Below are 115,343 nucleotides of genomic sequence, written 5' to 3'. Positions count from 1 at the left end.
CCACTGACCACCACGGCACCGGTGCCGAGAGCGACGGCGGCTGCCTTCGCGATGCGAGCCATCACGTTCTCCTTTTGTAGCTCGGTAAGCGCAGCGGCAGACCAGCCGCCGCACTTCCCGTTCAACGGCGCCGGACGGGACGGGTCACGGTGATCACCCGGGGATCACCCTTTCAACGGCGGGGTGTGTCCGGGAGGAAGTCCCGGCGGGCGGGGCGGCGCCCGCCCGGGAGGGAGTCCTGGTGGCTCGGCGGGGTCGCTTCGGGAGAGAGCCCTGGCGAAGCGGTGTGGTCGCTGCGGCGCTGGGTCCGGGCATTGCGGTGGGGGCGCTGCGGCGCGGAGGCCGCGTGATGCGGCGGAGTCCGTCCGGCCGGGTCGGGGCTGGGGGGGGGTGATGTGACGGGGGGCGGCCCGGCCGGAAAGGCCCGCGCGGCCGGCCGGCGGCGGCGCACTGGACGCCTTCGTGCGGGACGGCCGGCTGGTGCGGCTGCCCGCCCGGTGGACCGCAAGCAGGAGGTACTGCGGCACATTGCGGAGCAGACCTTCGAGCCGGGCATCGCCTACGCGGAGCGGGTCGTGAACGAGCGCCTGCGGGCCTGGTGCGAGGAAACCGACCAGGTCGGCCATGTGTCGTTCCGGCGGTATCTCGTGGACCTGGGCGAGCTGCGCCGGAGCGAGGGCGTGTACGAACGTGTGGTGACCGCCTGACCGGACGGCCTCAGGGCAGCCGCCGCAGCGGGGAGCCCGCCAGATAGGCCCGGATGTTCTCCACGGCCTGGCCGTAGTACGTGGTGTAGTTGGCGTGCGAGACGTAGCCGAGGTGCGGCGTGGCGAGGAGCCGGGGCGCGGTGCGCATCGGATGACCGGCGGGCAGCGGCTCGATGTCGAAGACGTCGACACCGGCGCCGGCGATCCGGCCGTCGTGCAGCGCGGCCAGCAGCGCGTCCTGGTCGACGATGGCCGCGCGGGAGGTGTTGACGAGGTAGGCGGTCGGCTTCATCAGGGCGAGTTCGGCGGCGCCGACGAGGCCGCGGGTGCGGTCGCCGAGCGCCAGATGGACGGAGACGAAGTCGCTGCCGCCCAGCAACTCCTCCTGGGACGGGGACAGTTCGACACCGGCCTCGGCGGCGCGCTCCTTGGTGAGGTTCCGGCTCCACGCGCTCACCCGCATGCCGAAGGCGAGCCCGACCTGGGCCACCCGGCTGCCGATCTTCCCCAGCCCGAGCAGTCCCAGCCGGCGGCCGTGCAGATCGGCGCCGACCGTCGACTGCCAGGGCCCGTCGCCGCGCAGGGCGTTGCTTTCCTGGACGATCCCGCGGGCGAGACCGAGCAGCAGCGCCCAGGTCAGCTCGACCGGCGGGGTGCTCGAACTCGCCGTACCGCATACGGTGACGCCGTGCGCCTCGGCGGCGGCGTAGTCGATGACGCTGTTGCGCATCCCGGAGGCGACGAGCAGCTTCAGCCGGGGGAGGCGGGCGATCAGGGAGCCCGGGAAGGGGACGCGTTCGCGCAGGGTGACGACGATGTCGTAGTCGGCGAGGGCCGCGGCGAGGGCGTCCTCCCCGTCGAGGTGCTCGCGCAGCGCGACGACGTCCACCTGATCCTCGACCACCGACCAGTCGGCCGACTCGGCGGCCACCCCCTGGAAGTCGTCCAGCACCGCACACCGAAGCCGCATGTCGTCTCCCTTCCCGGGACGACTCTAGCGACCGGCCCCGGAACGCCGTCGCCGGAAGTGGGCCGAGCCTCCTGCGTGGGAGCGGAGCCGAATGCCATGCTGCGTAATGGAGTTCGCCGGGTGGGCGGGGTGCCAGGTGCCCGCGCCGCCGGGTCAGGCGTCCGCGCGGCGGAACGCCGCCGCCACGTCGAGCGCGACCCGTGCCGCCCGCTGCGCCGCGTCGGTCTGCTTGGACTTCTTGTCCACGGTCATCTCCTCGTCACCGAGGTCACTGACGCACTTGAGCATCGCCCCGCCGACGAAGTCCTTCGCCTTGAACGCCTCCCAGATCGCGTGCAGCACCCCGTGCGCCTCGGTCTCCACCCCGCCGATGTCGGCGGACAGGCCGAGCAACTGGGCACGCAGCCCGGATTCCCGCCAGGCGATCACCTTCTCACCGCTCGCGAAGTCCTTCACCCGCAGCTCTCCGTCGCCCAGCGACGCGTCCAGCCTGCCCCGGGTGTCGAGCCTCGTGACGAGCCGCAGCACCTGCTCGTCCGTCCGGTACACCTGCGGCCTGAGGCCACCGCCCTCCGGACTCACCTTCTCCGGGCCGTAGTCGAACACCTCCCGCGCCAGCAGCACGTCGCCCAGGGCCACCCCGTGCTCGGCGAAGCCGCCGCACACCCCGACCAGCAGCACCAGGTCCGGCCGGAACTTGGACAGCAGGTCACGCGTCACCGCCGCGGCCGACTGGCCACCTTGGTCGGTCGCCTGCGTGGTGACCACCCGGACGGGTGCCTGACCCGCGGTGGAGGCCAGTTCGAAGACGTCGTAGTACCGCCCGTCACGCTGCACCTCGGTCGTGCTGGTGTGGCGCTCGTCGAGCGTGCGGAACAGCGCCTTGGTCTCCACGGGTACGGCCGTGAGCAGGGCGACGTGGTACTCGTCGCCGGTCCTGGGCGCGGTGCGGTATGCGTCGCCGGTTCCGGGTGCGGTCACTTCGAACCTCGACTTCCGTTGTTCGCGGAACCCGGCGAGCACTGCCTCGGGGTTGCGGGTGAACGACTCGACATCGGCCTGCACGCGTCTGCGTTCGGCCAGGGACTCCCGTTCGGCGGTCAGTGCCGCCTCCAGGTGGGCGTTCTCCGGCGCGGTGTCGCCCAGCAGCTCCTCGATACGGGAGAAGACCCGGTTCGCCACGGGCAGGGGCAGCAGGCGCAGTTGGGTGAGCGGGGGGATGACCGTCGCCCGGTAGGTGTTCTTCTGGGTGAGCAGCTGGATGACGCTGGGGAGCAGGGATTCGGTGTAGGCCGGCTGGTCGGCCGCGGCGCGTACGACCGCCGCGGCGGCGACGCCCAGTACGCCCGCGTCGCTGTCCCGGGGCCGCTTGTCGGGGCGCGGGTGCTCGGGCGCGATGATGAACTTGATCAGGTCCGCGTCCGCCTGACCGGCCCGGGCCAGCCCCTCGAGAGCCGTCGTACGGTTCAGCGGGTCCTTGTCCCGGCGGATCACGCCGACCAGCCAGTCCTTCGTCTCCGGTGTGATCTCCCTGCGGGCCACCATGTCGACGATGGCCCCGCGCAGGGCGCGTCCGTGCCGGTCGCGGGCGGTGAACTTGAGCCGGTCGGCGACCTCCGTGATCCACGCCTCGTCGCCGGTGTCCAGATGGGTGAGGGAACCCACGGCGGCGCGCCGGGTCTGGTAGGTCTCCTCGGGGTTGCCGATGGTCGCCCGGAGGACCTCTGCCGCCGCGGTGTCGCCCAGGTGCCCGAAGGCGTTGGCGGCCGACCCGCGGACGTTGCCCTCGGTGTCGTCGGCGAGGGCGGTGACGAGCGCGGGGATCGCCTGGGGGTGGCCGATGTGGCCGAGGGCGTTGGCGGCCGATCCCCGGACGTTGGCGTCGGAGTCGTCGGCGAGGGCGGTGGTGAGCGCGTCGAGGGCGTCGGGGTGGCCGATGCGGCCGAGGGCGTTCGCGGCCGATCCCCGGACGATGGCGTCGTCGTCGGTGAGCGCTTCGGTGAGCGCGGGGACCGCCTCGGGGTGACCGATGCGGCCGAGAGCCTCGGCCGTCGAGCCCCTGGTGTGGCTGTCGGGGTCGTCGGCGAGGGCGGTGGTGAGCGCCGGGACCGCCTGCGGGTCGCTGATACGGCCGAGGGCGTTGGCGGCCGATCCCCGGACGTTGGCCTCGGTGTCGTCGGCGAGGGCGGTGGTGAGCGCCGCGATCGCCTGCGGATGGCCGATCTGGCCGAGGGCGTTGGCGGCCGACCCGCGGACGCTGGCGTCGGGGTCGGTCAGTGTCCGGGTGAGTGCGTCGAGGGCGTCGGGGTGGCCGATGCGGCCGAGGGCGTTGGTGGCCGATCCCCGGACGATGGCGTCGGGGTCGGTGAGCGCCCGGGTGAGTGCGTCGAGGGCGTCGGGGTGGCCGATGCGGCCGAGGGCGTTGGCGGCCGCCCCCCGGACGTTGGCCTCGGTCGCTTCGGCGAGGGCGGTGGTGAGTGCGCCGAGGGCGTCGGGGTGGCCGATGTGCCCGAGGGCGTTGGCGGCCGCGCCCCGGACCTTGGCCTCGCCGGCCTCGGCGAGGGCGGTGGTGAGGGCCCGGACCGCCTGGGGGTGGCCGATGCGGCCGAGGGCGTTGGCGGCCGATCCCCGGACGATGGCGTCGGTGTCGTCGGCGAGGGCGGTGGTGAGCGCCGGGACCGCCTGGGCGTGGCCGATGTGACCGAGGGCGTTGGCGGCCGATCCCCGGACGATGGCGTCGGTGTCGTCGGCCAGGGCGGTGGTGAGCGCCGGGACCGACTGGACGTGGCCGATGTGACCGAGGGCGTTGGTGGCCGATCCCCGGACGATGGGATCGGGGTCGGCCGCGGCGGCCACCATGAGGGCGGGGACGGCCCGGAGGGAACCGATGCGTCCGAGTGCGGTGGCGGAAGCGCCCCGGACCCTGGCGTCCGGGTCGTCCCGCATCGCTGTCCGCAGGTCGTCGACGTTCTGCTCCCCGCCGTTGACGCTCAGCCAGTTCGCGGTGCGGCGCCGCGCGAGCGGATCGGCCTGCTCGTGCAGACCCGCCCGCCGCTTCGCGACGAGCGTCGGGTCGGGGGCGGGCGCCTTCGGTGCCGACTCCTTCCCCTTCCGCTGGTGGGCCCGGCGCAGCCGCTGGAGCACCTGGGCGTCCAGCGACCCGTTCGCCAGCGCGGCGATCACGTCGTCCGCGAAGTCCGGGTCCTTGGCGTTGAGCGCCCTCAGCAGACCGCGCTGGAGCCCGTCGCGCAGCACGGTCGCGGGCAGGCTGGCCAGCGCCCCGGCCAGCCGGTCCCGTATCTGGCGCCCCTGGGTGAAGCACCGGCCGAGCTGCCGCCACAGCACTCCGCGCACCTCGTCGCCCAGTACGCCCCGGTTGGCCAGGAGGACGTCCACCACCAGCTCGGGCGGCAGCTGCTTGGTGCCGGGGGCGAGCAGGTCGAGCACGGCGCTGTCCGGGTCGGGCTGAAGACCGACCCAGTCGCCCAGGCACCGGTCCAGGTAGGCGGGGTCCAGCGCGACGGGGGGCGGGCTGGTGCTCTGCCACGCGAGGGCCAGGCCGAAGTCCACGAAGGCCGGGTGGATGAGGCTGTACTGGCCGTCCGCCGCGTCACCGACCGGCTCCACCATCTGCGTGTCCAGGAACGCCTGCACCGTGTGGGCGATCTCGTCCCGGTCCTCCCACACCCGGCCGAGCAGTGCCTCCACGTCCCGGGCGAGGAAGTCCGCGTTGCCCTTGCCCGTGGTGATCGCGGCCAGGGCCGCCGCGCACAGCGCCGCCTCCATGCCGAGCCCGCGCTTCGTCGCCGCGTCCTTCTCGGCTCTGCCGAGCCTGCCCTCGCTCTTGGGGCGGACCACGGTCGCCCGGAGCAGGTCCGCGCGGCTGCGCGGGATCTCCCGGTCCTTGACGGATCGCGTGCCGAGCAGCCAGTCGGTCAGCAGCGACAGCATGAACGGGTTGGACGCGACGCCCAGCATGTCGCCCGACCTGATCTCGGCCAGCGCCTCGGTCGCCGACCGGTCGCGCATCCCCAGGTAGGCCTCGATGTCCTGCTCGCCGAGCGGCTCGATGGATATGGTCTCGACATCGCGCAGGATGGTCCGGTCCAGGTCGTCGATTTCACTGCGGGACGTCGCCAGTACCGTGAAGTCGTGGGATCCCGCGGCCAGTTGCCAGATGAACTTCCACTCGGGGGTGTCCCGGAACTCGCGCTCGAGCTCGTTCAGCGCGTCGACGAGGAAGACCACGCGGTTCTTTTTGACGTGCGCTTTCCATAACGGCTCGTCGACGCCCGACGGGCGCGATTGCCTGGCGAACTCCTTGACCGTCAAGCCGTGCACGTCCAACTGCCTGATCGTGCGGTTGTCGACGATGACGCAGGGCGTCTCGCGGTCCAGGAGCGCGATCGCGTACTGCAGGACGGCGGTGCTCTTGCCGCTGCCCGCGCCGCCGGTCACCAGCCATGTTCTGGGCCTGGGTTCGGGCTTGGACCGGTGCGCGGGCAGTTGGTCGAGGAGCGAGTCGAACCGAAGGCGCTCCCCGGAATCGTCCGCCGAATTGTGGACGCGGAAAGTGGGGCGGAGGTAGTGCTCGACGGTTCTGCTCGCCAGCCTGGCGCGCAGCGCGCTGTACGGCGAACCGCTCATCCGTCCCCCGAGCCCGCTCTACACCACCCCGATAAATGTGATTCAAGTTACCACGCGCGAAAGCCCGTGAAAACGAGATCGCCGCGTTCGTCCGGGTTCCGGCACATCACCGGCGAACGGCTCCGGTTGGGGGCTCTGCTCCAGGGGGAGCCGCGGGTGATTGCCCGGGGGGGCGGGGGCGGGCGTGGAGGTGGGCGTGGAGGCGGGGGTGGGGGCGAACGTGGAGGCGGGGGGCGGAGGCGGAGGTGGGTGCGGAGGTGGAGCCGGGCGTGGGGGTGGGGGCCGGCGTGGGGGAGGAGGCGCACGTGGAGGTGGAGGCGCACGTGGAGGTGGAGGCGAACGCGGAGGCGCCGGGCACCGGGTGCCGGCTGGTCTGCGCCGGGCGGCAGGGCCGTATTCTGAGTCGGGCCAGGCAAGTCTGGCCGACAGGCAAGTTGGCGGGGCAGACGAGGCCGCGGGGCTGGCGCCGTCGATGCGTGACAGCCGTCCCTCGCAGCCGCCCGTCACGCCGTCTGTCGCGCCGTCCGTCGCGGCGGGGCGACTCCCACTCCGGGTGCCAGGTACCCGACGAACGACCAGGAGGTTGACCGGTGATCACTCTGACCGCAGTCGGAGGAGTGGCCCTGGTCGAACTGGGCATGGCCCTGACTCCAGGACCGAACATGATCCACCTCGCCTCCCGCGCGATCACCCAGGGCCGCAGGGCGGGCCTGGTCAGCCTCGGCGGGACCGCCGTGGGATTCGTGTGCTATCTGCTGGCCGCGGCTGCGGGCCTGTCCGCGTTGTTCGCCGCCGTGCCGGTGGCGTTCACGGTGGTCAAGCTCGCCGGGGCCGCCTACCTGGGCTACCTCGCCTGGGGCATGCTCAAGCCCGGGGGCCGCTCGCCCTTCGACCCGGCCCAGGACCTGCCTCCGGTCTCCGACGCCCGCCTGTTCTCGATGGGGCTGCTGACCAACCTGCTCAACCCCAAGATCGCTCTCATGTACGCCGCCCTGCTGCCCCAGTTCCTGGACCCGCAGGCAGGCCCGGCCTGGGGGCAACTGCTCCAACTCGGTGGTGTGCAGATCATCGTGGGGATCACCGTGAACGCTCTGGTCATGCTGGGCGCGGCACGGGTGTCGGGTTTTCTGGCCGCCAGGCCGCGCGCCATGACGGCCCAGCGGTTCACGGCAGGAGGCCTGCTCGGCGTCTTCGCGCTGCGCACCGCCCTGTCCCGCACTCCTGTCTCCACCTGAGCAAGGGCCTGCGCGGGAAGCCTTCCACCACGGACCGAACCCGAGCCACGTCGTTCGACCGAGCCCACCACCGGACCGGCACTTCCACTCGATCCGCGAGCGGGTTGGTCTGAACGTGGGATTCCACGGTCTGCGGCACACCTGCCTGACCCTGCTGCCCGGCATCGGCAACCCGCCGTACACCGTGATCCCGCCGCACATCGTGCGCGGCATCGCCGGGCACGGCGCGCTGGACGTGACCCTGAACGACTGCGCGCACGCGGCATGACCGGGAAACGAGCCGCTCCGGACCGGCCGGGGAACCCGCTCGCGAACAGCCAAGGCGCTTGGCCTGATGGCGATGTACACCGGGCCGCTGAAAGGAAACGACCAGCGTCTCCGCTGGTCAGATGGGATAGGCGCCCCCGGCAGGACTCGAACCTGCGGCCAAGCGCTTAGAAGGCGCCTGCTCTATCCACTGAGCTACGGGGGCCGGTGGGTGGCCTCGTGCCTGGTGCCCTGGTGCGGGCTGATCCGTGACGTTGCCGGGGACAAGGATAGGGCTCCCGGTTCCTTGACCCTGTCGCTTCGCCTCCGTGGCTCAATGTGGAGGTTCGGTGAAGCGGTCCTGATAATCGCAGGCAGGTACGAATCGTGCACCGCTTTTGGCGTCTGTCGCACCGGGTGTTGTGCACTCGTTATGCCTGGACGGTGCCCGCGTCCTGGTCGCCCCTTGTGCCCTTTCTGTCCTGTCGGCACGCAGACATGTCTATATGCTTCAGAATTCCCCTAAAATTGGGCATTCTTCGCATGTGGTGACCTTGGACGTACGGCCTCAGCTGCTCGACACACTTTCCGCTCTGCGCGACCGTGTCGCCGCTGCACGCTTTCCGCTGCCCCTGGCCGGGGCGCCACGCGCGCGTGCGAACCGGGACGAACTCCTCGCGCAACTCGACGACTACCTCGTGCCCCGACTGCGGCACCCCGAGGCGCCGCTGCTGGCCGTCGTCGGCGGTTCCACCGGCGCGGGCAAGTCGACGCTCGTCAACTCACTCGTCGGCCGGCGGGTGAGCGAGGCGGGCGTGCTCCGGCCGACCACCAGGACACCGGTCCTCGTCTGTCATCCGGAGGACCATCACTGGTTCAGCGGCATGCGTGTGCTCCCCGACCTGACCCGCGTGTGGGCGCCCGACCGGGATCCCGTCGACGATTTCCTCCTCCGCGACGAGGAGCCCACGCGCGTGCTGCGCGTCGAGACCGCCGACTCACTCCCGCGCGGGCTCGCCCTCCTCGACGCCCCCGACGTCGACTCCCTGATCGAGGACAACCGCGTCCTCGCCGCGGAGCTGATCTGCGCCGCCGATGTCTGGATCATGGTGACCACGGCCGCCCGCTACGCCGACGCCGTCCCCTGGCACCTGCTGCGCACCGCCAAGGAGTACGACGCGACCCTCGTGACCGTCCTGGACCGGGTACCCCACCAGGTCGTCTCCGAGGTCTCTCGGCAGTACGGTGCCCTGCTCACCAAGGCCGGTCTCGGCGACGTACCCCGCTTCACCGTGCCCGAGCTGCCCGAGTCCGCCTGGGGTGCGGGCATGCTGCCCGCGACCGCCGTCGCGCCCCTGAAGAGCTGGCTCCTCCACCATGCCCAGGACCCCGCCGCGCGCCAGCACGTCATGGCCCGGACGGCTTACGGCCTGCTCGACTCGCTCAGGTCCCGCATGCCCGAGCTGGCCAGCGCCGCCGCCGCCCAGTACGCGGCGGCCTGCCGGCTCACCTCCGCCGTGGAAGCCGCCTACGACAGCGAGCACGCGCGCGTGCGGGCGCGCCTCCAGGCCGGCGCCGTACTCGCCGGGGACGCCCTCAAACGATGGCGCGCCTTCCCTCTGGACTGCACACCCGGGGAACTCCTCGACGCCCTCGTGGAGAGTCTGGCCGCCCTGCTGCTGTGTGCCGTCACCGCCGCCGACGAGCGCGTCGACGACGTCTGGCGGCGCGAGCCCGCGTCAGGCGCCCCGGAACTCGCCGGCCGCGACACCTCCCTGGAGAACGCCGAGCACCGCATCGGACTCGCGGCCCGGCGCTGGCGGCGCGAACTGGAGGAGTACGCCGAGGACGAGGTGCGGGTACTGGAGCGCACCGGCGCACCCGACCCGGAACTCGTCTCCGCCCTCGTCGCCACGGCGGTGCTGGGCGGGCGCCGGGCGCGTACCGCGGGCGAGGGACTCGCCGAGCGGCTCGGGGCGCACGGCGTGCTGCGGCTGCGCGACCGGGCGGGACGGCTGCTCGTCGAGCACGTGGACCGTGTCATGAACGCCGAACGCGAGCGGCGTCTCGCGCCGCTCGACGCTCTCGACGTCCAACCCGACCCCCAGGCCGAACTCATCGCCGCGCTGTCCGTACTGCAGAAGGAGAGGTGACCGGTGACCGCCGTCACTGACCAGAACCACACGGAGCACACCGACCACATGAGGCGCACCGACCACGGCAGCGGCAGCGGCGACACCGGATCCTCGGGGCACAGCGTTCACACCGGCTCGGGCGCCCTGAACGGCGTCGAGTGCGCCGGCGGGTTTCCGCAGGTGCGCCCGAACGTCGTGGAGGAGCCGCGTGGCCACGAGCCGCGTGGCCACGAGCCGCGTGGCGTCGAGTCGGGTGGCGTCGAGTCGCTTGGCCACGAGCCGAGTGGCGTCGAGTCGCTTGGCCACGAGCCCCGTGGCATCGAGTCGCTTGGCGATGACCGCCCCCGCCCTGACCGCCCTGGCTCCGATCGCCCTGGCTCCGATCGCCCCGGAGCCGACCGTCCCGGGACCGACCGCACCATGGACCTCCGGCTCACCGTCATCCGCCCCTCCGACGGCCAGGGCGGCCAGGACGGCCAGGGCGGCCAGGGGAGTCGGGGCGGCCAGGGCCGCCAAGGCGGCCAATGGCAGAGCCCGGGCCTGCGTCAGGTAGAGGACCGGGGCCGGAGGGAGGAGCACGGCAAGAGCGGGGAGCGCGGCGAGGGCGAGAACGAGGGCAGAGGCGTAGGCCCGTCCGGCGAGCGGGGCGACCGGGGCGAGCGGGGCGAGGCGGGCGACGACGCCCGGGACGAGGGCCGGGACATGGCCGGGAACGCAGGCGGCGGACGGCACGCGCGCGTGGAGAGCGAACCGGGCGCCAGCGGAGAGAGGAGCGAGAGCGGCCAGGGCGGCGAGGAGGGCCAGGGCGGCCAGGGCAGCCAGAAGGGCCCGAGCGGCGAGTGCGGCGAGAAGAACCAGGGCGGCCAGGGCAGCGAGAACGGCCAAGGCGGTCAGGTCGGCGAGAAGAGCCAGGACGGCCGTAAGGGCCCGAGCGGCGAGAAGAAGGACGAGGGCGTCGAACAGGAGCGTCGCGCGCGCGTGCAGGGCGAGAACGCCGACCGCGACCCCCTTGCGCGTGACGACCGTCCCTCGCGTGACGACCGCCTCGCGCGTGACGACCGTCCCGCGCGCGGACGCGGCACCGAGGAGGGCGTCCCGGCCCCCCGCCCGAAGTCCCACTCGCCCCACTCCCCGAAGTCTCGCCTCGCGGCCGACCCCACGTCCCCCAGGACGACGGCCTCCGACGCCACGACCGCTCCCGCCACGACTGCCTCCGCCAACACACCCGCCTCCGCCAACACACCCGCCTCCACCGTCACGACCGCCTCCACTGCCTCCATCGCCACGACCGCCACGACCGCCACGACCGCCTCCACCGGCACCGGTACCGACAAGGACGGCGATCCCGAGTCCGGGGAGAGCTGGGACGACGGTCTCATCGCGCGGCGCGTCACCGAGGCCACCGCCGCCGCCCTCGCCGCCGAGCGCGCCTCCGCCGGGGAGCCCGGTCACCGCGGACCGGGCAGCCACACCCCGGCCCCACTGGCGTACGACGGCCCGCTGCGCTCCCGCCTGGACGCCCTGCGCGAACTGGTCGGGCTCTCCCGTACCCGCCTGGACGGCCACACGCTCGCCGAGGCGGGCCGTGTCCTGGACGAGGCCGCGGCCCGCCGCAAGCTCTCCGGCCGGCACACCGTGGTCGCCCTGGCCGGCGCCACCGGCAGCGGCAAGTCGCAACTGTTCAACGCCCTCGCCGGAGTGGCCATTTCGGAGACCGGGGTACGCCGCCCGACCACCGCCGCTCCCATCGCGTGCAGCTGGAGCGACGGTGCGGCGGCCCTCATCGACCGGCTGGGCATCCCGGGCCGGCTGCGCCGCCGTCCGATGCACAGCCCGGACAACGAGGGACAGCTGCGCGGACTGGTCCTGGTCGACCTGCCCGACCACGACTCCGCCGCCGTACAGCACCGCGAACAGGTCGACCGGATCCTGAAGCTGGTCGACGCCGTCATCTGGGTGGTCGACCCGGAGAAGTACGCCGACGCCGTCCTGCACGAGCGGTACCTGCGGCCGATGGCCGGCCACGCCGAGGTCATGTTCATCGTCCTCAACCAGGTGGACCGGCTGCCCGGGGATGCCGCCGACCAGGTCCTGGACGACCTGCGGCGGCTGCTGGACGAGGACGGCATCGCGCTCGGCGAGCACGGCGAACCGGGCGCCAACGTGCTCGCGCTGTCCGCGCTCACCGGCGACGGCGTCGGCGACCTCCGGGAGGCGCTCGGTCAGTTCGTGGCCGAACGCGGCGCGGCGGCCCGCCGGGTGGCGGCCGACGTGGACGCCGCCGCCGCCGAACTGCGGCCCGTGTACGCCACCGGGCGGCGGTCCGGCCTCAGCGAGGAGGCGCGCGAGGAGTTCGCCGCGCGGCTCGCGGACGCGGTGGGCGCCACCGCGGCGGGCGAGGCCGCCGAGCGCGCCTGGCTGCGCAACGCCAACCGCGCCTGCGGGACGCCCTGGCTGCGGCTGTGGCGCTGGTACCAGGGCCGCGGCGAATCCTCCACGGGCCGTATCGCGGTCCGCACCCAGGCGGACGAGGAGGCCACGGCCCGCCAGCGGGTGGAGCAGGCCGTCCGGACGGTCTCCGACCGGGCCTCGGCCGGGCTGCCCGCACCGTGGGCGCAGGCGGTGCGCGAGGCGGCCGTACGCGGCTCCCAGGGGCTGTCCGAGGCGCTGGACGACCTGGCGGCGCGTGCCGGGCTCCCGCCGGGCCGCCCGCCTCGGCCGGGCTGGTGGCCGGTGGCCGTACTGGTCCAGGCGGCGATGACCCTGCTCCAGATCGTGGGCGGCACGTGGCTGGCGGGGCAGATCGCCGGCGTGATGGCGCCCAACCTGGGGGTTCCGGTGCTGCTGATGGTGTGCGGGATCATCGGCGGGCCGCTGGTGGAGTGGGGCTGCCGGATGGCGGCCCGGGGGCCCGCGCGGCGCTACGGCCAGGAGGCGGAACGGCGGCTGCGGGAAGCGGCGGCGAGCTGTGGCCGGGCCCGGGTGCTCGATCCGGTGGCCGCGGAGCTGCTGCGCTACCGAGAGGTGCGGGAGCAGTTCGGGAGGGTCGTGCGGGCCGGGGTGGGGTGAGAGGGCGGCCGGTCAGGGGGGTGAGAAGGCGGCCGGTCAGGGGTTGGTGAGGGCCGCGAGGGGGGGCGGGGTCACTCGTGCGGGTGGCGGAGTTTTCCACAAGTGGGCGGTCGTCCACAGCGCTCAGCGGGCTCGGCCCGGCGGAGGCAGTCTGAGTCACGGCGATCGCACGGCTGGTCCGGTCGGGACACGGCGGACCGGTGCGGGCGGTCGGCGGGACGTGCGGGCGCGTACGGCAGTCGTACGCGCCGGCACGGCAGACGCAGCCGTACGGGACGGGCCCGTACGCGTGTCCGCCCGGCCGGAAGGGGGCGGGCGGGGAGGGGAGCGAGGACATGAACGAGACCATCGTCTGCGTGGTGGGGAACGTGGCGACCCAGCCGCTGTACCGCGAACTGGCGGCGGGGCCGTCGGCCCGGTTCCGGCTCGCGGTGACCGCGCGCTACTGGGACCGGGAGAAGAGCGCGTGGACGGACGGGCACACCAACTTCTTCACCGTGTGGGCCAACCGTCAGCTCGCGGTCAACGTGGCCGCGTGCGTGGAGGTCGGCCAGCCGGTCGTGGTCCAGGGCCGGCTGAAGGTGCGCACCGAGGCGCGGGAGGGGCAGCAGCAGTGGGCCTCCGCCGACATCGACGCCGTGGCGATCGGACACGACCTGTCACGCGGTACGGCGCTCTTCCAGCGCGCGGCCAAGCCGGAGGGCACGCCGGTGGCGGCCCGGCCGGAGCCGAACTGGGAGACACCGCCCCAGGCCGGTCCGCAGGACGGCCCTCCGGCACAACGATCCCTTGAGGCGGTGGCGGTGACATGACGTCAGCCCGTATCGGCCTTCCCCGAGCGGAAGTTGACCCGCTCCGGAGGTGCTGTGCGTAGGACGTGAACGTGCCGTACGAAACGGTGGATTTGTCGATACGGGCAGCTCACGGACGGTCCCGGCGATAACGATTGCGGATCGGATCGCCCATCGGATGATCTGACCGGCGGGTGAGGCTCCGGCTGATCCATAGGATGCCGGACGTGCCCCTAGGGGCTGCCGATTCTGCTGGTGGGACCGTCCCCCACGTTCAACGGGTCCTGCTCGAAGGGGAATTCTGTGCTTGTTGCGCTCTCTGGGTTCTGTAGGTCCACCGGAACGAGCCGTCTGGCCGCCGCCACCACGGTGACCGGCCTCGTGGCGGCCGGCGTGCTGTCCGGCGCCGGTACGGCCGTGGCCGACGAGACATCACAGACCCAGGGCGGGGCGACGGCCACGATCAACGGTCTGAAGACCTACGGCGACGCCGTGATCCACGAGGACGGCGGTGACCAGCGCGTGTCGGCGGGCCTGTTCGAGATGTCCGTGGACGGCGGCGGCACCCTGCAGACGTACAGCGTCGACCTCCACAATCCGACCCAGCGGGACGCCGGATACCAGGAGACGCCCTGGAGCGGCACCTCGCTGGGCACCAACAAGGACGCGGGCCGGATCCACTGGATCCTTCAGCATTCCTACCCCCAGTTCAACGACCTCGTCGCACTCGCACGGCAGGCGGGCACGAGCGGGCTGACCGAGCAGGCCGCGGCGGCCGGCACCCAGGTGGCCGTCTGGCGCTACTCCGACGGCGCCGAGGTCGACGCCGTCGACCCGCAGGCGGAGAAGCTCGCCGACTACCTGGAGAAGAGCGCCCGGAGCGTCGCCGAACCGCAGGCCTCACTCACCCTGGACCCGCCCGCGGTCTCCGGCCGGCCCGGCGACCTACTCGGGCCGGTGACCGTGCACACCAACGCGAGCGCGGTCACGGTGAGCCCGTCGGCGGACGCGGCCACCAGCGGGGTGCGGATCATCGACAAGACCGGCAAGGTGATCACCTCGGCGAAGGACGGCAGCCGGCTGTTCTTCGACATCCCCGAGGGTGCGGCGGACGGCACGGCTCAGCTGACGGTGCAGGCGTCGACGACCGTGCCGGTGGGCCGGGCCTTCGCCTCGGACAGCCGCAGCCAGACGCAGATCCTGGCCGGCTCCAGCGAGTCCACCGTGTCCGCGACCGTGACGGCCGGCTGGGCGGCCGAGGGCGCCATACCCGCGGTCTCGGCCCGCAAGGACTGCGCCAAGAGCGGCGTGGACATCACCGCGGCCAACAAGGGCGACGAGCCGTTCGCCTTCCGGCTGATGGGCGCCGAACACACGATTCCCGCGGGTGCCTCCCGGACGGTGGCCGTGCCGCTCCAGGAGGACCAGGCCTACGACTTCACGATCACCGGCCCGCACGGCTTCAGCCACCGCTTCACGGGCGTCCTGGACTGCAAGACCCAGGGCGCGATCACCGCGCAGACGGCCCAGCTCCGCAACGAGCCCAGCCCGGCCACGGTGGGCGGTGCCACCGTGGACACCACCGACCTGGCCGCGACCGGCGGATCCGCGATCACGCCGATGATCGCCGGGGTCGCCATCGGGCTCGTCGTGATCGGCGGCGCGGTTCTCGTCGTGCTGCGCCGGAAGGAGACCGGGCCGGGCGAATGACACCGGCCGGGCGGATGGCACCGGCCGGGGGCATGGCGCCTGCCGGCAGTGGGCGACGCCGATCCCGTCAGTCGTCGTCCTAGACGATCGTCGAGGGGCGCATCAGGTCGTCGTCCTCGTGCTGCAAGGACAGAAGCCCACGGCATCTGAGCTGGTCAGAGCCGTGGGCGTCTTGAGTCTCGCTGGTCAGGCAGACCGCCGATCAGCACACCGGCTGTCGAGAGCCCTCAGGGCAGCTTGAGACGGCCCATCGAGACTCCGCCGATCTTCAGAATTGCAGGTGCCCCCAGACCCAGCCGTTGCCACCGGGGACGTTGCGTCCGGCGACCTGGCACCAGGATTCCCGCTGACAGTTTCCCACGAGCTCGACTTGTTGGCCGACGCGCAGGATTCCGATCACCCGCCCGGTACCGTCCGGCTCATTCTTGACGTTGTATACGTCTACGTCCTCACCGGCCACCGTCGCCGTTCGCCCTGTGGGGGGCGGTGCTTGTCCGAACTGCAGGTGCCCCCAGACCCAGCCGTTGCCACCGGGGACGTTGCGTCCGGCGACCTGGCACCAGGATTCCCGTTCACAGTTTCCCACGAGCTCGACTTGTTGGCCGACGCGCAGGATTCCGATCACCCGCCCGGTACCGTCCGGCTCATTCTTGACGTTGTATACGTCTACGTCCTCACCGGCCACCGTCGCCGTTCGCCCTGTGGGGGGCGGTACTTGTCCGGGTGGATAGGGCGTCTGTCCCGCGATGTTGCCTGCGGAGCGGTACCGGCACACCACATACCATCCGTTGGGCTTGGGCGCACCCTGCTTCATCCCACAGCCGATCTCCCTGGTGGATGACCACACCATCTGCGTGTAATGGCCCCACCGGTAAAAGTTGGTCCTTTTCGCAGGATCGGGGTCGTTGACCGCATGGGCCAGATCGATCTTTTTGTTTGGATCGGCGTTGTAGTACTGCTTCTCGCTGGCCCACCAAGCCGCCGCATCACGGGCTATGGAGTCCCGGGGAGGCGTGGGGGTTCCCCAGGATTCGTACAAGCTTTCGCCCTGGTCGGCAGGTCTTTGCCCGGTATTGGGATCGCTGTGCTTCCCCGTTCCGAGAGCGGCCCAGGCCTGCGCATCGGCGGCGAGTTGACTACTCCACACCAAAGGTGGCACGCCCACCGCTTGGCGCTCTTGGTTGTGCCGGGCGAGAACGGAATTGCGCTCGGCATCGGTGAATTGGGATCCGGTTTGTGCTTGGGAAGGACCCGCGAGCCCAAGGAGCCCGCTGATCAGTGCGGCGCTTAGAATCGCCGCGCCACGAGCTATTCGCCCTGGTCGACTTTTCGTCATGATCGGCCAACCTCTCGGATGTTGGGCCCGGCTCGATGGGCCGCGTCGGCTTCCTGGAGCAGTCGGCGACTACCGGTCGAGGTGGGACACGAAGAGGGTGATGAGCCCCGGGGGAGCAAATTCACTTCTCTTCCAGGAGGAACCAGGGGCGCCGCATCCTGCGCGAGACAGAGTTTTCAGATGCTGTGCGGCGAATGTTGAAATCGTCGCCGCATTGATGAACCCGTGCGGTCACTGCGGCCGTCAGGCAGCCTTTCGGCGTGCACAGTCGTCTTCAGGGAAACAAGACATCAGACTGATGCACATACCGTCCGCGATTCCGGCGGAAGGAGATGGCTTTCCGCTGTGTGTCCGCGCCTCCGCCTCGCGCTGCGCCGTGAGGCGGCGTTGTGAGGCAACCCTTGATTCCAGACTGCACTCGTTCGCCCGACATCGCGAGTCGTACAACGATATGCGGTCCCCCCCCCGGGTGCCGCTCGCACTCGGTATCACGCCGGACCAGGCGCAGGCTCTCGCCGACGCCCTCGATCAGGGAAGGACGCCACCCCTGGCATCCATGACTGACATCAACGCCGGCGAACACCAGCGGGCCGGAACAGTCAGAGGTGGCCGTGCTGTAACGGGCAGGAGTACCTGCGTTGACCACCGCTTTATGAGTTCGATCAGGGGTCGCCCGAATGGCTGCTGGAGATAACGGCGTTGGACCAGAGGGAGCACATCGTGACGATGACGGCTGGGGCAAAGAGCGGTGTTCCGTGACACACGTATGCGGCACCCACAGCCAACCCAACGAGAACGATCAGCATATTGCCCCCTGCATCTGCGGCGGTGCCCCAACCCCGCGCAGGGGCGATGAGGGTCGTCCACTGCCAGAAGGTGACCGCGGCTGGTTGCAACGCGGAGTACGTCTCGCAATGCCTCGGTCAGTTCCTTGGCCGATCGTCCCAGCAGGGTTCGTTGTTCGGCACTTCGGCCGGGACCAGGTCGTGCGGGATGCAGATGCGGGGCAGTCCGTGCGGTGACTCTCCCTCGTGGCCGATGCACGAGAACTCTGCGAGGGGGCTTCCCGTCGGCACCTTCAGCAAAGTCGTCGGATGCCCGTCCGCCTGGACCGTGGGGTACGGACAGTGACGCGCAGGGCCGCTTCGGCAGCGGTCCACTGGTCCAGCGTCCCCCATCCGCCGACGTACGCGATCTTGCGGGGTGGGCGGCGGACGAAGTCGCCCCTGCCGTGGATCTTCTCGATCAGGCCTTCGCCCTGGAGGACCGCGGGGCACCTCGCAGGGTCACCGTGCCGACCTTGTATCGGCCGGTGGGGTCGGCCTCGGATGGAAGACGTTCGCCCGGCATGCGACCGGTCGTGATCTGCTGCCGGAGATCGGACTCCGGCGGCCGATCGCGGAGCACGTCCCGGCGCCGGAGCCGCGCCGCGACCCGATGTCCAGTGGGTCTGGTCGCGGGCGTGCGCGTGCCCGATCGATGATCCGCGCCGCCGTCTCTGGGCCGTGCGAGGCTGCCCGAGGACGATCGCCGATGACCGACGGTGACAGGTAAGGCGAAGGCGCCTGCCAAGAAACGCCAGGTCAGCGCACCCGGACCATACGCGTTTCCGCCCAAGGGTGGCCGTACGGCAAGATGGGGTGTATCTGCCCACTGCCAGATTTCAAGCTGCCGGACGGTTTCTCTTGGCTGAGTTCATTTACACCATGCGCAAGGCGCGCAAAGCGCACGGCGACAAGGTGATCCTCGACGACGTCACCCTGAGCTTCCTGCCGGGAGCGAAGATCGGTGTCGTCGGCCCGAACGGTGCCGGTAAGTCGACCGTGCTGAAGATCATGGCCGGTCTCGAGCAGCCGTCCAACGGCGACGCGTTCCTGTCGCCGGGCTACACCGTGGGCATCCTGCTCCAGGAGCCCCCGCTGAACGAGGCGAAGACCGTCCTGGAGAACGTCCAGGACGGTGTCGCCGAGATCAAGGGCAAGCTCGACCGGTTCAACGAGATCGCCGAGCTGATGGCGACCGACTACTCCGACGCGCTGCTCGACGAGATGGGCAAGCTCCAGGAGGAGCTGGACCACGCCAACGCGTGGGACCTCGACGCCCAGCTGGAGCAGGCCATGGACGCCCTGGGCTGCCCCCCCGGCGACTGGCCCGTCACCAACCTCTCCGGTGGTGAGAAGCGCCGCGTCGCGCTCTGCAAGCTGCTCCTCGAGCAGCCCGACCTGCTGCTGCTCGACGAGCCCACCAACCACCTCGACGCCGAGTCCGTGAACTGGCTGGAGCAGCACCTCGCCAAGTACCCGGGCACCGTCGTGGCCGTCACCCACGACCGGTACTTCCTCGACAACGTGGCCGGCTGGATCTGCGAGGTCGACCGCGGCCGCCTGCACGGCTACGAGGGCAACTACTCGAAGTACCTCGAGACCAAGGCGACCCGTCTGAAGGTCGAGGGCCAGAAGGACGCCAAGCGGCAGAAGCGGCTCAAGGAAGAGCTGGAGTGGGTGCGGTCGAACGCCAAGGGGCGTCAGGCCAAGTCCAAGGCCCGTCTCGCGCGCTACGAGGAGATGGCCGCCGAGGCCGACAAGATGCGGAAGCTGGACTTCGAGGAGATCCAGATCCCGCCGGGCCCGCGCCTGGGCAACGTCGTCGTCGAGGTCGACAAGCTGAACAAGGCCTTCGGTGAGAAGGTCCTCGTCGACGGGCTGAGCTTCACCCTCCCGCGCAACGGCATCGTCGGCGTCATCGGCCCGAACGGCGCCGGCAAGACCACGCTGTTCAAGATGATCCAGGGCCTGGAGACCCCGGACTCCGGCGACATCAAGGTCGGCGAGACCGTCAAGATCTCGTACGTCGACCAGAGCCGCGCCAACCTCGACCCCAAGAAGACGCTGTGGGAGGTCGTGTCCGACGGGCTCGACTACATCAACGTCGGCCAGGTCGAGATGCCGTCCCGCGCCTACGTGTCCGCGTTCGGCTTCAAGGGCCCGGACCAGCAGAAGCCGGCCGGTGTCCTCTCCGGTGGTGAGCGCAACCGCCTCAACCTGGCGCTGACCCTGAAGCAGGGCGGCAACCTGCTGCTCCTCGACGAGCCCACCAACGACCTCGACGTCGAGACCCTCTCCAGCCTGGAGAACGCGCTGCTGGAGTTCCCCGGCTGCGCCGTGGTCGTCTCCCACGACCGGTGGTTCCTCGACCGGGTCGCCACGCACATCCTCGCCTACGAGGGTGAGTCGAAGTGGTTCTGGTTCGAGGGCAACTTCGAGTCGTACGAGAAGAACAAGATCGAGCGGCTCGGACCGGACGCCGCGCGTCCGCACCGCGCCACCTACAAGAAGCTGACCCGGGGCTGATCGACCTTGCGCCACATCTACCGCTGCCCCCTGCGCTGGTCCGACATGGACGCGTACGGCCATGTCAACAATGCGGTCTTCATCCGCTACCTGGAGGAGGCCCGGATCAACTTCCTGTTCCGCCCGGACAAGGAGTTCCAGCAGGGGTCCGTGGTGGCGCGGCACGAGATCGACTACAAGCGGCAGCTCGTCCACCGGCACCACCCGGTGGACATCGAGCTGTGGGTCACCGAGATCAAGGCCGCGTCCTTCACCATCACCTACGAGGTGAAGGACGAGGACGTGGTCTACGTACGGGCCTCGACGGTGGTCGTGCCGTTCGACTTCGAGACCCAGCGGCCGCGCCGGATCACCGCGGAGGAGCGCGAGTTCCTCCGGGAGTACACGGACGCTGCCGACGAGGAGGCCGTCGCGGCATGACGGTGCTGCACCTCGCCGACGAGTCGGAGGCGGCGGACCTCGCCGCCTTCCTCTCCCGGCTGCTCCACTACGACCGTGGAGCCGCGGTGCGCCTTCAGGCGTCCGGTACCGCCCTCGCCGTGTTCGGCCGGCCGCCGTCCTTCGAGGTGCTGGCCGTCCGCGCGGTGCGGCTGGCCAAGCCGTACGAGGACGGCCTCGACGTCACCCTCGACGTGACCGTCTCCGCCGGTGAGTTCCTGGAGTCCGTGGACGAGCGGGCGGCCACCGCCGCAGTGCCCGGCGCGGTCACCGGGCCGCCGTGGGCCGGTGTGCTGCCGCCGCGCACCGGCTGGCAGCCCGAACCCGGGCTGCCCGCGCCGGACGCGCTGCGCGGCACGGTCGCCGCGGCGGTGGCCGAATTCCGGTCGCGCACCGAGGGGCTGGGGCCCGAGGACCGTACCCGCGCGGAGCTGGACCGGATCGGGCGGGACATCTGGTCCCGGCAGATCAAGGGCACCCGGCTGCCGGTGCGGGCCGTGCACGCGGCCCAGTCGCTGGGCTTCCTGCGGCCGGGCACCCCGTCCGAGGACACCGTGCTGTTCTCCTCGGGAGCGTGGCTGCGGCTGCGTACGCCGTACGGCTCGGTGGCCGTGCGCCGGGCGGGCCTCGGGTCCTTCGGACTCAGCGTGAGCTGAGCCGCGCGTTCCTCTTCGGCAACGCCCGTTCCTCTTCGGCAACGCCTGTTCCTCTTCGGCAACGCCTGTTCCTCTTCGGCAACGCCTGTTCCTCTTCGGCAACGCCCGTTCTCCCAGGCATCGCCGGCAGGGATCACCGCGTGCCGTCGGGCCAGACCCCGATGTGGTCGGACTCCAGTTCCAGGGCCACGCGGTCCCGCATGTCCAAGGCGCGGAGGTAGTCGGCGGGCAGCTGGAGGCGGCCCGCGCGGTCGAGCATGGCGTACTCACGTGCGACGACCGTCTCGTGGCCCGTCGCCGCGTCGATCTCGCTGCGGCGCAGCACCTCGGTGGAGGTGCGGCCGTCGCGGATCGCCACCGTACGGCGGACCTCGCCCGCCACCGCCTGGTCGTGGGTCACGATGACGATCGTGGTGCCGAGGGTCTCGTTGGCCGTGCGGAACGCCTCGAAGATCTGCGTGGCCGTCTGGGAGTCGAGTTCGCCGGTGGGTTCGTCGGCGAGCAGCACGGCGGGGGCGTTCGCGAGGGCCACGGCGATCGCGACGCGCTGCTGCTGGCCGCCGGACATCTGCTGCGGGCGGCGGTCGCGGCAGTCGGCCACCTGGAGCAGCTCCAGGAGTTCCAGGGCGCGTTCCCTGCGGGCGCGGCGGCCCTTGCGGGTGCCGGAGAGCTGGAGGGGGAGGGCGACGTTCTGGGCCGCGGTGAGGTAGGGGAGAAGGTTGCGGGCGGTCTGCTGCCAGACGAAGCCGACGGTCTCGCGGCGGTAGGCGAGGCGATCGGCGGCCGTCATGGTGAGCAGGTCGCGGCCGGCGACGCGGGCCGCGCCGGCGGTGGGGGTGTCCAGGCCGGCGAGGATGTTCATCAGCGTGGACTTGCCGCTGCCGGACGCGCCGACGAGGGCCATGAGTTCGCCCTCGCGGACGAGGAGGTCCAGGCCCTGGAGCGCCTGGACCTCCACGCCGTCCGTGGTGAAGATGCGGACGAGGCGGTCGCAGGTGATGAGGGCGTCGTGGCCGTAGGCCGGGCGGTCCCTGGCGTCGCTGACGCGGTTCGCCAGCTCGGTGAGGCTCGGGTCGGTCGTCATGCGGTCTCCTGCGGGGGTGCCGGGTGCGGGGTGCCGGGTGCCGGTGTCCGGTGCCGGTGCCGGTGGTCGGGCCGGTCGGGGAGGGGTCGCTTGCCGGCGCGGGCAGGGTGCCGCTGCGCCCACCCGTGCCGCCCCAGCGGCACGACTGCCCGCAGCTACGTGAGACCGTCGGCTGCTGTTCGGGGGCGTTGTCGGGGTGGGTCATCGGCTGTCTCCCGCGCGGAGTTCCGTCACCGAGCCGCGTCTGCCGGACCACCATGCCTGGAGGGCCGCGATGCCCGTCGAGACGGTCAGGACCAGGAGTGCCGGGACGGTGAGGGACCAGGTGTCGGGGTGCAGCTCCGCTGCGACCGTCGGTGCCGTGGCGGACGGCAGCGCGATCGTCGTCAGGTCGACGCCGGGGGCGAGCAGGCGGATCGCGGCCCAGCCGGTCACGGCGCCGCCGAGGGCCGCCAGCAGCGCCTGCGGGAGGGATTCCAGGATCAGCAGGCGGCGGCCCTCCGCGCGGGTGAGGCCCATCGTGCGCAGGCGCGCGAGGAGCGCCGCCCGTTCGGGTGCCGCCCGGAGCAGCGCGAGGAGCAGGGCGAGGACCGCGAAGCCGGCGCCCGCGGTGACCGCCGCCGTGTAGACGTGCTCGGCACCGGTCTGGAGGGGCGAGTCGGCGTACCGGGCGCGTTCGTCGGCCCGGGTCCGGACGGCGGCCGCGCCTCCGACGGCACGGCGCAGCGCACCCGCGTCCAGGTGGGCGCCGGTCACCAGCAGCGCCGTGGGACGGCCCGCCACGGCGCCGAGGCCCGCCCGGTCCACCACCAGGAAGTCGGGGCCCGTTACGGCCGGGGTGCGGTCGCGGACCAAGACGATCCGCACGGTGACCGTGCTGCCGTCCTCCAGCCGGACCGGGAAGGGGCGCCGGGTGCCGTACGCGGAGGCGACGGAGGGCGAGGCGACGGCGGCCAGCGTGCCGGAGCGGCCCGTCGGACGGCCGGCCGGGAAAGTGCCGGCACCGGTGCGGTCGGCCAGCTCTCCGTAGGCGCGCGGGTCCACACCCACCAGGGGTACCGAGTCCTGGCCGTCCGCCGGCTTGGCCTGGTAGGAGATGCTCACCGCGGTCGCCGCACGGACCCCCGGGACCGCTCGGACGCGGGCGGGGGCGTCCGCCGGCAGGGGCGCGCCGGAGTCCGCGCGGGCGTCGGCGCCGACGGTGAGCAGCGCCGCCCGGTCGCGGGCCTCGGCCACACCCGCCAGCACCGAGCCGCCGAAGGCCGCCGTGGTCAGGGCGGTCAGCAGGGCGAGGAGCGGGAGCACCGCGGATGCCTGGGTGCGGCCGGCGCGGGCCAGAGAGAGGTGGCCGATCGCGCCCCGCAGGCGCCCGGTCGGGCCGGACAGCCGGCGCAGCAGCAGCGGATGGAGGCGGAGCAGCAGCAGCGGATGGAGGCGGAGCAGCAGCAGCGCGGCGATGACGCCGACCAGGACCGGTGCCACCGCCACCAGCTGGTCGCCGGTCGTGCCGCGCCGGCGCAGGGTGGCCACCGCCCCGACGGCCAGTACCAGCAGGGTCAGTTCGGCGACCGTGCGGCGGCGGGACGGCCGCAGCGAGGTGACGTCCTCGCGCGGGGCCGTCAGCCGTACCGTGCGGTGGGCGAGGGCGGCGCGCAGGGGGAGGGCCGCGCAGGCGGTGAGGGTGGTGGCCAGGGCGGCGGCGACGGCGGGCCCCGTCCGTCCGGCGGGGACCGCGAGCAGGGCCACGGCCAGGCCGAGCGCGCCCGCCGGTAGGGCGGCCACGGCGGTCTCGGCCAGCAGCCGCCCGGCGAGCCCGGACAGGGAGGCGCCGCGGGCGCGCAGCAGGGCGAGTTCGGCGCGGCGCCGGTCCGCGGCCAGGCCGCCCGCCATCAGCAGGACGACGGCGACGACCGTCGCGGCGCCCGCGGCGGCGACGGAGACCAGCGGGGAGATGCCGGAGCGCAGCCGGGAGAAGGAGGCGAGGGTGTCGTCCAGGTCGGTGCCGATGTCGGCGCCGTAGTCGGTGACGGCGCGGGCGCGTTGCAGCGCGGGACCGGACTCCAGGGCGGCGACGGCCGGCTTCAGCAGGTCCAGGTCGTGGGCGTGCAGTGCGCGCAGATCGGGCGCGAGGTGCCAGTAGCGGGCCGGATTGGTGCCGGTGCCGAGGAGGGCGGGGGCCGCCTCGGGGGCGAGCAGCAGCGCACCGAGCCAGTACTTGTCCGGGTCCGGGCCGGGCGTCGGCAGGGTCACCAGGGTGGGGGTGCGCAGCAGCGGGACGGTGGACCAGTAGGCGCCGTCGGGGTCGTGGGGGACGATGATGCCGGTGATCCGGACGGCGAGCGGGGGACGGCCGGGCGCCGGCACATGGATGACCGAACCCACCCTGATGTGCAGGCCCTTGGCGGTGGCGGCGGTCACGGCGGCCTCCACCTCGGGCGTCGTCCCGTCGACCGGGTGCGCGGCGCGCGGCAGCCGCCCGGTGCGGACGTGCGCGTGACGGGCGAGACCGCTCTGCGCGGCCAGCGAGACACGGGCGGGCAGCCCGGTGGGCCGCGGCAGCCACGGGTCGGGCACCGCCGGGCTGACGGTGCCGGCGACGCCGTACGCGGACTGGGCGCGGTCGACGGCCAGCGGGCTGTCCACCGTGCCGAGCACCTTGCGGAACTGCCGCTCCAGCACTTCGGGGCGCAGCGCCCGCGCCCGCTGTCCGGCCGGAAGACCGGGATCGGGCTGGGGCACGGACACCCGTACGGTGGTGTGCTCCGGGCGGGCCTGCCGCAGCGCCCGGTGGAGGCCCGCGTCCTCGTACCGGTCCACCGCCCGCGGGAAGGCGCCGGCGAGGCACGCGGTCAGGGCGACCAGCAGCGCGAGCGCGGCGGCGGCACCGGGCGCGGCCCGCAGCCGGGTCCGCACCCACGGGGCGGCCAGGGGCGGCACCCGGACGGCGGGCGTGCGCGGCGCCGGACGGCCCATCTCACTCACCTCCCCGGGCGCGCAGCGCCCGCGCCGGATCCGCCCGGCGCACGGCCGGCATCGCCGCCACCGCCAGCGGCACCACGGCGACGGCGGCGAGCAGCACCCCCACCCGGCCGGGCGGCAGCAGGACCAGCAGATCGGGCACCGGCCGGGTCGCCTCGCCGGTCAGGACGATCAACGGCAGGACGGCACGGGCCAGTACGGTGCCCAGCCCCAGGCCCACCGCGAGCGCCAGGCCCACCAGGACCGCCTGCTCGGCGGCGACCGTCCGGGCCAGCTGGCGGCGCGGCACGCCGAGCGCGCGCAGCACGGCGAACTCGCCGCCGCGGGCCCGCTGCGCGCCGGCGGCACCGACGGTGAAGCCGACCGCGGCGAGCGCCGCCGCCACCACGGCCGCCGCGGTGAACGCGGCGGTGGGGCCGGCGCCGAACGGGTCGTCGCGCAGCTCGGCGGCGATCTCGTCGCGCACCACGACCTGGCCCGGGCCGACGTCCGGCAGCGCCCGCAGCGCGGCGGCCACCCGGGCGGCGTCGCCGGGGGTGGTGCCGAGCCACCACTCGTTGGGGACCGCGCTCTCGCCGTACCGGGCCTGGAGCACCTGGTTCAGGGTGTGCAGGTCGAGCAGGACGGCCCCGCCGTCGTGGGCGCCGGTGGCGGCGGGGTCGGCGGTGGCGGGCAGGGCCCGTACCGCCCGGACGATCCGGACCTGCACCGTCCGGTCGCCGACGGTGAGGCCGACCCGCTGCCCGGGGCGGGCGCCGGCCGCGGCCAGATAGCGGTCGGTCGCGACGGCCGGTACCTCGGGGGGCGCGGCCCGGGTCACCTGGAGCCGGAGCGTGACGGAGGCGACCGTCCAGATGCCGGCGTAGGGGAGGTAGCCCGTGCTGTAGGCGAAGGTCAGCGGGCGGGTGCCGGTGACCTTCGGCCGGGTGGGGCTGGTGGCGGCGCTCGGCACGGCGGCGCCGCCGGCCTCGGCGGAGGTGGTCCACCGGGCGGGCAGCGTGAGCCGGTGTTCCGTCCCGTCCGCCCCGGTCGCCGTCAACTCCTTGAGGGTCAAGCGGTGTTGTTCGGCGCGATCGGTGGGCTGGGTCAGGTCCAGGCGCAGCCCGGTCAGGGTCGCCGGGCCGGCGGAGGCGCCGAGGGCGAGGGTCAGGGTGTGCGGGCGCCCGTCGGCGGAGAGCTGCCCGGCGGGCAGCTGGTACGGCACCCCGTACCGGTCCGCCAGGGTCACCGTCACCGTGGTCGTGGTGCCCGGCCCGGTCGAGCTGTGCAGCCGCGCGGTCAGCCGCAGCCGGGCGGTGCCGGCCGGCACCCGGGCCCCGGCCGGGGCGCCCCGCGGCGCGAGCCGGGCCAGCAGCGGCCGTACGGGTTCGTCCGCGAGGTCGGGGCGCATGAGGACGGTGTCCGCGGCGTGCGCGGTGTCCAGGGCCAGTACGGTCGCCGTCCGGTCGCCGGACAGCGGCTGGGCCCCGCGCACGGCCGGGGCGGCGGTACGGACGTGCGGCAGACCGGCGTACAGGTCCGTGCGGCCGAACTCGTCCTCACCGGCTGCCAGTACCCGCACGTCCGCCCCGGCCCGGAAGTCGGCCTGGTCGTCCTGCGAGCGGTCCCAGGAGGCGGCCTGCCCGATCGCGAGCATGCCGAGCGCGACGGCGAGGACCAGCAGCAGCACCGGTCCGGCCGCGCGCGCGGTGCGCCGGCTGAACTGCCAGCCGGCCAGGGCCACCGGCAGCCCGCGCCCGCCGGCCGCCCACCGCTCGGCGAACCGTGCCACGGGCGGCAGCAGCCGCAGGGTGAGCACGGTCCCGGCGAGCAGGGCCAGCGCGGGCGCGGCCACCAGCAGCGGATCGATGCCGAGCGTGCCCGTCCGGTCGGCGGCCACGGCGCCGGAACCCTGCCGGCCCAGCTGCTGGTAGGCCACCCCGGCGATCGCGAGCAGCCCGAGGTCGGCGCCGGCCCGCAGCGGGGCCGGGACGGCCCGGGAACCGGCCGGCCGGGCCGTCTTCCCACGGCGGACGAAGGGCAGTGACCGGGCGCACGGGGGACCGGGCCGCCGTGGCCGGGACCGTGCCTCCGGCCCGGTGCCCGTCAGCGCCGGTACGGTCACCGCCAGCGCGCAGCCCAGGGCCACCGCGACCGCCGCCAGCCAGACGACGGGCCGGCCGGCCGCGGGGAGGTCCAGGCGCAGGCCGAGCCGGGCGAGCGGACCGTGCCCGGCCAGCAGGGCGGTGAGCGGGCCGGCGAGCAGCGGTGCGCACGCCGCGGCGGGCAGCGCGAGCAGCAGGGCCTCGGCCGCGGCGAGCGCGGCGATCCGGGTGCGGGCGGCACCGCGGGCTCTGAGCAGCCGGGTCTCGTCGGCGCGTTCGGTGCTGAGCAGCCGGGCCACCAGCAGCAGCGCGTACCCGGCGAGCAGGACGAGCAGGAGGGCGACGATCAGCAGGGTGGAGCGGGCCACGAGCAGGGAACGGTCCACCCGGTCCAGCACGTCCGGCAGCGCGGTCTGCGACACCGTCGTACCGCTCAGCGCGGTCGGCTTGCGCAGGGCCGTGCTGCCCTCCCGGGCCGCCGTGCGCAGTTCTCCGATGCGTCCCGTCGGCACCGAGGCGAAGTCCGCCGACGCCAGCCAGCCCGTCGCCCCGGCGCTGGTCCGGCCGCCGGTGAGGACGGCGGGGTCGGCGAGGAGCGGGCCGTACGTGGTGAAGCCGGACTTCTTCACCCCGCGGCCGAGCAGGTCGTCCAGCCGCCAGTACGGTTCCGTGACCGAGGCGGGGCGGTACACGCCGACGACCCGGACGCGGGCCGCGGGGCCGTGGAGCCGGTTCGCCAGGGTGAGCCGGTCGCCGGGCCGCAGCCGCAGCGCGCGGGCGGCGGTCTGCGGGAGGGCCACCTCGATGCCGTCGGCGGTACGGCGCGGGAAACGGCCGGCGGTCAGCCGCAGCCGGCCGCGGTCCAGTGCCGCGAAGTACGTCAGGTCCGGGTCGCCCGACCTGTTCACGGCCGGCTGGAGGGAGCGGGGCAGGGCGTACGGTCCCGAGCGGCGCAGGGTACGCACGGTCACCGGCAGGCCGCCGAAGGTCTTCCGGGCGCCCGCGCGGACGGCGGCGTCGGCGGCGGCCCGCTCGGCCGGGGGCACGTCCGCCTTGACGATCAGCGCGGTGTCGGCGGCGTTGCGCGGGTCGGCGAGCACATGGCGGAGCGCCGCGTCGCCGATGGCGCCGGAGTACGCCGTGAGCGTCGCCAGCACCGCGGTGGTCAGCACGACCGTCAGCAGCGCGGCGCCCAGGAGCAGGCGGTGCGCACGCGCGCGTGAGAAGACGAACCCCGTCACCCGGCCCCCGTGTGTCCGCCGCTTCCAGGCTTTCGGGCGATGCTGGCAGAGAGGCAGGGGGCGGGGTAAGCGGTTGTCAGCCGGTCTATACCGGATTGTGATCGGAATACGGCAACGCGTGACCGGAATCCGACCTTCAGTGACGGGTCGTCAGTCCGGGGTGTTCACCATCGAGGCGGCGGCGTACGTCAGGTAGTTCCACAGCGTCCGCTCGTGCTCCTCGGACAGCCCCAGCTCGTCCACGGCCGCCCGCATGTGCCGCAGCCAGGCGTCGTGCGCCGCCCGGTCCACGGTGAACGGGGCGTGCCGCATGCGCAGCCGGGGGTGGCCGCGGTTCTCGCTGTAGGTGGTGGGCCCGCCCCAGTACTGCATCAGGAACAGGGCCAGCCGCTCCTCGGCCGGCCCCAGGTCCTCCTCCGGGTACATCGCCCTGAGGGCCGGGTCCTCGGCGACTCCCTCGTAGAAACGGTGGACGAGCCGGCGGAAGGTCTCCTCCCCGCCGACCTGCTCGTAGAAGGTCTGCTCCTGAAGCGTGCCGCGCCGAATCTCATTCACCTGTCCATCGTCTCAGACGGCACGACCCAGGACTCAAGCCCTAGGACCGGCCCCGGCCGCCCCTACTGTGGACGTATGGGCGCCTACGACACCGAGATCGAGGGTCTCGCCGCCGCGGCGCGGGCCGCGCTGGTGCGGGAGATCGACGCCGAGGGGGCCTGGGACGGTGACCTGGTGTGGCGGGAGGCGTTCGCGGCGGTGCCCCGGCACCTGTTCGTGCCGTACTACTACGTCGCCGGACCGCGCGGCTACGAACGCCGCTGGGGCGAGAGCCCCGACCCGGCGGCCCGGGAACGCTGGCTGCGCGGCGCCTACGCGGACGCACCGCTGGCCACCCGGCTGCGCGACGGCGAACTGCTCTCCTCCAGCAGCCAGCCCTCCCTGATGGCGCGGATGCTGGTCGCCCTGCGGGTCGAGGACGGCAACCGGGTCCTGGAGGTGGGCGCCGGCACCGGCTACAACGCGGCCCTGCTCGCCCACCGGCTCGGCGCCGACGACCTCGTCACCACCGTCGACCTGGAACCGGAGATCACCGAGTCGGCCCGGCTGCACCTCGCGGCGGCCGGCCACCACCCGGTCGTGGTCACCGGCGACGGAGCGCGCGGGGTACCCGAACGCGCCCCCTTCGACCGGATCATCGCCACCTGCGAGCTGCACACCGTGCCGCGTGCCTGGCTCGCCCAGTGCCGGCCCGGCGCGCAGGTCCTCACCCCGCTCGCCACCGGCCTGCTCGCCCTGACCGTGCGGGACGCGGAGCACGCCGAGGGCCGCTTCCTGCCCCGGGCCGCCTTCTTCGTTCCGCTGCGCGGCGAGCGCAGGGCGGAGCCCGAGGGCGTCCGTCCGGCCGGGCTGCCGGACCGGGCCCGCGAGCAGGAGCGGTTCCGCTTCCTGCTCGCGCTGACCCGGGGCACCCTCGATCCGCAGGAGGCGTACTCCCTGTGGCAGCGCGAGGGGGAGCCGGACCGCGGACGGTACGGCATCACGGTCGCCGGGCAGCACGCCTGGGCGTGGCTCGACGACCCGCAGGGGCCGTACGCCTGGCCCCTGCCGTGATCCGATCAGCCCCGGCGGACGGTGATCGTCGTCCAAGCGCCCACGTGCACCCGGTCGCCGTCCTGGAGCGGGACCGGCACGAACGGCTGGATCGGCTCCTCCGACATGTTCACCGTGGTGCCGTTCGTCGAGTTCTGGTCGACGACCGCCCAGCTGCCGTCGGGCTGCTGCACCAGCACCGCGTGCTGGTGCGAGACGCCCGGGTCCTCCGGCGGCACCGACAGGTCGACGTCGGGGGTGTCGCCCGTCGAGTGCCGGCGGCGGCCGATGGTCAGCTGGTTGCCGGTGAGCGCGCGCTGCTGCTCGGGCGAGTACGCGGGCAGGTTCAGGCCCGCGGCCTCGGGGCCGGAGCGCTGCATCATCGCCATGAAGTACTCGCGGTCCGGGCCGATGGTCGCGACCCAGGTGGTCCGCTGCGGCGCCTGCGGGAAGCCGCCCGGTCCCTGCGGGGCCTGGGTGGCGCCCGGCTGCGGGTAGCCGTACCCGCCGCCCTGGCCGCCGGGCCCCTGGCCCTGGCCCGGTCCGGCGGGGCCGGAGGACGTCGGCGGGGAGATCACCCAGTCGTCGTCACCGCCGCCGAAGGAGGGGCCGCCCGGGGGCCGGCCGGTCTCCTGCGGGAACGCGGGCGGAGTCGACGCCCCGGACTGCTGGAACGCCTGCGGGGCACCGCCGGGACCGCCGGGCGGGGGCGGTACGGGACGTGAGGGGTCGCCGAAGCCGGAGGGGCCGGGCGGAGTGGGCCCACCGGGACCGGAGGGCGCACCCCCGAAGGCGGACGGGCCACCGGGGCCGCCAGGCCCCTGACCGGGACCGCCAGGGCCCTGGCCGGGACCGCCGCCGAAACCGGAGGGGCCACCGGGCCCCTGACCCTGCCCCTGGCCGCCGCCGAAGCCGGACGGGCCGGACGGACCACCGGCACCCGGACCACCGGCGCCCGGGCCCTGGCCGTCACCGAAGCCGGACGGGCCACCGGGGCCCTGTCCCGGGCCGCCAGGGAAGCCGGACGGGCCGCCGGGGCCCTGACCCGGACCGCCGCCGAAGCCGGACGGGCCGGAGGGAGCGCCGGCACCGTGACCCTGCCCCGGACCGCCGCCGAAGCCGGACGGACCGGACGGACCACCGGCACCCGGACCCTGACCCGGACCCTGCGCCGCACCCGGACCCTGACCCTGGCCAGAGCCCTGACCCGGACCCTGGCCGAAGCCCGGCGGGGGGCCCGGCGGGCGCTGGTTGCCGGCGCCGAACGGGGCCGGACCCGAGGGGCCGGGGGAGGTCGGCGGGCCGGACGGGGCACGCTCGCCGCCGAACGGCGTCGGCCCCGACGGCTCGCTGCCGAAGGACGGGATCGGCTCGGCGGGCCGGTTCACCTGCGAGGGCCGCGAGCCCTGGTACTCGTACGCGTCACCGCCGCCGTACGTCGCGCTCGGCGGCTGGAACCGCGGCTGCGGCGGGCGCGGGGCGGCCGGGGTGTACGAGGTGGCCGTGTTGGTGAGGAAGTTCCACCGGCACTCCTCGCAGAAGGGCGCGCCGCCCTCGCGGGGCGTACGGCACTGCGGGCACAGCTCCGGTTCGGGCTCGGCGCCCCCGCGCGGGCGGCCGCCGCCGGCCTGGCCGCCGGGGCCGCCCGGACCTGCGGGCGGCGGGAAGCCGTAGCCGCCGGCCGGGGGCGGCGGCGGGGGAGGAGGTACGGCACCGGCCATGCGGTGACCGCAGACCTCGCACCAGTCGTCGGAACCCGACTGGTGTCCGTTCGGGCAGGTCGGCATGTCGGTGCTTCCCCTTCTCCTAAGGGTCGGTCTGGATCGCTCGGGTCGCTTCCAGGATCACTTCTTTACACGAACAGTCTTTGTCGACCGGGTCTCCAGAGTCATCTCGTCCGCCTCCGCGACCCTCGTCTTCAACCGCACAGTACCTGTCGCGGCGTCGACCACGTCCACCACCTTCGCAAGCAGTTTCGCAGTATCGGCGTTCCCCGAGGCGCTCGCGAGCTGAACAGCGCGCCCCAGTTTGGCCGTTGCTCCATCGAAATTGCCCGCTTTGCGCAGATCGAGCCCTTGCTGGATGGCTTGGGCCAGTTCGGCCTGCCCGGTGTAGTGGGCGACTTGGGGGCTGATCGAGGTGGAGGCGACCATGTCGTCGGTCCACACGGCCCGGACGAGTCCCTGCGCGCCGAGGTTCTGTGCGTCGCCCCCGGGTCGCGGCACCACCAGGGAGACCCGGGCGGCCAGCATCTCCCGGCCGAGTCCGGCCGGCGGCACCTCCACGCACAGGTGGTAGTCGCGGGACTCGTCGCCCCAGGACCCGGTCGGGTAGTCCCCGGCCCGCGGCCCGGCCTCGGTGCGGCGGGCGGTCAAGTCCTCCACACTGGGGGCGACTTGCTTGACGAACCGGATGGTCGTGCCGACCGGCGTCCACACCCGCAGGGCGACGTCGGCGACCTCCTTGCCCATCGCCGTCTCCATCATCCGCGTGAAGTCGGCGGCGAGGCCGGCCGGGTCGGCGACGATGTCGGCGGTGCCGAGCAACGCGGAGGCGATCGCTGTGACTTCTTTCACTTCCCAGTCGGTGCCCACGCCCCGCGCGTCGCAGGTGAACCGGCCGGCGCAGGCGTCGAGCGTGGCCCGCAGGTCGTCCGGTGACTCGTGTTCGTTGCGGCCGTCGGTGAGCAGGATGCCGTGCCGGATGGTGACGTCGGCCGCGGACAGCAGCCGGTCGGCGAGCCGCAGCCAGGTGCCGATGGCCGTACCGCCGCCCGCGCTCAGCCGGCGCAGCGCCTGCTTGGCCTGCTCACGGGTGGTGGCGTCGGCGACCGCGAGCCGTCCGCCGCCCGGATAGACCTCCTTGGCGACGTGCGTGCCGCCGATCACCGCGAAGTGGGTGCCGTCCCGCAGCGTGTCGATCGCGGCGGCCGTGGCGTCCCGGGCGTTGCGCATCTTGGCCGACGGGTAGTCCATGGAGCCGGAGCAGTCGACCATGAGCGCCACCGCGGCGGAGGGCCGCTGCCCCGCCGTGTACACCGGCGCGGAGACCGCGCTGCCGACGGTGCCGCCGCCGGTCGCGGTCACCGTGACGATGGCGTTGACCTCGCTGCCGCCCTCGGGCAGGTACTCGTTCTGGTAGACGTCCACCGAGAACTGCGGCACGTTCGACTTCGCGAAATTGGCCATGACTGATCGCATCCCCCTCGGACACCCCGCTGACGCGAGGCGATGACTCTGAGCGGACCGGTCCCCTCCGGTCCGCCGCGGCTTCCCCGTGCCGTCTTCCCGTGCTGTACGGCCCTCAGGCCGATCCTGCCCCCTGCGGCGGCGCCGGGAACGGCAGGAGCGCCACTGTTACGTTGTCGTGGCCCCCACCGTCCAGGGCGTGCCCGACCAGCACCCGGGCGCTGTGCAGCGGGCGGTCAGCCGCGTCCGGCGGCACGACCTCGCACATCTCCTCGGCCGTCTCGGCGTAGTTCCACAGTCCGTCGGTGCACACCACCACCACGCCGGGCCGGTCCGGCTTGAAGGAAGCGGTGTGCGGCTCCAGTTCGTAGGCGTCCGCGCCGAGCCAGCCGGTGATGGCGTGGGCCCGCTCGTCGGCGTACGCCTCGGCCTCGCTCATCAGTCCGGCGGCGACCATCTGGGCCGCCCAGGAGTCGTCCTCGGTAAGCCGGGCGGACGGCGCGGAGCGGTCGGTGGGCACCCAGTAGGCGCGGCTGTCGCCGACCCAGCCGACGACCAGCAGCCCCGAGGTCACCACCGCGCCGACGATCGTGCAGGCCGGCGCGTTCTGGTGCGGGGCGTGCTCGCGGGCCGTGGCGGGCTCCTCGGCGAGCGCGTTGACGGCCTGCGCGGCGGCGACGATCGCCTCGTGCATCGCCTGCTGCGGGTGGGTGCCACGCGGCAGCGCGGCCAGCAGGACGTCGCCGGCCGCCTGGGAGGCGGCCAGGGAGGCCTCGTCCGGGCGGGTCGCGGAGGAGACGCCGTCGCAGACGATCGCCAGCGCCACCGGGCTCCCGTCGGGCAGCGCGGTGTGGCCGACGGCGAAGGCGTCCTCGTTGCGGTGGTGGCGCAGCCCCCGGTCGCTGACGGCGGCGACCGGGCCCGTCTCCCGCTCGACGTGGTCGCGTTCGCGCGGCTGGGCGTGCCCGCAGTTCTCGCAGTAGCCGTCCTTGTCCACCCGGCCCGCCCGGCAGGCGACGCACACCTGCGCCGGCTCCGCCGGGGCGGCGGCACCGGTGGCCAGCCGCGGGTCCGGCGCCTGTAGCGGGTACTCGTCGGGCTCCGGGGCCCGGTCGAACCGCACCCCGGAACCGGTGGACCGGTCGGCGCCGGGCTGATGCCCCGGCAGCGGCGTGTCACCCGAGTCGGTTCCGGGCAGGTCCGTCGGCAGGTGCACCGAGGACGGGGTGCCGGAGCCGGCCGGCTCGGGAGCGGGCCAGTCCACACCCTCCTCGGGCACGGCGGAACCGGTCATGGCGAGCGTCGGATGGTCCGGCGGCGGTGCGGGCACCACCGAGAGATCCTGTCCGCACGCTCCGCAGAACCGGTCACCCGACTCCACGGGCTCCGCGCAGCTCGGGCACTTCGGCAGTGCGGCCTGCTGGGGCATCTGCGACATCGACTTACACCCACGTCCGGGGGCGGTAACGGTTGGCCCGTTCCACCAGCTCGATCCTCTCCTCGCCGCCGGTCGCCAGCCGGGCCAGCGTGCGGTAGGCGCGCTCCAGACCGAAGCGCAGACCGCGCTCGTCCAGACCGCTGCCCAGCAGCGCCCGGCCTCCGGCGGGCCCGGCGCCCTGACCCCCGGAGAGTATCCAGTCCAGCGCGCAGCCGAGCACCTCCGCCGACAGCCGCTCGCGCCGGGCCGGGTCCAGACCGTAGGCCTGGAGTGCCTCGACCTGCCCGGCGGCGGCCGTCAGGTCGTCCAGGAACGGTACGTCACCGGGGCCTGCCGTGCGCTGTCCGATCCGTGCCCGGACGGCGGCGACCCGGGCGGCCGTGTAGTGGATCGAGGACTCCGGCACCGACTCCAGCGTCGTCACGGCGCCGCGCCGGTCCCCGGCCGCGAGCTGCACCCGGGCCAGCCCGAACGCGGCGCTCACGAAGCTCGGATCGGTCGTCCACACCAGGCGGTAGTACTCGGCCGCGTTGTCCAGCTGGCCCAGCACCTCCGCGCACAGGCCGAGCGCCAGCTTGGGCGCGGCCTCACCGGGGAACGCGTCGTAGATCGCGTCGAAGGCGAGCGCGGCGCCCTCGAAGTCGCCGGTGACCAGGGCGGCCACGCCCCGGTACCACACCACCCGCCAGTCGTCGGGCCGTTCCTCGTCCAGCTTGGCCAGGCTCATCAGCGCGCCCTGGTGGTCGCCGCTCTCCAGCCGGGCGCGGATCTGCCGCAGCCGGGTCTCCACGGTCTGCGTGGGCGCCGCGGCCAGCGCGCTCGACAGCTCGGCCGGCGCGGAGGCCATCAGACCCGCCAGGAAACCGGCGTTGGGGTCGGCCGGGTCGACCAGCGGGACCGGCAGGGCGAGCGCCGCGACGGGCGAGTCGACGGACTTGACCAGGGACGGCGGGACGAGGGCCGGGGCGGGTGCCGGCGCGCCCTTGCGCGTCGGCCGTGCCCCCAGCCGGGACACCTCGCCGCCCGCCAGCGGGAACAACTCGGTGTCCGTGACCTTCACTTCGGGCCCGAACAGCGTCGACAGCGCGGGCCGCGCCTGCCCGGTCTGGAGCGAGACGACCTCCCGCAGCACACCCGTCAGCTGCTCGGCCATCTCCTGCGCCGAGGCGAACCGGCGGGCCGGGTCGGGGTCGGTGGCGCGCACCAGGAGCCGGTAGTAGGACTCGTAGCGGCGGAAGACCTCGATGGTGTCGGGGTCGGGCAGGGAGTCGGCGTAGACGGTCGTGTAGCCCTGGAAGTCGAAGGTGAGCACCGCGAGGGTGCGGCCCACCGTGTAGAGGTCGCTGGCCACCGACGGCCCGATCTCGGCGACCTCCGGCGCCTGGTAGCCGACCGTGCCGTAGATCGCCGACTCCTCGTCGTCCATCCTGCGGACCGCGCCCATGTCGATCAGCTTCAGCTGGTCCTCGGTCTGGATGGCGTTGTCGACCTTGAAGTCGCAGTACAGCAGGTTCCGGCTGTGCAGATGGCCGAGCGCCTCCAGGGCCTCGATGCCGTACGCGCACGCCTGCTCCACCGGCAGCGGGTCGCGCCGGCCGTCGGATGACCGGCGGGCGTTGGCGATCTCCTTCAGGGACTTGCCGCCGACGTACTCCATGACGATGTAGCCGTCGAGGGAGCCGGTGCGCTGGTCCAGGTGCTCGACGAAGTTGTAGATCCGCACGATGTTGGCGTGCTCGATCTCCGCGAGGAAGCGCCGCTCGGAGATCGCCGCGGCCATCGCGTCCTGGTCGCCGGTGTCCAGCAGGCCCTTGAGCACCACCCACCGGTCGGACACGGCCCGGTCCACGGCGAGATAGATCCAGCCCAGGCCGCCGTGCGCGAGGCACCCCGCGACCTCGTACTGGCCGTGCACGATGTCCCCGGCCTTCAGCTTGGGCACGAAGGAGTACGGGTGCCCGCACTTGGTGCAGAAACCTTCCGTGCGGCCCGGCCGGTCACCCCGGGCCCGGCCGACCGGCGCCCCGCAGTCCGAACGCGAGCAGAACCGCTTGCGCTCGGGCACCTCCGGGTTCTCCAGCACCATCGCGCGCGGGTCGGGCCGCGGCACCTGCGGCACGGAGACCAGGCCGACGCCCAGCCGCCCGCGCGTGGAGGCACCGGCCGAGGAACCCGAGCTGCGCACCGAGACCGAGCGGCCCGTGGACCTCCCCGACACCGACCGGGAGAGCCGCCCGGACACCGAGCGGCGCGACCGCGACGACTGCGAGGACGTGCGCGAACTGCGGGAGCTGCGGGAACCGCCGTCGCCCGCCGAGCCCTTGGTGACCCCGGTGGGGGACGAGCCGACCAGACCTCCCCCGGAGGGGGGACCCCCGGCGGAGACGACCGGTGCCAGACCGCACGTGTCGCAGTACAGCTCGCCGCCGCCGACGTCCTCGTACGCGCCCCCGCAGCCCGGCCGCTGGCAGGTCTGCCCCGGCTGACTCATGACTGATCCCCCTTACCGTCCTCCGGCGCGCTCGCGCCGCCGAGCAGCTCTGCCGCCGCCTGCTGGTAGCGCAGCACGGCCTGTTCGGCCACCCGCAGGTCGCAGGGCGCGCTCCACAGCATGCGGCGTGCCGCGTCGTACCGCTCGACCAGCAGCGGGTCCTCGGCGAGTCCGTGCCGGGCGACCTTCGCCTTGTAGGCGTCGAGCCGGCCGCGCAGCTCGGCGCGGACGGCGAGCGGAGCGGTGACCGCGGTCAACGACTCCCGGGCCCGCAGCAGTTCGTCCTCCGCCTTCTGCTCCAGGGACTCCAGCAGCGGGGAGAGCCGGTGCCACCGCGCCTGCCTGCGGTACTCGGCGGCGGTCGCCAACTGCTCCTGGAGCACGGTCGGCGGCCCGCTCACCACCGGCACCTCGGTGGCGGCGATCTTCGCCAGCACCTCGCCGCGCGCCGTACGGGCCTCGGCGAGGGTACGGTCCGCGCGCGAGAGCACGTCCCGCAGCCGGATCAGCCGCGCCTCCGCGTCCTGGCGCACCGTCAGGACGGCGTCGATCTCCCGGCGCACGCCCTCCAGGGCGCGCGCCTCACGGTCGTACACCGTCGTGTCCGGGCGTCCGCCGCCGGGCGCCGAACTGCCCTCGGCCGGCACCCAGAAGGCGAGCGGGTCGGTGACGACGTCCGCGCGCAGCCGGGTCAGCGTGTGCGTGATCCGTTCCAGGTCGTCCCCGGCCGGGTGCTCGCCCGGACGCACCCCGACGGAGTGCGCGAGTCCCCGCGTGCGCTGCAGCTCCGCGGCCAGTAAATCGATCCGCGCGGGCAGCGCCGACCACACCGCGTCGGCGGCGACGATCATGTCCAGGCTCGTCGCGTACAGCTCGTTCATCCGGTCCACCAGCGCGGACAGCGAGAACGTCTCGCTCAGCCTGCCGCTGGCGCCGCCCGGGACGGTCACGGACTCGCCGCGCAGCAGCCCGGTCAGCTCCGCCAGGTCCTCACGGCTGGACCAGCGGCGCCGGGCCCGGATCTCCCGCGCGGAGCGCAGCGCGGCCGCGTAGGCGTCGAAGTACCCCCACAGCAGGGTGATCTGCGCCTCCGTGGCCTGCCAGCGCGCTTCGGTGACGCCGGTCAGTTCGGCACCCTCGAGGAGTCTGCGGCCCGCGTGGTCCTGAAGGGCCAGCAGCGAGGTCTCGATCGCCTCGTGCTCCTGGCCGAGCCGCGCCAGCGCACGGTCCACCTCGTCCCGGTCCATCACCGGCCCGGCGGGGTCCGTGACGCCCATCGATCACCTCTCGCTTGCTGTCTGTTCCGGTCGGATGTGGCTCAACTGCCGCGCAGATACTGCGGTGCGGGCGGCTTCGACGCGGCCGGGTCCTTCCCCAGTGTCGCCGAGAGCCAGTTGTCGTACGACGTCTGCCAGCCGTGCGCGCGATAGTCCACCAGAACGCGATTGACCCGGCGTACCAGATCACCGGCGTCCTTCTTCATCGCCACGCCGTAGTACTCCTCGGTGAACGCCTCGCCCTTCAGCTCGACGGCCGGATCCTGGGCGGCCTGGCTCGCCGCGAGCGCCCCGTCGGTCACCACCGCGTCCACCTCGCCGAGCTGCAGCCGGACCAGGCAGTCCAGCTGGTTCGGGACGGTGGTGGAGATGTCCGTGGACGCCGGCAGCCGGCCGGCCTTCCGGTCGGCGTCCAGCTTCGCGTACGCGGTCGAACCGGCCGCCGTGCACACCTTCTTGTGCGCCAGCGAGCCGTTGTAGCCGGTCACCGCCGACGACTTGGGCGCGAGGACCTGCTGGCCGGTCTTGAAGTACGGCGCGGAGAAGGCGACCTGCCGCAGCCGCTCGCAGGTGATCGTCATGGTCCTTACGACCATGTCGACGCGCCCGTCCTCGATCGCCGGGATGCGCTGGCTGGTCGGGATCGCCTTGAACTGCACCGCTTCCGGGTCGCCGAGGATGTCCTCCGCGATCCGGTGCACCAGGTCGATGTCGAAGCCCTCCAGCCGGGCGCCCTCGGTGTTCGGGTTGCGGTAGCCCCAGTGGTAGCTGTTCTGGTCGACGCCGACGACCAGCTTGCGCTTGGCGCCCGTCCGGGCCTTGATGGCCTCGATCGTCGGCCCGTCGGCACCGGACGGGGCGAGCGTCTGCTTGTGCGCCTCGGCGTCCTCGCACCCGTCGACGCGGGCCTGGGTGCCGGTGGCGACCTTCTGCCCGCCCCGGAGCGGGGTCTGAGCCGTTTGCTGGGTGCACGGCAGCAACAAGGCGAAGGCCAGCGCCAGCGCGCACAGCACCGCCATCGCGGCGACCCCGCCCCAGCCGCGCAGGGAGGCCCGCGCACGGCTCACGTCCATCGCCTTGCCCCCTGTCACCGGTACTCCGAAAGTCTGCGGCCGATGCCCGCGACGGCGCCGGCCGCGCCCAGCACCGCGAGGACGGCGGCGCCCACCGGCAGGCCGGTCATGGCGTTGCGGCCGTCCGTGGCCGACTGCCGGAACTCGCCCTGCTCATGGTCGATGGCCCGGGCGAGATTGCGGTCGACGCTGTCGAAGCACTCGCCGGTCGCGCCCTTCGCGCCGATCACCTTGTCCAGGGCCTGCTGGTAGTTGCCGTTCTCGTCCTCGGTGCGGGCCGAGGCGTGGCGCTGCTTCCACACCGCCATGTTCCCCTGGGCCGCCTCGACCGGTGCGGTACCCCCCTGGTCGTCGGCGAGGTCCGCGGCCTCGGACAGCCCCTTGCCGAGCACGGCCATGTCCTTGTCGAAGTCGTAGTAGTAGGCGTCGTACGGCTTGCCGTCGACCGTGATGGTCTCCGCGCCGCGCGCCACCAGGCTCAGGTTCTCGTTCCCGCGTGCCTTCAGGGAGGCGATGCGGGCGTCGTGCAGCACGTTGAGCGAACGGATCCCCTGGTCGTAGGAGCCGTCGAGCCCGGACCGGGCGATCGCGTGGCCCACGGCCAGCCACAGCAGGACGAGGGCGGTCGCGGCCGAAGCGGCGACCAGACCGTGGTTGAGGACCCGGTTGGTGCGCCGGTACATCCGGTGCTGGGCCCAGCCGAGGGCGGCCAGGGCGAGCAGGCCGAGCGCGATCGCCGCCCACGGGTACGGGCGCGCGTGCCCGTAGTCGGCGTCGAGCCGCCGGTTCTCCGTGGTGTAGAGGGTCTCCGCCGCCGGGAGCATCTCCTTCTGCATCTTCTCGTTGGCGTACCGCAGATAGGCGCCGCCCACCGGATAGCCCTGCCGGTTGTAGGTCCGGGCCCGCTCGATGAGGCCCTTGTACTCGGGCAGCAGCCGGTTCAGCCGGGCGATGGTCGCCTCGGACGCGGAGCCGGGATCGGCGTTGGCGGCGGCGGTGACCAGCCCGGAGGCGGCGGTCCGGATGTCCTTCTCGTACCGGTCGCGGGAGCTCGCGTTCTCCTGCCCGCCGGCCAGGAACCCGCTGGAGGCGGCGGTGTTGGCGTCCGCCAGCGACCGGTAGATGTCCGCCGCGCCGGAGCTGAGCGGCTGGCTGCGGTGCAGCACGTCGTCGGCGGCGGCCGAGCGCGCGCCGGCCTGCCAGGCGGTGACCGCCCCGAACGCGACGACCACCAGGGCCAGCACGGCACCGATGATGCGCAGCCGCCCCGGCTCGGTGGTCGCGGCGGCCCGCACCCGTTCGGCACCCTCCACGAAGGCGGTCCGGCGCGCCGGCGGCACGGGGGCGGCGACGGTCACGGGCGGCCCGGGCTGGGCGGGAACGGCGGGGACGCCTGCGGACCCGGCGGGTCCGGCCGACGGTGGCGCCGCACTGCTCTTCGGCGGGTGTGTCACTCGACCTCCCCCATGGTCATCCGTTCGCCGCCCAGTATCGCCGCCCGGACCGGCGGTCCGCACCGCCCTTCACTGGATCTTGATCGGATCGCAGCGTGTGCTGCTCATGAATACGCCGGGTGCGTTTGTTCGGTTCCCCGCCGGGCGCCGGCCGGGAGGGCGCGCCCGGTGCCCGCGGCCGCTCAGGGCTCCCGGTGTTCGTGGGCGGCCTGTTCCAGCTCCGCCGCCTCCGCCTCGGCCAGGCGCGTCTCGGCCGCCACGTCGATCGACCGGGTCAGCCACCAGTAGAGCAGGGCGGAGACGGGCAGCCCGATGAACAGGGAGATGTCGGCGCCGCCGAGCGCCTCGGCGGCGGGACCGACGTACAGCGTCCCAACGGCGAAGAACGGGATCATGACGGCGAAGCCGACCAGGTACGAGATGATGCCGTGCCAGCCCCAGCGCCCGTAGATGCCGTTCGGGTTGAAGATCTCGGCGATGGCGTAGTGCCCCCGGCGCACCACGTAGTAGTCCATGAGGTTCACCGCGGTCCACGGGATGAACAGGTAGAGCACGAGCAGCAGGAAGTTCTCGAAGTTCGCCAGGAAGTTCGACGTCGCGGCCAGCGCGCCGACGAGGGAGAGCGCCGCGGTGAACACGAGGGTGACCAGCCGCACGGCGAGCGTCGGCCGGACCCGCCGGAAGGAGTCGATGGCGCTGATGAGGGTCAGCGACCCGCCGTACATGTTCAGCGCGGTCACCGACACCAGGCCCAGCGCCGAGAACAGCAGCACGATCGCGCCGAACCCGCTGAACACCTTGTCGCCCGCGGCCTCGATCGACGGGATCGTGTCGAAGTCGCGGCCGGCCCAGGCGGCCAGCAGCGCCCCGAGCACCATCAGCCAGACCCCGCCGAGCGCGGAGCCGAAGTAGGTCCAGTAGAAGGTCTTGCGGACGGTCACGTCCGGCGGGAGATAGCGCGAGTAGTCCGAGACGTAGATGGCCCAGCTGATCTGGTAGCCCGCGACCACACCGAACTGGGCGAGGAACGGCGTCCACCGGAAGGCACCGAGGTCGAAGGAGCCCGCCGGGTAGTGCAGGGTGACCAGGACGCCCACGGTGAAGATCCCGAAGATCACCAGGAAGGTGTACGTCAGGAACCGCTCGGCCTTGTGGATGACGTCGTAGCCCACCAGCGCGACGACCAGCGCCACCACGGTGACCACCGCGATCCACAGTCCGAGGCTCCCGTGGATCGTGGTGTGCAGCGCGTCGGCGGCGAGGCTGCTGTTGAAGACGTTGAACCCCGCGTACTGCACGTACGCGAAGAGCCACACCAGCAGGGCGCCGACGTAGCCGAACTGCGGCCGCGACTGGATCATCTGCGGCAGCCCGAGCTGGGGCCCCTGGGCCGAGTGGAACGCCATGAAGAACGTGCCGATCACCGTGCCGGAGACGATGGCCAGCAGGGACCAGACGAGGTTGCCGCCCTGGGTGATGCTGACCAGCCCCACGGCCAGGGTGGCGATCTGGGCGTTGGACATGAACCACAGGGGACCCAGGTGCCAGAGTTTGCCGTGCCGCTCGTCGAGCGGGACGTAGTCGATGGACCGGACCTCAAGGCCGGACACCCTGGGCTCGGCTGATGTGCTCATGGTGCCTCCCGAGACGGGCCGCCCCCTCTGGTCACATTGTTGCCCGGCTCCCCTCCCGAGACGACCCGGACCGGCCCGCCTCCCAGTGCCCCCGCGCCCGCTCCTGGGCCCCCGCGCCCGCCCCCAGCCGGTCCAGGCCCAGCAGCGCCGCGCCCAGGACCGGGCTCGCCGTGACCAGACGCGGGACGGCCTTGGGGGCGCGGGTCGCCAGGAGGTCGCGGACGGTGTCGTTCAGCTGGGCGTGACCGGCCGCGAGGACGCCGCCGCCCAGCAGCACCGGGGTGTGTTCGGCGAGGAGGTCCAGGCGGGTCAGTGCGACCGTGGCCATCACCGTGACCTCCTCCGCTAGCCGGGTGACGAGCCCGCGCGCCACCCGGTCGCCGTCCGCCGCCGTGGCGAACAGGACCGGCGCCAGCTCGTGCCGGCGGTCGTGGCCGACGTCCCCCAGGTGCAGCGCCTCGATGAGGGCGTACATGGTCGGCAGGCCGAAGTGCGCGGGCAGGGTACGGACGAGCGAGGTCGGCTCGCCGCGGCCGTCCTCCGCGCGGGCCGCGTGCCACAGCGCCTCTTCGGCCAGGCCCCAGCCGCCGCCCCAGTCGCCGGAGATCCGGCCGATGGCCGGGAAGCGGGCGGTGCGGCCGTCGGGACGCATGCCCACGCAGTTGATGCCCGCCCCGCACACCACCGCCACACCGCGCGGTTCGGCGACGCCCGCGCGCAGGACCGCGAAGGTGTCGTTGCGGACCTCCACCGACGCGCCCCACGCGCGCGCGTGCAGCGCCGTCGCCAGCCGCTCCTCCTCCACCGGGAGATCGGCGTTGGCCAGGCAGGCCGACACATGGGAGACGGACGGCACACCCGCGTCCGCCAGGGCGCGCGCGACCGGTTCGGCCAGCGCGTCCAGAGCCGCCGGCACGCCCACCGCGGGCGGGCGGAAACCACCGCCGCGGGCCGTGGCCAAAACCTCGCCGGCGGCGGTGACCACGGCCACGTCGGTCTTGCTGTTGCCCGCGTCGATGGCGAGAACCGTCGGAGGTTCAGGTGCGGTCAGGCCCACGCCAGGTGCTCCCGGTTGTGTGCGACGAGCCGGTCGGTGAGGGTGTCGGCGTAGGCGTACTGGCCGATCAGGGGGTGGGCCAGCAGCGCGCGGAAGACCCGGTCCCGGCCGCCGCGCAGGGCCGCCTCCAAAGCCAGGTCCTCGTACGCCGTCACGTTCGCGATCAGGCCGGCGAAGAGGGGGTCCGGCTCCGGGACGGGCAGCGGGACCGGGCCCGTCGGCCCGACCGCCGCCTGGACCTCGATCACCGCGTCGTCGGGCAGGAAGGGCAGCGTGCCCCGGTTGAACGTGTTCACCACCTGGTACGGGCTGCCGCCCCCGCCCAGCAGCGCCGCCGCCAGGTCGACGGCCGCCTCCGAGTAGTAGGCGCCGCCCCGCTTGGCCAGCAGGGCCGGCTTCTCGTCCAGGGCCGGGTCGCCGTACATCGCCAGCAGCTCCCGCTCCATGGCGGCCACTTCGGCGGCCCGGGACGGCTTGGTGCGCAGGTCGTCGACGACCTCGTCGTGGGCGTAGAAGTAGCGCAGGTAGTAGGAGGGGATCACGCCCAGGCGGTCCAGCAGGGCGCGGGGGAGGCGGAGGTCGTCGGCGATGGCCTCGCCGTGCTCGGCCAGGAGCTTGGGGAGGACGTTCTCGCCCTCCGGGCCCCCCAGCCGCACACCGGTTTCCCAGGTGAGGTGGTTGAGGCCCACATGGGCCAGGTGCACATCCGCCGGGGCCGTGCCGAGCAGTCCCGCGAACTTCCGCTGGAAGCCGATCGCCACGTTGCACAGGCCGACCGCCCGGTGCCCGGCCTGGAGGAGGGCGCGGGTGACGATGCCGACCGGGTTGGTGAAGTCGATGATCCACGCGCGCGGGTTGGCGCGGCGGACCCGTTCGGCGATGTCGAGGACGACGGGGACCGTGCGCAGGGCCTTGGCCAGTCCGCCCGCACCGGTCGTCTCCTGTCCGATGCAGCCGCACTCCAGCGGCCAGGTCTCGTCCCGCTCGCGGGCCGCCTGGCCGCCGACGCGCAGCTGGAGCAGGACGGCGTCGGCGCCGTCGACGCCCGCGTCCAGGTCGTCGGTGGTGACGATCCGGCCGGGGTGCCCCTGCCTGGCGAAGATCCGGCGGGCCAGCCCGCCCACCAGTTCCAGGCGTTCGGCGGCCGGGTCCACGAGGACGAGTTCCTCGACGGGCAGGGTGTCCCTGAGGCGGGCGAAGCCGTCGACGAGTTCGGGTGTGTAGGTCGAGCCTCCGCCGACCACGGTGAGTTTCACTGGAGGTTGCCTCGCTTCCGGGTGTCAGGGACGCGTTTCATCGGCCGGGGGTCCGGGGGCCGTCTCCCGGGGGGTTGCTGCACAGTCGGATCAACCCTTCACCCCGGTGAGCGTCACGCCTTCGACGAACGCCTTCTGGGCGAAGAAGAACACGAGGATCACGGGGGCCATGACCAGCACGGTCGCGGCCATCGTGAGATTCCAGTCGGTGTGGTGGGCGCCCTTGAAGGACTCCAGGCCGTAGGACAGGGTCCAGGCGCCGGGGTTCTCCGACGCGTAGATCTGCGGGCCGAAGTAGTCGTTCCAGGCGTAGAAGAACTGGAAGAGGGCCACGGCGGCGATCCCCGGCTTCGCCATGGGCAGGACGACCCGCAGCAGGGTGCGCAGGTCACCGCAGCCGTCCACGCGCGCCGCGTCCAGGTACTCGTTCGGGATCGTCATCAGGAACTGGCGCAGCAGGAAGATGGAGAACGCGTCCCCGAACGCCATCGGGACGATCAGCGGCCACAGCGTGCCGGACAGGTCCAGCTGCTTCGCCCAGAACAGGTACATCGGGATGACGACCACCTGCGGGGGCAGCATCATCATCGAGATCACCAGCATGAGCGAGAGACTGCGGCCCCGGAAGCGGAACTTGGCGAGCGCGTACGCCACCGGGATCGAGGACACCACGGTCAAGACGGTGCCCAGGCCGGCGTAGAGCAGCGTGTTCCGCCACCAGGTGAGGAAGCCGGGGGTGTCGAACACGCTCTTGTAGTTGCCCCACTCCCAGGTGTGCGGGACCAGGTCCCGGCTGAGCGCCTGGCTGTCGCTCATCAGCGAGGTCAGGAACACGAACACGAACGGCAGCGTGAAGAACAGCGCGGCGGCGACGCCGAGCGCGTGGACCGCGACCCACTCCAGCGCCGCCTTGCGGCGGGCGGTGCGTGCGGCCCCGGAGACGAGCGGCGCCGGTTTCACCGGCGGGTCCAGTACCTGGGTCATGGTCAGTCACCTGCCTGGATCAGGCCGCCGCGGCGCCGCATCAGCAGCGCGGTGAACGCCATCGACAGGGCGAACAGCACCAGCGCCACCACGCAGGCCGAGCCGTAGTCGAAGCGCTGGAAGCCGAGGTTGTAGACGAGCTGGGGGAGGGTGAGCGTGGACTTGTCGGGGTAGCCGGGCTCGAACTGGGTGCCCGCGCCCTGGATCACGCCGGAGGCGACCTTCCCGGCGATCAGCGGCTGGGTGTAGTACTGCATGGTCTGGATCACGCCGGTGACGACCGCGAACATCACGATGGGGGAGATGTTCGGCAGCGTCACGTACCGGAACCGCTGCCAGGCCGAGGCGCCGTCCAGCTCGGCCGCCTCGTACTGCTCCGCCGGTACGTCGAGCAGGGCGGCCATGAAGATCACCATCAGGTCGCCGACGCCCCACAGCGCCAGCAGGGTCAGCGCCGGCTTGGACCAGGCGGGGTCGTTGAACCAGGCCGGCGCGGGCAGTCCGGTCTTCTCCAGGATCGAGTCGACCGGGCCGGTGCCGGGGTTGAGCAGGAACGCGAAGGCCATGGTCGCCGCGACCGGCGGGGCCAGGTACGGCAGGTAGAACAGGGTGCGGAAGACCCCCGTACCCGTCTTGATCTTCGTGATGAGCAGGCCGACGCCGAGCCCGAAGACCACCCGGAGGCTCACCATCACCAGGACCAGCCACAGCGTGTTGCGCAGGGCGGGCCAGAACAGCGGGTAGTGCTCGAAGACGTAACGCCAGTTCTTCCCGCCGCTCCACTCCGGCGGCCGGAAACCGTCGTAGTGCATGAAGGAGAAGTAGACCGTGGAGAGCAGCGGGTAGGCGAAGAAGACCGCGAAGCCGATGAGCCACGGTGACATGAAGGCGAGCGTGCGCAGGGCCGAGCGCCGGCGTCTCGACGCGAGGGTGGCGCCGCTCATCCCTGTGCCTGCGCGATGTCCGTGTCGATCTGCGCGGCCGTCTTCCTCAGCCCGGCCTCGAGATCGGTGGCCTTGCCGCTCTCGTAGTCGTAGCCGAACTGCTGGATCGTCACCAGGTACACGCCGCCGTTGACCGAGGCGGGCGTGGTGGTGGAGTGCGGGTTGCCGGCGATGTCGAGGAAGGTCTTGAACCGCGGGTCGTACTTCAGCTTCGGGGACTTCAGCGCGGCGAGCGTGGAGGGCACGTTGTGGATGCCGTTGGCGAAGCCGACCACCGCGTCCGTGTCCGTCGTCATGTACTTCACCAGTTCCCAGGCCGCGTTCTGCTTGTGGCTGGTGGCGGCGATGCCCGCGATGGTGCCGGTGATGTAGCCCTTGCCGTACTGGTCGGCCTGGTCGTCCGGGACGGGCAGCGGGGCCACCCCGATCTCGAAGTCCGGCTCGGCCTCCTCGGCCATGCCGAGCCGCCACTCGCCGTCGAGCTGCATGGCGACCTGGCCGGTGTGGAAGGGGTGCCTGGGACCCCATTCGTCGCCGAGCGTGGCCCGGAACTTCTCCAGCCTGCGGAATCCGCCGAGGTCGTCGACGAGCTTCTTCTGGAGCGTGAAGCCCTTCTCGAAGGCGGGGTCCTCGGCGAGGTTCGACTTGCCGTCCTTGTCGAAGTACGTCGGCGAGAACTGGCCGAGGTAGTGCTCGGTGGTGGACTCCCAGCCGTGGTAGTTCGGCATGAACCCGAGCTGCCGGTAGCCGTCGCCCTGCGGGATCGTCAGCTTCCTGGCGTCGGCGGCCAGTTCCGACCAGGTCTTCGGCGGGTTCGCGATGCCGGCCTTCGCGAAGGCCGTCTTGTTGTAGTAGAGCCCGTACGCGTCGCCGAGCAGCGGGACCGTGCAGCGGTTGCCGTCGAACTGGGTGTACTCGTTCATCGGCTTCGGGAACGTCGCCTCCGGGTCGATGCCCGACTTCTCGAAGAAGGGGTTCAGATCCACCAGCGCGCCCGAGGAGCAGAACTTGCCCACGTTGTTGGTGGTGAAGGAGGAGATGACGTCCGGGGCCTTGTCGCCGCCTGCGCGCAGCGCCTGGTTGATCTTGTCGTCGGTCATGTTGCCGACGACGTTCACGTGGATGTTGGGGTGTGCCCGTTCGAAGCCGGCGACGAGCGACTTGACCGCCTTCACCTCGTTCGGCGCGCTCCAGGCGTGCCAGAAGTTGATCGTCGTGTCCTTCGACGGGTCGTCCGAGGCGCCCGAGCCGGACTGGCCGGTACAGGCGGTGGTGAGCAGGGCCAGCGACGCGGTCAGGGCAAAGGCCGCTTTTCGGGCGATCGACGGTATGACTTCGGGCATGGCGAGGTCTCCCAGGGGCGGGCGGGCGGAGGGGAGGTGCTACCGGGGTGCGCGGGCTCAGCGCGAGGTGTCGAAGACCTCGTCGCGGGTGGCGGCGAGCGCGGACTCCAGCGCGCCGCGCAGTACGGGGTGTTCGCGGACGTCGCCGACGACCAGCCGGGGCCGGGCCGCGGCCAGTTCCTCCAGCTCGGCCTGGACGAGGGCGCGCAGCACCTCGCCGCCGGCCGTCAGCGCGGAGCCGCTCAGGACGACGAGTTCGGGGTCGAGGACGGAGACGAGCGAGGCGAGACCGGTGGCCAGCCGGGTGGCGTAGGCCTGGAGGAGTTCCCGGTGCGGGCCGCTCGTGTGGTCGGCGGCGCGTGCCACGAGTTCGGCGGCGACTTCGCTGTGCGGCCCCGACGGCACGTCGGGGATGCCGAGTTCGCGGGCCAGCCTCGGTACGGCCTGGGAGCCGGCCAGCTCCTGGTAGCCGCCGCTGTTGGCCTTGGCTACCTGCCGTACCAGCGGGGTGCCCGGCACCGGCAGGTAGCCGACCTCGCCGGCGCCGCCGGTCCAGCCGCGGTGCAGCCGGCCGCCGAGGACCAGGGCGGCGCCGAGGCCCTCCTCGTTCCACAGCAGCACGAAGTCCGCGTGGCCGCGGGCCGCGCCGAGCCGCTGTTCGGCGATGGCGGCGAGGTTGACGTCGTTCTCGTACTCCACCGGCATGGGCAGCGCCGCCGCGAGTTCGTCGAGCAGCGCGGGGGAGTGCCAGCCGGGCAGGTGGGAGGCGTAGCGCAGCCGCCCGGTGTTGGGGTCGAAGGCGCCGGGGGTGCCGATGACCAGCCGGTGCACGTCGGACCGGGCGAGCCCGGCGGCCTTGACGGCGCCGTCGAGGGCGTCGGTGACCTGCTGGACGACCGGTTGTGCCGGGCGCCGGCCGGGAGTGGGCAGTTCGTGCTCGCCGACGGTGCGGCCGGTGATGTCGGCGACCGCGGCGCGGATGCGGTCCGGGGTGACGTCGAGCCCGGCGGCGTACGCGGCGCCGGGATGGACCGCGTACAGCTGGGCGCTGGGGCCCGGCCGGCCCTCGCTGGTGCCGGTGACCCGGACCAGTCCGGCCGCCTCCAGGCGGGCCAGCAACTGCGAGGCGGTGGGCTTGGACAGGCCGGTGAGCTTGCCGATGCGGGTGCGTGACAGCGGCCCGTGCTCCAGGAGCAGGTCCAGGGCGGCGCGGTCGTTCATGGCGCGCAGGACGCGTGGGGTGCCCGGCGTACCGGCGGTTCCTGCCATGGGGTCGACACCTGCCTTTCCAGCCGCTCAGCTTCTCAGTGTCCCGGGCGTGGCGTCCAGCCTTGATCACCGGCCGCACGGAGATCACTGTTAGGAAAGTTTCCTATTCGGGTGGGAGGAACGTAAGCCGAGGACGAAGGGGGCGTCAATAGACAACGCCCCCGAGGCAACAGAGTCGTTACCTCGGGGGCGTCGGGAGCGCCGGGGGCGTCGGAGGCATTGGGGGCCTCGGGAGCTCCGGGGGGCGTCGGGCGCCGGTGGCGGGGGCGTGGTCCGCCCCCGGTGACCTACTTGACCGTCACGTGGTCGCCGACGGCCGTCTTCGCGGCCGTGGTGGCCGTACCGGCGAAGACGAAGCGGTAGCCGCCGCTCCGGGTCGCCTTCACCGTGGTGGACAGGGCGCCGCCGGTGCCGGAGGTGATCGTCTTGACGTTCGCGTACGAGCCGCCGTCCGGCTTGAACTGGAGGACGACCTTCTGGTTCAGGTAACCGGTGTACCTGCCGGTCGCCCAGTCGGCGCGCGTCAGCTTGCCCTTGACGGTCAGCGTCCTGCCCTTCACCACGGGCTCCGGGGCGGCGTCCGTGGTCAGCCGCGCGGCGCGCAGCACCTTCACGGAGGCCAGGTTGCCCCAGGCCGTCACCTCGTTCTCGCTGTGCAGGTAGTCGTCCGAGACGCTCTCGTCGCTGTGCACGTAGATGCCGGCCGCCTTCCAGGTGCCGGCGTCGGTGCCCTCGTACAGCGACATGCCCGGGTCGGCGGCGATCTTCTCGGTGCAGCTCTCGGTGACCGTGGTGTCGGTCGTGACGGTCGTCTTGCAGACGGGCGGGGTGTCCGGACCCAGGTCGTTGTCCATCGACTTCAGGGTGCCGCGGTACAGCATCACCGCCTGCACGGTCTTGTCCTGGTCGATGACCAGGTTCTTGGGCCGGGTCAGGGTGTACGAGACCGGCACGGTCACCGTCTTGGCGGCGCCGACCACGACCGGCTTGCCGTGGTTCACGGTCACGCCGGAGAACTTCAGGTCCGGCGTACCGGCCGCCGACGCGGCGGGCGCGGCCAGGCCGGCCAGGGCCAGGGCACCGGACAGGGCGGTGCCTATGGCGAGCTTGCGCATGCTTCCCCACATTCGACACGGGCCCCCGGGCGACGTCGCGCTCCAGAACAAGGGTCCGTTGTGGTGGTGACCCTAAAGGATCACCGAGTGCGGAGGGAATGGGGGGTTCCAGTGAAGGCGATCTGTGCGCCGGTCCCGGCTGGGGAGGGCGTCACGAGCGCCTCGCGGCGGGCGGACCGGCCGGGCCCGCGGGCCGCTCAGTCGGTGAGGAACGGGGCCGTGTCCAGGGTGGGGTAGGGGGCCGGGAGGGGGAGGGGCTCGCCGAGGGAGACCTTGGTGTCGGTGGCGTAGTACGCCTCGGTGGGGTCGTCACCGGGAAGGACCGGGTCCGTGTAGCAGTGGGCCGTCCCGGAGTGGCGGTCGACGAGCACGTAGACCGGGACGCCGGCGGCGGCGTACGTACGGAACTTGGGGCCGGTGTCGGTCTCGTGGTTGGTGGAGGTGACCTCGCCGACGAGGGCCAGCATGTCGATGGGGTACCAGCCCTTGTTCGCCTTGCAGTACGACTCGTCGAGCTCGGTCGGCCTGCGGCGGCGGACGTAGAAGTCCGGAATGACCAGAGCCATGGTCCTGCCGTCTCCGTGGGCGCCGCGATAACCGTTGCCCATGCCCACGAGGCGGACTCCGGCAGACCGGAACTGGAAGCCCAGCTCGAAAGCGCCGTCGTTATGGTTGTCGTTCGCTTGCGGCGGCACCATGGCGGTCCCCTCGACGTACTCCGGTCGAATCGGCACCGGCGACGCCTTTTCGAACGTGCTCAACAGGTCGATGGGGTCTACCTGCGTCATGACCGGCTCCAGGATCGGTTCGGCGCTCATCGCTTGTCCTCGTCACGCTGCTGCCAGGCTAAGCCCGCGCTGGGCGCCCCGGCAGAACGATGGGGCACCCCGTGCGCTCCCCGCGCCGGAATGCCCCATCCGTTCACTCGAACGAGTGTGCTGAACCGTTCCGCTACTTCGCCGAAGGCGCCGGTCGCTGCGAGACGATCGGAGACGCCGCGGCTGTCTGGGGCGAGTCCGCGTTGGAGTACACCGACGGAGCCGCCACCGCCGCCGTCGGGTCCGGGGTGTCCTCGACGTCCTCCGCCGCCGTCGCGCCGCCCACGATGCGGATGCTCGCCGCGTCGAACGCCCGCTTGATCCGCCAGCGCAGCTCCCGCTCCACCGTCACCGACTTGCCGGGCATCGTCCGGGCCGACACCCGCACCACCATGGAGTCGATCAGCACCGAGTCCAGGCCGAGCACCTCGATCTGACCCCACAGCAGCTCGTTCCAGGGCTCTTCCTTGCTCATCTTCTCGGCGACCTCGTCCAGCGTGGCCTTGACCCGGTCCAGGTCCTCGCTCGCCCGCACGGTCACGTCGACCCCCGCCGTCGCCCAGCCCTGCGACAGGTTGCCGATCCGCTTGACCTCGCCGTTGCGGACGTACCAGATCTCGCCGTTGTCACCGCGCAGCTTGGTCACGCGCAGCCCGACCTCGATCACCTCGCCGGAGGCCACACCCGCGTCGATCACGTCACCGACGCCGTACTGGTCCTCCAGGATCATGAACACGCCGGACAGGAAGTCGGTGACCAGGTTCCGGGCGCCGAAACCGATCGCCACGCCCGCCACACCGGCCGACGCCAGCAGCGGCGCAAGGTTGATCTTGAAGGTGCCGAGCACCATCAGCGCGGCCGTGCCCAGGATCAGGAAGCTCGCCACCGAGCGCAGCACCGAACCGATCGCCGCCGAACGCTGCCGGCGCCGCTCGGCGTTGACCAGCAGCCCGCCCAGCGCGCCGCCGTCCGACGCCTGCGGGGCACGGCCCATCCGGTCTATCAGCTTGCTGATCGCCCGGCGCACCACCGCTCTGAGCGCCACCGCCACGACCAGGATCAGCAGGATCTGGAGACCCATCGCGAGCCACGTCGACCAGTTCTGCTCGACCCAGCTCGCCGCGTTCGTCGCGCTCTCCTGGGCGTCCTGGAGCGTCGGCACGGCCGGGGTCGTCGAGGAGGGCGAAGGCGAGGGGGTCGGTGACGCACCGGCGGCCAGGAGAACGGCGGGCAGGGACGACACGGCAGGTACCTCCAAGGTGCTGCGCAGTCCGTACCGGCGGGCGGTCAAGGTCACGAAAAGGTCACCGGACGGACAGGACCACCACACTAACGGGGCATTGTGCGTGCCTCGTGCCGATCGGCACAGGAGGCGTGCAGGAGAGACGCGGCTCACCCCGGCTTGAACAGGTCACGGTCCGGGGGATGAATCAGGTGTGGTCGAAAACACTCCCAGCCCGTTACCGGGACATGGTGGCGCTTCCACCAGGCATGAGGGGAGACTGACCTCAGATCGTCCCGGCGCGAGCCACGCGCCGCCGACGCCCAAGGAGGCACCCGTGCCGCATGTCCTGGTCCTCAACGCGTCGTACGAGCCGCTCGGCGTCGTACCGCTCCGCCGCGCGCTCATCCTCGTCCTGGAGAACAAGGCAGTCTCCCTGGAGGAATCCGGCGCCTTTCTGCACAGCGCGACCGTCACAGTCCCCGCACCCAGCGTGGTCCGGCTCAAGCGATTCGTCCGGGTTCCCTATCGGGGGCCCGTTCCTCTTACCCGCCGGGCGCTGTTCGCCCGTGACGGGGGCCGGTGCATGTACTGCGGTGGCGTCGCAACCAGCGTCGACCACGTCATCCCGCGCAGCCGCGGGGGCAAGCACGTCTGGGACAACGTGGTGGCCTCCTGCCGCCGCTGCAACCACGTGAAGGCCGACCGGCACCTCGTCGAACTGGGCTGGCGGCTGCGGCACAAACCGGCCCCGCCGACCGGTCTGGCCTGGCGCATCATCGGCACCGGGCACCGGGATCCGCGCTGGCTGCCCTATTTGCAGCCGTACGGCGCGGATGACGCTCTGGCCCGGATCGACGGCATCTCCGCCTAGGGTCTTTCGTTCACATCAGGCCGGATCAGGGGCGCGGTCTGGCGATGGGGCATGGTGCCGGACCGCGCGAGCCTGGCTTGCGAACGAGGGGCCCTAGCTGTGCCGTCCCGGGACGTTGGTGACACGCGGGAAGGGGCCGCGGCGGCTGCGGGAGATCCGCGGCGTCGTCCGCCGCACCCTTTCCGGTGGGCCGCGCCGTCCGGACGCGGCCGCGCGGCCCCTGCGGACGGACCGCGCACAGCGCGCAAGTGACGCCGGCACGACGATCGGCCCCCGGCACACCGGCTGCCGGGCCGCGGACGGATCACCCCGGCCCCGGATCTGCCGCGCGTGGCTTCGGGCTCACGGGGTAGGCCTGCCGTAAACCGTCCAAAGCCGAAGCATCCGGCGCACCGACAAGGAGCCCCCGTGGCCGCACCGGCACGACTCATGATCCCCGCCCCCTTCAAACCCGGGGCGGACCCGTCCGCCGACACCGACGACGCGGCGCTGTGCGTCTTCAGCGCGGAGAGCGCGTGCGCGCAGGCACCACTGACCAGCGAGCCGCCGCTGCCCGACGCCGAGCCGCTCACCAGCGAGCCCCCTCTCGCCGAGGCCGCCCCGCTGACCAGCGAGTCCCTTCCGGTCCCGGACTACTCCTTCGCACCGGGGCTGTAGATGGCCGCGGCGCCCGACGAGCCCCCCGCGGAAAACCTCGCCCGGCTCGCCGAGCTGCACGGGGTCGCCACCTCCTACCGCCCGGCCCCGGACCGTACCGTCCAGGTCCCCGCCTCCGCCGTGACCGCCGCCCTCGCCGCCCTCGGCGTCGACGCGTCCGGCCCGGCCGCCGTGACCGCCGCCCTCGCCGCCCGGCAACGCGAACTGCGCGAGCGCCTGCTGCCGCCGACCCTGGTGCAGTGGGCCGGCGCCGAGCCGCCCGCCGCCCTCGCCGCGCTGCCCGCGGGCACCCGGCTGCGTGTCGAGACGGAGGACGGAGAGACCCGGGAGGAGGCCGCGGACCTCCCGCTCGGCGTCCACCGGCTGACCGCCACCGCCCCCGACGGACGGACCGGCGAGGCGTGCCTCGTCGTCGCCCCCGACCGGCTGCCCGCCCCGCCCGGCCGCTCCTACGGCCTCCTCGTCCAGCTGTACTCCCTGCTCTCCCACCGTTCCTGGGGCATGGGCGACCTCGCCGACCTCGCCGAACTGGCCGGCTGGGCCGGACGCACCGCCGGCGCCGGATTCGTCCAGGTCAACCCGCTGCACGCGGCCGTACCCGGCGCCCCCACCGACCCCTCCCCCTACCGCCCCTCCTCCCGCCGCTTCCCCGACCCCGTCCACCTGCGCGTCGAGGACATCCCCGAATTCGCGTACGCCGAGGACCGCGAGCGGCTGAACGGCCTGCTGGAGCGGGCCGCACGACTGCGCGCCGACGTCCTCGACAAGGGCGCCCTCATCGACCGGGACGCCGTGTGGGAACTGAAACGGCAAGCACTGGAAACGGTCCTGGCCGTCCCCCCGGGCCCCGGCCGGCAGGCCGCCTACGACGCCTTCCGCGCCGCCCACGGCCCGGCCCTCGACGACCACGCCACCTGGTACGCCCTCGCCGAGGTCCACGGCCCCGACTGGCACCGCTGGCCGGACGGGCTGCGCGACCCCCGCTCCGCAGCCACCGCCCGCGCCCGCACCGAACTCGCCGACCGGGTCTCCTTCCACGCCCGCCTCGCCTGGCTCACCGACGGCCAGCTCCGGGCCGCCCAGCGCGCCGCCCGCGAGGCCGGCATGTCCGTCGGGATCGTGCACGACCTCGCCGTCGGCGTGCACCCGGCCGGCGCCGACGCCTGGGCCCAGCAGGACGTGTTCGCCGCCGGCATGTCCGTCGGCGCCCCGCCGGACGCCTTCAACGCCCGCGGCCAGGACTGGGGTCTGCCGCCCTGGCGCCCCGACCGGCTCGCCGCCACCGGCCACGCCCCCTACCGCGACCTGCTGCGCGCCCTCTTCCGCTATGCCGGCGCCCTGCGCATCGACCACGTGATGGGCCTGTTCCGGCTCTGGTGGGTCCCCCAGGGCAGCCCGCCCACCGACGGCACCTACGTCCGCTACGACGCCGACGCCATGCTCGCGATCCTCGCCCTGGAGGCCGCCCGCGCCGGGGCGGTCGTGATCGGCGAGGACCTGGGCACCGTCGAGCCCGGCGTGCGCGAGGCACTCCAGCGGCGCGGGGTGCTGGGCACCTCCGTGCTCTGGTTCGAACGGGACTGGGAGGGCGACGGCCGCCCGCTGCCGCCCGAGCGCTGGCGGGCCGACTGCCTGGCCACGGCCACCACCCACGACCTGCCGCCCACCGCCGCCCGGCTCACCGGCGACCACGTCGACCTGCGCGACCGCCTGGGCCTGCTCACCCGGTCCGCCACCGAGGAGCGCGCCGAGGCCGTCGCCGACACCGCCGAGTGGCTCGCCCTGCTGGGCAGCCTCGGCCTGGTGGACAGCCCGGCGGCCGGACCGCCCGGATCCGACGAGGAGGAGGAGATCCGTGCCGTCCACCGCTTCCTGCTGCGTACCCCCGCCCGGCTGATCGGCGTCTGGCTCCCGGACGGCATCGGCGACCGCCGGCCGCAGAACCTGCCGGGCACCTGGGACCAGTACCCCAACTGGCGGCTGCCGGTCGCGGACCGGGAGGGCCGGCCGGTGCCGCTGGAGGAACTGGTGGCCTCGCCCCGGCTGCGGGCCCTGCTGGAGGTGCTGCGGCCACCCGGCCCGTCCGGCGTCTGAGGACGAGGCCGCTCAGGCCGGAACGGGGGCCCGCGGGCGGCGGCCCCCGGCGCCGCGGAGCGGGGTGGACGCCTCCAGCGGCACCCCGAGCGCGCGCACTCATCGGCCGTTCGCTAACTTTGGCACCGTGGACAAGAAGAACGCCCTGCGCGCCGGCGCCCTGGCCGCCGGTACGACGCTGATGATGCTGCTCATGTCGTCCCCCGCGCTCGCGCTGGCCCGCGACGACGGTGACGACCCCGGCTCTGGCCTGAGCGTCATCGAGACGCTGGGCCTGTACGTCTTCGCCCCGCTGGTGCTGTTCGTGGTGATCGCCGGCCTGGTGATGATGCTGGACAAGTCGCGGGCCAAGAAGGACACCACCTCGTCCAACATCAACGTCAAGTCCGACGCCCGGGCCAAGGCCTGACGGAACCCCACCGGTTCGTTCGCCGGGGGCGCCGCTCCTCCCGCCGGTACGCGCGCACGCGTACCCGGGTGAGACCGGCGCCCCCGGCGTTTTCGTGTGCCCGGCCGGTCAGGGGCTGGGTGCGGTCAGGTACCGCTGCACCGTCGGGCCCAGCCACGCCACCAGTTCCTCACGGGCGAGCGCCCGGGCCGGCGGCAGCCGCAGCACATAGCGGGTGAGGGCGAGCCCCAGCAGCTGCGCGGCACACAGCGCGGCCCGTGCGGGCACCTGCTCGGGGTCGGGGCACACCTGCCGGGCCACCGGCAGCAGTTGCTCCTGGAAGATGCCCCGCATCCGCTCGGCCCCGGCCTCGTTGGTGGCCCCGACCCGGAGGACGGCCGTCAGCTCCTCGTTCTCCTCCCACAGGCCGAGGAAGTGACCCACCAGCGCGCGGCCCACCTCGTCCCGCGGCACCCGCGCCAGGTCGGGCAGCCGCAGATCGAGGGCGACGGCCGCCGCGAAGAGGCCCTCCTTGCTGCCGAAGTAGCGCATCACCATGGACGGGTCGATCCGCGCGTCCCTGGCGATGGCCCGGATGGTGGCCCGCTCGTAGCCGTCGGAGGCGAAACGCTCGCGGGCGGCGGCGAGGATGGCGTGCCGGGTGGCGGCGGAGCGGCGGGGCGGGGGCGCCGACTGGTCGTTCTGGGTGCTGGCGGTCATGCCAACAAGCGTAGGCCAACAGGTGTGGGCCAACAAGCGTTGACTTTCGCTTCGGGGGCGACTTAATCTGCCAACAAGCGTTGACCTACGAGCGTTGGCCCACACCTGTTGGCCTACAGGCGTGGTCAGCAAGCGTTGGCATCCCAGGAGGCCCTCATGCCCGGCACCACTGGAATCAACGGCGCCAGCGGAATCAACGGCGCCAGCGGAACCGACGGCGCCACCGGAACCGACGGCGCCACCGGAACCGACGGCGCCACCGGAACCGACGGCCCCACCGGAACCAACGGCCCCACCGGAACCAACGGCCCCACCGGCCGAGAAGGCACGCGGCTTCCCGTCGTCATCGTCGGCTCCGGTCCCACCGGGCTCCTCCTCGCCGGTGACCTCGCCACCGCCGGCATCCCGGTCACCGTCCTGGAGAAGCGCCCCCACAAGATCAGCAACCTCTCCCGTGCCTTCGTCCTGCATGCCCGCACCCTCGAACAGCTCGACACCCGCCCGTCGCCCGCCGCCGTCGCCCCAGCCGTCGCCGCGCCCACCGCCGAGGGACGCGCCTCGCACCCGCCTGTCCCGCGGAGCGTCGCCGACGACCTCGAAGCCGTGGGGCGGCCCCTCGACCGCATCGGTCTCTTCGGCCGCCTCACCATCGACCTGTCCACCCTGCCCTCCCGCTTCCGTCACCTCCTGGTCCTCCCGCAGTACGAGGTGGAGAAGGTGCTGGAGCGGCGCGCGGCGGAGGCGGGGGCCGCGTTCCGGTACGAGACCGAGCTGACCGGACTGAGCCAGGACGCGGAGGGCGTGACGGTCGAGGTCCGCGGGCCGGACGGGGGCACGGAATCGCTGCGGGCGGCGTACGTCGTCGGGGCGGACGGCATGCGCAGTGCCGTCCGGCAGGCCATCGGGCTGCCCTTCCCCGGCCGGTCGGTGATCCGGTCCGTCGTGCTCGCCGACGTGCGGCTCGCCGAGGAGCCCCCGACGCTGCTCACGGCCAACGCGGTCGGTGACGCGTTCGCCTTCCTCGCGCCCTTCGGTGACGGCTACTACCGGGTGATCGGCTGGCACCGGGGCCGCGACGTCCCGGACAGCGCGCCGCTGGACCTCTCCGAGGTCAAGGAGATCGTCCGCCTAGCCCTCGGCCGGGACTACGGCATGCACGACGCGCGCTGGATGTCCCGCTTCCACAGCGACGAGCGCCAGGCGCCGGCCTATCGGGCGGGGCGGGTCTTCCTCGCGGGGGACGCCGCCCACGTGCACACCCCGGCGGGCGGTCAGGGCATGAACACCGGGCTCCAGGACGCGGCGAACCTGAGCTGGAAGCTGGCCGCGGTCGTCGGCGGCCACGCGGACCCCGGGCTGCTCGACACCTACCAGGCCGAGCGGCACCCCGTCGGCAGGGCGGTGCTGCGCAGCAGTGGCGGGATCGTCCGCCTCGCCATGGCCGAGAAACCCTGGACGCTGGCGGCGCGCGCGGCCCTCACCACGCTCCTCGACACGGTCGGCCCGGCGCGGCGCAAGGTCGCCGGCCAGATCACCGGCGTCGGCTACCGCTACCCCGCGCCCCGCGGGGCCCACCGGCTCACCGGTGCCCGGATCCCGGACGTCCCCCTCGCCGGCGGCGGCCGGCTCCATGAGGCGCTGCGCGGCGGCCGGTTCGTGCTGATCACGCCGGAGCCGTACGCGGCGGGCGCCGGACGCGCGGACCGGCTGGCCGTGGCGCGGTGGGCGAGCGACCGCCGTACGGCGGTGCTGGTGCGCCCCGACGGATACGCGGCCTGGGCCGCCGACTCGGCCGCCCCCGCGGAGATCGAAGCGGCCCTGTCCCGCCACCTCGGCCCCACCGACTGACCCCGACGCCCCACCGCTCAACCCCGGCGCCCCACCGGCCGACCCCGGCCGCCCCACCCACCGGCCCGCCGACCGCCCCCGACGCCCCACCGGTCAACCCCGGGCGGCCCACCGGCTGAAGCGGCCCCCGCCGGCCGACCCCGGTCGCCTCATCGGTCACCCCCGGCCGCCCCCGCCGCCGTCGGCCGCTCGTCGGCTACTCGGTCGTCGCGCTCAGCAACTCCCGCAGCAGGTCGGCCAGCCGGCCGGCCTGTTCGGGGTTCAGGGCGGTCAGGGCGGCGCTCTCCTCCGCCAGGCCGGCGCCCACCGCCTCGTCGATCAGGCGCAGTCCCTCCTCGGTGAGGGTCACCTGGAGGCCGCGCCGGTCGTGCGGGTCGGGGGAGCGGCGCAGCAGTCCGGCGCGCTCCAGTTTGTCGAGCCGGCCGGTCATCCCGCCCGTGGTGAGCATGAGCGTGGCCGAGAGCTGGCGCGGCGAGAGGGTGTAGGGCTCGCCGGAGCGGCGCAGCGTGGCCAGGACGTCGAACTCGCCGCGCGAGATGCCGTAGGGCTTGTACGCCTTCTCCATCCGGTCGCCCATGGCGCGCGAGAGCCGGAAGATCCGGCCGAACACCTCCATCGCCCGGGTGTCCAGGTCGGGGCGCACCCGCGCCCACTGCTCGACGATCGCGTCGACGGGGTCCGCTGACTGTGGCTGCATGCGGAGAGTATCGGCCGATTTCCACTTGCCCGCAAGATAGTCACTTGACGGTAAGTGGCTTAGCGCTAAGCTACTTACGAGCGACCAAACAAGTCACCTCTCTCGAAGGGGCCTCCCATGGCCATCCGCCGCCCGGTCAAAAGCTCCGCCGCCGCCGTCATAGCCGTCACCGCGCTCGCCCCCGTGTCCTGGGGGACCACCTACGCGGTCACCACCGAGTTCCTGCCGCCGGACCGCCCCCTGTTCACGGCCCTGATGCGGGCCCTGCCCGCCGGACTGCTGCTGCTCGCCGTCACCCAGGTGCTGCCGCGCGGCATCTGGTGGGCGAAGGCGGCCGCGCTCGGGGCGCTGAACATCGGCGCCTTCTTCCCGCTGCTGTTCGTCGCGGCGTACCGGCTGCCCGGCGGGATGGCCGCGGTCGTCGGCTCGGTCGGCCCGCTGTTCGTCGTCGGGCTCTCCGCGCTGCTCCTGGGACAGCGGTCGAACCCGCGCACCGTGCTCACCGGGCTGGTGGCCGCGTTCGGCGTCAGCCTCGTCGTGCTGAAGGGGGCCGGTGCGCTCGACCTCGTCGGTGTCCTCGCGGCCCTCGCCTCCACCGTCTCCATGGCCACCGGCACCGTGCTGACCAAGCGCTGGGGCCGCCCGGCAGGGGTCGGCCCGCTGGCGCTCACCGGCTGGCAGCTCACCGCGGGCGGACTGTTCATCGCGCCCATCGCCGCGCTGGTCGAAGGTGCCCCGCCCGCGCTGGACGGCCGTGCCGTCGGCGGCTACCTCTACCTCGCCCTGGCCAACACGGCCGTCGCCTACTGGCTCTGGTTCCGCGGGATCGGCCGGCTCACCGCCACCCAGGCCGGCTTCCTCGGCCCGCTGTCCCCGCTGACCGCGGCGGTCGTCGGCTGGGCGGCCCTCGGCCAGGCGCTCACACCGGTCCAGACGGCGGGCATGGCGCTGGCGTTCGGGGCGACCGTGGCCGGGCAGCTCGGAGCCGGAAAGCCCCGACCGTTCAGGTTTGCTGAAAAGAACGCTCGCAAAGATTCGATGGACCTGACAGTTCCGGCGCTGCGACGGTAGAGGAACCCCACCCGCCACCCAACGGAAAGGCCCTCCGTGACCGCAGTCGCGCACCAGACCCGCACCGCCCCGGCAGCCGGCACCACCCGCCCGCGCCGGGGCGCCGCCCTTCTCCTCGGCGTCGCCTGCGCCGCGCTCGCCACGGTCGTCTGGTCCGGCAGCTTCGTCACCGCACGGGGACTGCACGACAGCGTCCCACCCGTCCAGCACGCGTTCTGGCGCTGGGTGATCGCACTGCTCGCCGTCGCCCCGCTCGGCGCCCGGCAGGCATGGCGGCAACGGCACCTGTTCCGGCGCCACGCCCGGTACGTCCTCCTCGCCTCCCTCCTCGGCGTCGCCGCCTACAACACCCTCGTCAACCAGGCCGGTCTGACCACCCCGGCCGCCACCATGGGCATGATCATGGCCGCCTCGCCGGTGCTCATGGCGGTGTTCGAGCGGCTGGGCGGCGTACGGCTCGGTGCCCGGCGCACCTCGGGACTGCTCCTGGCCTGCGCCGGCGTCGCACTGCTCGTCGGCGGCGGCGCGGACTTCTCCGCCGGGGCCCTGTGGATGCCGGCGGCCGCCTGCTGCTTCGCCGGGTACAGCGCGCTGCTGCGCCGCCGGCCGGCCGAACTCGGCGGTACCGCCTTCCTGTTCACCACGTTCCTGACCGGCACCGTGCTGCTGGTGCCCGCGCAGGCCGTCAGCCTCGCCGTACAGGGCGGTTTCTGTCCGTCCCCCGGCACGGTCCTGCCGCTGCTCTACGTCGGCGTGGCCTCCTCCGCGCTCGCCTTCTTCGCCTGGAACAAGGCCGTCGCCCTGATCGGCGCGACCCGCGCCGGCATCGTGTACTACCTCCAGCCGGTCTGCGTGGCCCTGCTGTCCTGGGCCGTGCTCGGCGAGCACACCAGCCGGTCCCGGCTGCTGTGCCTGGCGCTGATCCTGGCCGGGGTCGTGCTGGGGGCGGGCCCCGCCGCTGACGGGGCGTCCGCCGGCGGTGGACGGCACACCCCGGACCGCCGTGGCCGCCGCGCCGCGTACCCGGAACTCCCCACACCGGCCGCCCCGGTGGGCCCCAGGAGCCGCGGAGACGGCGTGTAGCGTGCGCGCATGGCCGAGTGGGAGCTGAGGAAGCTGCGGATTCTGCGCACCCTGCGCGAGCGGGGGACCGTGACCGCGACGGCCGAGGCCCTGCACATGACCCCGTCCGCGGTCTCCCAGCAGCTCACCAACCTCGCCGCACAGCTCGGCGTTCCCCTGCTGGAGGCCCAGGGCCGCCGGGTCCGGCTCACCGACGCGCGGCTGGTGCTGGCGCACACGGAGGCGGTGTTCGAGCAGCTGGAACGGGCGGACGCGGCCCTCGCGGCGTACGCGCGGGGCGAGGCCGGGCAGGTCCGCGTCGGCGCCTTCCCGACCGCCGTGCCCGCCCTGGTCGTACCGGCCGTACGGGCCCTGCGCGAGACGCACCCGGGGGTGACCGTCCGGGTCCGGGAGGCCGAGGCCGCCGAGGCGTACGACCTGCTGGCCGCCGGGGACGTGGACCTCGCCCTGTCCCTCGCGGCCGAGGCCCCGAGCGCGGCCGACCCGCGCTTCACGCACGTCCCGCTGCTCACCGACCCGCTGGACGTCGCCCTGCCCCCGGACCACCCGCTCGCCCGCGCCGCGGGGCTGACCCTCACCGACCTGGCCGCCGAGTCCTGGATCTTCGGCGGCAGCGGCCCCTGGTCGGACATCACGCGCCGCGCCTGCGAGAGGGCCGGCTTCAGCCCCGAACAGGGCCACTCGGCCTCCGGCTGGACCGCGATCCTGGCCATGGTGGAGGCGGGGATGGGGGTCGCCCTGGTGCCGAGGATGGCGGCCGGCCGGCGGGCGGGTGTGGTCCTGCGGGAGCTGGGCGCGGACCGGCCGGTGCGGCATGTGGTGGCGGCAATCCGCAAGGGCGCCGGGGAGGCGCCGGCGGTCGACAGGGTGCTCCGGGCGCTGCGGCGCACGGCGGGCCGGGCGGCGTAGGGCCGCTCCCGTGGGACCGGGCCCCGCTCTCGTGGGCCGGGCCGCTCTCGTGGGCAGGGCGGGCCCCGTGCGGCCGGAGCCGGCCGCGGCACCCCGGCCCCGTACCGCCGGAGCCCGGTCGCGGTACCCCGGCGGTACCCAGAACGGCGAGGCCCCGGGCCCGTGGTCGTCCGAGATGCCGAGCGATCGGGGGGCGGCTAGCGTGTTGGAGGAGGGCCGCGATCGGGCAGTGTGCCCCACCGTCGACAAGTGCCCCGGTCACGGGGCCGGCGGCCCAGGTGACGCAGGCCGTGCCTCGTCCCCCGCGGCAACACCTACGACCGCGCAGTGCCCGTTCGCACCGCGGCAGCGGCCATCGCCCCCCGTAGCGGAATCCCCGCGAGGGCGTGGAAGGAAGGTAGGCCCATGAAAGCACAACGCGTGAGGCGTCTCTTCGCGGTATCCGCGGCCGGCGTACTTCTGGCATCAGGCGCCGCCATCAGCACCGCGGGTACGGCGGCGGCAGCCACCCCGGCCCAGGTCACCGCCTCCCCCAACCACGGCTGCTTCCGCGGCTGGGGCGGCTGCGGCGGCTTCGGCAACAACTTCTTCGGCGGCTTCGGCAACGGCTTCGGCTTCGGCAACGGCTTCGGGAACGGCTTCGGCACCGGTGTCGTGGTGGTCGTGGTGGGCTGATCGCGGTCGCGGACCACCGCGTCCGCCCCACCGGGCCGGACGGGCCCCCGCCCGTCCGGCCTCGCCCTGTCCGGACCCGGACGCACGGCCCGGCACCTCGGCCCGGCACCCCGGCCCGGGGTGCCGCGCGCCTGACTAGGACCTGCGCACCTCGTAGAGGAAGCACCCGTACTCCACCGCCCGGACGTGCACCAGTGCCACCTCCGGGTCGTCGAAGGCGTCCGCGAGGGCGGGCCGGAAGGCGTCCGGGTCCGTCACCAGGCGGCCGCCGAGGATCCGGCCGTCGGCCGAGTAGCGGCGCAGTGTGCGGTGGGAGTCGGTGAAGGGCAGGGCGTCGCCGGACGGGCCCGGGCACGCGTCGGCGTGGACGAAGACCGGGCCCTGTTCGTCGTAGGCGCCCGGGTCGGCGCCCGTCTCCGCCGCCCAGCGGCGCAGCGGCGCGTACGAGACGAGAGCGATCCGCTCGCCGGACTCGCTGCGGCGCAGGCAGCAGCGCAGCGGCGCACCGCCCTCCGGGTCGGTGAACGGGGCCGCGGGACGGCCGGCGTCGTCGGCCGTGCGCAGCTCCGCCAGGACCGCCGGGGCGATGGGGTGCACGAGAGGTGTCTTCATGTCCTCAGCGTCCACCCGGGCCGCCGCGCCCACCGGCGGGATATGGACATCGCGTTCTGTGTGGATCCCATGGAAGGATGGCGCAACCGACACATAACGAGGAGATGACCGGGTGCCTGGCACAAACCTGACTCGCGAAGAGGCGCGGCAGCGGGCCGAACTGCTCTCCGTTGACTCGTACGAGATCGAGCTCGACCTCTCCGGCGCGCAGGAGGGCGGTACCTACCGGTCCGTGACCACCGTGCGCTTCGACGTGGCCCGCGGCGGTGCCGAGTCCTTCATCGACCTGGTGGCCCCGACCGTCCACGAGGTGGTCCTCAACGGCGACCAGCTGGATCCCGCCGAGGTCTTCAAGGACTCGCGGATCGCCCTTCCGGAACTGCCGGAGGGCCGTAACGTCCTGCGCGTCGTCGCGGACTGCGCCTACACGAACACCGGGGAGGGTCTGCACCGCTTCGTCGACCCGGTCGACGAGCAGGCGTACCTGTACACCCAGTTCGAGGTCCCGGACGCCCGCCGCGTCTTCGCGTCCTTCGAGCAGCCCGACCTGAAGGCCACCTTCCAGTTCACCGTGAAGGCGCCCGAGGGCTGGACCGTGATCTCCAACTCGCCGACGCCGGAGCCGAAGGACAACGTCTGGTCCTTCGAGCCGACCCCGCGCATCTCGACGTACATCACGGCGCTGATCGTGGGCCCGTACCACTCCGTGCACAGCGTGTACGAGAAGGACGGCCGCACCGTCCCGCTCGGCATCTACTGCCGGCCCTCGCTCGCCGAGTTCCTCGACGCGGACGCGATCTTCGACGTGACCCGCCAGGGCTTCGACTGGTTCCAGGAGAAGTTCGACTACGACTACCCCTTCGCGAAGTACGACCAGCTCTTCGTGCCGGAGTTCAACGCGGGCGCCATGGAGAACGCCGGCGCGGTCACCCTCCGCGACCAGTACGTCTTCCGGTCCAAGGTGACCGACGCGGCGTACGAGATGCGGGCCACCACGATCCTGCACGAGCTGGCCCACATGTGGTTCGGCGACCTGGTCACCATGGAGTGGTGGAACGACCTGTGGCTGAACGAGTCGTTCGCCACCTACGCCGAGGTCGCCTGCCAGTCCGCCGCGCCCGGCTCGAAGTGGCCGCACGCCTGGACCACGTTCGCGAACTCGATGAAGACCTGGGCGTACCGGCAGGACCAGCTGCCGTCCACGCACCCGATCATGGCCGAGATCCGCGACCTGGACGACGTGCTCGTCAACTTCGACGGCATCACCTACGCCAAGGGCGCCAGCGTGCTCAAGCAGCTCGTGGCGTACGTCGGCGAGGACGCGTTCTTCAAGGGCGTGCAGGCCTACTTCAAGCGGCACGCGTACGGCAACACCCGCCTGTCCGACCTGCTGGGCGCCCTGGAGGAGACCTCCGGCCGCGACCTGAAGACCTGGTCGAAGCAGTGGCTGGAGACCGCCGGCATCAACATCCTGCGCCCCGAGATCACCACCGACGCCGACGGGGTCTTCACCTCCTTCGCCGTCCGCCAGGAGGCCCCGGCGCTGCCGGCCGGCGCCCAGGGCGAGCCGACCCTGCGCCCGCACCGCATCGCGATCGGTCTGTACGACCACGACGAGGCGAGCGGCAAGCTGGTGCGCACCGACCGCATCGAACTGGACGTCGACGGCGAACTGACGGCCGTGCCGCAGCTGAGCGGCAGGCGCCGCCCGGCGGTCGTGCTGCTCAACGACGACGACCTGTCCTACGCCAAGGTCCGTCTCGACGAGGAGTCGCTGCGGACCGTCACCGAGCACCTCGGCGACTTCGCGGAGTCCCTGCCGCGCGCCCTGTGCTGGGCGTCGGCCTGGGACATGACGCGGGACGCCGAGCTGGCCACCCGCGACTACCTGTCGCTGGTGCTGTCCGGCATCGGCAAGGAGTCCGACATCGGCGTGGTGCAGTCCCTGCACCGCCAGGTCAAGCTGGCCATCGACCTGTACGCCGACCCGGCCACCCGCGAGTCGCTGCTGACCCGCTGGACCGACGCCACGCTGGCCCACCTGCGCGCCGCCGAGGCGGGCGGCGACCACCAGCTGGCCTGGGCCCGGGCGTTCGCGGCGACCGCGCGCACCCCGGAGCAGCTGGACCTGCTGGAGGCGCTGCTCGACGGCACGCAGACCGTCGAGGGCCTGGCCGTCGACACCGAGCTGCGCTGGGCGTTCGTGGAGCGGCTCGCGGCCGTCGGCCGGTACGACGAGGCGGAGATCGCGGCCGAGTACGAGCGGGACAGGACGGCGGCCGGTGAGCGGCACGCGGCCACCGCCCGCGCGTCCCGTCCGACGGCGGAGGCGAAGGCGGAGGCCTGGGCCTCGGTCATCGAGTCCGACAAGCTGCCCAACGCCGTGCAGGAGGCCGTGATCGGCGGCTTCGTGCAGTCCGACCAGCGGGAGCTGCTCGCGCCCTACGCGGACACGTACTTCGAGGTCCTCAAGAGCGTCTGGGACTCCCGTTCGCACGAGATGGCCCAGCAGATCGCCACCGGCCTGTACCCGGCGGTCCAGGTCTCCGCGGAGACCCTGGCCAAGACGGACACCTGGCTGGCCGCCGCCGAGCCCGGTGCGGCCCTGCGCCGGCTCGTCTCGGAGTCCCGTTCGGGCATCGAGCGCGCCCTGAAGGCCCAGGCGGCGGACGCCGCGGCCGTCTAGCGGAACGCCTGCGGGGGGGGCGTCCGGTGCGACACCGGGCGCCCCTCCCGCTTTCCCGCCCCTGCGACCGGCCGTACGGGTCCGCGCACCCCCGGTCCACGGGGACGTAGGTGACGTCGGCACGCCGGTGGTGGGCGGCCCTCGGCCTGCGCCGTCACGCGGAAGGGGCGGCCACGTTGACCGTGACCGCCCCTGCGCCGTTCGGGTGACCTACTTCTTCGCGGACAGCTCCGCCGCCACCAGCTCCGCGATCTGCACCGCGTTCAGCGCGGCGCCCTTGCGGAGGTTGTCGTTGGAGATGAACAGCGCGAGGCCGTTGTCCACCGTCTCGTCGCGGCGGATGCGGCCGACGTACGACGGGTCCTGGCCGGCCGCCTGGAGCGGGGTCGGGATGTCGGAGAGGGCGACGCCGGGGGCCCCGGCCAGCAGCTCGGTCGCGCGCTCCGGGGAGATCGGGCGGGCGAACCGGGCGTGCACCTGGAGGGAGTGGCCGGAGAAGACCGGGACGCGCACGCACGTGCCGGAGACCTTCAGCCCGGGGATCTCCAGGATCTTGCGGGACTCGTTGCGGAGCTTCTGCTCCTCGTCGGTCTCGTTCAGACCGTCGTCGACGATCGAGCCCGCCAGCGGGAGCACGTTGAAGGCGATCGGCCGCTGGTAGACCTGCGGCTCGGGGAAGTCGACCGCCGCGCCGTCGTGGGTCAGCTTGTCCGACTCGGCGGCGACCTTCTGCACCTGGCCGTGCAGCTCGGCCACGCCCGCGAGACCCGAGCCGGAGACCGCCTGGTAGGTGGCGACGACCAGCGCCTCCAGGCCGGCTTCCTCGTGCAGCGGCTTGAGGACCGGCATCGCGGCCATCGTGGTGCAGTTCGGGTTGGCGATGATGCCCTTGGGGCGGTCGGCGATCGCGTGCGGGTTCACCTCGGAGACCACCAGCGGGACCTCGGGGTCCTTACGCCAGGCCGACGAGTTGTCGATCACGACGGCGCCCTGGGAGGCGACCTTTTCGGCCAGCGCGCGGGAGGTCGCGCCGCCGGCGGAGAAGATGGCGATGTCGAGCCCGGTGTAGTCGGCCGTCGCCGCGTCCTCCACCGTCACCCCGTCCAGCACGGTGCCGGCCGAGCGGGCCGAGGCGAACAGGCGCAGCTCCGTGACCGGGAAGTTCCGCTCCGCGAGGATCCTGCGCATGACCGTGCCGACCTGACCGGTGGCTCCGACGATTCCGACCCTCACAGCGACTCCCTCTATGTGTCTCTTGCCTGACCGGGGCGTTTCCATCATGCGGCCGACCCCGGTCCACCTGTCCAATTCTTTGCAGCGCGTGCCCGAGGAATGGGACACGATCTCCGCGCGTGCGGTTCCATATGTCCGCTTGGCGCGCCGCTGAGCTGCATAAATTCCCTCCGCGGCGGGCCCGTGCCGGAAGCTGTGCTGTCCCGACCCTGCCCGTCCGGGCTCCTGCCATACGGAGGTGTGACGTACGCCTCTGCGGCCGTCCGCGGCGGGCCGAACGTTTCGGCCCGCCGCCGCGTCGTAGGGCCAGACGCGTGAGGGGGGTGGCTTGTGCTGCGCGGAAAGGCGCGCCGCGACCAGGGATCGTCCGTCGTCGGCACGGACCGGTCCGGCCGGACCGCCGGTGCCGGGCCGGCCGTACCGGTCGGTGACGATCCGCTGGACGCGGCTCAGGAACGGCGGACCGGTGCCGGGCCGGCCGTACCGGTCGGTGACGATCCGCTGGACGCGGCCCAGGAGCGGCGGGTGCGGGCGGTGCTCGCGCTCGGCGGGGTGCCGCAGGCGGACCTGCCGGACGGGGTGCAGCAGGTACGGCTGCGGCTGCTGGAGCGGGCGGCGAGCGGTCGTGAGGCGCCGCGGGACGTGTCTGCGTGGGCCGCGGTGGTCGCCTCCAACCTGGCCATGGACTGGCACCGGGCCAAGCGGCGCCAGGATCGGCTGGGGGAGCGGCTGGCCGCGCTGCGCGAGCCGGCGCACCCCTCGGGCGAGGAGACCAGCCTGCTCTCCCTCGCCGTCGCTCGGGGCCTGGACGAGCTGCCGGACGCCCAGCGGCAGGTGGTCGTGCTGCGCTTCTTCGCCGACCTTCCGGTGCGGGGCATCGCCGACGAGCTGGGCATCCCGGAGGGCACGGTCAAGAGCAGGCTGCACACGGCGGTCCGCGCGCTGCGCGACCGCCTGCACGAGGACGAGGTGGTGTGACATGACCGCCGAACACGAGGGTGTGCGGGGCGCCGGAGACACCGGGGAACACGGGGGCTTCGGGAAGCGGAGGGAGCCCGGGAAGCCCGGGGGGCCCGGGAGCGGGGAGGAGCAAGGGGACCGCGGGGGCGTCGGGGGTCACGGAGGCCGTGAGGGCATCGGAAGGCAGGGGGACCCTGGGGACCGTGACGGCTCGGGCGATCAGGGGCGGCCTGGGGCGTACGGGGACGGCGGGGACTACGGGGGGCCGGGGAACGGGGAGGCGCACGGGCGGTACGAGGAGTACGACGGCATGGACGCCCTGATGGCCGCGATCACCGGCGACCCGCTGCCGGAGGAGGCCCGCCGGGACCCCGCCTTCCTCGCCGGACACCGCGCCGCCGAGACCGACGTGGCGGTACTGCGCGACCAACTGGCCTGGCTGGCCGAGGCGCTGACGGGGGAGGTGCGGGAGGAGACAGCCGGGGGCGCGGTGCCTGGAGATGCGGCGCCGGGGGGTGCGGTGACCCGGGATGTGGTGACCGAAGACGCGGTGCCGCGGGACGCGTCGGGCGTGGGCGCGTCGGCCAGTGGGACGTCGGTGGTGGACGCGTCGGTCGGTGGGACGTCGGTGGTGGACGCGTCGGTCGGTGGGGCGTCGGTTGGGGACGCGCTGGTCGGTGGGGCGTCGGCGGAGGACGCCGTGCGGGTCGTGCCCCCGGCCCGCCGCCCCCGGAGCCGTACCCGGCCCGCCGGCCCGGCCCGCCCGCCGCGGCCGAGGCGGCCGGGCGGACCCCGCCGGGCCCTGCGGATCGCGCTCGGCTCGCTCGCCGGCGCCGCCGCCTTCGCCCTCGCCCTGGGCTTCGGATGGCTGGTGACGCAGGGCGGTCCCGCGGGTGACAACGGCGGGTCGGTCAAGCGCGCCGACGCCGCGAGCGCGGAGTCCGGAACCGATTGGCGGTTGGCGGATCCGGAACGCGAACTGGCCTGCTCCCGGCTGGTCGTGGAGGGCACCGTGACGCGGGTGGAGCGGCAGGGACAGGACGCGTCGAGCCGGGTCACGCTTACGGTGAGCCGCTCCTACAAGCCCGCGGAGGGTCCGGGGGAGGCCGACTTCCTGCTGGACCCGGGCACGCGGCCGGTGCCGCGCCCGGGACAGCACGTGCTCGCGGCGGTCGGCCGCGGAGAGCGGTACGCGAGCCTGTGGGCCGTGGGCGACGCCCGCGTGGCCGCCGAGCGCGCCCGGATCACCGACGCCCTCCCCGGCTCCCGGAACCTGCCCTGCCCCTCCGACGAGTCCCCCTGAGCCCCGAGCCAGGAGCAGTCACACCCTCCCGGGCCGGGAGGCGGCGCACCTCTTCCGGGCCCGGAGTCGCCCCCTCCCGAGCCCTGAGAGACGAGGCCCCGGGCCCTGAAGGGACGAAGCCCCCCGAGCCGGGGGAGTGGGCGGTGCCCTGGCGACCGGGCCCGGGGGCGGGGCGTCGGAGCCTCGGGCCGGGCGGTGGCATGGAGAGGGGCGGGTGTCCGGCCGGACGCCCGCCCCTCGCGTTCGTGTCACTCCGTTACGGCGTGACCTTCCCGATCTTCACGCTGCCGGTGCCCGCGACCGTGCCGCGCGCGTTCACCAGCTGCACCCGGCCGAAGAACTCGCGGCCGGCCGGAGCCTCGGCGGCGGCCGTGACCTGACCGGTCACCGTCGCCGACGCACCCGTGCCGAGGTCGACCGGGGCCGAGCCGTCGACCGTGACGGAACCGAGCGCGGTGGAGAAGAACACGTCCCGGTAGTCGTAGTCGGTCGAGCCGGACGGCACCGAGTAGCCCGCGACCGCGATGGTGTAGGTGCCGGCGGCCGGGGACGGCACGGAGACCGCCTCCTCCGAGTCACCGTCGGCGGACTTGCCGACCTCCTTGCCGGACGCGTCGTACACCGTCAGGTCGAGGTCGGCCGCCGTGTCGGAGACGCCCCCGATGGCGACGTCGAGCGAGGTCGCGCCGGCCGGGACGGCCACCGTGGTGGTCTGCGTCTCGCCCTCCTTGATGGCCGGGCGGGCCGACTTGGCGGAACCGAGCGGGCCGCCGACCAGCTTGCCGTCCAGCGCGGCGTACTTGTTGGTCACCTTCCAGGAGGCGGTCACCGGGGTGCCGACCTTGGCCTCGGGGACGGTCACGGTCTCCGGGTCGAAGGCCGCGCCGAGGACGGTGACGTCCAGCTTGTACGGGTTGTCCAGCAGCGGCGAGGTGCGGCGCGCCTCGACCTCGACCTCCCAGACGCCGGGCTGCGGGGCGGCGTACGAGCGCACGTCGGGCTTGCAGCCGTTGCCGTCCAGGTAGTTGTTGTAGCAGTACGGCGTCGAGGTGTTGTCGGACGGGACGCCGTACGGGTGGATGGCGATGAACCGGGTCTGGCTCTTGTCCTTCAGCCCGCCGATCGCGACCTCCAGCGACGTCGCGCCCTCGGGCACGGTCACGAAGTACGACCGCGTGCTGTTGCGCTGCACCGAACCGGAGGCGGAGTAGGTGTACTGCACCGGGGCCGAGACCACGACGGTGGAGAGGACCTGCTTGTCGATGCCCTCGGTCCTCGGGTCGTCGACCTCCAGGATCGCGCTCTTGATGCCCGCCGACCTCGGGGCGGCCTGCACCTTGACGGTCACCGGCTGGTTCAGCGGCAGCCGGACGACGTCGTCGCCGACGATCCGGAAGGTGTGCCCGGCGTTGTTCTCGAAGTGCAGCTCGTGCCGGACGGCCTTGTCCGGGCCGGAGGTGCGGGTGATGGTGACGTCGTACGTCTTCTTCTGGCCCGCCTTCAGGCCGCCCTCACGGTCGTAGAGGCCGGTGCCGAAGCCCGGGGTCTTCAGGGCGTAGTCGATCGCGGTGTCGACCGGCGCCTTGACGGTGTAGTCGTGGGCGGAGGCGTCGTCCCTGATCGACGACCACGCGTCCGGGATGTTGATGAGGCCCGCGCCCTCCTCGTACGCCTGCTCACCCTTGATGTGGTCGGCGGTCGAGGTCAGCGCCGTGCGCAGCTTGGCCGGCGTGAGGTCGACGCCCTTCTGCTTCGCGGCGCTCAGCAGCAGCGCGGAGGCGCCGGCGGCCTGCGGGGAGGCCATCGAGGTGCCCTGGAGCATCGAGTAGCCGGCCGGCAGCGAGTAGCCCGCCTCGGCGACCGGGGAGCCCGGCAGCCAGGTCTGGGTGGTGTTGATGGCGGCGCCGGGCGCGCTCAGGGTCGGGGTGAAGCCGCCGTCCTCACGCGGGCCGCGCGAGGAGAACGGCATCATGGCGTACTCGGTCTCCACGGCCGAGCCGTAGTTGGCGGCCCAGGTCTCCTTGGAGATGGCGGCGCCGACCGAGATCACCTTGTCCGCGAGGCCGGGGTCGCCGATGGTGTTGGCGCCGGGGCCGGAGTTGCCCGCGGAGATCACCAGCTGGACGCCGTAGGTGTCGATGAGCCGGGTGTACAGCTCGGCGCGCGCGTTGTTGCCGTCGTTCAGCGCCGGCAGGCCGCCGATCGACATGTTGACGATGTCGACACCGCGGTTGGTGACGAGGTCGATCATGCCCTCGGTGAGCGCGACGTTGGTGCAGCCGCCGGTCCAGGTGCAGGCTCGCGAGGAGACGATCTTCGCGCCGGGGGCGGCGCCGTTCATCTTCCCGCCGAACAGACCGTGGGCGGAGGTGATGCCGGCGACGTGGGTGCCGTGCTCGGACTCGATGACACCGATGTTGACGAAGTCGGCCTTCTTGCCGACCCAGTCGCCGCCGTACGGGTCGGTGGGCACGTCCTTGCGGATCTGGACGACGAACGGCTGCCGCTCGACGACGTCGGTCTTCGGGTCGTCGGTGCCGAAGTACCCGATCTGGTAGCCGTCCTTGTACGGCTTCATCGGCGTGTCGTCGGTGAAGTCGAAGTCGTTGTCCAGGTCGACGCGGACGGTGCCGGCGGCCGGGTCGTAGAGGATGCCCCAGGCGTCGGTGGTGTCGCCGTCGCGGTTGGCGTCGCCCTTGGCGTCGCCGCCGGCCGTGGCGGACTCGCGGAACAGGCTGACCTGGTAGTCGCCCGCGGGTGCCTTCCAGCTCACGCCGCCGTAGCTGAACGACGGCCCGCTGACCGGGTTGGTCATCCGGCGCCAGGTGCCGTCGCTGTCGATGATCGGGTCGGTCGCGGTGACCCAGTCGACGATCTTCCGTTCGCCGGTGGTGGTCTTCTGCAGCGCCGGGTGCCCGAGGTCGACGCCGGAGTCGAGGATGCCGATGGTGACGCCGCGGCCGTCCGCCTTCGGGTGCTTCTCGACGAAGTCGACGGCACCGGTCTCGAAGGAGGGGTTGTACGGGTTCTCCGCCGGGGTGTTCCTGCCCGGCGCCGGGTAGGTGCCCGCCGCCTTCCCGGACCGGCCCGCGGTGTCCGCGGCGGGCGTCGGGTCGTCGAGCTGGATCTCCTGCCTGAGGTCGATGGCGTGCACCGAGGAGAGCCCCGCCGCCGCCTCGATGGCGGCGTCGGCCTTGCCGGTGGGCACAGTGGCGCGGACGTAGCCGACCTTGTCGTAACTGCGGCCCACGGAGCCGCCCTTGACCGCGTCCAGCTCCCGTGCGACCTGCTCGGTCTGCCCCGGGGCGGTCGCGATCATCATCGTGATGTTCTTGGCGCCGTCGGCCTTGGCCTCGGCGAGCGCGTCGGCGTCGTCCGAACCGAGTTTGTCGTGCGCGGACTTGACGCCGGGGTCGGCGGCCGGGGCGGGCGGCGTGTCCGCGGCGAGGGCCAGGGGTACCGGCCCCGCCGCGGAGAGGGCGGCCACCACGCCCACGGCCACGGCTATGCGGGCCAGGCGTCTCGGGCCGGATATGGGATCACGCTCGGGGGTGTGGGTCATCGGCATCCCTCAGGTAAAGGAACGAGCGGACGAGAGCGCTCAGCCTTACCGAAGGCGCCGGAATTTGGGGACCGTTGACCGAAACGAGATGAACGTATGGGGAAAACCCGCGATGGGATTTGAGCGGTTCGGGCGTGGATAGCCCGTTATTTGCCCAGTTCTCCTTCGATCTCCTTCGAACGCGCGTAATGGCGGGACGCCTTGGCCCGGTTGCCGCACGCGGCCATCGAGCACCAGCGGCGGGTGCCGTTCCGGGAGGTGTCGAAGAAGTGCAGGATGCAGGCGCCGCCGGCGCAGGTGCGGATCCGCTCCGGGGCCCGGGTGAGCAGGTCCAGGTAGTTCCGGGCGGCGAGCCAGGCCGGGGCCCACGCCGGATCGGCGAACTCGGGCTCCTCGGCCGGACCGCTCGCGGTCAGCCGGGCCCGGATGCGCCCGTGCTCCAGCACGGCGTCCACGAGCGGCGCCGCCCGCCGGGGTGACTCGTCGACGGCGGTCCTGAGCGCCTCGCGCGCCGTGCACAGATGGCGCAGCACCTCCGCGTCGGCCCGGTGATTTCCGGCCAGCCCGTTGCTGTCGAGCCAGACCGCGAGACCCTCCGTGTCCGCGAGCAGGTCCTGGGTGACGCCCTCCCTGTTCCAGCGGGTGTTGAGCAGGTCGAGCGCGAGGGGCTCGCCGGTGAGCGGGCGGGGATCGCGGGCGGTGGGCATCGGGCACTCCTCCTCGGCTAACCGGTAAAGGGTACGTGACCGGTTGACGCCGGCGAAACTAACCCCCTAATGTGATTGACGAAGGTTAGACATGCCTGCGAGGGCAGGCACGCCGAAGGGGAGAACCATGACCTTGCGCACCAGCCACACCGGCCTGAACGTCACCGACCTCGACCGTTCGCTCGCCTTCTACCGGGACCTCCTCGGCTTCACCCTGCTCGCCGAGGGCAAGGAGGACGGCCGGCGCTACGCCTTCCTCGGCGACGGCGGCGACCGGCCCGTCCTCACCCTCTGGCAGCAGGCGCAGGGGGCGTACGACGGCGGGCGGGCCGGGCTGCACCACCTCGCCTACACCGTCGACTCGGTGGACCGGGTCCGCGCGTACGAGACGGCGCTGCGGGCGGCCGGGGTGGAGTTCGCCCACGACGGCGTGGTCGCCCACCGCGAGGGCTCGGCCTCGGGCGGGATCTTCTTCCACGACCCGGACGGCACTCGTCTGGAGATCTCCGTGCCGCACGGCGCCGAGGACGCCCCGGCTCCCTACGCCTCCGCCCCGACCTGCGGTTTCTTCTAGTCATGGGCACGTACCACGCGGGCTCGCGAGCCGTGCAGGACCTGGTCGGCGTCCGTGAGCGCGCCGACCACGTGGGGCGCTCCCTGGGCCAGGACATCAAGCCGGTCGCGGCGGCCTTCCTGGAACTCCAGCCGCTCCTGGTCATCGGCGCGGCGGACCCGGGGACGGGCCGGGTGTGGGCATCGGCCGTCACGGGCGCCCCGGGCTTCGTGCGGGCGACGGGCCCCCGGCAGATGTCGGTGAACACCGCCCACCTCACCGGCCGGCGGCGGCCGGACCGGCCCGAAGAGCCGCGGGGCGGTGCCCGGCGGGCGGCCACCGCCGCGGGGGCCCGGCCGGCCACGTCCGACGCGCGGCCGGACGGCGGCCCGGACCCGCTCGGCCGGGCCCTGAGCACCCCCGGCACCCCTGTCGGCACCCTCGCCCTCGACCCGCGCACCCGCCGCCGCATGCGCCTCAACGGCCACCTCCGCCCCACGGCGACCGGGTTCGCCGTCACCGCGGACCAGGTCTTCTCCAACTGCCCCAAACACATCCAGCGCAGGAACGCCTACGAGGCACTCCCCGACCGCACACCGGGCACGCCCCGTCGGCTGACCGGACTCGACGGGGCCGCGCGGGAGTCGATCCGCTCGGCGGACACCTTCTTCCTCGCCACCGTGCACTCCGGCGGAGCCGACGTCAGCCACCGTGGCGGCGACCCCGGATTCGTCCGCGTCACCTCACCGTGCGAACTGGCCTGGCCCGACTACTCGGGCAACGCCATGTTCCTGAGCCTCGGCAACCTGCGCGCCGACCGGCGGGCCGGCCTGCTCTTCCTCGACTGGGACACGGGCACCACCCTCCAGCTCACCGGTGAGGCCCGCACCGAGTTCGCCCCCGACGGCACCCGCACCGTCCGCTTCACCCTCACCGAGGCCCGGTGGACCCCGGCCGCCCTGCCGCTGCGCTGGTCCCCGCCGGAGTACTCACCGGCCAACCCACCCGCTAACGTCGGGGAATGCGACGTAAGTTGAGGGTGGCGGCCTACGCCGTGTGCGTGCGCGAGGGACGGATCCTGCTGGCCCGCTCCCCCGGACCGGACGGCACGCCCGAGTGGGTGCTGCCCGGCGGCGGCATGGAGCACGGCGAGGACCCGTACGACACCGTCCGCCGGGAGGTCACCGAGGAGACCGGCTACCGCATCGCGGTGACCGGCCTCCTCGGCGTCGACGCCTCCCGGCGCGTCTTCCCCGACGGGCGCCCGGCGCGCCGTACCGACCACCACGGGCTGCGCGTCATCTACGAGGGCGAGGTGGTCGGCGGCGAACTCCGCTACGAGGTCGGCGGCTCCACCGACTTCGCCGCCTGGCAGGAGCTGGACGCCGTACCCGGGCTCACCCGGGTGCGCCTGGTCGACGTGGCCCTGCGGCTGTGGCGTGAACGCCCCCCGCACGGACGCCTGGAGGACCTGCCCCCGCCCCGGCCGGCGAACGGGGAGTGACTCCCGGACGCCCGTGATCCGCTCCGTGACCGCATCCGGAACCCGGAGCACCGGGCCGGGCGCCGAAGAAGGGCCGAAAGTCACTCAACCGGCCCACACCCAGGCAACCTTCGCGCAACACCGCAGGGTCCTCACCCCCGACCACGCCACACACCACAGGTTGGGGGAAGACATGCGCACACGCACGACTCTGGTGGGCAGCACCGCCCTGCTTCTCGCGGCGGCGCTGGCGGCCCCGGCCGCGGCCGCCGCCGAAGGTCCTTCCGGCGGCGGCCACGCGGCCACCCGCGAGGCGATCGAGGCGGCGGTCGCGGCCGGCGTACCGGGCGTGACCGCCACCGTGAAGGACGCCCACGGCACCTGGTCCACGACGGCGGGCGTCGGCGACCTGCGCACGGGCGGGCCCCGCTCGGCCGCCGACCGCTACCGCGTCGGCAGCATCACCAAGACCTTCGTGGCCACCGTCCTGCTCCAGCTGGAGGCGGAGGGCCGGCTCTCCCTGGACGACAAGGTCGACCGGTGGCTGCCCGGCGTGGTGAGCGGCCACGGCCACGACGGCCGGCGCATCACCGTCCGCCGGCTCCTCAACCACACCAGCGGCATCTACGACTACACCTCCGACGGCGACTTCGGCCGCGCCTACTTCCTCAAGGACGGCTTCTTCCGGCACCGCTACGACACCCTCGCCCCGGAGGACCTGGTGGCGATCGCGATGCGGCACGAACCGGAGTTCGCACCGGGCACGTCCTGGAGCTACTCCAACACCAACTACGTCGTGGCCGGCATGGTGATCGAGAAGGTGACGGGACACTCCTACGCCACGGAGGTCAGGCGCCGCGTCATCGACCCCCTGCACCTGACGGCCACGTCCGTGCCCGGCACCCGGGTCACCGTGCCTCGGCCGAGCAGCCGTGCCTACTCCAAACTCGCCGAGACGACGACGGGACCGACGTACGACGTCACGGCCCTCAACCCCTCGATCGCCTCCTCGGCCGGCGAAATGATCTCGAATTCCGCGGACCTGGACCGCTTCTACAGCGCCCTGCTGCGCGGAAAACTGCTGCCGCCGCACCAGCTGAAGGAAATGAAGACGACGGTGAAGATCGACGGCGCCCCCCGGGTCCGCTACGGACTCGGACTCATGGACACCAAGCTGACCTGCGGTGTTCACGTCTGGGGCCACGACGGCGGCATCCACGGCTCTACATCGTCGGCCGTGACGACGGCGGACGGGCGCCATTCCCTCGCCCTCAATTTCAACGCGGACTGGACGGGGGAGCCGGCGCCCGTGATCGAAAAGGAATTCTGCTAGCCAACGTTTCATTCGCGTAGTTCTCCGTTAACGCGTACGTAACGTCCATACCGCCTCATATCGGCTAACCCGCTGTGAACGGGGATGGCTCGATCTTTTCGATCGTTTATGCAAGGCGGGTGGTCGTGTGCGCGCAAGGCACGAACTGCGTGTGCTCTCGGTCTACGAGGGCTTCTTCTCCGGGGGAGCCCGGATCCTGCACTCCGACGTCGTACTGGGACTGGCCGAGGGAGGCCAGTCCCACCAGGTGCTCAGCATCCACGGCGAGGTCCACCGCGAGGCCACCCGGCAGCGCATGGAGGACGACGCCTGCTACCGGGCGCTGACCTCCGGCGGCGTCGGCGTCACCTCGCTGGGCCGCACCGCCGGCCTGGTCGACGGCACGGTCGCGGCGAACGTTTTCAGCGGGCCCGAGCTGGCCGAAACCGCACGGTCGATGGCCGCGGCCGATGTGATCCTCTCGCTGAAGGAGCAGCCGCTGGCGCTCCTCAACCAGGCCGGCCTGCCCCGCCGCCCGGTCGTGGTCTGCCTGCACCGCTCCGACCCGGAGAACCAGGGCCCCGCCCTGGACGAGCTGAAGGCCGCCATAGCCGACGGCACGGTGGTGGCCTGCGTGTGCTGCGCCGAGTCCACCCGGGCCGCGTACGAGGCCGCGGGCATCCCCCGCGAACTGCTGCACGTCATACCCAACGGGGTGGACCTGCTGCGCTTCCGCCCGGACGCCGCGGCCCGGCTCGCCTTCCGCGCCTCCCTGGGCGTCCCGGCCACGGCACCCGTGGTCGTCTTCGCGGCCCGCTACGCCACGATGAAGAACGTCCCGCTCCTGCTGCGGGCCGCCCGCGCCTGGCTCGCCCGCGAGCCCGAGGGCCGGGTCCTGATGTGCGGCGCGGGCATGGACGACGCGAACCCCGCCCTGGCCGCCGACATCGCGTCCGCCTTCGGCACGCACCGGCACCTCGCCAAGCGGGTCCGCCTCCTCGGCGTACGCCGCGACATGGAGACCGTCTACGCCGCCGCCGACGTCGTCGCCCTGACCTCCGCCTCCGGCGAGGCGGCGCCGCTGTGCCTGATCGAGGGCATGATGTGCGGCGCCGTCCCCGTGACGACGGACGTCGGCGACAGCGCAAAGATCGTACGGGGCCACGGTTTCGTGACCCCCTGGGACCCGGAGGCCATCGCCCTGGCCTGGACGGCCGCGGTCGCCGGCCGCGCCGGCCTCGCCCCGGCGCTGGCGGCCGACCGCGAACGCTTCAGCCGCACCCGCATGATCGCGGCGTACGCCGCGCTGCTGGACGGCGTCCACACGAGGACCTCGCGCCTGCCGGCGCAGCCGCTGTAGCGCGCCCGGGCGCCGGGGGCGGCGTCGGGGCGAGCGCCGGCGCGACGGGGGCCGGGCGCCCGTGCGAGCGGGTGGCGGGCCGGGGCGCGGTTCAGGACGCCTGGGTGAGGGCCGGCAGGTAGCCGAGCGACTGGCCCGGCGCCGTCGGGTGGTACGACTCGGTGATCGAGAACACGTCGACGCTGTGCAGCCACGGGTGGGACGAGCAGATCTCGTGGCCGGCGAAGGCGGCGGTCACGTCGGCGAAGGTGAACCCGTGGACGGCGGCGCGTTGGGCGATCACCGCGTTGAGGTGGTCCACGGCGTCGTTGAGGGTGGCCCGCTCCCCGTCCGGGAGGCCCAGGGCGCAGCTGCCGCTGAGGTGGTAGAGGTGCGGGTAGCCGAGCACCACGACACGGGCCGCGGGCGCCCTGCTCCGGATGGCCGTGTAGAGACGGTCGAGGTCGGCGGAGAGGGACCCGTCCATCATGGCGCGGGAGCGGGAGACGGCGGACAGGCACCGCTCGGCGCCGCCGAGCGCACAGGTCGCCAGGACGCCGACGAAGCCCGAGTCGTGGCCGCCGACGGTGAGGGTGACCAGGCCGGTGCGGGTGCTGAGGTGGCCGAGCTGCTCGGTCAGGACGTCCTTCGCGCCGGCGCCGTTGCACGCGGCGAAGCTGAAGGACGCCGGCGCGTGGGCCTCGGCCCACAGCACGGGGAACGCCCGGCTGCTGCGCTTGCACTCCTTGCCGGAGGCCAGGTAGTCGCCGGCGCCGACACCGGAGGAGTAGGAGTCGCCGAGGGCCACGTAGCCGCCGGCCACGGTCCGGGGCGCCTGTGCCGTCGCGGGGGCGGCGAACGCGCAGGCGGCCGCGAGCAGGAGGGAACACGCGCCGGCCGCTATTCGGGACTGTCTCATGTCTCTCCTCTACCGCGGCCCGCGCGGCCCCGCCCGCCCCGCTCGTCCGTTGCGGTGAGCCCTCACCCGGTCGGCGCAGCAGAAGTGGCCCGGCGCCGCAGCGCAGGAGGAGGGGCCACCGGCGTCCGGCCCGGTGGCCCCTCCTCTCCCTTCCCGACGGCCTTCCCGCCGTGCCTGCGGCCGGTCACTACCGGGGCAGCACCACGACGTAGGCGGCCGGGTCGCGGTCGCCGGACGCCATCAGTGCCGTCCGCACCACCGCCGCCTGCTGCTCCAGGGACTCCCGGAGTTTCCTCGGCGTGATGTACACGACCGTGATGCCGAGCCGTTCCAGGTGCTCGCGCTTGCGGGCGTACTCCGACCACAGCGCGTCGTCGTCCTGCCGGTCGCCCTGCCGGGGTGCGCGCGTGTCCAGCTCCACGGCGACCGCCTGCTCCGGCCAGTAGGCGTCCAGGCCGCCCAGGTGCGGGCCGCCGGGCAGGCGCAGGTCGACGTTCCAGACCGGGTCGGGCAGGCCGTACTCGCGGACCATCCGGTACAGGCGGTCCTCGGCGATCGAGCGGCCCTCGGCGAGCAGCGCGTCCACCGCGTCCACCACGTGCGGGCGGCTCAGCAGCCTCGCCCGGGTCAGCTCCCGGACGACGGCGGCCGGTTCGCAGTGGCCGGCGCGCACGGACTCGGTCAGCAGCCGGCGCACCGCCTCCGCGTCCGTCAGCTCCGTCACGGCGTCCGCCAGCGCACGCGGCACCGGTGCCACCGGCAGACCCGTCACCGTGTGCGCGGCGGGCAGTGCGGTGGTGCGCAGGATGCGGACGTACCCCGTGGAGCGCAGCCGGCGCAGCCGCGGCACCAGCACGTCCACGTGGTCCAGCGAGGGCAGCGGCGGGGTGGACGAGAAGCCGTGCAGGGTCAGCGCCGCCAGCCCGGTGATCACCGCCTCCGCGTACACCGGCCGGTGCGGGCTCTCGGCCGTCGGCTGGGCCGGCACCCCCGGCTCCGCCGCACGGGCCGCGTACAGCAGGGCGCCGTGCAGCCGCTCCTCGCCGGTGGGCGGGCCGGGGTGCAGCAGGACCACGTTCGGGAGCAGCTCCCGCCAGGGGCCGCCGGGGCGGCACTGCTCGGTGACTTCGGCCGCGTGCACGCCGTGGGCGCGCAGCTGAGTCGCCGTCAGGACGCGGCGGTGGACGTCGGAGAGGTGGCGGAGGGGGCGGGGGGAGAGCGGGGTGTTGTGGGTCATGGCCTCGGAATTCCCGTCCCCGGTCCCGTCTTTAACCGCTGTTACACGGCCGTCGAGGAATGCGGACAAGGCGGGACTAAAGGTCAGGTGTTCGGATGCCGAGTAGGCAACGAAAACCCCTGGTCCGATCAGGTGTGGACCAGGGGTTACGGCTATGTTTGCCCGAATTTCGTAACGGTCACCGACCGGACAAGCTCAGGCCAAAGCTCATCGGTCGGAGGCCGCCGCGTCGCACGCCTGTGCGCGCAGCGCCCGCGCCAGGTCGTCCCGTGCCTCCAGCACCAGCCGGCGCAGCGCCGGCGCCGCGTCCTCGTGCGCCGCCAGCCACGCGTCCGTCGCCTCCAGGGTCTCCCGGCGGTCCTGGAACGCCGGGAACAGACCTCGCACCACGTCCATGCCGATCTGGATCGACCGCTCCCGCCACACCCGCTCGATCGCGGCGAAGTACAGCTGCGCGTACGGTGCGGTCAGCTCCCGCTGCGACGGCTGGTCGAAGCCCGCGATCGTCGCCTCCACCAGCGCGTTGGACAGCGTGTCCGACTCCACCACCTGCGCCCACGCCTGCGCCTTGACCGCCGCCGACGGGCGCGCCGCCAGGCAGCGCACCTGGTGCCGCTTGCCGGACGCGGTGTCGTCCCGGGCCAGCTCCGCCGCCAGCGCCGACTCGTCGGCCGCACCGTGCGCCGCCAGCGGCTCCAGGAACGCCCAGCGCAGCTCCTGGTCCACCTCCAGGCCGTCGACCTCACTCGTGCCGTCCAGCAGCTCCCGCAGCAGCTTCAGGTCCGGCTCCGCGGTGGCCACGGACGCGAAGAACCGCGCCCAGGCCAGCTGGTGCTCACTGCCCGGCCCGGCCGCCCGCAGCTCCCGCAGCGCGCCCTCGGCCAGCAGCTCCCCGCCGGTCTCCCGCCAGGCGGGCGCCGCGTAGTGCGCCAGCGCCGAGTTCGCCCAGGCGTGCAGCATCTGGAGCACACCGATGTCCGACTCGCGGCCGGCGAACCGCAGCACCAGATCGATGAAGTCCCGCGCCGGCAGCAGCCCGTCCCGGGTCATGTTCCACAGCGCCGACCAGCACAGCGCGCGGGCCAGCGGGTCGGTCAGCACGCCCAGGTGCGCCCGCAGCGTCACCAGCGAGGTCTCGTCGAAACGGATCTTGCAGAAGGTGAGGTCGTCGTCGTTGACCAGCACCAGCTCCGGTGCCTCGGCGCCCGCCAGCTCCGCCACGACCGTACGCGGCTCGTGCACGTCCGTCTCCACGCGCGCGTACCGCTCCAGCGTGCCCTCGGGCGTACGCCGGTACAGGCCCACCGCGATCCGGTGCGGGCGCAGCTCCGGGTGCGACTCCGGAGCCTCCTGGACCACCGCCAGCTCGGCGATCCGGCCGCCCGTGGTGTCCAGCAGCACCTGCGGGGTCAGCGAGTTCACCCCCGCCGTCTGGAGCCAGGACCGCGCCCACCCCGTCATGTCCCGGCCGCTGGTCTCGGCCAGCACCGACAGCAGGTCGCCCAGGCGCGTGTTGCCGTAGGCGTTGCGCTTGAAGTAGCGCCGGGCGCCCTCCAGGAACGCGTCCTGGCCGACGTACGCCACCAGCTGCTTGAGCACCGAGGCGCCCTTGGCGTAGGTGATGCCGTCGAAGTTCAGCTTGGCGTCCTGGAGGTCACGGATGTCCGCCGTGATCGGATGCGTGGAGGGCAGCTGGTCCGCGCGGTAGGCCCAGGCCTTGCGGCGGTTGGCGAAGGTGATCCAGGCGTCCTTGAAGCGGGTCGCGCCCACGTTCGCGAACGTGCCCATGAAGTCCGCGAAGGACTCCTTCAGCCACAGGTCGTCCCACCACACCATGGTGACCAGGTCGCCGAACCACATGTGCGCCATCTCGTGCAGGATGACGTTGGCCCGTGCCTCGTACGACGCCTGCGTCACCTTGCCGCGGAAGATGTACTCCTCGCGGAAGGTCACCAGGCCCGGGTTCTCCATCGCGCCCAGGTTGTACTCCGGCACGAACGCCTGGTCGTACTTCCCGAACGGGTACGGGTAGTCGAAGTGGTCGTGGAAGAAGTCCAGGCCCTGCTTGGTGACCAGGAAGACGTCCTCGGCGTCGAAGTGCGGGGCGAGGCCCTTGCGGCACATCGCGCCCAGCGGGATCTCCAGCTTCGTCCCGTCCTCGAAGGAGCGGGTGTAGGAGTCCGTCACGTAGTGGTACGGGCCCGCCACCACGCATGTGATGTACGTCGAGATCGGCTTGGTCTCCGCGAACCGCCACACACCGTCGGCGAGTTCACCCGCGCCGTTGCTCCACACCGTCCAGCCCTCGGGGGCCCGCACCTCGAAGCGGTAGGGCGCCTTCAGGTCCGGCTGCTCGAAGTTCGCGAACACCCGGCGGGCGTCGGCCGGTTCGTACTGCGTGTAGAGGTAGACCTCGCCGTCCTCCGGGTCGACGAAGCGGTGCATGCCCTCGCCGGTGCGCGAGTAGGCACACTGCGCGTCCACGACCAGCTCGTTCTCCGCGGCCAGGTCCTCCAGCGCGATCCGCGAACCGTCGAAGACCTCGCCCGGGTCCAGGTCCCGGCCGTTGAGTGAGACGGAGGTCACGCCCGGCGCGATCAGATCGGCGAAGCTCGACGACCCCGGCTCGGTGCAGCGGAAGCGGACGGTGGTCACCGAGCGGAACGTGCGGGGCTCGCCGTTGCCGTCGCCGACGGCGGACCGGAGGTCCAGGAACACGTCGTAGCCGTCGACGGACAGCAGTGCGGCCCGCTCGCGGGCCTCGTCGCGGGACAGATTCTCACCGGGCACGGACTGCACTCCCTCGTGGTCGCGTGAATGGGGCTGAACAGGACCGATCCTGCCATGTGCCCCTGACGGCGCACAGCGGGGAATGCCGGTGGCGGTCACCTCGTTGACGCTGCAAAAGCACGTCTCGCTGAGGAGCGCCATGTCCGACACCGCCGTCCCGTCCGGCAAGACCCCCGTCGACTTCTGGTTCGATCCGCTGTGCCCCTGGGCGTGGATGACCTCCCGCTGGGTGCTGGAGGTGGAGAAGCTCCGCGACATCGAGGTCCGCTGGCACGTCATGAGCCTCGCGGTCCTGAACGAGAACCGGCTGGACGAGCTGCCCGCCGACTACCGCGAGCTGCTCACCACCAAGGCGTGGCCGTCGGTCCGCGTGGTCACCGCGGCCTGGCAGAAGCACGGCGAGGGCGTCGTCGGCCCCCTCTACACCGCGCTCGGCACCCGCATCCACAACAACGGCGAGGGCGTGACCCGGGAGGCCATCGCCGGCGCGCTCGCCGACGTCGGCCTGCCCGCCGAACTGATCGACTACGCCGACCAGGACGACTTCGAGTTCGACGCCGAGCTGCGCGCCTCCCACAAGGAGGGCATCGAGCGGGTCGGCCAGGACGTCGGCACGCCGGTCATCTCCCTGCCCGGTCCCGACGGTGAGCAGATCGCCTTCTTCGGCCCGGTCGTCACCCCCGCCCCGAAGGGCGAGGACGCGGCCCGCCTGTGGGACGGCACGGTCGCCGTCGCCTCGGTGCCCGGCTTCTACGAGATCAAGCGGACCCGCACCAAGGGCCCCGACTTCAGCAACCTGTAGACCGCCCGGTACGGGCCCGGCCCGGCGCCGGGCCCGTCCGCGTGCCCGGACCGGCCGGTCCACGGCCGCGGCCCGGCCGCACCGCGCGCGGGCCGGTCAGGGCCGCGGCAGCAGTCCCCGCTCCATGGCCACCACCACCGCCCGGGTCCGGTCGTTGACGTCGAGCTTGGCGAACAGGCGCAGCAGATGCGTCTTGACGGTGGCTTCCGTGATGACGAGGCGGCGGCCGATCTCGGCGTTGGTGAGACCGTCCGCGACCGCGCTCAGGACGTCGGTCTCGCGTGCCGTCAGCGGATCCTGGACCGGACGCCGCATCCGGGCGACCAGTTTCTCCGCCACGCGGGGAGCGAGCACGGTCTCCCCGCGCGCGGCCGAGCGGATCGCGTCCGCCAGCTGTTCCCGGGTGGTGTCCTTGAGCAGATAGCCGATGGCACCGGCCTCGACGCCCCGCTCGATGTCGGCGTCCGTGTCGTAGGTGGTGAGGATCAGCACCCGGGTGCGCGGGTGCCGGGCGGCGATCTCGGCGGTCGTCGCCACCCCGTCCAGCACGGGCATGCGCAGATCGACCAGTGCCACGTCCGGGTGGTGCCGGGCGACCAGTCCGAGGGCGGCGCGGCCGTCGCCCGCCTCGCCGATGATCTCCATGTCGCTCTCCCCGTCGAGCAGGGCGATCACCCCCGCCCGCATCACGGTGTGGTCGTCCACCACGACGACGCGAAGCCTCTCGCCGCTCGTACCGCCGCCGCTCATACCGCCCCCTCCACCGGGACCACCGCGAGGATCCTCGTCCCGTCGCCGACCGAACTGGTCACCGTCAGCCGCCCGCCCAGTTCGGCGAGCCGCTTGCGCATGCCGTCGAGCCCGAAGCCCGTCGAGGCCTCCACCACGAATCCGGCGCCGTCGTCGGTCACCTCCAGCTCCACCCCGTACGGCCGCCGGGCCAGCACCACCCCGACCGTCGAGGCGCGGGCGTGTCTGCGCACGTTGGCCAGGGACTCCTGGGTGCAGCGCAGCAACGCGATCCGGGTCTGCTGGTCGCAGTCGAGGTCGGCCAGCTCGGCGTGCACGGTCAGCCCGGTGTCGTCGGCGAACCGGTCCAGGACGCGGCGCAGGGTCCCCGCCACGGAGCCGGACTCCGGCCGCGGCCCCTGCCCGCCCGACGCGACCAGCTCACGGGCCTCGGCGAGGTTCTCGCGGGCCGTCGACTCGATCGAGCGCAGCCGGCGGGCACTGCGTGCGGGATCCGCCGCCAGACCGGCCTGGGCCGCCTCGGCCAGGACGACGATGGACGCGAAGCCCTGCGCCAGCGTGTCGTGGATCTCCCGGGCCATCCGTTCCCTCTCGTCGGCCGCGCCCTGCCGCTGGTGCGCCTGCGACAGCTCCGCCTGCGTGCGCCGCAACTCGTCGATGAGCCGGGCGCGTTCGGTGCTCTGCTCGACGACCGCGCGCGCCCACAGCCCGATCAGCACCCCCACCGCCACCACGATCAGCGTGCCCACGACCGTCTCGCCGAAGAACTCCCCGGACCACCCCTGCCGCACCCAGCTCCCCAGCAGGGTGCCGGCGGTGGCCAGGCCGAGGAACCCGAGCGAGATCCTCGGTGTCCGCCCGAACATCCAGTAGTGCGGCAGCGTCACCATGAACAGGGCCGCGTAGCTGGTGCGCAGGTAGGCCAGCCCGCCGAGCGCCAGGACCAGCACCGCGAGGTAGCCGTGCGGCCGCACGACGGGGTTGGCCGGGAAGCGGTGCAGGACCGCGAAGGCCAGCGCCACGCTGCCGAGCAGGGCGAGGGCCGCGTACCGGGCGCCGCCCTCGCTCAGCGCGGTGATGCCGACGGCCATCGCGGCGAACAGCATCCAGCACACGGTGTTCCATCGGCGCAGCGTCGACGCCCAGAAGGCGTCGGCGGCCGGCCCGGCAGGCGAGGTCATGGGGATCAACGTACGTCGGCCGGTTGCCGCGCGGGGGCCGATACGGGGGCCCGCCCCACCCGCGACGGCCACCAACTGCCCTCGCCGAGCAGCAGCATCGCCGCCGGCAGAACGAGTACGCGCACCACGAACGCGTCGATCAGCACGGCCGCCGCGAGCACGAAACCGATCTGCTTCATCTCGATGATGTGCAGGAAGACGAAGCTCACGAACACGGTCGTCATCACGACCGCCGCGCTGGTCACCACGCTCGCCGACCGCCGGACCCCGTCCAGCACCGCCTGCCGGGTGGGCGTGCCGTCCAGCACCGCCTCCCGGATCCGGCTCACCACGAACACCTGGTAGTCCATCGACAGCCCGAACAGGATCACGAACAGGAACAGCGGCACGCGCGAACCGACCGACCCCGTGGAACGGAAGTCCAGCAGCCCCTCGGCCCAGCCGTGCTGGAAGACGAGGACCAGCAGACCGAGCGCGGCCGCCGCCGACAGCAGGTTCAGCACGACACCGATCAAACCGAGGACGACGGACCGGAACGCGTACAGGGTCATCAGGAACGTCACGAGGAGCAACGTGCCGAGGACGAGGGGGAGTCTGCCGTTCTGGTGGGCCGGATAGTCCTGGTAGCGGGCGACATCGCCGGTCACGCCGTACTCGGCGCCGGCGATCCGGCCGACGGTGGCGGGCAGGTAGTCGTCCCGCAGGTGGTCCAGGGAGTCGTACGCCTGGGGGGAGTCGCCGAGGTACGGGACCCTCAGTTCCAGGGTGCTCGTCCGGTGGTCGGCGGAGGTGCGGATCCGGGAGAAGCCGGTGAACAGCGGGTCCCCGGCGGCCAGTCGGGCCAGTTCGCGCAGTTCCCCGGCGACCTCTTCGGAGCGGTCCGCGCCGGCCCGTACGACGACCTGGTGGGTGACCCGTCGCTCGGGGAAGGCGTCGTTGAGCCGGTCGTAGACCCGCATGGCGGGGATGGCGCGGGAGTGGGTGTCCCGGCTCATCTCCGTGATCTTCAGGCCGGTCAGCGGAAGGGCCAGGGCGAGCAGGGCGAGGAGCGAGACGCACAGGGTGGCCAGCGGGTGCCGGGCGGCGGGCCGCAGCAGCACCGGCCAGAACCGGCCGCCGCCTTCGCCGCGGATCCGCCGGGCGGGCTTCCCGCGCTCCGCCCGCCGCGCTGCCCGCCGCTCGGCCCGCCTGCCCAGGACGGTCAGCAGGGCGGGCAGCGCGGTCAGGGAGCTGGCCACCGCGACCAGGACGACCACGACCGTGCCGGTGGCGAGCGAGGAGAAGATCACGTCCGAGGCCAGGTACAGGGTGGCGGTGGAGGCGACGACCGCGAGCCCCGAGACCAGCACGGCCCGTCCGGAGGTCGCCGCCGCCAGTTCGACGAGCTGCTCGGAGCCGAGCCGTCCGCCGGAGCGGGCGCGCTCCTCGCGTTCCCGCTTGAGGTGGAAGAGGGTGTAGTCGACGCCGACCGCGAGCCCGATCATGAGGATGACGTTCGTGCCCACGCCCGCGTCGGGAGTGAGGTGCGAGGCGAGCATCGCCAGGCCGACCGCCGCCGCGATGGACGACAGCGCCAGCAGCAGCGGCACGGCGGCCATCGTGACCGAGCCGAACACCGCCAGCAGGGTGAGCAGGGTGACCGGCAGCGTGATCTTCTCGGAGAGGGCCAGGTCGGCGCCGCGCTGCTCGTCGACCCCCTTGCTGACGGAGGGGCCGCCGGTCTCCTGCACGAGCAGTTCCGGGTGGTCCTTCTGGACGGCGGCGGTCTGCGCGAGCAGGGCGCCGACCTTGTCCTTGGCGTCCCGTTCCTCGCCCTCGACCAAGACCTCGACCATGAGGACGCGGCCGTCGGAGGAGCGGACCGGGGCGGCCACGCCCGCGACTTCGGGCAGCTGCCGCATCCGGGCGGTGAGCTCCCGCGCGGCCGAGGCGGCGGCCCGGTGGTCCGGGGCACCGAGGGGCCTGCCCTCGCCCGCATGGGAGCGGGCCGAGATCAGTATCTGTTCGGCGGGCAGGCGTTCGAGGTGTCCGTCGGCCGCCAGTGCCTCCGCCCGCCCGGCCTCGCCGACCCGGTAGTCGGCCGTCCTCGCGCTGTGGGTCCCCGCGGCGCTGCCGGCGCCCAGGCACAGCGCCACGAACAGCAGCCAGCCGGTCAGGGCCAGCCAGGGGTGCCGTGCGCTCCAGCGCGCCGCACGCACAGTGAGTGTGTTCATGCCCAAAACCCTGGCGGGCGGGGGCATGTCCCGGACACGGGTGCCCGGTGGAACTCCGGGTCAGCCGATCGGCTGACGCGGGGGTGGGGAAGACCCCCGCGAGTCACGTCCTCGCGGGGGTCTCCTTTCATCCGCCTGCCGCCGTGAAAGGTGAGAAGACGATCACGAGGCAGGACGTTCTCAGGGGGTGAGCAGCAGCACGTCGGCGCGGGACCTGGCGGCCTCGTACCGCCTCGCCACGTCCTGCCAGTCGACGACCTTCCACATCGCCTCGATGAAGTCCACCTTCTGGTTGCGGTACTGGAGGTAGAAGGCATGCTCCCAGGCGTCGAAGACCAGGATCGGGGTGGAGCCCTGGCCGACGTTGCCCTGGTGGTCGTAGACCTGCTCCACGATCAGGCGCCCGCTGAGCGGCTCGTAGGCGAGCACGCCCCAGCCCGAACCCTGGGTGGTCGCCGAGGCCTTGGAGAGCTGCGCCTTGAAGCCGGCGAAGGAACCGAAGGACTCCTTGATCGCCTCGGCCAGTCCGCCCACCCCGTCGGCGGCCAGCGGCTCGCCGCCGCCCTCCTTCGGGCCGGTCATGTTCTGCCAGTAGATCGAGTGCAGGATGTGCCCGGAGAGGTGGAAGGCCAGGTTCTTCTCCAGGCCGTTGACCGAGCCCCACGACTCCTTGTCCCGCGCCTCGGCGAGCTGCTCCAGGGTGTCGTTGGCGCCCTTCACATAGGCCGCGTGGTGCTTGTCGTGGTGCAGCTCGATGATCTCGGGGCTGATCACGGGGGCCAGGGCCGAGTAGTCGTAGGGCAGGTCGGGCAACGTGTAGACGGGCATGGGTGATCCCCTCCGGAACCTTATTGCAAGTCTCTTGCAACTACACGCTAGCAACAACTGATCCAGGACAACAGAAAGGCCCCCACGTGTCCTTGGGTTCTAGGCCGCAAGCTCCTGGTCCGTGAGCGGGAGGAATACTTCCGGCTCATGGACCAGGGCCTGACCAGCGTCGAAGCATGCAGACGCGTCGGGATCAACTCCCGGACGGGCAAGCGATGGCGCAACGGCCGGGGCGCCTGGGGCAAGGACAAGGCGAGACCGCCGGTGCTCGCTGTGGCGTTGCCCGAGGGTCCGTCCCGCTACCTACGCGAGGCCGACCGCATCCACATCGCCGACCGGCTGCGGGAGAAGGCCACCATCCGGCAGATAGCGGCCGAGCTGGGCCGCAGCCCGTCCACCATCAGCCGCGAAATCCGGCGCAACCGGCACCCGGGCAACGGCCAGTACCGGCCGCACGCCGCCCACGCCCGCGCACAGGCCCGCCGGCCCCGCCCCAAGCCCGGGAAGATCGGCCAGAACCCGCAACTGCGCGGCTTCATCCAGCACCGCCTGTCCATACGGTGGAGCCCCGAACAGATCTGCCAGGCTCTGCGGGCACAGTTTCCCGACCGGCCGGAGATGCGCGTGGCCCACGAGACGATCTGGGCACCCTCGTCGAACGCGCCACCCGCTACGTGATGCTGCTTCACCTGCCCGAAGACCGCACCGCCGAACACGTTCGCGACGCGCTCGTGGAAACCGTCCAGACACTGCCCGCTCACCTGGTGCAGTCCTTGACCTGGGACCAGGGCGCTGAGATGGCCGCCCACGGCTCCTTCACCGTCGCCACCGACGTCCCGGTCTACTTCTGCGACCCAGCCAGCCCCTGGCAACGCGGCTCCAACGAGAACACCAACGGCCTGCTGCGGCAGTACTTCCCCAAGAGCACCGACCTGTCCGTCCACACCCGCGCCAGCCTGGATGTCGTGGCCGCCGAGCTGAACGGCCGCCCACGCAAAACGCTCGGCTGGGAAACCCCAGCCGAGCGCCTCGCCAAGCTCCTGGCCACAACCAGTTGATCACTCGTGTTGCAACGACCCCTGGAATCCACCGTCGCACGTGGGGGCCTCGCCGGAACCGGGGCGCGGTCAGCGCCTGGCGCGCGCCCGCTGCCAGGCGTAGCCGACCGCGGCCAGGACCAGCGTCATGCCGCCCGTCGAGTACAGCTGCAGCCGGGTGTCCGGCTCGCGGGCCATCAGTACGAAGATCGCGGCCATTCCGGCCAGCGCGACCCAGGTCAGCCACGGGAACGCCCACATGCGCACGACCAGCCGGTCGGGGGTCTCGCGCTCGATGCGGCGGCGCAGCAGCAGCTGGGAGACCGCGATGAAGATCCAGACGACCAGGATGACCGCGCCGATCATGTTCAGCAGCCACTTGAAGACGTCGTCCGGCCGCCAGTAGCTGAGCAGCACGCAGACGAAGCCGAGCACGCAGGAGACGAGCACCGCGATCCGCGGGACCCCGCCGGACAGCCTGCCCAGCACCTTGGGGCCCTGCCCGCGCTGCACCAGGGAGTAGGCGATGCGCGAGGAGCCGTAGATGTTGGCGTTCATGGCGGACAGCAGCGCGACCAGGACGACCACGTTCATCAGCTGGCCCGCGCCGGAGATCCCCAGGTGGTCGAGGGCGGCGACGTACGGGCCCTTCGCCACGACGTCCTCGGAGTCCCACGGGACCAGGGTGACGACGACCGCCATGGAGCCGATGTAGAACAGCGCGATGCGCCACATCGCCGTGCGGACGGCGGACGCTACGCCCCTGACCGGGTCCTCGGACTCGGCCGCGGCGATGGTGACCGTCTCCAGGCCGCCGTACGCGAAGACCGACGCGAGCAGGCCGATGATCAGGCCGTTGCTGCCGTGCGGCAGGAAGTCCGTCAGGTTCGAGGTGCCGGGGGCGTCGGTGCCGGGCAGCACACCGGCGATGGCCAGTACGCCGAGGACCAGGAAGAGGCTGATCGCGCCGACCTTCAGCGCGGCGAACCAGAACTCGAACTCGCCGAAGTTCTTCACGGCGGCCAGGTTCGTCCCGCAGAAGACCACCATGAACAGCGCGACCCACAGCCACTCGGAGGTGCCGGGCAGCCAGCCGGAGACGATGTGCGCGGCGCCGATGCCCTCCAGGCCGACGGCGGTGCACAGCAGGATCCAGAAGGACCAGCCGGCCGCGAAGCCGGCCCACGGGCCGATCGCCCGCTCGGCGTGCGCCGAGAAGGAGCCGGAGGACGGGTAGGCGGCCGACATCTCGCCGAGCATCCGCATCACCAGCATCACCAGGAGGCCGGAGACGGTGTAGGCGATCACGATGGACGGGCCGGCCGCGGCGATGCCCGCACCGGAGCCGACGAACAGCCCGGCGCCGATCACCCCACCGAGGGCGATCATCGACAGATGGCGCTGTTTGAGGCCGTGGGAGAGGGAGGCGTCCGTCTGCTGCGGCGGCGTCTCCGTGGTCGTGCTGCTGGGCATGGGCGCGGCTCTCCCGTGCAATAGGCGGGCAAAAACTCCGCCAGTCTGGGCGGCCCGTCCGCTGAGGCGAAGGAGCCGCCCACTATCCGGACACTCTGTGAACGGAGGGTGAACCTCCGGCTACGCGGCCACGGGGGTGTAGTGCGAGGCGTCGCCCTCGACCGAGTAGCTCTCCTTGCCCTCGACGCCGACCGGGACGTCACCGGCGACGGTCACCCGGTGCAGGCGGCGCGGGAGGCCGTCGTAGTTGTCGATGGCGTAGTGCTGGGTGATGCGGTTGTCGAACAGCACCAGCTGGCGCTCCGACCAGCGGTGGCGCAGCACGTTCTCCGGACGGGTGACGTACGCCTGGAGCAGGTCGAGGACCTTGCGGGACTCGCCGACCGACAGGCCGACGATCCGCTGCGCGAACCCGCCGACGAACAGTCCCCGCTCGCCGGTCAGCGGGTGGACGCGGACCACCGGGTGGGCGGTGCGGTACTTGATGGAGGTGAACTGCGCGCGCTGGGCGGCCTTCTCCTCGTCGATCTCCTCGTCCGGCACCGCGTAGTCGTAGTCGTTGGTGTGCTCCGCCCACAGGGTGTCGGCGAGGCGCCGCAACGGCTCCGGCAGGTCGCGGTAGGCGGCCGCCGCGTTCGCGATCAGGGTCTCGCCGCCGTACGGCGGGACGGTCAGCGAGCGCAGGGTGCTGGCCTGCGGCGGGTTGAGGACGAAGGTGACGTCGGTGTGCCAGTGGTTGGCGCGGCCCCGCTCGCTGTCGACCGGCAGCACGTTGGGGGCGCCGTCGACCGCGCCGACCGTCGGGTGCGCGGTGGTCAGGTCGCCGAAGTGGCGGGCGAAGGCCTGCTGGCCGGTGTCGTCCAGGGGGCCGGCGTCGAAGACGAGCGCCTTGTGCACGTTCAGGGCCTCGCGGATCGCGGCGACCTCCTCCGGGGCGAGCGGCGCGGAGACGTCGACGCCGGACACCCGCGCACCGATGCGTGCGGTGACCTTGGTGATCTCGATGGACATGGGCGGTGGTCCTTTCAGACGAGGGCGGGGGTCAGGTACTGGTTGGCCGGGCGGGGCAGGCCGTAGCGCTCCCGCAGGGTCCGGCGGGGGCCGTACTCGGTGCGCAGCAGGCCGCGGGCGCGCAGCAGCGGTACGACGTGCTCGACGAAGGCGTCGAGGCCGGAGGGCAGCACGGCGGGCATGATGTTGAAGCCGTCGGCGGCGCCCTCGGTGAACCAGGTCTCGATCTTGTCGGCGACCTGCCCGGGCGTCCCGGCGAAGGTGAGGTGCCCGCGTCCGCCGCCGAGCCGGCCGATCAGCTGCCGCACGGTGAGCCGCTCGCGCCGGGCCAGCTCCACGACCAGGGTGTAGCGGCTCTTGGCGCCTTCGACGGCCGACTCGGGCGGCAGGTCGGCGGGCAGCGGGGCGTCCAGCTCCAGGGTGCCGGGCTCCAGCTGCAGCAGGCTCTCCAGCCGGCCTACTCCGTGGTCGTACACGATGTGGTCCTCCAGCAGCTGCTCGGCCGCCCGTGCCTCGGCCTCGGTGGACCCGAGCACGGGGACGATGCCGGGCAGCACCTTGATGTGCCCGGGGTCGCGCCCGGCCCGCGCGGTACGGGACTTGAGGTCGGCGTAGAAGGCCTGCGCGTCGCCGAGGGTCTGCTGGGCGGTGAACACCGCCTCCGCGTACCGGGCGGCGAACGCCTTGCCGTCCTCGGAGGAGCCGGCCTGCACCAGCAGCGGGTAGCCCTGCGGGGAGCGGGGAACGTTGAGGGCGCCCGCCACGCTGAAGTACGTGCCCCGGTGCCGGGGCGGGTGGATCTTGCCGTCGTCGCCCCAGACGCCGGCCGCCTTGTCGGCGACGATCGCGTCGTCCTCCCAGCTGTCCCACAGCTTGAGGGACACGTCCAGGAACTCGGCGGCGCGGGCGTACCGCTCGGCGTGCGCGGGCTCGGCCTCCAGGCCGAAGTTGCGGGCGGCCTCGGCGCCTGCGGTGGTGACGATGTTCCAGCCGGCCCGGCCGCCGCTGATGATGTCCAGCGAGGCGAACTTGCGGGCAAGGTTGTAGGGGGAGTTGTAGGAGGTCGAGGCGGTGGCGATCAGCCCGATGTGCTCGGTGGCCGTCGCCAGCGCGGTCAGCAGGGTGAGCGGTTCCAGGGCGCCGGCCGGCCGCTGGGCGAGGTTGTTCCACAGCTGGGGGCCGTCGGCGAGGAAGAGCGAGTCGAAGGTGCCGCGCTCGGCGGTCCGCGCGAGGCCGGCGTAGTGGGCGAGGTCGGTGTGCGCGTACGGATCGCTCTCCGGGAGCCGCCAGGACGCCTCGTGGTGGCCGGTGTTCATCAGGAACGCGTTGAGGTGGAGCCTTCTCGTGGTCACCGGTGGTCCTCCGTGACGCCGAGCGCGGCCAGCAGCCGCTCCCGGTACTCGCCCAGCACCGGCTCCCGGTAGGAACGCGGATGGGGATGGTCGATGGTCAGGTCCAGGCCGATCCGGCCCCGGTCCAGGACGAGGACCCGGTCGGCGAGCACGATCGCCTCGTCCACGTCGTGGGTGACCAGCAGCACGGACGGCCGGTGGCGCTGCCACAGATCGCGCAGCAGGTGGTGCATCCTGATCCGGGTCAGCGCGTCCAGCGCGCCGAACGGCTCGTCTGCCAGCAGCAGTTCGGGCTCGCGGACCAGGGAGCGGGCCAGCGCCGCCCGCTGGGCCTCGCCGCCGGACAGCTCGCCCGGCCAGGCCCGCTCCCGGCCCTTCAGCCCCACCTCCGCCAGCGCGGCCCGGCCGCGGGCCCCGGCGTCCTTGCCGTCCAGGCCGAGCAGGACGTTCTCCAGCACCCGGCGCCAGGGCAGCAGCCGGGAGTCCTGGAACACCACCGAGACCCGCTCGGGCGCGGTGAGCTGCCCGCTCCCGGCCACCCCGTGGTCCAGGCCGGCGACCGCGCGCAGCAGGGTGGACTTGCCGGAGCCGCTGTGCCCGAGCAGGGCCGTGAACTGCCCTGCGGGCAGGTCCAGATCGATGCCGTCGAGAACCGTACGGCCCTCGAAGGAGCGGGTCAGGCCGCGCAGCTGGACGGCGGGCCGGGTCAGTTGCTCAGTGTGCGGCGCCATGCCAGCACCCTCCGTTCGATCAGACGGACCACGCTGTCGGAGACCAGGCCGAAGACGCCGTAGATCAGCAGGCCGACCAGGATGACGTCGCTCTGGCCGTAGTTCTGCGCCTGGAACATCAGGTAGCCGAGTCCGCTGGTGGCGTTGATCTGCTCCAGCACCACCAGGCCCAGCCATGACCCGGTGACGCCGAGCCGGAGTCCCACGAAGAATCCGGGCAGCGCGCCGGGGATCACGACCTGGCGGATGAAGGTGAACCTGGACAGCCCCTGCACTTCGGCGAGTTCGACGAAGCGGCTGTCGATGCCGGACAGCGCGGCGTGCGTGTTCAGATAGAGGGGGATGTAGACGACGATCGCGATGATCGCGATCTTGAAGGTCTCCCCGATGCCCAGCCAGAGGATGAACAGCGGTATCAGGCCGAGGGTGGGGATCGCCCGGTTGAGCTGCACGGTCCCGTCGATCAGCGCTTCCCCGGTCCGGCTGAGGCCGGAGGCGAGCGCGAGCAGCACCCCGGCGGTCAGGCCGATCGCGAAGCCGTAGCCGGCCCGCTCCAGGGAGGTCAGCACATCGGTGGGCAGTGTGCCGTCGGTCCACAGGTGGCCGGCGGTCCTCAGCACCGTCCAGGGCGCGGGGATGGCGGCCGGGTCGAGGGACCCGGCGGCGGAGGCGGCGGCCCACAGGGTGAGCACGGCCAGCGGGCCGGCCAGCCGGGCGGCGGGCAGCCGCCGGCCGGGGGACAGGCGGCGGCGCCTGCGGACCCGGGGGAGCTGCCCGGCCGCTGTCGCCGGTGCCGTGGTCGTCGTGGTGGTCGTGGTCACGGTGGTCACCTCCGGTACTCCTCGGGTACGGCCTTGGCGGCGAGCGGCTCGAAGCGGTGGTCGAAGAGCGAGGAGACGTCGAACTTCTTCACGAAGCCGCCCTCGGCGAGCAGGTCGGCGGTCTCCTGCTCCCACTTGATCGCCTCGTCCCAGCGGGGCGGGAAGAGCGGCTTGTTGGCGAGCTTGGTGACGGCCTCCGCCTGGGCGAGGGTCAGGTTCTGCGTCTTGACGTAGAACTCCCTGTTCCACACGTCCGGGTGCTCGTACTGCCACACCTGGCCCTTGGCCCACCGGGGGATGTACGCGGCGATCGCGGCGGCCTTCGCCGGGTCGTTCAGCACGGACTGCGGCGCCCACAGCAGGTTGAGCAGGTCGACGACGTCGGTCTCGATGACCCGGGCGCCCTTGGCCTCGTACTGCTTCAGATACGCCGGTGCCTGGCTGTTGGCGAGCGGCGCGATGTCCACCTGTCCGGACTGAAGGGCGGTGAGGAACTGGTTGCTGGTCAGCGGGACCAGCGTCACCTCGTCGTAGGCCAGGCCCGCCTGCTTCAGCGCCCGCAGCAGCACGACGCCCTGGGCCTGGCCCTGCGAGAAGGCCAGCTTCCTCCCCTTGAAGTCCCGGGTCGTGCGGATGTCGCTGCCGGGCTTGGTGGCGAAGAGGTAGTTGGGCTTGCGGGTGAGGTCGATCGCCACGATCTTCGCGTCGAAGCCCTGGTAGTGGGCCTGGATCGGCGGGATGCCCGCGTTGGCGGAGAGGTCGAGGGACTTGGCGCGGAAGGCGTTGATGACGTCCGGTCCCGCCCCGATGTTCACCCAGTCGGACACCGTGAACGGCAGCTCGGGCAGCTTCGCCAGCCTGGACAGGAGCTGCTGCACGCCCTGGTACGAGGCGATCTTCAGGCTGGTGCCGGCCGGAACCGTGGCGGCGAGCGGCTCGGTGGCGGCGCCGGCGTCGGCGGCGGCACTGCCGTTCGCGCAGCCGCCGACGCCCCAGGCGGCGGCGGACGCGCCCAGCGCGGACATGAGAAAAGTACGACGGTGCATGGGAGGACTCCCAGGAGGAAAATGCGGGAAACGCAGCAGGAATTCCGGGAAGAAGGACCGGAAGAAGAAAGACTCACGCAGCGGGAAACACGCGCTTCATGCGCGGCAACATGTCAGCAACAGAGGGTGCGACAGCTTGTGTGCGGGGTCATGACCAGGATGTTCCCGGCCGGACTCGTCGCCTGTCAACATTCCGAGTTTCTGAATTAAATAGCCTCAGGTGACAGGCCCAGCGGATCCCGGAACAACGCGTCGAGTACGACCGATCCGCCCGCCACCGCCAGCACGGAATCCGGGAAACTCGTCGGCAGGACGGCCGCCGCACGGTTTCCGGCCGCGTCCCGCAGCGCGGTCAGGCAGTCCTCGAAGTGGATCACACCGACCTCGGTCACCACGACCGTCTCCGGATTGAGCACGTCCAGCAGCAGCCCCGCGGCCCGCCCGGTCGCCCGCGCGCGGTCCACCAGCAGCCGCCGGGCCACCGCGTCCCCGCCCGCCGCCGCTGCCACCACATGCATCGGGTTGGCCGAACCGGTCACCCCGGCCGCCCGCGCCCGGCGGCACAACGTCCGCTCGCTCAGCTCCGCCTGGAGGCAGCCGGTAGCGCCGCAGGCGCACGGCTCGGTGCCGCCCGGCACCGGCAGGTGGGCGATGGCACCGGCCGCCGACCGGGGCCCGTAGTGCACCTCGTCATGGGTGGCGAAGGCGGCGTCCACCACGTTGCCCACGAACAGGTGCAGCAGACTGCGGCTGCCCCGGGCCCGCCCGAACAGCCGCTCCCCGTGCACCAGCGCCCGCGCGTGCCCGTCCACCCGGACCGGCAGACCGGTGCGGGCGCCGAGCAGCTCCCGCACCGGCACCTCCCGCCAGCCCAGCAGCTCGTGCTCGACCACGGTGCCCGCCTCCCGGTCCACCCAGCCGCCCACCGCCACCCCGACGCCCAGCGGCCGCCGGCCCGGCACCCCGGCGAGCAGGCCCGCGAGCCCCTCGGCGGCCCGTGCCAGCACCCGGCCGGGCTCGGTCCGTTCGTGCGGCAGCTCCCGCCGGGCCACCACCCGGCCACGCAGATCCAGCAGCGCCACCGTGGTGTACGGAACGGCCACGTGCACCCCGGCGACCAGGAAACGGCTGTCGTCCAGATCGACCGGGACGTGCGGCCGGCCCACCCCGTTCGAGCGGCGGGGCGCGGCGGACTCCCGGATCAGGCCCCGCTCGGCGAGCCGGGCGCAGTGCTCGGTCACCGACGCGGGCGACAGACCGGTCAGCCGGGCGACGGTGCTGCGGGCCACCGGCCCGTGCTCCAGCACGGAGCGCAGCACGACGCTGGCACTGGTGCGCCGCCGGTCGCTGTCGGCGGCACGCGGGACGGGGGAGGCAAGGGCGGGGACCGCGGTACGGGGCATGGAGGACCGTCCTCGGGAACGGGGCCGACACGTCTCACAAGCTCGGAAGCGGGCGAGGCGCGCCGAGGCCCGCCCTACCCCGGACGGCGACAGGTGGCCGTGCCCTGGCGTCGCAGGTCGACATAGCGACGCGAGGTGAGGTTCCGGGACTGGGCGGCCATGGCCGGAAGGGTAGGACAGGAAAGGTGAATCCGGCCAGACGACCGGGGTTCGTTTGGTGAAACCGCACAGTCTCGTCAATGCCCCGTCGCGTGAGCGAAACATCTCGGCCTCAGTGATCAGTGTCACGCCCCGACCGGTGTAGAGGGCACTCTTTGTCCGGAGCCCACCAAGCTCTCGTTCCGCCCTTTGTCGAGCACTGACGGTGATCGGCCCGACTCGCCTGGGATAGCGTCGCCGTGTCCCAGCATGTCCCCGTCACCCGCGGAGTCACCATGAGCACCGCCACCGCACTCGCCCGCCCCGGCGCAGTCCTCGCCGACCTCCTCCCGGCCACCCGCGTCCGCGACGCGGCCCTCGTGGCCGGCGGTGCCGTGCTCACCGGCGTCGCGGCCCAGCTGTCGGTGCCGGTTCCTGGATCCCCGGTGCCGGTGACCGGCCAGACCTTCGCCGCGCTGCTCGTCGGCACCACCCTCGGCGCCCGCCGCGGCTTCCTCTCCCTCGCCCTGTACGCGGTCGCCGGCGTGGCCGGGATGCCCTGGTTCGCGAACGGCGACTCCGGCGCGGGCATGGTCTCCTTCGGCTACGTCCTCGGCATGCTGCTCGCCTCCGCCCTCGTCGGCGCCCTGGCCCGCCGCGGCGCCGACCGCTCCCCGCTGCGCATGGCCGGCACGATGCTGCTCGGTGAGGCCGTCGTCTACGCGGTCGGCGTTCCCTACCTGGCCCTGGCGGCCCACCTGTCCGCGTCCGAGGCGATCGCGGCCGGCCTCACCCCGTTCCTGATCGGTGACGCCCTCAAGGCCGCGCTGGCGATGGGCGCGCTGCCCACCGCCTGGAAGTTCGCCGGCCGGCGCGAGGGCCTCTAGCCGCCCACGCCGTAGTTCCTGCGGAAGAGGCTCGCCGGGGTCATGGCTCTCCATGACCCCGGCGAGCCTCTTCCGCGTCTCCGGGTCGTTCGGCGCGCCCCGGTCGCCGGCCCCGAAGGCGTCCGCCGAGCGGGCGGGCACGATCACGGCGGCGTCCGCCGAGCGGGCGGGCACGATCACGGCGGGCCGCCGGACGAAGCCGAGCCGGACTCCGGCGAGTTCGTCGTCTAGCCGGGGTCGCCGGGGCGGAGGAGGGGCGGGTCCGGATGCGTCAGCAAACGCAGCATGGCCGCACAATCCGACACTTCGGTCAGGTTGTGCGGCCATGGCCGGCCGGGACCGGATCAGCCGACGGACACCTTGTCGGCCGGTGCCTCGGCGGCGGGGGCCGGGCGGTTCGCGGTGATCTTCTGCTTGATCGCCGCGATCACCAGCACGACCGCCGCGACCAGCAGGGACAGCAGCACCGTCTCCCGGCCGTCGTGCTCGGTGTCGAACAGCATGTACACCAGGACGAAGACGATCATCGCGGCCGTCGCCCAGGTCAGGTACGGGTACAGCCACATCTTCACGACGAGCTTCTCCGGCGCCTCACGCTGGATGATCTTCCGCATCCGCAGCTGCGAGAAGCAGATGACCAGCCACACGAACAGGGCGACCGCGCCGCTGGAGTTGAGCAGGAAGAGGAAGACGGTGTCCGGGTACTGGTAGTTGAAGAAAACAGCCACGAAGCCGAAGACGACCGAGGCCAGGATCGCGGTCTGCGGCACACCGCGGGAGGTGGTGCGGGCGAACGACTTCGGCGCGTCACCGCGCTGGCCGAGCGAGAAGGCCATCCGGGAGGCCGTGTAGAGGCCCGAGTTGAGGCAGGACAGCACCGAGGTCAGCACGATGACGTTCATGACCTCGCCGGCGTGCGCGATACCGAGGGAGTTCAGCGCGGCGACGTAGGAGCCGTCCTTCGCGATGGACGCGTCGTTCCACGGCAGCAGCGAGACCACGACCAGGATCGAGCCCAGGTAGAAGACGCCGATCCGCCAGATGATGCTGTTGGTGGACTTGGTGACCGCGCGCTGCGGGTCCTCCGACTCGCCGGCCGCCAGGGTGGCGATCTCGCTGCCCATGAAGGAGAAGACGACCAGCAGCACACCGGTGAGGATGGCGCCGGGACCGTGCGGCAGGAATCCGCCGTGCGAGGTGAGGTTGCCGAAGGACGCCTTCTCGGCGTCCACGCCCGGCAGCACGCCGAACACGGCGAGCAGGCCGATGACGACGAACGCGCCGATCGCCACGACCTTGATGCCGGCGAACCAGAACTCGAACTCGCCGTAGGAGCCGACGGAGACGAGGTTGGTCGCGGTCAGGACGACCATCACGATCAGTGCCCAGCCCCACTGCGGGACGGCCGGGACCCAGCCTTCGAGGATCTTCGCGCCGGCGGTGGCCTCGACGGCGAGCACGACGACCCAGAAGAACCAGTACAGCCAGCCGATCGAGAAGCCGGCCCAGGGGCCGAGGGCACGGTCGGCGTGCGCGGAGAAGGAGCCGGAGGTGGGGTTGGCGGCGGACATCTCGCCGAGCATCCGCATCACGAGGACGACGAGGGTGCCGACGAGGGCGTACGACAGCAGGATGCCGGGGCCCGCCGTGGCGATGCCGGTGCTGGAGCCGACGAAGAGTCCGGCACCGATCACACCTCCGATGGCGATCATCGTGAGATGGCGGTTCTTCAGGCCTGCTTGAAGTCCGGAACCAGGGGTCATGGACGGATTTCCTTTGCGCCGGTGGAGCGATTCCCGTACGAGCGGGGGTGCCGTTGTGGGGCGGAGTACGGGGCCTCGCACGAGCGGTGTACGAGGCGGTCCAGTGAATCGGAGGCGAACGAATTCGGGAACCTCTGAATCCGTATCGTTACTTGAGGTTCCCTTGAGGTTCTATGGTCTGGCTCACATATTCCAAGGTCATCACCGGTGCGGCACCCGGGGCTGCTGCCCCGGAACGGCCGTGTCACACTCGTGGCATGCGCGTGTATCTCGGCTCGGACCATGCGGGCTACGAACTGAAGAACCACCTCGTCGAGTGGCTGAAGGCCGCCGGCCACGAGCCCGTCGACTGCGGGCCGCACATCTACGACGCCCAGGACGACTACCCGCCGTTCTGCCTGCGTGCCGCGCAGAAGGCGGCCGCGGACCAGGACGCCCTCGGCATCGTGATCGGCGGCTCCGGCAACGGGGAGCAGATCGCCGCGAACAAGGTGAAGGGCGTGCGCGCCGCGCTGGCCTGGAGCGAGGAGACGGCGGCGCTCGGCCGGCAGCACAACGACGCCAACGTGGTGGCCGTGGGTGCGCGCATGCACAGCACCGAGGAAGCCACCAAGTTCGTCGAGGTCTTCCTCAACACCCCGTTCTCCGGTGACGAGCGTCACATCCGCCGCATCGACATGCTCGCGGCGTACGAGACCACGGGCGACCTCCCGCCGATCCCGGCCCACCACCCCCGGCAGGACTGAGCCTCCGGGGCCCGGCGCACCGGGCCCCGAGGAGCCGAAAGGAACAGGGAACCGTGCCAGAGGGGCACACGATCCACCGGCTGGCGCAGGACTACGCCGCCCGCTTCTGCGGCACGGCTCCCCGCGTCACCAGCCCCCAGGGCAAGTTCTCCGACGCCGCCGCCCTCCTGGACGGCACGGAGCTGACCACCACCGAAGCCCACGGCAAGCACCTCTTCCTGGGCTTCAGGGACGCCGACTGGGTCCACATCCACCTCGGCCTCTTCGGCAAGGTCGGCTTCGGTGACGCCCCCGCGCCCCCGCCGACGGACACCGTCCGGCTCCGGCTCGCCGACGCCACGTCCTACGTCGACCTGCGCGGCCCCACCACCTGCGCCCTCATCACGGACGGCGAGAAGCGGGCCGTGCACGACCGGCTCGGCCCCGACCCGCTCCGCACGGACGCCGACCCGGCCGCGGCGTACCGGCGGGTCTCCCGCAGCCGTACGACGATCGCCGCGCTCCTCATGGACCAGAAGGTGGTCGCCGGCGTCGGCAACGTCTACCGCGCCGAGGTCCTCTTCCGGCACGGCATCGACCCGTACCGCGCGGGCCGGGACATCACCCCGGCCGAGTGGGACGCCCTCTGGGCCGATCTGGCCGGGCTGATGCGGGAGGGCGTGCGGAACAACCGCATCGACACCGTCCGCCCCGAGCACACCCCGGAGGCGATGGGCCGCCCGCCCCGCGTGGACGACCACGGCGGCGAGGTGTACGTCTACCGCCGGGCGAACCTGCCCTGCCACGTCTGCGGCGACGAGATCCGCACCGCCGGCCTCGCCGCCCGCAACCTCTTCTGGTGCCCCGGCTGCCAGAACCGCTGACCCACCGGGCGCCGGCCAGAGCCTCTCGTCCGGATCCCGCCGGGCTCACGGCCTGACCCGGACGGAAGACCCTAGTTACCTGAGTCGGAGATTTCCGGGTGGTTCTCGCGAGCTGCCTGGCGTGCCGGCGGCCGGACTCCGGCAGGCCGGGCCGGGCTGGGCAGCCGCACAGCATCCGGCTGGTGGCCGCCGATCCGACGAGGAATCTCTGACTCAGGTCACTAGAAGCCGTGCGGCAGCCACGGGGCCACCGGTGAGCCGAACGCCACCGACGCCTCCGTCAGCGCCCCCGGCCGCAGTTCCCGCACCCGCCCGGCCGACGCCAGTGACAGCAGCGTCATCCCGCCCAGGTACGCCGAGCCCAGCTCCCGCACGGACAGGGCCAGATCGGCCGCGTCCGTCGTGCGCTCGCAGGACGCGCCCTTCGGGTCGCCCGTCAGCCGCCAGCGCCCCGAGTTCCACGGGCAGAAGTCGTCCTCGACCTCGAACACGACGTCCACCGGCGCCTGATAGGTCCGCGCCGACAGCGCCGCGCCGACGTCCACGAGCCGGACGTAGGCGTCGTCGCGCAGCCGCGGCCGGCAGCGGCGGGTGTCGGAGACCAGGTGCCGCCAGGCGTCGTCCACCGGACGGGACCCCACCGACACGGTCGTCATCAGGTCGATGCCGAACAGGAAGCGCCACAGGGCCGCCTCGGTCACCGGGTCCAGCCCGGCCATGTCCTTGACCTGCACCGTGCCGTCCGCGCCGCTCGGGCTCCACTGCCCCTTGGTGCGGAAGCGGACGTATCCGGTGATCTCGCCGTCCCGCTCGGCCACCACGCACTGAAGCGGCGACGCCCCGTCACGCTCGCTCTCCGGGTCGACCAGGGCGTCCCGCTCCCAGTGGGGCTGCCGGGCCAGCATGCCCGGCCGCCGCGGGACCAGGGCCGCGTACACCGCCTCACAGGCGTCGAGGACGTCGGCCGGCGCCACGTACCGCAACCGCACCTCCTCGGTGCCGGCGGGCAGGGCCAGGGTCACCCGGTTCGTGTCGATCTCGGCGCTCAGCCGGAAGGTCGCGGCGCCGTATCCGAACCGGCCGTAGATCGCCGGCTCCGACGCGGTCAGCACCGCCACCGGCTCGCCCAGCGCCCGCACGTCGTCCAGCTGCCGGCGCATCATCGAGGTCAGCACCCCGCGCCGCCGGTGGGTGGCCGCCACGCTCACCATCGTCACCCCGGCCGCCCGGACCGCGGCCCCGCCCGGCACCGTCATACGGAAGCTGAACGCCCCCGCAGTGCCGACCAGCGCAGCTCCGTCCCACACGGCGAGGGAGCGGTCGAACTCGGTGACCGCCCTGGCCAGTTCGCGCTCCTCGGCCGGGGCGGGCCCCGCTCCGAAGCCCCGGTACAAAGTGTCGTACCACCGGTCCCACTCGTCCTCGCGCAGTACCCTCAGCTCGGTTCCGTGAACAGTCCCCATGGGCCATGCCTATCAGGGCATTGAGGGACGAGCCAGTGAATTTCCCCGCTTCCGGAACCCGGTGGCAGCGGGGCGCGCGAACGGCCACAGCACAACCCCGCACGGGGGACAAGTGGGACCTCCCGTGCCAAGCGGCCGGTCGGCTGGATAGGGTCCCGAACTGATGGCAGCAGGACGACAGCGGCGCGCGAAGGCCGAGACGTTCACGGCCCGGTGGAAGATGCAGTGGCACCGGGCCCGGGTCGGCCTGCGCAGAAGCGCCGTCGACTACTTCCGCGGCGACGGCTCGGACTGGATCGCCTTCGCCGGACTGCTGCTCACCGTCCCGGTCCTCGCGGCGATGACCCTCTTCGACTCGGTGTGGTGCTCCCCGGCCACCCTGGTGCTGCCGATCGTCGCCGGCGGCCTGCTGCTGCGCCCGGCGAGCCTGCTCGGCCTGTACGCGGCGGCGGCCACCGCGCTGATCGTGGAGTCGGTGCGGCTCGGCCCGTACACCGAGGGACCCTCCCGGGTCACCCCGGGCATCGTCCTGGTGGTGGCGGCGTGCGGCTTCTTCGGGCTGCTGACCGCGCAGTTCCGCAGCCGGGTCGGCGTGCCCTGGCGGCGCGGCGGCACCATGCTGTTCGACCTGCGCGAGCGGATCCGGGTGCAGAGCAAGCTGCCGAAGCTGCCGAAGGGCTGGCACCACGAGATGGCGCTGCGCCCCGCGGGCGGCCAGTCCTTCTCGGGCGACTTCGTCGTCGCGTCCCGCACGAACGGCGGCCGGACGCTGGAGGTCGTGCTGACCGACGTGTCCGGCAAGGGCATGGACGCGGGCTCGCGCGCCCTGCTGCTGTCCGGCGCCTTCGGCGGCCTCGTCGGCTCCCTGCCCCCGCACTCCTTCCTCCCGGCCGCCAACGGCTATCTGCTCCGCCAGGACTGGGACGAGGGCTTCGCCACCTCCATCCATCTGGTCCTGGACCTGGACTCCGGGGACTACGAGCTGTACTCCGCCGGCCATCCCCCGGGGCTCCAGCTGAGCGCGGGCAGCGGGCGCTGGGAGGAGAAGGCGGCCGAGGGCCCGCTGCTCGGTGTCTACGACGGCGCCCAGTTCGACTCCGTGAAGGGCTCGCTGCGGCCCGGAGACGTGCTGATGCTGTTCACGGACGGCCTGGTGGAGACCTCCGACCGGGACATCGTGGAGGGCATCGACCGCCTCACCGGCGAGGCCGACCGCTATGTGGCCGGGGGCTTCCACGGCGCCGCCTGGCACCTCATCGAAGCGGTCGCCAGGGACGTCAACGACGACCGGGCGCTGCTGCTGATCTGCCGCGAGGCATCGGCCAACGCCCGCTGACCACCCACGGCCGGCCAACGCCGCCGACCGCCCACCGCCGGGCGCGGGAGACACTGAGGGGCATGACCCACCTCACCCTGCCCGAGGTCGAGAGCCTCGCGCGCACCGCCCACGAGGGGCAGACCGACAAGGCGGGACGGCCGTACGCCGAGCACCTCGCGGCCGTCGCCGAGGGCGTACGCGTCCGCGGCGGCGACCCGGAACAGATCGCCGCGGCCTGGCTGCACGACTCCGTGGAGGACGCCGCCCTGAGCGAGGAGTGGCTGACCGCGGCCGCCCTCACCGAGCGCACCAAGGCGATCGTGCGCGCCCTCACCAAGCGGCCGGGGGAGCCGCCGGAGGCGTACGCCGGCCGGATCCTGGCCACCCCCGGCGCGCTGCTGGTGAAGGAGGCCGACCTGGGGCACAACGCCGATCCGCGGCGCCTCGCGGTCCTCGACGAGCCGACCCGCAGACGGCTGACCGAGAAGTACGCCCGGATGTGCGCACTTCTCGGTCTGGAGGAGGAAGGTCCGGAGGAGGAACCGGAAGAAGGAGGGCCCGAACCGGCTAGGCGCTGACCTTCTCCCGCGGCTTCTGCCGTTCGCGGGCCAGCTCGGCGGCGTCCTGCCGGAACGCCCACTCGAGCTTCGGGTCCATCGCGAAGCGGAAGACGCGCTGCACCGGCCGCGTGCACAGCACCGTGACGGCGGCCGCGGCGAGCGCGGTCACCAGGATCTCGCCGAGCGGGTGGTGCAGCCAGGAGTGCTCGTACCAGCCGCGGTAGTCGGCGAGCTTCACCAGGAAGCCGTGCAGCAGGTAGCCGTAGAGGGTGCCCGCGCCGAGCGCCGTGAACCACATCCTCCGGCGCGGCACCCAGGCGAAGAAGCCCGCCGTCAGCACCAGCGAGCAGCCCATCAGCGCGAGCGTCATCACCGGGCCGCACCACCACGGGGCGCCCAGTTCCTGCGCCGAGTCGCGGTGGTAGAACCACCCGGTGTTCATGCGCGGCACCGCCCACCAGCCGACCACCAGCGCCGCCGCGAACACCGGCACCGAGGCGATCCGCACCCAGCGGCGGCGCACCAGGTGGAAGTGCTCGGGCTTCATGCACAGGCCGAGCACGAAGTACGGCAGGAACTGGAGGACGCGCTGAAGGTCGAGGTCGTCACCGATGTTCGGGCTGACGGTCGCCAGCATGGCGATGCCGAGGGCCAGTGGCAGCGGCCGGCGCACCAGCTTCCAGACGGGCGTGGTCAGCCGCCAGACGAACAGGGCGACGAGGAACCAGGTCAGGTACCAGGGGTCGAGGAGGCTGATGTCGTCGTGGGAGCCGGTGACGAGGTTCTTGAAGAGCGGGTACGCCGTCTCGAACAGGATGTACGGCACGGCGACGCCGGTGATCAGCCGCTTCAGCCGGTCCGGGCGCATGTCGAAACTGCGCGAGAAGAAGCCGGAGATGATGATGAACGCCGGCATGTGGAAGCTGTACACGACGGAGTACGCGGCTTCCAGGATGCGGCTGTCGTCCTTCAGCGGTTCCCACGAGTGCCCCATCGCGACGAGCACGATCGCCAGGTACTTGGCGTTGTCGAAGAACGCGTCGCGCTCTCTGCCGGGTCTGTCCTGCGCCGGCCGCCGTTGCTGCGCACTCAGCGGGGTGCGCGGGCCGGGCACCCCGTCCGCCGGCGACTGTGCCGGGGGGAGGGGTCTGCGGTTCTGGCCGGGGGACGAGGCGGCGTCAAACATCTGAGGCACCCTAGCGTCGTCGACGGGATTTCGTAAAACTCCCGCGGTCATTCCTGGATATCGCGTCCGGGTACCCGCTGATTAACCGAACTCGCGCCCTCTCTTCGGGTGATGGTGCACACACCCGGGTCCTCAGTTCACCCTTGATGTCCCGATTCATCCTGACTAATAGGGGCATATGTCGCCGCTGTGTCAGCAATTCGAATTACCTGCACGCGAGATGTGTGGATGGGGAAACGAAATCGCGTGATCGGCAGGCGAGTCGGGTGGGGGAGTGCATTCGAAATGCTGTGCGGAAGATCGCCCGCACCGGGTCGTCATCCGACGTTGTGTCACGGGCCGCATAGGGTGGCCGGGTTGGTGGCACGATGGTTCTGGCGGGGGGTGCGGGCCGTACCTCCGGGCCGGGAGAGCGGACCGACCGAGGGTGTGATCAGTTGTGGCCATTTCACTGTCTGTGGTGCTGCTGTTGGCGATCATCCTGGTAGTGCTGATCCGAGGGGGGAACATCAAGGCGGGCCCCGCCATCGTCGCGATCCTCTTCGGTTTCTTCCTGGCCTCGACCGGCATGGCACCATCGATCAACCGCTTCCTGAACTCGATAGCGGAGTCCATCAACTCGATCCAGTTCTGACCGGCGGGGGAGCCGGCCGGGCGGTAGGGCTGAACAACTGAAACAACGGGGGGACGTACGGGAATGGCGCTGCGCGACTCGGACCCGGCGGAGGTCGGCGGCTACCGGATCGACGACCGCCTCGGCAGCGGCGGCATGGGCGTGGTCTACCTCGCCCGGTCCGCCTCCGGCCGGCGGCTCGCCGTCAAGGTCGTCCACGGCCAGTACGCCGACGACGACGAGTTCCGCGCCCGTTTCCGCCGCGAGGTGGCCGCCGCCCGCCAGGTCAGCGGCGCCTTCACGGCCCCCGTGGTGGACGCGGACGCCGACGCTCCGCGCCCCTGGATGGCCACCCTCTACATCCCCGGCGAGGACCTCGGCACCCATGTCCGCCGGCACGGCCCGCTGCCGCCGGACCGGCTCCGCGAGCTCGCGGCCGGGCTCACCGAGGCGCTGCGGGACATCCACCGCGCCGGAGTGGTGCACCGGGACCTGAAGCCGGCCAACGTCATGCTCGCCGAGGACGGCCCCCGGGTCATCGACTTCGGCATCTCCCGCGCGGCCGAGGCCGCCGGCATGGACGCCCTCACCCAGACCGGCCGTGTGATGGGCACGCCGCCCTTCATGTCCCCCGAGCAGTTCGCCGCCCCGCACGAGGTCGGCCCGGCCACCGACCTCTTCTCCCTCGGCGCGGTCCTCGTGTACGCCGCCACCCGGCGCGGCCCCTTCGACAGCCCGAGCCCCTGGGAGACGGCGACCCGCGTGGTCGAGGGCACCCCCGACCTCGAGGGCGTCCCCGACGACCTGCTGCCCTTCGTCCGCTTCTGCCTGGAGAAGCACCCCAAGTCCCGCCCCGGCCCCGACGAGCTCCTGCACCTGCTCCGCGACGGCCGGCTGCCCGACCCCCGCCCCGAGCCCACGCCGCCCGGGACCGAGCCGGCCCGCCCGCGCCGGCGCCACCGGTGGCCGGCGGCCGTCGCCGCCACCGCCGTACTGGCCGCGGTGGCCGCCACCGCCGTGCTCGCCCACGACGGCTCCGACACCCCGCACGCCCTGCCGGCCGGCTGGCACACCTGGCACCGGCAGGCCACGAACCCCCTGGCCGGCAACCCGAACACGATGGGCCCGAGCGGCCCCTTCAGCCGCTGCGTCCTCGCGGACAGGTCCCTGCTGTGCGCCGGCGACGGCATCATGGCCGCCCGGTTCGCCCTCGCCGACGGCCGCAACGTCTGGACCCGGCCCATGGACCCCACCCCCGCCGAGATCAGCTCCTCCGGTGGCGGCACGATCATCGGCACCCGGCCGGGCACCGTGTACGTCTACGGCGCCGACGACCGCGACATCAAGGGCGGCGACGAGCCCGAGAGCCGCACCCGGTACACCGTGCAGGCCCTCGACCCCGACACCGGCAGGCCGATCTGGCGGACGGTCGTGGCCGACGACGTCGACGGCATGGGCCCGGACATCAACGGCGCCGTCACCGTCCCGGCCGGGGTCGTCACCACCTACGGGAACGCCTCCGACTCCTACGCCCTGCTCGACGCCACGGACGGCGGCGTCCGCTGGCACCACAAGCTGCCCACCGGCGCCGACCCCGACTGCCAGCTGAGCGGCGCCGCCGGCCAGGTGTACCTGGTCTGCCACACCTCCGACGGCAACGGTGAACACCCGCACACCACCGCCGCCCAGCTCGACCCGGCCACCGGCAAGGCCCGCTGGCGGATCACGGCCGTGGGCCAGCTGTACCTGTTCGGGCAGACCCGCGGCCACCTCGTGTTCGGCGCCGACCCGCTCATGAGCAGGCTGACCGGGCTGACCCTGGTCGACGCCTCCTCGCACGTCCTGACGACCGTACGGCTGTCCGCCCCGCGCACCGCGTCGGGCGTCCACCTCGTGCGCGGCACCCTCTACCTCACCCTCACCAGCGGCAGCGTCCACGCGATCGACCCGCGGACCGGGCGGGAGCTGTGGCAGAGCAACTCCACCGTCGAGCAGCCCGGCCCGCCCACCGCCTCGGCCACCCGGCTCTACCTCGCCTCGCCCACCGGCCGGCTGGCCGCCCTGGACCTGCGCACCGGCCGGGTCACCGGCACGCTCCCCGGCCGCGACGACAGCGACAGCGCCGGCGCCCCCGACAACGCGGCGGCCCCCGTCCTGTCCGGCGACGCCCTCTACGTCCCCTACGGCATGCGCGCCGTCTACAGCGTCGACGTCAGGTCCCTGTGACCCCGGTGCCCCGTCGGCGGCCCGCCGCGGTGCACGCGCGGTGCGGGGCGCAGGGAGCGGACACGGCGCCGGTCGCGCGGTGCGGGACGAGGGCCGGCCCGTCGCGCGAACGTGCGGGCCCCCACCCCGCGTGCTGCACTTGAGAGGCGACCGGCGCCGCCGACCGCCCGCCTCGTGGAGCGCTGCCGAGGAGGCGGCCGGGCGGGGGGAGAACGGTGCCGGCCCCCATCCGTCCCGTGAGGAGAAGGCCATGGAGACCGTCGAAGAAATGGGGCCCGTCGACTACCTGGTCATCGAATTCCCCGGCAACCGTATGACGGGCGAGGCTTTCCCGCTGCTGGTCGACCTCGCCGACCGCGCCGTCATCCGGATCATCGACCTCGCCTTCGTCCGCAAGGAGACCGACGGCTCGGTCTCCGGTCTGGAGCTTCGGGACCTGGGCGACGAGGTCGATCTGTCGGTCTTCGAAGGAGCCTCGTCCGGCGTGCTGGACCAGGGCGACCTGGAGGAGGCGGCCAACGCGCTGGAGCCCGGGAACGCGGCCGCCGTGCTGGTGTACGAGAACCTGTGGGCCGCCCCCCTGGCCAGAGCGCTCCGGCGCAGCGGAGCCCAGCTCGTCGCAAGCGGCCGGGTCCCGGTGCAGGACCTGCTGGCGGCACTGGAGGCCACGGACGAGACGGTGCCGCCCGGCGGCTCCGCGGCCGCCTGAACCTGGAACCGAACCGGCCCACCCGTGGGAGATGACCGAACATGCCCGGACTGCTGAGAGGTGTCGCACGCACAGCCGTCGTCGCCGGAACCGCCACCGCCGTCTCCAACCGCGTCTCACGCCGGCAGGCCGGCCGCTGGGCGCAGCAGGACTACGAGCAGCAGCAGCAGTACGCACCGCCGCCCGAGCCGCAGCAGTACGCACCGCAGCCGCCCGCTCCCGCCGCACCGCCGGCCGACACCGCCGACGACATGACCCGCAAGATCGATCAGCTCAAGCAACTGGGTGATCTGAAGGCGCAGGGCGTCCTGACGGACGAGGAGTTCGAACAGCAGAAGCGCGTTCTGCTGGCCTGAGCACGACCGAAGGCCCAGGCGGAGGAGAACAACCTCTCACCTGGGCCTTCGGCATCCAGAGCGGGCGACGGGAATCGAACCCGCGTAGCTAGTTTGGAAGACTAGGGCTCTACCATTGAGCTACGCCCGCAACGCTGCGCCGCAGGTCGGTGACCGCGGCACTGAAGGCATCGTAGCGGGTCGCCCGCCGCCGAGGCCAACGAGTTGCGCACGCGGCGATCCGCCCGTGCCACCCCGGAGAATGCGACCGACGGAAACCGCCCGGGCATGTACCCTACGTGTCGCACCAGACGGGGTGTGGCGCAGCTTGGTAGCGCGTCCGCTTTGGGAGCGGAAGGCCGTGGGTTCAAATCCCGCCACCCCGACCACCGGCACATGACGTCGTGATGATCGCCTTTTGGGGCGCTGACCGGCTGCGGTTACTATGCAAGCTGCGCGCCCGTGTGTCCCGGCCCACTCGGCCTACGAACTCCTCCGGGCGGCGAAATCCGCCGGACCAGTCTGGCTCCGGCAGAACCCAAGAAGTCAGCCACAAGGAGACCGAACCGTGAAGAGCGCCGTGGAGACCCTGAACCCGACCCGGGTTCGGCTCACTGTCGAGGTGCCCTTCGAGGAGCTCAAGGACAGCCTCGACGCGGCGTACAAGAAGATCAACCAGCAGGTCACGGTGAAGGGCTTCCGTAAGGGCAAGATCCCGGCCCGCGTGATCGACCAGCGGTTCGGCCGTGGTGCGGTGCTGGAGGAGGCCGTCAACGACGCGCTGCCCAAGTTCTACACCGAGGCGGTCAACGAGGCCGAGCTCTCCGTCCTGGGCCAGCCCGAGGTCGACATCACCGAGCTGAAGGACGGCGAGACGCTGAACTTCACCGCCGAGGTCGACGTCCGCCCGGCCCTCGAGATCCCGGACTACTCCGGCATCGAGGTCGAGGTCGACGCCATCGAGGTCACCGACGAGGACATCGAGAAGTCGGTCGAGCAGCTCCGTGAGCGCTTCGCCTCCACCTCCCCGGTCGAGCGCGCCGCCGAGGACGGTGACGTCGTCACCATCGACCTGGAGGCCAAGGTCGACGGCGAGGTCCTGGAGGACGGCATCGCCAACGGCGTCTCCTACACCATCGGCTCCGGCGAGCTGCTGGACGGTATCGACGACGCCGTCAAGGGCAAGTCCGCCGGCGAGGAGGCGACCTTCACCTCCGAGCTGAAGGGCGGCTCCGCCGCGGGCAAGGAGGCCGAGGTCACCGTCAAGGTCACCCAGGTCGCCGCCCGCGAACTGCCCGAGCTGGACGATGACTTCGCGCAGCTCGCCTCGGAGTTCGACACGCTGGAGGAGCTGAAGGCGGACAGCCGCAAGCGCCTCACCAACATGAAGCAGTTCGACCAGGCCACGCAGGCCCAGGAGCGCGTGCTGGAGAAGCTGCTGGACCTGGTGGAGGTCCCCGTCCCCGAGAAGCTCCTCGAGGACGAGGTGAACACCCGCAAGCACAACCTGGAGCACCACCAGCTCGGCCAGATGGGCCTCACCCTCGACAAGTACCTGGAGATCCAGGGCAAGAGCGCCGAGGAGTTCGAGACCGAGACCCGCGAGGCCGCGGTCAAGGGCATCAAGACCCAGTTCGTCCTGGACGAGCTGGTCAAGAAGGAGCAGCTGAACGTCAACCAGGAGGAGCTCACCGAGCACCTCATGCGGCGTGCGGCCTCCTCCGGCATGTCCCCCGACCAGTTCGCCCAGGCCGTCGTCGAGGGCGGCCAGGTTCCGCTCCTGGTCGGCGAGGTCGCCCGCGGCAAGGCCCTGGCCGTCGTGGTCGAGGCCGCCACGGTGAAGGACACCAACGGCGAGGTCGTCAACCTGGACGACGAGGAGGAGACCGAGGCCGCCGAGGCGTCGGAGACCTCCGAGGAGACCACCGAGGGCTGAGCCGAGCCCACGGCGCCTCTGAAGCGCGTACGACGGGCCCTGGGGCTTTCCCCGGGGCCCGTTCGTCGTACCGGGGTCCTGGAATTTCCCCGGGCCCGTCGTCGCACCGGGCACCGGGGCTTCCCCGGGCCTGTCGTCGCACCGGGCACCGGGGCTTCCCCGGGCCTGTCGTCGCACCAGGTCCCGGGGCCTACCCCCGGCCCGCGTCGTACGGGGGCGGGCGGCCCGGCCTCGCAGGGGGTGCGGGGCCGTGACGGCGTGCGGATCCGCCGCCCGGGCGCGGGCCGCGGACACGCGGCCGCGGCCCGGCGACGGTGTGCGCCGGCCCCCACGAACCGCATCCGGTCCCCCGCGGAGCGCTACGCCCCCGGCGAACACTCCCATCTCCGGGATTCCCCGACGGAGCCTGAGCGTTAGGGTCCATGAATACGGGGGCAGGGGAGTCTCCTGACACCCCCCGCCAGCCTCCGGCAGGACGACGTGAGACGGCCCGGCGCCGTCGTAAGACGAGCAGGTGGATACGTGACGAATCTGATGCCTTCAGCCGCCGGCGAGCCTTCCATCGGTGGTGGCCTCGGCGACCAGGTCTACAACCGGCTGCTCGGCGAGCGGATCATCTTCCTCGGCCAGCAGGTTGACGACGACATCGCCAACAAGATCACCGCACAGCTGCTGCTCCTTGCCGCCGATCCGGACAAGGACATCTACCTCTACATCAACAGCCCCGGTGGCTCGGTCACGGCCGGCATGGCGATCTACGACACCATGCAGTACATCCCGAACGACGTGGTCACCATCGCCATGGGCATGGCCGCCTCCATGGGCCAGTTCCTGCTCACCGGCGGCACGGCCGGCAAGCGGTTCGCCCTGCCGCACGCCGACATCATGATGCACCAGGGCTCCGCGGGCCTCGGCGGTACGGTCTCGGACATCAAGATCCAGGCCGAGTACCTGCTGCGCACCAAGAAGCGCATGTCCGAGCTGACCGCGCAGCACTCCGGCCAGACCGTCGAGGCGATCATCCGCGACGGCGACCGCGACCGCTGGTTCACCCCGGAAGAGGCCAAGGAGTACGGTCTCATTGACGAGATCATCACGCACGCCTCGGGTGTTCCGGGAGGCGGCGGCACCGGTGCCTGACCGGCCAGGCCGCGCCACGCACCGCCGAGACCCAAGCTTCCAGAACGCCACCAGGACGGTGAACACCCCATGAGCAACTTCCCCGGCGCTGCCAGCGGCATGTACGAAGGGCCCCGCCCCGACAGCCGCTACGTCATCCCGCGCTTCGTCGAGCGCACCTCCCAGGGCATCCGCGAGTACGACCCGTACGCGAAGCTCTTCGAGGAGCGCGTGATCTTCCTGGGCGTCCAGATCGACGACGCCTCCGCCAACGACGTCATGGCGCAGCTGCT

General features: G+C 72.7%; 88 protein-coding genes, 3 tRNA genes and 3 pseudogenes (2 of these 94 running past the window's edge). 43 read left to right on the top strand and 51 right to left on the bottom strand.

Annotated features, from left to right (window positions below):
- Positions 1 to 62, bottom strand: partial view of a chaplin gene (locus JK361_RS11015; RefSeq protein WP_201815545.1) — the beginning only. It extends 226 nt beyond the left edge of the window; the window shows 62 of its 288 coding nt (coding positions 1-62); the start codon lies at positions 60 to 62; its stop codon lies off the left edge, out of view.
- A 346-nt stretch (positions 63 to 408) separates the two neighbouring features.
- Here JK361_RS11015 and JK361_RS11010 point away from each other — a divergent pair.
- Positions 409 to 707, top strand: a pseudogene (locus JK361_RS11010) (DUF2087 domain-containing protein); the annotation flags it as partial.
- Between the two features lie 10 nt (positions 708 to 717).
- Here the strand turns inward: JK361_RS11010 and JK361_RS11005 are convergent.
- The gene (locus JK361_RS11005; protein WP_201815544.1) at positions 718 to 1,677 is read right to left on the bottom strand and encodes a D-2-hydroxyacid dehydrogenase family protein; all 960 of its coding nucleotides are present in this window, start codon (positions 1,675 to 1,677) and stop codon (positions 718 to 720) included.
- A 153-nt stretch (positions 1,678 to 1,830) separates the two neighbouring features.
- Complete coding sequence (locus JK361_RS11000; RefSeq protein ID WP_201815543.1) at positions 1,831 to 6,324, bottom strand: HEAT repeat domain-containing protein; 4,494 nt, start codon at positions 6,322 to 6,324, stop codon at positions 1,831 to 1,833.
- A gap of 590 nt (positions 6,325 to 6,914) precedes the next feature.
- On the opposite strand from JK361_RS11000, the gene JK361_RS10995 reads away from it, so the two are divergent.
- Together JK361_RS10995 and JK361_RS10990 are read left to right on the top strand one after the other, a co-directional pair.
- Positions 6,915 to 7,559: a LysE family translocator gene (locus JK361_RS10995; RefSeq protein ID WP_201815542.1), complete on the top strand. Its 645-nt coding sequence runs from the start codon at positions 6,915 to 6,917 to the stop codon at positions 7,557 to 7,559.
- 115 nt (positions 7,560 to 7,674) lie between these two features.
- Entirely contained in the window at positions 7,675 to 7,827 is a 153-nt protein-coding gene (locus JK361_RS10990; protein WP_201815541.1) for a site-specific integrase, read from the top strand.
- A 131-nt stretch (positions 7,828 to 7,958) separates the two neighbouring features.
- On the opposite strand, the gene JK361_RS10985 is transcribed toward JK361_RS10990, so the two are convergent.
- A tRNA-Arg gene (locus JK361_RS10985) sits at positions 7,959 to 8,031 on the bottom strand.
- 319 nt (positions 8,032 to 8,350) lie between these two features.
- Here JK361_RS10985 and JK361_RS10980 point away from each other — a divergent pair.
- The 4 genes from JK361_RS10980 (at position 8,351) to JK361_RS10965 (ending at position 15,510) form a co-directional block, all read left to right on the top strand.
- Positions 8,351 to 9,958, top strand: a complete 1,608-nt coding sequence (locus JK361_RS10980; protein ID WP_201815540.1) for a dynamin family protein — start codon at positions 8,351 to 8,353, stop codon at positions 9,956 to 9,958.
- A gap of 960 nt (positions 9,959 to 10,918) precedes the next feature.
- Positions 10,919 to 13,009, top strand: a complete 2,091-nt coding sequence (locus tag JK361_RS10975; RefSeq protein ID WP_201816111.1) for a GTPase — start codon at positions 10,919 to 10,921, stop codon at positions 13,007 to 13,009.
- A 335-nt stretch (positions 13,010 to 13,344) separates the two neighbouring features.
- Positions 13,345 to 13,821 carry a single-stranded DNA-binding protein gene (locus JK361_RS10970; protein WP_201815539.1) on the top strand — a complete coding sequence of 159 codons (477 nt, stop codon included), beginning with the start codon at positions 13,345 to 13,347 and terminating at the stop codon, positions 13,819 to 13,821.
- Between the two features lie 330 nt (positions 13,822 to 14,151).
- The gene (locus JK361_RS10965) at positions 14,152 to 15,510 is read left to right on the top strand and encodes a Cys-Gln thioester bond-forming surface protein (RefSeq protein ID WP_201816105.1); all 1,359 of its coding nucleotides are present in this window, start codon (positions 14,152 to 14,154) and stop codon (positions 15,508 to 15,510) included.
- 268 nt (positions 15,511 to 15,778) lie between these two features.
- Here JK361_RS10965 and JK361_RS10960 read toward each other — a convergent pair whose 3' ends face one another.
- Positions 15,779 to 16,846: a CAP domain-containing protein gene (locus JK361_RS10960; protein WP_201815538.1), complete on the bottom strand. Its 1,068-nt coding sequence runs from the start codon at positions 16,844 to 16,846 to the stop codon at positions 15,779 to 15,781.
- Between the two features lie 953 nt (positions 16,847 to 17,799).
- A pseudogene (locus JK361_RS41190) lies at positions 17,800 to 18,196 on the bottom strand (GntR family transcriptional regulator); the annotation flags it as partial.
- A gap of 335 nt (positions 18,197 to 18,531) precedes the next feature.
- On the opposite strand from JK361_RS41190, the gene ettA reads away from it, so the two are divergent.
- From ettA to JK361_RS10945, 3 genes are read left to right on the top strand one after another with little or no spacing between them, the layout of a single operon-like run.
- Positions 18,532 to 20,196 (top strand): energy-dependent translational throttle protein EttA, encoded by a 1,665-nt coding sequence (gene ettA / locus JK361_RS10955; RefSeq protein ID WP_201815537.1) that lies wholly within the window; start codon positions 18,532 to 18,534, stop codon positions 20,194 to 20,196.
- A 6-nt stretch (positions 20,197 to 20,202) separates the two neighbouring features.
- Positions 20,203 to 20,616, top strand: coding sequence for an acyl-CoA thioesterase (locus tag JK361_RS10950; protein ID WP_201815536.1), 414 nt, complete (start codon positions 20,203 to 20,205; stop codon positions 20,614 to 20,616).
- The gene (locus tag JK361_RS10945) at positions 20,613 to 21,290 is read left to right on the top strand and encodes a DUF8185 domain-containing protein (RefSeq protein WP_201815535.1); all 678 of its coding nucleotides are present in this window, start codon (positions 20,613 to 20,615) and stop codon (positions 21,288 to 21,290) included. Before JK361_RS10950 ends, JK361_RS10945 begins: the two co-directional genes overlap by 4 nt.
- Before the next feature lie 133 nt (positions 21,291 to 21,423).
- On the opposite strand, the gene JK361_RS10940 is transcribed toward JK361_RS10945, so the two are convergent.
- The 4 genes from JK361_RS10940 to JK361_RS10925 all read right to left on the bottom strand — a co-directional run bounded on the left by JK361_RS10940 (position 21,424) and on the right by JK361_RS10925 (position 29,233).
- Positions 21,424 to 22,374: an ABC transporter ATP-binding protein gene (locus tag JK361_RS10940; RefSeq protein WP_201815534.1), complete on the bottom strand. Its 951-nt coding sequence runs from the start codon at positions 22,372 to 22,374 to the stop codon at positions 21,424 to 21,426.
- 201 nt (positions 22,375 to 22,575) lie between these two features.
- On the bottom strand, positions 22,576 to 25,347 hold the full coding sequence (locus JK361_RS10935; RefSeq protein WP_201815533.1) for an FtsX-like permease family protein: 2,772 nt from the start codon (positions 25,345 to 25,347) through the stop codon (positions 22,576 to 22,578).
- A 1-nt stretch (position 25,348) separates the two neighbouring features.
- A complete protein-coding gene (locus tag JK361_RS10930; RefSeq protein ID WP_201815532.1) occupies positions 25,349 to 28,678 on the bottom strand; it encodes an FtsX-like permease family protein in 3,330 nt (1,109 codons plus the stop codon).
- A gap of 150 nt (positions 28,679 to 28,828) precedes the next feature.
- Complete coding sequence (locus JK361_RS10925) at positions 28,829 to 29,233, bottom strand: globin (RefSeq protein ID WP_201815531.1); 405 nt, start codon at positions 29,231 to 29,233, stop codon at positions 28,829 to 28,831.
- A gap of 75 nt (positions 29,234 to 29,308) precedes the next feature.
- On the opposite strand from JK361_RS10925, the gene JK361_RS10920 reads away from it, so the two are divergent.
- Complete coding sequence (locus JK361_RS10920) at positions 29,309 to 30,286, top strand: methyltransferase domain-containing protein (protein WP_201815530.1); 978 nt, start codon at positions 29,309 to 29,311, stop codon at positions 30,284 to 30,286.
- 5 nt (positions 30,287 to 30,291) lie between these two features.
- On the opposite strand, the gene JK361_RS10915 is transcribed toward JK361_RS10920, so the two are convergent.
- The 17 genes from JK361_RS10915 to JK361_RS10835 all read right to left on the bottom strand — a co-directional run bounded on the left by JK361_RS10915 (position 30,292) and on the right by JK361_RS10835 (position 52,903).
- The gene (locus JK361_RS10915; protein WP_201815529.1) at positions 30,292 to 32,052 is read right to left on the bottom strand and encodes an FHA domain-containing protein; all 1,761 of its coding nucleotides are present in this window, start codon (positions 32,050 to 32,052) and stop codon (positions 30,292 to 30,294) included.
- Between the two features lie 57 nt (positions 32,053 to 32,109).
- Positions 32,110 to 33,453 (bottom strand): vWA domain-containing protein, encoded by a 1,344-nt coding sequence (locus JK361_RS10910; RefSeq protein ID WP_201815528.1) that lies wholly within the window; start codon positions 33,451 to 33,453, stop codon positions 32,110 to 32,112.
- A 115-nt stretch (positions 33,454 to 33,568) separates the two neighbouring features.
- Complete coding sequence (locus JK361_RS10905; RefSeq protein WP_201815527.1) at positions 33,569 to 34,891, bottom strand: PP2C family protein-serine/threonine phosphatase; 1,323 nt, start codon at positions 34,889 to 34,891, stop codon at positions 33,569 to 33,571.
- Positions 34,892 to 34,895: 4 nt separating this feature from the next.
- Positions 34,896 to 37,382 (bottom strand): serine/threonine-protein kinase, encoded by a 2,487-nt coding sequence (locus JK361_RS10900; RefSeq protein WP_201815526.1) that lies wholly within the window; start codon positions 37,380 to 37,382, stop codon positions 34,896 to 34,898.
- On the bottom strand, positions 37,379 to 38,659 hold the full coding sequence (locus JK361_RS10895) for a coiled-coil domain-containing protein (RefSeq protein WP_201815525.1): 1,281 nt from the start codon (positions 38,657 to 38,659) through the stop codon (positions 37,379 to 37,381). Before JK361_RS10895 ends, JK361_RS10900 begins: the two co-directional genes overlap by 4 nt.
- Before the next feature lie 41 nt (positions 38,660 to 38,700).
- Positions 38,701 to 39,732 (bottom strand): glutamate ABC transporter substrate-binding protein, encoded by a 1,032-nt coding sequence (locus JK361_RS10890; protein ID WP_201815524.1) that lies wholly within the window; start codon positions 39,730 to 39,732, stop codon positions 38,701 to 38,703.
- A gap of 14 nt (positions 39,733 to 39,746) precedes the next feature.
- Positions 39,747 to 41,186, bottom strand: coding sequence for a GlnX family signal transduction membrane protein (locus JK361_RS10885; protein WP_372448701.1), 1,440 nt, complete (start codon positions 41,184 to 41,186; stop codon positions 39,747 to 39,749).
- A gap of 182 nt (positions 41,187 to 41,368) precedes the next feature.
- Positions 41,369 to 42,820: a purine-cytosine permease family protein gene (locus tag JK361_RS10880; RefSeq protein ID WP_201815523.1), complete on the bottom strand. Its 1,452-nt coding sequence runs from the start codon at positions 42,818 to 42,820 to the stop codon at positions 41,369 to 41,371.
- Positions 42,821 to 42,851: 31 nt separating this feature from the next.
- Positions 42,852 to 43,877, bottom strand: a complete 1,026-nt coding sequence (locus JK361_RS10875) for an N-acetylglucosamine kinase (protein ID WP_201815522.1) — start codon at positions 43,875 to 43,877, stop codon at positions 42,852 to 42,854.
- Positions 43,868 to 45,133 carry a 6-phospho-beta-glucosidase gene (locus tag JK361_RS10870; RefSeq protein ID WP_201815521.1) on the bottom strand — a complete coding sequence of 422 codons (1,266 nt, stop codon included), beginning with the start codon at positions 45,131 to 45,133 and terminating at the stop codon, positions 43,868 to 43,870. The genes JK361_RS10875 and JK361_RS10870 overlap by 10 nt, the downstream gene beginning before the upstream one ends.
- A gap of 90 nt (positions 45,134 to 45,223) precedes the next feature.
- Entirely contained in the window at positions 45,224 to 46,117 is an 894-nt protein-coding gene (locus tag JK361_RS10865; protein ID WP_201815520.1) for a carbohydrate ABC transporter permease, read from the bottom strand.
- 2 nt (positions 46,118 to 46,119) lie between these two features.
- Positions 46,120 to 47,061: a carbohydrate ABC transporter permease gene (locus tag JK361_RS10860; protein ID WP_201815519.1), complete on the bottom strand. Its 942-nt coding sequence runs from the start codon at positions 47,059 to 47,061 to the stop codon at positions 46,120 to 46,122.
- The gene (locus JK361_RS10855) at positions 47,058 to 48,404 is read right to left on the bottom strand and encodes an ABC transporter substrate-binding protein (RefSeq protein ID WP_201815518.1); all 1,347 of its coding nucleotides are present in this window, start codon (positions 48,402 to 48,404) and stop codon (positions 47,058 to 47,060) included. The genes JK361_RS10860 and JK361_RS10855 overlap by 4 nt, the downstream gene beginning before the upstream one ends.
- 57 nt (positions 48,405 to 48,461) lie before the next feature.
- Positions 48,462 to 49,673, bottom strand: coding sequence for an ROK family transcriptional regulator (locus JK361_RS10850; protein WP_201815517.1), 1,212 nt, complete (start codon positions 49,671 to 49,673; stop codon positions 48,462 to 48,464).
- A 287-nt stretch (positions 49,674 to 49,960) separates the two neighbouring features.
- A complete protein-coding gene (locus JK361_RS10845) occupies positions 49,961 to 50,788 on the bottom strand; it encodes a hypothetical protein (protein WP_201815516.1) in 828 nt (275 codons plus the stop codon).
- A gap of 197 nt (positions 50,789 to 50,985) precedes the next feature.
- Complete coding sequence (locus tag JK361_RS10840) at positions 50,986 to 51,606, bottom strand: Uma2 family endonuclease (RefSeq protein ID WP_201815515.1); 621 nt, start codon at positions 51,604 to 51,606, stop codon at positions 50,986 to 50,988.
- A gap of 133 nt (positions 51,607 to 51,739) precedes the next feature.
- Positions 51,740 to 52,903 carry a mechanosensitive ion channel family protein gene (locus JK361_RS10835; protein WP_251093405.1) on the bottom strand — a complete coding sequence of 388 codons (1,164 nt, stop codon included), beginning with the start codon at positions 52,901 to 52,903 and terminating at the stop codon, positions 51,740 to 51,742.
- A 262-nt stretch (positions 52,904 to 53,165) separates the two neighbouring features.
- On the opposite strand from JK361_RS10835, the gene JK361_RS10830 reads away from it, so the two are divergent.
- The 4 genes from JK361_RS10830 (at position 53,166) to JK361_RS10815 (ending at position 56,862) form a co-directional block, all read left to right on the top strand.
- A complete protein-coding gene (locus JK361_RS10830; protein WP_201815514.1) occupies positions 53,166 to 53,702 on the top strand; it encodes an HNH endonuclease in 537 nt (178 codons plus the stop codon).
- A gap of 408 nt (positions 53,703 to 54,110) precedes the next feature.
- Positions 54,111 to 54,359 (top strand): hypothetical protein, encoded by a 249-nt coding sequence (locus JK361_RS10825; protein WP_201815513.1) that lies wholly within the window; start codon positions 54,111 to 54,113, stop codon positions 54,357 to 54,359.
- Positions 54,360 to 56,453, top strand: coding sequence for a 4-alpha-glucanotransferase (gene malQ, locus JK361_RS10820; protein WP_201815512.1), 2,094 nt, complete (start codon positions 54,360 to 54,362; stop codon positions 56,451 to 56,453).
- 127 nt (positions 56,454 to 56,580) lie between these two features.
- The gene (locus JK361_RS10815; protein ID WP_201815511.1) at positions 56,581 to 56,862 is read left to right on the top strand and encodes a hypothetical protein; all 282 of its coding nucleotides are present in this window, start codon (positions 56,581 to 56,583) and stop codon (positions 56,860 to 56,862) included.
- Positions 56,863 to 56,970: 108 nt separating this feature from the next.
- On the opposite strand, the gene JK361_RS10810 is transcribed toward JK361_RS10815, so the two are convergent.
- Positions 56,971 to 57,561 carry a TetR/AcrR family transcriptional regulator gene (locus tag JK361_RS10810; protein ID WP_201815510.1) on the bottom strand — a complete coding sequence of 197 codons (591 nt, stop codon included), beginning with the start codon at positions 57,559 to 57,561 and terminating at the stop codon, positions 56,971 to 56,973.
- 156 nt (positions 57,562 to 57,717) lie between these two features.
- Here JK361_RS10810 and JK361_RS10805 point away from each other — a divergent pair, with 156 nt between their 5' ends.
- Positions 57,718 to 59,409 (top strand): FAD-dependent monooxygenase, encoded by a 1,692-nt coding sequence (locus tag JK361_RS10805; protein ID WP_201815509.1) that lies wholly within the window; start codon positions 57,718 to 57,720, stop codon positions 59,407 to 59,409.
- 196 nt (positions 59,410 to 59,605) lie between these two features.
- On the opposite strand, the gene JK361_RS10800 is transcribed toward JK361_RS10805, so the two are convergent.
- A complete protein-coding gene (locus JK361_RS10800) occupies positions 59,606 to 60,106 on the bottom strand; it encodes a MarR family winged helix-turn-helix transcriptional regulator (protein ID WP_201815508.1) in 501 nt (166 codons plus the stop codon).
- Between the two features lie 117 nt (positions 60,107 to 60,223).
- On the opposite strand from JK361_RS10800, the gene JK361_RS10795 reads away from it, so the two are divergent.
- From JK361_RS10795 to JK361_RS10780, 4 genes are all read left to right on the top strand, one after another.
- The gene (locus JK361_RS10795) at positions 60,224 to 61,177 is read left to right on the top strand and encodes an EamA family transporter (protein ID WP_201815507.1); all 954 of its coding nucleotides are present in this window, start codon (positions 60,224 to 60,226) and stop codon (positions 61,175 to 61,177) included.
- A gap of 36 nt (positions 61,178 to 61,213) precedes the next feature.
- Positions 61,214 to 62,260, top strand: a complete 1,047-nt coding sequence (locus JK361_RS10790) for a DMT family transporter (RefSeq protein WP_201815506.1) — start codon at positions 61,214 to 61,216, stop codon at positions 62,258 to 62,260.
- A gap of 9 nt (positions 62,261 to 62,269) precedes the next feature.
- On the top strand, positions 62,270 to 63,169 hold the full coding sequence (locus JK361_RS10785; RefSeq protein ID WP_201815505.1) for a LysR family transcriptional regulator: 900 nt from the start codon (positions 62,270 to 62,272) through the stop codon (positions 63,167 to 63,169).
- A 405-nt stretch (positions 63,170 to 63,574) separates the two neighbouring features.
- Complete coding sequence (locus JK361_RS10780) at positions 63,575 to 63,844, top strand: hypothetical protein (RefSeq protein WP_236052727.1); 270 nt, start codon at positions 63,575 to 63,577, stop codon at positions 63,842 to 63,844.
- Between the two features lie 135 nt (positions 63,845 to 63,979).
- Here JK361_RS10780 and JK361_RS10775 read toward each other — a convergent pair whose 3' ends face one another.
- Positions 63,980 to 64,456 (bottom strand): DUF1203 domain-containing protein, encoded by a 477-nt coding sequence (locus JK361_RS10775; protein WP_201815504.1) that lies wholly within the window; start codon positions 64,454 to 64,456, stop codon positions 63,980 to 63,982.
- Between the two features lie 112 nt (positions 64,457 to 64,568).
- Between JK361_RS10775 and pepN (JK361_RS10770) the strand changes: the two genes are divergently transcribed.
- Positions 64,569 to 67,142 carry an aminopeptidase N gene (gene pepN, locus JK361_RS10770; RefSeq protein ID WP_201815503.1) on the top strand — a complete coding sequence of 858 codons (2,574 nt, stop codon included), beginning with the start codon at positions 64,569 to 64,571 and terminating at the stop codon, positions 67,140 to 67,142.
- Between the two features lie 210 nt (positions 67,143 to 67,352).
- On the opposite strand, the gene JK361_RS10765 is transcribed toward pepN (JK361_RS10770), so the two are convergent.
- Positions 67,353 to 68,375, bottom strand: coding sequence for an aspartate-semialdehyde dehydrogenase (locus JK361_RS10765; protein ID WP_201815502.1), 1,023 nt, complete (start codon positions 68,373 to 68,375; stop codon positions 67,353 to 67,355).
- Positions 68,376 to 68,813: 438 nt separating this feature from the next.
- Between JK361_RS10765 and JK361_RS10760 the strand changes: the two genes are divergently transcribed.
- Together JK361_RS10760 and JK361_RS10755 are read left to right on the top strand one after the other, a co-directional pair.
- Positions 68,814 to 69,353, top strand: coding sequence for a sigma-70 family RNA polymerase sigma factor (locus JK361_RS10760; protein ID WP_201816086.1), 540 nt, complete (start codon positions 68,814 to 68,816; stop codon positions 69,351 to 69,353).
- 292 nt (positions 69,354 to 69,645) lie between these two features.
- Entirely contained in the window at positions 69,646 to 70,638 is a 993-nt protein-coding gene (locus tag JK361_RS10755; RefSeq protein ID WP_201815501.1) for a hypothetical protein, read from the top strand.
- A gap of 256 nt (positions 70,639 to 70,894) precedes the next feature.
- Here JK361_RS10755 and JK361_RS10750 read toward each other — a convergent pair whose 3' ends face one another.
- Together JK361_RS10750 and JK361_RS10745 are read right to left on the bottom strand one after the other, a co-directional pair.
- Positions 70,895 to 74,200 carry a S8 family serine peptidase gene (locus tag JK361_RS10750; RefSeq protein WP_201815500.1) on the bottom strand — a complete coding sequence of 1,102 codons (3,306 nt, stop codon included), beginning with the start codon at positions 74,198 to 74,200 and terminating at the stop codon, positions 70,895 to 70,897.
- A gap of 146 nt (positions 74,201 to 74,346) precedes the next feature.
- Positions 74,347 to 74,907 (bottom strand): CGNR zinc finger domain-containing protein, encoded by a 561-nt coding sequence (locus JK361_RS10745; RefSeq protein ID WP_201815499.1) that lies wholly within the window; start codon positions 74,905 to 74,907, stop codon positions 74,347 to 74,349.
- 127 nt (positions 74,908 to 75,034) lie between these two features.
- On the opposite strand from JK361_RS10745, the gene JK361_RS10740 reads away from it, so the two are divergent.
- The 5 genes from JK361_RS10740 (at position 75,035) to JK361_RS10720 (ending at position 79,615) form a co-directional block, all read left to right on the top strand.
- The gene (locus JK361_RS10740; RefSeq protein ID WP_201815498.1) at positions 75,035 to 75,481 is read left to right on the top strand and encodes a VOC family protein; all 447 of its coding nucleotides are present in this window, start codon (positions 75,035 to 75,037) and stop codon (positions 75,479 to 75,481) included.
- A 2-nt stretch (positions 75,482 to 75,483) separates the two neighbouring features.
- Positions 75,484 to 76,497, top strand: a complete 1,014-nt coding sequence (locus JK361_RS10735) for a pyridoxamine 5'-phosphate oxidase family protein (protein WP_201815497.1) — start codon at positions 75,484 to 75,486, stop codon at positions 76,495 to 76,497.
- Positions 76,482 to 76,964 (top strand): NUDIX hydrolase, encoded by a 483-nt coding sequence (locus JK361_RS10730; protein WP_201815496.1) that lies wholly within the window; start codon positions 76,482 to 76,484, stop codon positions 76,962 to 76,964. The genes JK361_RS10735 and JK361_RS10730 overlap by 16 nt, the downstream gene beginning before the upstream one ends.
- A 172-nt stretch (positions 76,965 to 77,136) precedes the next feature.
- The gene (locus JK361_RS10725; RefSeq protein ID WP_201815495.1) at positions 77,137 to 78,276 is read left to right on the top strand and encodes a serine hydrolase domain-containing protein; all 1,140 of its coding nucleotides are present in this window, start codon (positions 77,137 to 77,139) and stop codon (positions 78,274 to 78,276) included.
- Positions 78,277 to 78,427: 151 nt separating this feature from the next.
- The gene (locus tag JK361_RS10720; RefSeq protein WP_201816084.1) at positions 78,428 to 79,615 is read left to right on the top strand and encodes a glycosyltransferase; all 1,188 of its coding nucleotides are present in this window, start codon (positions 78,428 to 78,430) and stop codon (positions 79,613 to 79,615) included.
- Between the two features lie 91 nt (positions 79,616 to 79,706).
- Here the strand turns inward: JK361_RS10720 and JK361_RS10715 are convergent, their stop codons facing one another.
- The 3 genes from JK361_RS10715 to pepN (JK361_RS10705) all read right to left on the bottom strand — a co-directional run bounded on the left by JK361_RS10715 (position 79,707) and on the right by pepN (JK361_RS10705) (position 84,540).
- On the bottom strand, positions 79,707 to 80,513 hold the full coding sequence (locus JK361_RS10715; protein WP_201815494.1) for an SGNH/GDSL hydrolase family protein: 807 nt from the start codon (positions 80,511 to 80,513) through the stop codon (positions 79,707 to 79,709).
- Positions 80,514 to 80,700: 187 nt separating this feature from the next.
- Positions 80,701 to 81,750, bottom strand: a complete 1,050-nt coding sequence (locus tag JK361_RS10710; protein WP_201815493.1) for a hypothetical protein — start codon at positions 81,748 to 81,750, stop codon at positions 80,701 to 80,703.
- Positions 81,751 to 81,957: 207 nt separating this feature from the next.
- Complete coding sequence (gene pepN / locus JK361_RS10705; RefSeq protein ID WP_201815492.1) at positions 81,958 to 84,540, bottom strand: aminopeptidase N; 2,583 nt, start codon at positions 84,538 to 84,540, stop codon at positions 81,958 to 81,960.
- A gap of 139 nt (positions 84,541 to 84,679) precedes the next feature.
- On the opposite strand from pepN (JK361_RS10705), the gene JK361_RS10700 reads away from it, so the two are divergent.
- Entirely contained in the window at positions 84,680 to 85,342 is a 663-nt protein-coding gene (locus JK361_RS10700) for a mycothiol-dependent nitroreductase Rv2466c family protein (RefSeq protein ID WP_201815491.1), read from the top strand.
- 96 nt (positions 85,343 to 85,438) lie between these two features.
- On the opposite strand, the gene JK361_RS10695 is transcribed toward JK361_RS10700, so the two are convergent.
- From JK361_RS10695 to JK361_RS10680, 4 genes are all read right to left on the bottom strand, one after another.
- The gene (locus JK361_RS10695) at positions 85,439 to 86,092 is read right to left on the bottom strand and encodes a response regulator (protein ID WP_201815490.1); all 654 of its coding nucleotides are present in this window, start codon (positions 86,090 to 86,092) and stop codon (positions 85,439 to 85,441) included.
- Positions 86,089 to 87,273 carry a sensor histidine kinase gene (locus tag JK361_RS10690; protein ID WP_201815489.1) on the bottom strand — a complete coding sequence of 395 codons (1,185 nt, stop codon included), beginning with the start codon at positions 87,271 to 87,273 and terminating at the stop codon, positions 86,089 to 86,091. Before JK361_RS10690 ends, JK361_RS10695 begins: the two co-directional genes overlap by 4 nt.
- A gap of 5 nt (positions 87,274 to 87,278) precedes the next feature.
- Entirely contained in the window at positions 87,279 to 89,486 is a 2,208-nt protein-coding gene (locus JK361_RS10685; RefSeq protein WP_201815488.1) for an MMPL family transporter, read from the bottom strand.
- Between the two features lie 180 nt (positions 89,487 to 89,666).
- Positions 89,667 to 90,314, bottom strand: a complete 648-nt coding sequence (locus JK361_RS10680) for a superoxide dismutase (RefSeq protein ID WP_201815487.1) — start codon at positions 90,312 to 90,314, stop codon at positions 89,667 to 89,669.
- Between the two features lie 159 nt (positions 90,315 to 90,473).
- Between JK361_RS10680 and JK361_RS10675 the strand changes: the two are divergent.
- Positions 90,474 to 91,372: pseudogene (locus JK361_RS10675) on the top strand (IS30 family transposase).
- A 69-nt stretch (positions 91,373 to 91,441) separates the two neighbouring features.
- On the opposite strand, the gene JK361_RS10670 reads toward JK361_RS10675, so the two are convergent.
- The 7 genes from JK361_RS10670 to JK361_RS10640 all read right to left on the bottom strand — a co-directional run bounded on the left by JK361_RS10670 (position 91,442) and on the right by JK361_RS10640 (position 99,188).
- Positions 91,442 to 92,824: an amino acid permease gene (locus tag JK361_RS10670; RefSeq protein ID WP_201815486.1), complete on the bottom strand. Its 1,383-nt coding sequence runs from the start codon at positions 92,822 to 92,824 to the stop codon at positions 91,442 to 91,444.
- A gap of 120 nt (positions 92,825 to 92,944) precedes the next feature.
- Positions 92,945 to 93,835, bottom strand: a complete 891-nt coding sequence (locus tag JK361_RS10665) for a TauD/TfdA dioxygenase family protein (RefSeq protein WP_201815485.1) — start codon at positions 93,833 to 93,835, stop codon at positions 92,945 to 92,947.
- A 14-nt stretch (positions 93,836 to 93,849) separates the two neighbouring features.
- Entirely contained in the window at positions 93,850 to 95,187 is a 1,338-nt protein-coding gene (locus JK361_RS10660; protein WP_201815484.1) for an LLM class flavin-dependent oxidoreductase, read from the bottom strand.
- Positions 95,184 to 95,918, bottom strand: coding sequence for an ABC transporter ATP-binding protein (locus JK361_RS10655; RefSeq protein WP_201815483.1), 735 nt, complete (start codon positions 95,916 to 95,918; stop codon positions 95,184 to 95,186). Before JK361_RS10655 ends, JK361_RS10660 begins: the two co-directional genes overlap by 4 nt.
- The gene (locus tag JK361_RS10650) at positions 95,894 to 96,748 is read right to left on the bottom strand and encodes an ABC transporter permease (protein WP_201815482.1); all 855 of its coding nucleotides are present in this window, start codon (positions 96,746 to 96,748) and stop codon (positions 95,894 to 95,896) included. Before JK361_RS10650 ends, JK361_RS10655 begins: the two co-directional genes overlap by 25 nt.
- A complete protein-coding gene (locus JK361_RS10645; RefSeq protein WP_201815481.1) occupies positions 96,745 to 97,785 on the bottom strand; it encodes an ABC transporter substrate-binding protein in 1,041 nt (346 codons plus the stop codon). The genes JK361_RS10650 and JK361_RS10645 overlap by 4 nt, the downstream gene beginning before the upstream one ends.
- Positions 97,786 to 97,991: 206 nt before the next feature.
- The gene (locus JK361_RS10640) at positions 97,992 to 99,188 is read right to left on the bottom strand and encodes an ROK family transcriptional regulator (protein WP_201815480.1); all 1,197 of its coding nucleotides are present in this window, start codon (positions 99,186 to 99,188) and stop codon (positions 97,992 to 97,994) included.
- A gap of 434 nt (positions 99,189 to 99,622) precedes the next feature.
- On the opposite strand from JK361_RS10640, the gene JK361_RS10635 reads away from it, so the two are divergent.
- Positions 99,623 to 100,213, top strand: coding sequence for a biotin transporter BioY (locus JK361_RS10635; protein ID WP_201815479.1), 591 nt, complete (start codon positions 99,623 to 99,625; stop codon positions 100,211 to 100,213).
- Positions 100,214 to 100,557: 344 nt separating this feature from the next.
- Here the strand turns inward: JK361_RS10635 and JK361_RS10630 are convergent, their stop codons facing one another.
- Entirely contained in the window at positions 100,558 to 101,976 is a 1,419-nt protein-coding gene (locus JK361_RS10630) for an amino acid permease (RefSeq protein WP_201815478.1), read from the bottom strand.
- A gap of 257 nt (positions 101,977 to 102,233) precedes the next feature.
- Here JK361_RS10630 and JK361_RS10625 point away from each other — a divergent pair, with 257 nt between their 5' ends.
- Together JK361_RS10625 and JK361_RS10620 are read left to right on the top strand one after the other, a co-directional pair.
- Complete coding sequence (locus JK361_RS10625) at positions 102,234 to 102,722, top strand: ribose-5-phosphate isomerase (protein ID WP_201815477.1); 489 nt, start codon at positions 102,234 to 102,236, stop codon at positions 102,720 to 102,722.
- A 53-nt stretch (positions 102,723 to 102,775) separates the two neighbouring features.
- A complete protein-coding gene (locus JK361_RS10620) occupies positions 102,776 to 103,585 on the top strand; it encodes an Fpg/Nei family DNA glycosylase (RefSeq protein ID WP_201815476.1) in 810 nt (269 codons plus the stop codon).
- A gap of 221 nt (positions 103,586 to 103,806) precedes the next feature.
- Here JK361_RS10620 and JK361_RS10615 read toward each other — a convergent pair whose 3' ends face one another.
- On the bottom strand, positions 103,807 to 105,048 hold the full coding sequence (locus JK361_RS10615) for a GNAT family N-acetyltransferase (protein ID WP_201815475.1): 1,242 nt from the start codon (positions 105,046 to 105,048) through the stop codon (positions 103,807 to 103,809).
- A 163-nt stretch (positions 105,049 to 105,211) separates the two neighbouring features.
- Here JK361_RS10615 and JK361_RS10610 point away from each other — a divergent pair, with 163 nt between their 5' ends.
- Together JK361_RS10610 and JK361_RS10605 are read left to right on the top strand one after the other, a co-directional pair.
- Entirely contained in the window at positions 105,212 to 106,384 is a 1,173-nt protein-coding gene (locus JK361_RS10610) for a PP2C family protein-serine/threonine phosphatase (RefSeq protein ID WP_201815474.1), read from the top strand.
- 62 nt (positions 106,385 to 106,446) lie between these two features.
- On the top strand, positions 106,447 to 106,944 hold the full coding sequence (locus JK361_RS10605; protein WP_201815473.1) for an HD domain-containing protein: 498 nt from the start codon (positions 106,447 to 106,449) through the stop codon (positions 106,942 to 106,944).
- Here the strand turns inward: JK361_RS10605 and JK361_RS10600 are convergent.
- Positions 106,934 to 108,112: an acyltransferase family protein gene (locus tag JK361_RS10600; protein ID WP_201815472.1), complete on the bottom strand. Its 1,179-nt coding sequence runs from the start codon at positions 108,110 to 108,112 to the stop codon at positions 106,934 to 106,936. The two genes, JK361_RS10605 and JK361_RS10600, sit on opposite strands and share 11 nt — an antisense overlap.
- Positions 108,113 to 108,551: 439 nt before the next feature.
- Between JK361_RS10600 and JK361_RS10595 the strand changes: the two genes are divergently transcribed.
- From JK361_RS10595 to JK361_RS10580, 4 genes are all read left to right on the top strand, one after another.
- Positions 108,552 to 108,746, top strand: a complete 195-nt coding sequence (locus JK361_RS10595) for a hypothetical protein (RefSeq protein ID WP_201815471.1) — start codon at positions 108,552 to 108,554, stop codon at positions 108,744 to 108,746.
- Between the two features lie 63 nt (positions 108,747 to 108,809).
- Positions 108,810 to 110,951 carry a serine/threonine-protein kinase gene (locus JK361_RS10590; protein WP_201815470.1) on the top strand — a complete coding sequence of 714 codons (2,142 nt, stop codon included), beginning with the start codon at positions 108,810 to 108,812 and terminating at the stop codon, positions 110,949 to 110,951.
- Positions 110,952 to 111,201: 250 nt separating this feature from the next.
- Complete coding sequence (locus JK361_RS10585) at positions 111,202 to 111,660, top strand: DUF6325 family protein (protein ID WP_236052726.1); 459 nt, start codon at positions 111,202 to 111,204, stop codon at positions 111,658 to 111,660.
- 41 nt (positions 111,661 to 111,701) lie between these two features.
- A complete protein-coding gene (locus JK361_RS10580) occupies positions 111,702 to 112,016 on the top strand; it encodes an SHOCT domain-containing protein (protein ID WP_201815469.1) in 315 nt (104 codons plus the stop codon).
- A 59-nt stretch (positions 112,017 to 112,075) separates the two neighbouring features.
- On the opposite strand, the gene JK361_RS10575 is transcribed toward JK361_RS10580, so the two are convergent.
- A tRNA-Gly gene (locus JK361_RS10575) sits at positions 112,076 to 112,146 on the bottom strand.
- A gap of 161 nt (positions 112,147 to 112,307) precedes the next feature.
- Here JK361_RS10575 and JK361_RS10570 point away from each other — a divergent pair.
- The 4 genes from JK361_RS10570 to JK361_RS10555 form a co-directional block, all read left to right on the top strand.
- A tRNA-Pro gene (locus JK361_RS10570) sits at positions 112,308 to 112,384 on the top strand.
- 179 nt (positions 112,385 to 112,563) lie between these two features.
- Positions 112,564 to 113,931, top strand: a complete 1,368-nt coding sequence (gene tig / locus JK361_RS10565; protein WP_201815468.1) for a trigger factor — start codon at positions 112,564 to 112,566, stop codon at positions 113,929 to 113,931.
- A 534-nt stretch (positions 113,932 to 114,465) separates the two neighbouring features.
- Complete coding sequence (locus tag JK361_RS10560; RefSeq protein WP_201816080.1) at positions 114,466 to 115,071, top strand: ATP-dependent Clp protease proteolytic subunit; 606 nt, start codon at positions 114,466 to 114,468, stop codon at positions 115,069 to 115,071.
- A 69-nt stretch (positions 115,072 to 115,140) separates the two neighbouring features.
- Positions 115,141 to 115,343, top strand: partial view of an ATP-dependent Clp protease proteolytic subunit gene (locus JK361_RS10555; protein WP_201815467.1) — the start only. The gene runs 463 nt beyond the window's last position; 203 of the gene's 666 nt are visible here — the first part of the coding sequence; the start codon lies at positions 115,141 to 115,143; its stop codon lies off the right edge, out of view.

Origin of the sequence: Streptomyces musisoli, assembly GCF_016741855.1 — a bacterium.
In the GTDB taxonomy this organism is placed as follows: Bacteria; Actinomycetota; Actinomycetes; order Streptomycetales; family Streptomycetaceae; genus Streptomyces; species Streptomyces musisoli.
This window is presented reverse-complemented; position numbering and strand designations above follow the sequence as displayed.

What these genes read in the sequence shown, in the direction of transcription:
- JK361_RS10700 (WP_201815491.1), top strand. Translation starts at nt 84,680, where the DNA reads ATGTCCGACACCGCCGTCCCGTCCGGCAAGACCCCCGTCGACTTCTGG.
- JK361_RS10880 (WP_201815523.1), bottom strand. Translation starts at nt 42,820, where the DNA reads ATGAGCACATCAGCCGAGCCCAGGGTGTCCGGCCTTGAGGTCCGGTCC.
- JK361_RS10845 (WP_201815516.1), bottom strand. Translation starts at nt 50,788, where the DNA reads ATGCGCAAGCTCGCCATAGGCACCGCCCTGTCCGGTGCCCTGGCCCTG.
- JK361_RS10665 (WP_201815485.1), bottom strand. Translation starts at nt 93,835, where the DNA reads ATGTCCATCGAGATCACCAAGGTCACCGCACGCATCGGTGCGCGGGTG.
- JK361_RS10670 (WP_201815486.1), bottom strand. Translation starts at nt 92,824, where the DNA reads ATGCCCAGCAGCACGACCACGGAGACGCCGCCGCAGCAGACGGACGCC.
- JK361_RS10680 (WP_201815487.1), bottom strand. Translation starts at nt 90,314, where the DNA reads ATGCCCGTCTACACGTTGCCCGACCTGCCCTACGACTACTCGGCCCTG.
- JK361_RS10945 (WP_201815535.1), top strand. Translation starts at nt 20,613, where the DNA reads ATGACGGTGCTGCACCTCGCCGACGAGTCGGAGGCGGCGGACCTCGCC.
- JK361_RS10755 (WP_201815501.1), top strand. Translation starts at nt 69,646, where the DNA reads ATGGACGCCCTGATGGCCGCGATCACCGGCGACCCGCTGCCGGAGGAG.
- JK361_RS10805 (WP_201815509.1), top strand. Translation starts at nt 57,718, where the DNA reads ATGCCCGGCACCACTGGAATCAACGGCGCCAGCGGAATCAACGGCGCC.
- JK361_RS10625 (WP_201815477.1), top strand. Translation starts at nt 102,234, where the DNA reads ATGCGCGTGTATCTCGGCTCGGACCATGCGGGCTACGAACTGAAGAAC.
- JK361_RS10795 (WP_201815507.1), top strand. Translation starts at nt 60,224, where the DNA reads ATGGCCATCCGCCGCCCGGTCAAAAGCTCCGCCGCCGCCGTCATAGCC.
- JK361_RS10915 (WP_201815529.1), bottom strand. Translation starts at nt 32,052, where the DNA reads ATGCCGACCTGCCCGAACGGACACCAGTCGGGTTCCGACGACTGGTGC.
- JK361_RS10780 (WP_236052727.1), top strand. Translation starts at nt 63,575, where the DNA reads ATGAAAGCACAACGCGTGAGGCGTCTCTTCGCGGTATCCGCGGCCGGC.
- JK361_RS10615 (WP_201815475.1), bottom strand. Translation starts at nt 105,048, where the DNA reads ATGGGGACTGTTCACGGAACCGAGCTGAGGGTACTGCGCGAGGACGAG.
- JK361_RS10725 (WP_201815495.1), top strand. Translation starts at nt 77,137, where the DNA reads ATGCGCACACGCACGACTCTGGTGGGCAGCACCGCCCTGCTTCTCGCG.
- JK361_RS10710 (WP_201815493.1), bottom strand. Translation starts at nt 81,750, where the DNA reads ATGACCCACAACACCCCGCTCTCCCCCCGCCCCCTCCGCCACCTCTCC.
- JK361_RS10655 (WP_201815483.1), bottom strand. Translation starts at nt 95,918, where the DNA reads ATGGCGCCGCACACTGAGCAACTGACCCGGCCCGCCGTCCAGCTGCGC.
- JK361_RS10940 (WP_201815534.1), bottom strand. Translation starts at nt 22,374, where the DNA reads ATGACGACCGACCCGAGCCTCACCGAGCTGGCGAACCGCGTCAGCGAC.
- JK361_RS10810 (WP_201815510.1), bottom strand. Translation starts at nt 57,561, where the DNA reads ATGACCGCCAGCACCCAGAACGACCAGTCGGCGCCCCCGCCCCGCCGC.
- JK361_RS10585 (WP_236052726.1), top strand. Translation starts at nt 111,202, where the DNA reads ATGGAGACCGTCGAAGAAATGGGGCCCGTCGACTACCTGGTCATCGAA.
- JK361_RS10785 (WP_201815505.1), top strand. Translation starts at nt 62,270, where the DNA reads ATGGCCGAGTGGGAGCTGAGGAAGCTGCGGATTCTGCGCACCCTGCGC.
- JK361_RS10600 (WP_201815472.1), bottom strand. Translation starts at nt 108,112, where the DNA reads ATGTTTGACGCCGCCTCGTCCCCCGGCCAGAACCGCAGACCCCTCCCC.
- JK361_RS10910 (WP_201815528.1), bottom strand. Translation starts at nt 33,453, where the DNA reads ATGGCCAATTTCGCGAAGTCGAACGTGCCGCAGTTCTCGGTGGACGTC.
- JK361_RS10895 (WP_201815525.1), bottom strand. Translation starts at nt 38,659, where the DNA reads ATGGGCGTCACGGACCCCGCCGGGCCGGTGATGGACCGGGACGAGGTG.
- JK361_RS10685 (WP_201815488.1), bottom strand. Translation starts at nt 89,486, where the DNA reads ATGAACACACTCACTGTGCGTGCGGCGCGCTGGAGCGCACGGCACCCC.
- JK361_RS10890 (WP_201815524.1), bottom strand. Translation starts at nt 39,732, where the DNA reads ATGGACGTGAGCCGTGCGCGGGCCTCCCTGCGCGGCTGGGGCGGGGTC.
- JK361_RS10730 (WP_201815496.1), top strand. Translation starts at nt 76,482, where the DNA reads ATGCGACGTAAGTTGAGGGTGGCGGCCTACGCCGTGTGCGTGCGCGAG.
- JK361_RS10840 (WP_201815515.1), bottom strand. Translation starts at nt 51,606, where the DNA reads ATGAGCGCCGAACCGATCCTGGAGCCGGTCATGACGCAGGTAGACCCC.
- JK361_RS10560 (WP_201816080.1), top strand. Translation starts at nt 114,466, where the DNA reads ATGCCTTCAGCCGCCGGCGAGCCTTCCATCGGTGGTGGCCTCGGCGAC.
- JK361_RS10775 (WP_201815504.1), bottom strand. Translation starts at nt 64,456, where the DNA reads ATGAAGACACCTCTCGTGCACCCCATCGCCCCGGCGGTCCTGGCGGAG.
- JK361_RS10800 (WP_201815508.1), bottom strand. Translation starts at nt 60,106, where the DNA reads ATGCAGCCACAGTCAGCGGACCCCGTCGACGCGATCGTCGAGCAGTGG.
- JK361_RS10920 (WP_201815530.1), top strand. Translation starts at nt 29,309, where the DNA reads ATGGGCGCCTACGACACCGAGATCGAGGGTCTCGCCGCCGCGGCGCGG.
- JK361_RS10715 (WP_201815494.1), bottom strand. Translation starts at nt 80,513, where the DNA reads ATGAGACAGTCCCGAATAGCGGCCGGCGCGTGTTCCCTCCTGCTCGCG.
- JK361_RS10970 (WP_201815539.1), top strand. Translation starts at nt 13,345, where the DNA reads ATGAACGAGACCATCGTCTGCGTGGTGGGGAACGTGGCGACCCAGCCG.
- JK361_RS10960 (WP_201815538.1), bottom strand. Translation starts at nt 16,846, where the DNA reads ATGACGAAAAGTCGACCAGGGCGAATAGCTCGTGGCGCGGCGATTCTA.
- JK361_RS10590 (WP_201815470.1), top strand. Translation starts at nt 108,810, where the DNA reads ATGGCGCTGCGCGACTCGGACCCGGCGGAGGTCGGCGGCTACCGGATC.
- JK361_RS10645 (WP_201815481.1), bottom strand. Translation starts at nt 97,785, where the DNA reads ATGCACCGTCGTACTTTTCTCATGTCCGCGCTGGGCGCGTCCGCCGCC.
- JK361_RS10850 (WP_201815517.1), bottom strand. Translation starts at nt 49,673, where the DNA reads ATGGCAGGAACCGCCGGTACGCCGGGCACCCCACGCGTCCTGCGCGCC.
- JK361_RS10865 (WP_201815520.1), bottom strand. Translation starts at nt 46,117, where the DNA reads ATGACCCAGGTACTGGACCCGCCGGTGAAACCGGCGCCGCTCGTCTCC.
- JK361_RS10610 (WP_201815474.1), top strand. Translation starts at nt 105,212, where the DNA reads ATGGCAGCAGGACGACAGCGGCGCGCGAAGGCCGAGACGTTCACGGCC.
- JK361_RS10745 (WP_201815499.1), bottom strand. Translation starts at nt 74,907, where the DNA reads ATGCCCACCGCCCGCGATCCCCGCCCGCTCACCGGCGAGCCCCTCGCG.
- JK361_RS10735 (WP_201815497.1), top strand. Translation starts at nt 75,484, where the DNA reads ATGGGCACGTACCACGCGGGCTCGCGAGCCGTGCAGGACCTGGTCGGC.
- JK361_RS10905 (WP_201815527.1), bottom strand. Translation starts at nt 34,891, where the DNA reads ATGTCGCAGATGCCCCAGCAGGCCGCACTGCCGAAGTGCCCGAGCTGC.
- JK361_RS10740 (WP_201815498.1), top strand. Translation starts at nt 75,035, where the DNA reads ATGACCTTGCGCACCAGCCACACCGGCCTGAACGTCACCGACCTCGAC.
- JK361_RS10750 (WP_201815500.1), bottom strand. Translation starts at nt 74,200, where the DNA reads ATGACCCACACCCCCGAGCGTGATCCCATATCCGGCCCGAGACGCCTG.
- JK361_RS10855 (WP_201815518.1), bottom strand. Translation starts at nt 48,404, where the DNA reads ATGCCCGAAGTCATACCGTCGATCGCCCGAAAAGCGGCCTTTGCCCTG.
- JK361_RS10605 (WP_201815473.1), top strand. Translation starts at nt 106,447, where the DNA reads ATGACCCACCTCACCCTGCCCGAGGTCGAGAGCCTCGCGCGCACCGCC.
- JK361_RS10695 (WP_201815490.1), bottom strand. Translation starts at nt 86,092, where the DNA reads ATGAGCGGCGGCGGTACGAGCGGCGAGAGGCTTCGCGTCGTCGTGGTG.
- JK361_RS10935 (WP_201815533.1), bottom strand. Translation starts at nt 25,347, where the DNA reads ATGGGCCGTCCGGCGCCGCGCACGCCCGCCGTCCGGGTGCCGCCCCTG.
- JK361_RS11005 (WP_201815544.1), bottom strand. Translation starts at nt 1,677, where the DNA reads ATGCGGCTTCGGTGTGCGGTGCTGGACGACTTCCAGGGGGTGGCCGCC.
- JK361_RS10630 (WP_201815478.1), bottom strand. Translation starts at nt 101,976, where the DNA reads ATGACCCCTGGTTCCGGACTTCAAGCAGGCCTGAAGAACCGCCATCTC.
- malQ (WP_201815512.1), top strand. Translation starts at nt 54,360, where the DNA reads ATGGCCGCGGCGCCCGACGAGCCCCCCGCGGAAAACCTCGCCCGGCTC.
- JK361_RS10635 (WP_201815479.1), top strand. Translation starts at nt 99,623, where the DNA reads ATGAGCACCGCCACCGCACTCGCCCGCCCCGGCGCAGTCCTCGCCGAC.
- JK361_RS10580 (WP_201815469.1), top strand. Translation starts at nt 111,702, where the DNA reads ATGCCCGGACTGCTGAGAGGTGTCGCACGCACAGCCGTCGTCGCCGGA.
- JK361_RS11000 (WP_201815543.1), bottom strand. Translation starts at nt 6,324, where the DNA reads ATGAGCGGTTCGCCGTACAGCGCGCTGCGCGCCAGGCTGGCGAGCAGA.
- JK361_RS10690 (WP_201815489.1), bottom strand. Translation starts at nt 87,273, where the DNA reads ATGACCTCGCCTGCCGGGCCGGCCGCCGACGCCTTCTGGGCGTCGACG.
- JK361_RS10900 (WP_201815526.1), bottom strand. Translation starts at nt 37,382, where the DNA reads ATGAGTCAGCCGGGGCAGACCTGCCAGCGGCCGGGCTGCGGGGGCGCG.
- JK361_RS10860 (WP_201815519.1), bottom strand. Translation starts at nt 47,061, where the DNA reads ATGAGCGGCGCCACCCTCGCGTCGAGACGCCGGCGCTCGGCCCTGCGC.
- JK361_RS10640 (WP_201815480.1), bottom strand. Translation starts at nt 99,188, where the DNA reads ATGCCCCGTACCGCGGTCCCCGCCCTTGCCTCCCCCGTCCCGCGTGCC.